The sequence below is a fragment of the Campylobacter sp. CCS1377 genome, from assembly GCF_040008265.1.
GTDB lineage: Bacteria > Campylobacterota > Campylobacteria > Campylobacterales > Campylobacteraceae > Campylobacter_D.
This window is the reverse complement of record NZ_CP155620.1, coordinates 1,038,083-1,153,425: the sequence shown is the minus strand read 5'-3', so window position 1 is coordinate 1,153,425 and position 115,343 is coordinate 1,038,083. Positions and strand designations below refer to the sequence as shown.

Below are 115,343 nucleotides of genomic sequence, written 5' to 3'. Positions count from 1 at the left end.
AAAGTTCTTCTTGTGCAAGCTCAATTTTGTCTAAAATTTCTCTTTTTTCTAAAGTTAGATCTTTTTCTTTCTGGTTTAAATTTTCGTAAAATTCTAAATGATTTTGGTATTCTTTAACTTTTTCAAGATAACTTGCAGGAATTTGTTGTTTATTTTGCTTAAAATTATCAATTTCATTTAAGAGTAAATTTATACCCTCTTTGCTATTTTGCATACTTGTTTTCAAAGGTTCTAATTCTAAATTTAATTCATGAATTTGTTTAGTGAGTTGATTTAATTGTTCTTCAAAATCCACTTCATTTTTTGAAATTTGTGCTAAAAATTTATTATTATTGCCTTCGCAAATTTCAAAAATAACACTTTTGTTGAAAGCAATCGTATTGTTACTCATTAAGGTAGTAATAAAAATATTTTCCGCTTCTATAGTGCCTCCAAGGCTTTTGTTTATTTTAACGGTTTTGGCTTTAATATGTCCATTTTCCAATAAGTCTATTTCAACATTTTCCCCTTCAAAATAACCTCTATGTGTGTTGATTTTTGCATCTTTTGCAAAAATTTTAGTTTGAGTATGGGTTGTACCTCTAAGGGCAAGTTTTTTGGCGTTTAAGATCGTATTTTGCGCGACGCTTCCGTCAATATTTAATTCTTCGCATTTTATGCTAACTCCTGATTTTACAGCATCGTCTAATTCAGAAAGATTTTTAATATTAATGGTAATTTTGCTATCAATTCCCACATTGATACAACCTACATTTTTTAAATCCACTGTATTAAATTCAGCTACATTAGCTATATCGAATTTATCACCGTTTTGTATTATGTAACCTTTTTGTTTAGCGATATATTCATCAGCAAATTCTTTTTCTCTTAATTCAAATTTATCCGAGCAGGAGAAGTGAATTTTTTTCTTTTTCTCTTCTTCTTTGATTTCGATAAAATTTAAATGCAAATCCCTTCCTCTTCGACCTTGTTTTGCTTTAAGATGCCTAAGCGCAATTTCACCTTCATTAATGGCAATAATAGGGGTATTTTGAGTCAAGGGGCTATTTTTTAATTTTTCTTTATAAGTTAGTTCTAATGTTTCGTTTTGTGGAAAAATTGCATTCACTCCTTTACATACAATCAATTGAAATTCTTGTTGTTTTTTGTTTTGAATTTGTTTATTTATTAAAAGTAATTGTTTTTTAAAATCAAAAATTCGAATTCCTATAAATAGGTTATTTTTAAGCAATTTTTTATAGATGGTTTGAAGCATCTGCATAGGTAATTTTTCGTGATATTCCAAATTTTTTGCATCAATATTAGCAATGATTTTTGTGAGATTTTTATTGGCAATGAGTTTAATTTTATCTTCCAAAGTATTTTCTTTTTTTTGAAAAATTTCAATTTTATATTCTTGGGTGATTTTTAAATTTGGGTTTAAAAATATTTCATCTTGATCAAAAATATTTAAATCTTTCTCGTTAAGTCTTTGCCATTCCGTATTATCAATAGAATAAAGGGTAGAAAAATAAAGTATATTAAAATCTAAATTTGTCACCTCCAGTGAAGTTCTTGAGGCAACATTAAGAAGTTCTTTATAAGGGTGATTGGTTTGGGTGATAATTAAGTCATCATTCATCCTTAAAGCTCCTTGTGTTATTAAATTAAAAAGCTAATTATAATCGAATTTTAATCAAAATTAGTTAAAATAAAACTCCAAACTTCAAAAATACAACTTTTCAAGAGAAAAAATGAATAAAAAAAATATAATTTTTAAAAATTTTATTGTCAATGCTTTGGGGATTTTATTTTCTAGAATTTTAGGTTTAGCTAGAGATATGCTTTTGGCTTTGTTTTTGGGAGCTGGGCTTTATAGTGATATTTTTTTTGTAGCTTTAAAAATGCCTGCTTTTTTTAGAAGGATTTTTGCTGAAGGGGCTTTTGGACAAAGCTTTTTGCCTAATTTTGCTAATTCGAAGCAAAAAGGTGCATTTTGTGTTGTGGTTTTTAGTCATTTTACTTTAATTGTATTTTTGCTTTGTCTTTTAGTAAGCTTTTTTTCATCTTTTTTTACTAAAATTTTTGCCTTTGGTTTTGATGCTAAAACTATAGCTTTAGCATCTCCTTTGGTGGCGATAAATTTTTGGTATTTATTTTTTATTTTTATCGTAACTTTTTTAGGGGCTATTTTAAATTACAAGCAAAAATTCTTTATTACTTCCTTTTCGGCTTCTTTGTTTAATTTATGCATTGTAATTGCTGCGTTTTTTGTGGATAAAAATGATCCAGCTACAACGATGTATTATTTTTCTTACGCTACGGTTTTAAGTGGTGTAGCTCAACTTATCTTGCATATTTTTGCCTTGAAAAATAACAAAACTATCAAAGCAATGTTTGCAAGTATTAAGCTCAAAAGAGCTAAGGTTAAACTGGATCGTTTTTATGGTAATTTTTTTCACGGAGTTTTAGGCTCTTCTGCAACGCAGATTAGCTCTTTGTTAGATACTACAATAGCGAGTTTTTTAATTACAGGTAGTATTTCTTATCTTTATTATGCTAACCGTGTTTTTCAGCTTCCTCTAGCACTTTTTGCCATTGCTTTAACTCAGGTTTCTTTTCCTAAAATTTTAAAGCATTTAAAACTCAACGAAGAAGAGCAAGCTTTAAATTTTATGAAAAAAGCTTTTGAGCTTTTGGCTTTTTTGTTGTTAATATCTAGTATTGTAGGCATTATTTTTTCAGTAGAAATTTCAAAACTTTTATTTGAACATGGAAATTTTACTCATCAAGACAGTGTGATTACCGCTTATGTGTTAATTGCTTATTTAATAGGACTTTTGCCTTTTGGTTTGCAAAAATTATTTTCCCTTTGGCTTTATGCTAAATTTAAACAAAAACTTGCCGCCAAAATGGCGTTTATCGCCTTATTTATCAGTGTTGTTTTTTCTTTATTATGTATTTATCTTATAAAAGAAGATTATTTTAAGGTTTTAGGAGTGGCTTTATCTTCATCTTTATCTGCTTTTTATCTGCTTTTTGCCAATATCAAAGAATTTGGTTTTCGTAAATTTTTACTTTTATTTTCGCCTAGATTTTTTGTTTTTAATATCCTTGTGTTAGGAATTTTTACTTTAATTTTGCTAGAATTCAAAGTTTATATTGTTTTATTTTTTAATAATATTTATCAATTTATATTAGGGTTGTTTTGATGATGAAATTATTTGATAGTGTTAAGAAGGAAAAATTAGATTTTATTCCAAAAAAAGAAAATGAAGTTTGCATTTATCTTTGTGGTCCTACAACTTACGATGATGCTCATTTGGGACATGCAAGAAGTAGCGTGTGCTTTGATTTATTACACCGTGTTTTTATAGCGCTTGGTTTTAGGGTTAAATTTGCTAGAAACTATACCGATATCGATGATAAAATTTTAAAAAAAATGAAAGAAAGTGGTAGAAATTTAAGTGAGCTGACTGATTTTTATATCGCTGCTTATGAAAGAGATATGAAGGCTTTAAATGTTTTAGATCCTGATTTTAAGCCAAGAGCGACGCATTTTATTAGAGAGATGATTTCTTTGATTGCTCATTTACAAAAGCAAGGTTTTGCTTATGTTTTAGAAGATGGGGTGTATTTTGATACGAGCAAAGACAAGTCTTATTTGTCTTTATCCAAAAGAGGTTTAGAGCAAAATATCACAAGGCTTGAAAATGAGGTAGCAAAGAAAAATGAAAGCGATTTTGTGTTATGGAAATTTGATGAAAACTTTTACGATGCGCCTTTTGGCAAAGGAAGACCAGGGTGGCATACTGAATGTGTTGCGATGATAAATTCGCTTTTTAACGAAGGTTTGGATATTCATGCTGGGGGTATTGATTTGCTTTTTCCTCATCATGAAAATGAAGCTTCGCAGTGCCGATGTGCGAACAATTATGAGCTTGCAAGTTATTGGCTGCACAATGGTTTTGTAAATATTAATGGTGAAAAAATGAGTAAAAGTTTAAATAATAGTTTTTTCATTAAAGACGCGCTGAATGAATTTCATCCCGAACTTTTAAGATTTTATTTGCAAAGTTCGCATTATAGGGCTCATTTTAATTATTCTTTAGAAGATTTAGCTTTGAGTAAAAAAAGATTGGATAAATTTTATCGTCTTAAACAAAGACTTGATTTGAAAGAATTTAGTGATTTTGATAAAAATAAAATTTATTCTTTTGAAAGCGAGGTTGCAAATAGGGCTTTAAAAGATTTAAGCGATGAATTAAATATCTCAAAGGCCTTAGCAACTTTAGATGAGTTTATCGTAGAAGCAAATTTAGAACTTGACAAAGAGCCTAAAAATATTTCTTTAAAACTTGATTTAAAACAGGGTTTAGAAGAACTTGCCTTGCTTTTTGGTTTTGGCTTTTTAGCGTGGAACGAATATTTTCAATTTGGTGTGAGTAGGGAACAAAAAGAATTAATAATGCAAAAAATTCAAGAAAGAAATGAAGCTAAAAAAATGAAAGATTTTAGCACAGCAGATAAAATCAGAGCTGAGTTAGCGCAAATGAATATCGTGCTTTTAGATACCCCACAAGGCACTATTTGGGAAAAAAATAATGCATAAACAAATGAGTTTAAAAGATGTTTTAATCCGCTTTAAACCCTTTTATAAAAAATACAAAAAAGAATTTGCCATTGCTATTTTTGGAATGATGCTTACTAGCGTTGGAACTGCAGGAAGTTTTGCGTCTTTAAAGCCTATTTTGGACTATATTTTTGTAGAAAAAAACGAAGCTTTGCTTTATACTTTGCCTTTTTTGTTGGTAATAATTTATATTTTAAAAAATTTGGGCTTTTATTTGCAAACTTATTATTTAAGTTTTATTGGCACAGATACGCTAAGAATTTTGCGTTTTAAGGTTTTGACAAATCTTTTAAGACTTGATATGGATTTTTTTAAACGCAATAGAAATGGAGAGCTTATAAGCCGTTGCACTAATGATATTAACGCCCTTCAAAGCATAGTATCAAATATCATTCCTGATTTTTTTAGAGAATTTTTAACCATTGTTGGATTGTTGGCGGTTGTACTTTATCAAAGTCCAAAACTTGCTTTTTTCGCTTTAGTGGTACTTCCTTGTGCGATTTTTCCTTTGGTATGGTTTGCAAGAAAACTCAAAAAATATGCAAAAAGTATTCAAGAAACAAATTCAGATTTGCTTTCAAGACTCAGTGAGATTTTTTCAAATATCGAGCTTATTAGAGCAAGTAATAGTGAAAAAAAAGAAAGTGGTAAATTTGCCAAGCAAAATGATGAGCTTTGTCGCCTTAATTTAAAATCCACTCGCGTTGATGCCCTCATTAGTCCTTTGATGGAAATTATTGGTTCTCTTGGGGTGGCTGCAGTGATTATTATAGGTGGGCGTGAAGTTATTCATGGAACGATGAGTGTGGGGAGTTTTTTTGCTTTTATTACCGCGCTTTTTGCGATTTACACACCCTTAAAAAGACTTTCTTCGCTTTATGGTAAATTGCAAGGCGCTATAGTGGCAAGTGAAAGGACTTTTTATTTACTTGATCTAGAACCGCAAATTAAAGGCGGAGATAAAGAGCTTAAAAAAATCGATCACATAGAATTTCAAGATGTATATTTTTCTTATGAAAATCCACATAAAAATGTTTTAAATGGCATTAATTTTGACTTTCAAAATGGGCAAATGCTTGCACTTGTTGGAACAAGCGGGAGCGGAAAATCATCTATTATCAATCTTTTGATGTATTTTTACGAAAAACAAAAGGGTCAAATTTTATTTAATGGTTTAGATATTAGCGAATTTAATATTCAAAGTTTGCGTGATAAAATAGGACTCGTAACACAAAATATTTATCTTTTTAATGATAGTTTTGCTCAAAATATAGCTTATAGTGAAGAATTAGATGAAGAAAAAATCATTAAGGTCTTAAAGTTAGCCAATGCTTATGAATTTGTTGAAGCAATGGGTGGAATTTATACAGAGGTAAAAGAACACGGTAAAAATTTAAGTGGGGGTCAAAAGCAACGCATTGCTATCGCTAGAGCTTTATATAAAAATCCTGATTTACTTATTTTTGATGAGGCAACTTCGGCACTTGATAATGAGAGTGAAAAAACCATTGTTAAAACTATAGAAAATTTAAAGCAAGATAGGCTGATTTTGGTGATCGCACACCGCTTAAGCACTATAGAAAATGCTGATAAAATCGCAGTTATAGATCAAGGAAAGGTTTTAGCAATAGGCAAAGACGCTCAGCTAATGAAAGAATGTGAATTGTATAAAAAATTCAAAGAAAAGAGTTTAAAGCATAAATAAAAGTTATTTTGCTAATATTTTACAAAAATTAAGGATGTCAATGTTGTCTTATGAACAGATTAAACCCCTTTTATTTAAATTAGATCCTGAAAATGCTCATTGGCTAGCCGAGCATAGTTTAAGGACTTTAAATGCTGTTTTTCCTGGAGCTTTAAGTTTTTTAGCACATCAATATATCGTTAATGATGAGAGTTTAAAGCAAAATTTATTAGGACTTGATTTTCATAATCCTGTGGGCTTAGCAGGTGGCTTTGATAAAAATGCTACTATGATACGCCCTCTAGCAGCACTTGGTTTTGGCTTTTTAGAATTTGGTACTTTTACACCCAAGGCTCAGGAGGGCAATGAAAAACCAAGGCTTTTCCGTCTTATAAAGCAAGAAAGTATACAAAATGCTATGGGTTTTAATAATGAAGGTGCTCAAAAAATCGCTTCTCGTCTAACTCAAATTTATCCCTTTGCCGTCCCTTTGGCCGCAAATATAGGAAAAAATAAGATCACTCCTAATGAACAAGCTTTGGAGGATTATTTAATTTTATTAAAAGAGTTTGAAAATTTATGTGATTATTTTGTTGTGAATATTTCATCGCCAAATACTAAAAATTTAAGAGCTTTGCAAAGTGAAGATTTTATTAAAGAACTTTTTAATAAAGCCAGAGAAATCACTCAAAAACCCATCTTGTTAAAAATAGCTCCTGATATGAGTGTAGATGCGGCACTTTCTTTGTGTGAGGTAGCTATAAATTCTAGCGCTAATGGCCTTATCATAGCCAATACGAGCGTGGATTATTCTTTACTTGATAATAATCGCACTTTTGGTGGCATTAGCGGAAGGCTTATTACAGAAAAAAGTGGAATTTTCTTTAAGGAGCTGGCTAAGGTTTTATTTGGTAGGACTTTGCTTATTGCAAGTGGGGGGATAGATAGTGCCGAGCTTGCATATGATCGTATTAAAAATGGAGCGAATTTAATACAGGTTTATACGGCTTTGATTTTTAAAGGTCCTTCTTTGGTTAAAAATATCAATGAAGGTCTTATAGAGCTTTTAAAGCAAGATGGATTTTTGCATATTAGCCAAGCAGTGGGAGTTAATGTTAAATGATAAATTATAAGAATATCAGTTTAAAAAATAAACTTGAAGTTTATGCTTTGCCTATCAATAAAAATAGCGATGTGATTAGTGTTGATATTTTTTATAAAGTAGGTTCAAGAAATGAAGTTATGGGGAAAAGTGGCATAGCTCATATGCTTGAACATTTAAATTTTAAAAGCACCAAAAATTTAAAAGCAGGTGAATTTGATGAGATAGTAAAGGGCTTTGGCGGGGTTGATAATGCTAGCACGGGTTTTGATTATACGCATTATTATATAAAATGCTCTAAGAAAAATTTAGATAAAGCTTTAGAGCTTTTTGCTGAGCTTATGGCAAATTTAAATTTAAAAGATGAGGAATTTCAGCCAGAACGAGCTGTGGTTTTGGAAGAGCGCAGGTGGAGAACAGATAATAATCCTTTGGGATATTTGTATTTTAGACTTTTTAATCATGCTTTTATGTATCATCCTTATCATTGGACACCAATAGGTTTTTTTAAGGATATAGAAAATTGGAGTATTGAGGATATTAAAGAATTTCATAGTATTTATTATCAACCAAAAAATGCTATTTTGGTAGTGAGTGGAGATATCGAAAGTAAAGAAGTTTTCGAGCTTTCAAGGAAACATTTTGAAAAAATTAAAAACACAAGAGCTATTCCTAAAATTCATACCAAAGAGCCAAAACAAGAAGGGGCAAAGCGTATTTACTTAAAGAAAAAAACCGATACAGAGCTTTTGGCGATTGGTTTTAAAATTCCTGATTTTAAGCACAAAGATATGAGCGCTTTAAATGTTTTAGGAGAGCTTTTAGGAAGTGGCAAGAGTTCTTTGATTAATGAAATTTTAATTGATAGGCTTAATTTGATTAATGATTATTATTCTTTTGCAAATGACTCTATTGATGAAAATTTGTTTATACTTATTTTTAATTGCAATCCAAAAATTAAAGCTGAAATTGTAGAAGAAGAAATTTGGAAAATTCTTCAAGATATAAAAGATGCTAAAATTTCGCAGCAAGATTTGCAAAAGGTTAAAAATAATATAAAAAGTGATTTTATTTTTTCTCTTGATACGGCTAGTGCGGTTTCAAATACTTATGGTTCCTATCTTGCTAAGGGTGATTTAAGGCCACTTTTAGAGTATGAAGATAGGGTGCAAAAATTACAAATGCAAGATTTGATAAAATGCGCTAAAAAATACTTTACTAAGCAAAATTCAATCACTGTAATTTTAAAAAAGGATTAAGAATGGATAATCATACTATTATTGGAGCAATGACGGCACTTATCACTCCTTTTAAAAATGGAAATTTAGACGAGGAGTGCTATTATAAACTCATACAAAGACAAATTAAAAATGGCATTGATGCCATTGTTCCTGTAGGTACAACAGGTGAAAGTGCAACCTTGACACATGAAGAGCATAGAATTTGTATAGAAATAGCAGTAGAAGCTTGTAAAAATACTAAAGTAAAGGTTTTAGCCGGAGCAGGAAGTAATGCAACCCATGAAGCAGTGGGTCTGGCAAAATTTGCACAAGAACATGGTGCTGATGGAATTTTGAGCGTGGCGCCTTATTATAATAAACCATCTCAAGAAGGACTTTATTTACACTATAAAGAAATTGCGCGAAGTGTGGATATTCCGGTGCTTTTATATAATGTGCCAGGAAGAACGGGTTGTGAGATTGCAACTGAAACCATTATCAAGCTTTTTAGAGATTGTAAAAATATTTATGGGGTAAAAGAAGCAAGCGGAAATATAGACAGAAGTGTTGATTTACTCGCACATGAGCCAAGAATGGTTTTGATTTCTGGCGATGATGCGATCAATTATCCAGTGCTTTCTAATGGTGGAAAGGGAGTGATTTCAGTAACTTCGAATTTATTGCCGGATATGATTAGTGAATTAACCCACTTGGCTTTAGAGGGGAATTACAAAGAAGCTAAAAAAATCAACGATGAGCTTTATAATATCAATAAAATTTTATTTTGTGAGGGTAATCCTATTCCTATTAAAGCAGCTATGTTTATTGCGGGTTTAATACCGACTTTAGAATACCGCTTACCTTTATGCCCTCCAAGTAAGGAAAATTTCGCTAAAATTGAAGCGGTGATGAAAAAATATAATATTAAAGGATTTTAATGAATACAGAATTTCAAGGAAAAACTCTAGTTATTAGCGGTGGAACGCGTGGAATTGGCAAGGCTATAGTTTATGAATTTGCAAAAGTGGGTGCAAATATAGCTTTTACTTATAATTCTAATGCAGAAATTGCTAATGAAATGATTAAAGATTTAGAAAATAACTATAAAATCAAAGCAAGAGCCTATGAATTTAATATTTTAGAACCAGAAAATTATAAAGAGCTTTTTGAAAAAATCGATGCTGATTTTGATAGGATTGATTATTTTATCTCAAACGCTATTATTTCAGGCCGTGCGGTTGTGGGTGGTTATACTAAATTTATGAAATTAAAACCAAAAGGGATTAATAATATTTTCACAGCTACAGTAAATGCCTTTGTTGTAGGAGCTCAAGAAGCAGCCAAAAGAATGGAAAAAGTAGGGGGTGGAAGCATTATTTCCATCTCATCTACTGGAAATTTAGTTTATATAGAAAATTACGCAGGGCATGGCACAGCAAAAGCTGCAGTGGAAGCTATGGCAAGATATGCAGCAACGGAGCTTGGAGAGAAAAATATCCGTGTGAATGTAGTAAGTGGTGGGCCGATTGAAACTGATGCTTTGAGAGCTTTTACAAATTATGAAGAAGTTAAACAGGCTACGATAAATTTAAGCCCTTTAAATCGTATGGGACAGCCTGAAGATCTAGCTGGTGCTTGTCTTTTTCTTTGCTCAAGCAAAGCAAGCTGGGTAACAGGTCATACTTTCATCGTTGATGGTGGAACGACTTTTAAATAATCATGGCAACGCTTTTTATATGCGTTGCTAAATTTTTGTGATTTTAAGTATTAAATTTGATATTTTTCTTTATCCAATTTACTATACCATCGCTAATTTTTAATCCCGATAAATCTTCTATCCATAGCCACTGTCCGCTATAATTAATTTCTAAAAAAATCCATTCATTTTGCAAATTTACTATAAAATCAAGTGCCCCATATTCTAAATTCATAATTTGTAGTAATTTTTCAACTTTTTCTTTGATATCTTGTGGCGGAGTTAGAGCTAAATGTGGTGTTTTGCCTAGATCATACCTTCGTCAATCTTCACAAGCGATTTTAGATTTTTGCGAATCTATCTTGCATGCAAAATGCTCTTTGCCAACCACCGTATAGCGCACTTCAAAGGATTTTTTAATATATTCTTGCAGCATAATGGGATTTTCACCTTTTAAAGCAAAGTTTTTTAAATGTGTATTATTAATACGATTGGCATATATGCCTTTGGCTTAATCTTGGTCTAATTTGTAAATTTCTTGATTTAAAAATCACATCTGATTTACATATTTTGCAAAATTGAAGTAGTTTTTCTTTTTCATTACTTACAATAGTTTTTGGTATTTTTAAACCCAGTTGTTTTGCTAAACTCATTTGATAATATTTATTATCGCCTTTAAAAGCGTGTGAAATAGGATTTAGCCAAGGTAGATCTTTTAAAGAATGAAAAAGACCTAAAAGAGTGGCGTTAAATTCATTGCGCCAAATTTTAAAGTCAATATCTTTTTCTTTACTTTCTTTTTCCTCTAAGCTTAATTCAACAAAAGATCTTCTAAGCCAAACGCAAGAGATATCATCGCTTTTTATGTTTGAAATTTCATTTTTTATATGCCAAGAATGATTTTGAAAGCTTATGAAAGTATTGTAAAGAGATTTTGTATCTAAATTTAATCTAAAATAGAGCAATTTTAAAGCATTTATTTTTCCAACTACCCTATTTGCATGTACATCAAAGCTATCGCTGAGTATAAGTAATATTATATAGCCGTTAAGTATTCATTAAGTATTTCTATATTGCTTGCAGGTTTTTATTCCCAATCATTATAGTTAAAGATGAAAAATTAAAAAATTCCAAAATAAAAGATAACTAAAATAATAATAGGTACTACAAATTTAACATAGTGATACCAAATATTTATCCATATACTTTTAATTTTTCCATTATTTGAAAGTTCTTTAATGGCATCTTTTTTAAGTATCCAGCCCACATAAATGCAGCACAAAAATGCTGTTAAAACAAATAAAATATTTCCACTAATAAAATCAAAACTATCAAAAATATTTTTACCTCGAATCAAAGTTACATCTCTTAACGGCCCATAGGTTAAGATGCAAGGTAGATTTCCTAAGATGAAAATTGTTCCTAGAGTAAGATTAATGGCTAAATTTTTAGAAAGCTTGAATTTTTCCTCTAAAACGCTAATGATAACTTGATAGATTGGCAAGCTTGTAGTTAGTGCTGCAATGAGTAAAAGCATGAAAAATAAAGCACAAATAAGTCCGCCAAAATGAATATGCGAAAAGGCTATAGGTAAGGTTTCAAAAACCAAAGATGGTCCTTTATCGGGTTCAAGTCCAGCTGAAAAAAGTGCTGGAAATATCATAAAACCTGCCATCACAGCGATAACTGTGTTTAAAATTCCGGTATAAGTTGCAGTTTTGATTAAATTTTCTTTTTTATTGAGGTGAGAAGAAAGGGTGATCATCACGCCAAATCCCAAAGAAAGCGCAAAAAACACTTGTCCTAAAACATCAATAAAAAGTTTAGGGGTGATTTTCTTAAAATTAGGGTTTAAATAAAACTTAACTCCTTCTATTGCTCCATCTAAAGTGATATTACGCATCACAACAATGATAAGGCATAAAAAAAGCATAGGCATTAAGAATTTCACAGATTTTTCTATGCCATCAATTATGCCTTTTTTTAGTATGATCCAGTTGATAATCACAAAAATACTTGTAAAAATTCCTACAAATAGGGCATTGTGCTCTATATTTTGCGTATAAAAAGAATTGGTGTATTCTTTGCTCACAGGACTTGAGAGGTCAAAATTTCCAAATAATAAGCCAAAAATATAAACCAACACATAGCCGCCAAGCACCATATAATAAGCCATAATTCCAAAACTGCCCAAAAGTCCCATATAGCCAACGCCTTGCCATTTTCCTTTAAAGGCATCGACACTATTTTTCATCGCCCGTCTTCCTATGACATTTTCAACCAAAATAACAGGAATTCCTATGCAAATCATCGCAATGCAAAAAACTAATACATAGGCCCCACCGCCATTTTCTCCTACTAAATAAGGAAAACGCCAAGTTGCACCAAATCCTATGGTTGCTCCGGCGACAGTTAGGATATAGGTTAGGGTATTGCTCCATGTTTGTCTTTGCATTTATAAATCCTTTTTTAAGCGAAATTTTAAAAATTTAAATTTTGTCAAGAAAAGCTTAAATAAAAATTATAATTTTCTCATATATTCATCATCATAAGTTTGATTTAATCTTTTTTCTATGCTTTCAATCCAATTTTTGTTAATATTTTTGCAAGCAAGAAGTTTGTTAAATATGGTAAGATTTTCTTTGGGTTGATAAAAAAGCTTATTGAGTTCTAGCACACTTAAATTTGCTGAATCTTTTTGTAAAATTTTTATTCCATCTCCTAAGTTTATTGTTCCTTTTTGTAACACTTTGTAATACCAACCGCTCAAACCACTTTTGAAAATTTCGCGAGTAAAATTTTTATTATCATGCACAAGTGAAATTTTTACACAAGGTTTTCTTGGTTCGCTCACTTGTAAAATCGTATCTCCAATTTTGTGAATATCACCTATACAAACATTGCTTTCATGTAAATTGTCAATACTTAAATTTTCTCCCATTGTGCCAAAATTTAACTTTTTATTAAGAAAATTTTCCCATAAAATGTAATTCTGACAAGAATTAGCAAAAATCGCCTTATCTTTTCCGCCGTGGTGTTTTAAATCTGCAATTCCATCATCAACAATTCCTGAAATTTCAACCTTAGCAGAATTTAAATATATATCCTTAATAAAGCCACTTTTAAAATGAGTGTAATTTTTAACTTGCCCTATTTGCAAGCTTTGAATTTTCATTGATCTAACCTTTGCAATAAATCATTAGTATTTATGTAACCTGTGATTTTTAAATTTTCTTTTTGATTATCAAGGAAGATCAAAACTGGTGGTCCAAATACGCTAAATTCTTTCATTATTTTAATTTGTTCTTCATTATTTTGACTTACATCAACCTTAATGAGTGTGTAATTTTTAAGTTTTTCTTGAACTTTTTCATTGCTAAAAGCATATTCATCTAAAAGCTTGCAATTTTCACACCATGAAGCCGTAAAATAGACTAAAACTTTTTCGTTATCATTAATGATATTTTTTAAGTCACTAAGTTTTGTTATATGGTTGAAATTTAAATTTTTGTTTTCTATGGTTGAGGTTATATTAAAGGGTTTTAAGAAGTATTTTCCTCCAAATAAACCTCCTAAAAATAAGGCTAAACTATAACTTAAAATTAAAATCAAACAAGCTTTTTTGATTTTATTTAAAACCCCCAAGTCATTATCAAAAAGTCCCATAAATACACTAAAAAATACTCCCAATATACCAAATCCTATCAATATTAAAGAAGCGTCAAGAATGCGAGAGAGTATCCAAAGAGCCATTGCAAGCATTAAAAAAGCGAAGAAAAATTGAATTTTTTGCATCCAAATTCCAGCTTTTAAAAAACTTACTCCAAAACCTACTAAAAATAAAGGCAAACCCATGCCAAAACTCATAGTAAAAAGTGCTAATCCACCCAGCAATGCATCTTTTGAATTTGCGATATAAATCAAAGCTCCAGCCAAAGGAGCGGCGACACAAGGACCTACAATTAAAGCAGATAAAAAACCCATTGAAGCAACCCCTAAAACACCTTTGCCTTTATTGCTTTTTTTCTGTATAAAATTTTGGAATTTCAAAGGCAATTCGAGTCTAAAAAGTCCAAACAATGAAAGCGATAATAACACAAAAATTAAAGCAAAAATGATCAAAACCAAAGGTTTTTGCAATAAACCTTGTAAGCTTGCACCTAAAAAACTTGCTATAACACCAGCTACTCCATAGGCTAAAGACATAAAAAATACATAGATAAAACACAACCATAAAGCGTATTTTTTAGAAGGCTTATATGTGCTTTTTGATAGGATTAAAGAGGATAAAATGGGGATCATTGGCAAAGTACAAGGCGTTAAGGATAGTAATAAACCGTATCCAAAAAAACTAAGTAAAACTAAAATAAAGGATTTTTTCTCCATATTATTAGCAATGTTTTGTTCTTCGCTTACATTGGTTTGGATATTTTGGGTTGCTGGTTTTATTTCATAATTTTGCTGATTTTTTTGAATTTCAAAATGTAAAATTTGAGGTTTATAACATAATCCTTGCTCGGAACATCCTTGAAAATAAATATCCAGCAAGGCTTTATCTTGCATTTCGTGCTCGAGTAAAATTTTAGGTAAAGATAAGTTAAGCTGATGATAAAAAACTTTTTCACCGTTTTTATTGATAGCTTTTGGCAAAGAGATTAAATCTGTAATATCTTGATTTGCTAAGAGTATTTTTAATTCCTTTTGATAAAGATAGATATCTTTTCCTAGTGTGATTTTAACGCTAACGCCTTGAGAATTAAAATTATAAGTATGCTTAAAGGCTTGCTCTAAACTAAGAGGATTTGCAAATAAAAAATTGATAAAAATAAACAAAAATAAACAAATGCGCATAAGTGTTCCTAATTTTAGAGTGAAAATTTTCGAAATTATATTTTATTTATGGTAAATTTATGGATATTTTTTAAGGGGATATTATGGATGCAATGACTTTAGAGCAGGTTAAGGAAGAAAAAGGTTGCACTTATATTAAGGTTAAAAAAAGTCTTATTGAATACGAGAAAGAATTGCAAATGCTTCAAATTGAGCTTTTGAAATTTCAAAATTATGTAAAAAAAGAAGGATTAAAGGTTTTAATCATAGTCGAAGGACGCGATGCGTCGGGTAAAGGTGGTTCAATTAAAAGATTGGTTGAGCATTTAAATCCAAGAGGGTGTCGTGTGGTAGCACTTGAAAAGCCTAGTGAAGTTGAAAGGACACAGTGGTATTTTCAACGCTATGTAGCACATTTGCCAAGCGCTGGCGAGATAGTGATTTTTGATAGATCGTGGTATAACCGTGCAGGAGTAGAGCCTGTGATGGGTTTTTGCACTCCAAAAGAGCACGAGCGTTTTTTAAAAGAAGTGCCTTTGTTTGAGGAAATGGTAGTAAAAAGTGGAATTATTTTTTTCAAATTTTATTTTTCTATTTCCAAAGCTGAGCAAGAAAAGCGTTTTGAGGCAAGAAAAAATGATCCTTTAAAACAATACAAGCTTTCGCCAGTAGATAAAAAATCTCAAGAATTATGGGATGAATATACAAAGGCAAAATACACTATGCTCCTTGCCTCAGATACACTTTTGTGCCCTTGGACTATCATTGCAACGGATAATAAAAAACAAGCAAGGCTTAATATTTTTAAATACATTTTATCTCATGTGGATTATCCAGATAAAAAGCGCTTTAAAAAACTTGCTTTTGATCCAAAGATTGTGAGAAATGGCAAGGAAGAGGTTGAAAGAATGAAAATTAAAATGGAGCAAAATGCTAATGCAGCAAGTAATTAAAGATTTAACACAAAAATACTATCCTAAAATCAAAGAACTAAGACATCAAATTCATATGTATCCTGAGCTTGAATTTGAAGAAGAAAATACAGCAAAATTGGTGTGTGAAATTTTAGATGAATTTGGTATAAAATATCAAAGAAATATAGCAAAAACTGGAATTTTAGCAATCATAGAAGGCAAAAAGACAAGTGATAAAAAGCCAAAATGTGTGCTTTTGAGAGCAGATATGGATGCTTTACCTGTGCAAGAAAAAACCGGACTTTCATACGCTTCAAAAATCGATGGGAAAATGCACGCTTGCGGGCATGATGGACATACGGCTGGACTTTTGGGGGCTGCTTTGATATTAAATGAATTAAAAGAGTATTTTAGTGGAAGTGTTAAATTTATGTTTCAACCCGCTGAAGAAGGAAGTGGGGGTGCAAAGCCTATGATAGAAGCAGGGGTACTTAAAAATCCTTGCGTAGATGCAGTTTTTGGTTGTCATTTATGGGGTCCTTTGCTTGAAAATACTGCTCAAATTGTAGATGGCGAGATGATGGCAGGGGTTGATGTTTTTGAGCTTGAATTTGTCGGTCATGGTGGGCATGGAGCGCATCCGCATACGACTATTGATCCTATTGTAATGGCGGCAAAATTCATCACTGATGTTCAATGCATTGTTTCAAGGAAATTAAAACCTGTGGATGCAGGAGTAGTTACTATAGGAAAAATTGAAGCAGGGACAACCTTTAATGTGATACCGCAAAATGCCATATTGCAAGGAACGGTGCGTTTTTTAAGCGATGAAAATCAAAAATTAATGCAAAGCTCAATAGAAAACATTGCCAAAGCTGTTGCATTAGCATTTGGTGGAGAATATAGACTTGATTATAAAAGAGAATATCCGCCTTTAATTAATGATAAAAATGCTGCAAATATAGCCAGAAAAGCTTTTGCTAAAGTTTTAGGTGAGCAAAATATTATTAACACAGCTAAGCCTGATATGGGCGCTGAAGATTTTGCTTTTTTAACGCGCGAAAGAATGGGAGCTTATGTTTTTGTAGGAATTTCAAAGGACTTAAAAAATCCCACCTTACATCATAGTTCTACCTTTTGTTGGGATGATGAGAATTTAAAGGTTTTGATGCAAGGTGATGCGATGATGGCTTTGGAATTTTTAAATTCCTAAGCACCGATTTTATCATAGAACAAAGAATATGTTGCTTCATAAATCCTTCTGGCAACATAGGCTTTATTCATGATGTAAAGATGAATTCCATCTACTCCGTTTGTAATTAAATCCACAATTTGATCAACTGCATAGGCAATCCCAGCATCTGCTAAAGCTTTGTCGTTGTGTTTGTATTTTTCTAGAATTTTTAAGAATTTTGGTGGCAGTTTTGCTCCACAAAGTTGAGTGATTTTTAGAATTTGCCTTTTATTGGTAATTGGCATAATGCCTGCATAAATTGGTGCTTTAATTCCAGATAATGCACAGTTTTGTTTGAAATTATAAAAATCATTGTTATCAAAAAATAGTTGAGTGATGAGCTTGTCAGCACCTTTATCAACTTTTATTTTAAGATTATGTATATCTTCAATGCAATTTTTAGATTCATTATGGGTTTCTGGATAACAAGCGCCAAAGATATTAAAATCTCCATTTTGTTTAATGAATTCGACCAAATCGCTAGCGTAAGAAAAATCTTTACTCGCTTTTAAATCTTTACTCATGTCACCCCTTAGTGCGAGAATATTTTTTAAATTCCTATCCTTGCAATGGGTTAAAAATTTAGCAATTTCCTCTTTGCTAAAATGGATACATGGAAGATGCACTATGCTTTTGGTTTGATATTTTTGTTCTATTAGCTGTGCTATATCCAAAGTAAAATTTGATTTTTTACTTCCTCCCGCTCCGAAGGTAACGCTGATAAAATCAGCGTTTAAGTCCTTGAGATTTTCTAAAATTTCATCGATATTGCGAAGTTCTTCATTGACTCTTGGCGGGAAAAGTTCGAAAGAAAAACTAGTGTTTTTATTCATTTTGCAACTCCTTTCTAAGCTCAAGACTTGCTTGAACTAAATTTTTAAGACTAGCGACTACTTCTTCATAATTTCTTGTTTTTAAACCACAATCAGGATTGATCCAAATTTTTTCTTTCTCAAATTTATTTAAGATTTTTTTTATCACATTTTTTAATTCATCAATACTTGGAATTCTTGGACTATGGATATCATAAACCCCAGGTCCAATGTCGGTTTTGAAATTCACTGCTTTTAGTGCATTTAGCAAGTCAAGATTTGATCTTGAGGCCTCGAAAGAAATCACATCCGCATCCATTGCATTAATTTCTTTAATAATATCGCTAAATTCACTATAACACATATGTGTATGAATTTGAGTTTGGGCTTTTACTTTATAATGAGTCACATTAAAAGCTAAAATTGCCCATTCTAAGTAAGTGTGCCATTTACTTTTTCTTAGAGGCAATTTTTCTCTTAAAGCCGCTTCATCAATTTGTATGATTTTAATACCTGCATTTTCAAGATCCAAAACCTCTTCTTGTATAGCTAATGCGATTTGCAAAGCACTTTCTCTTAGACTAATATCTTCTCTTGGAAAAGACCAATTTAGTATAGTTACTGGTCCTGTTAGCATTCCTTTGACGATTTTTTGGCTTTGACTTTGAGCGAATTTGGCATATTCTACAGTAATGGTTTTTTTGCGACTCACATCACCCCAAATAATAGGAGGTTTTACACACCTTGTGCCATAACTTTGTACCCAAGCATTTTGAGTGAATAAAAAGCCTTCTAAATTCTCACCAAAATATTCCACCATATCATTGCGTTCAAATTCTCCATGCACCAAAACATCAAGTCCTATTTCTTCTTGAATTTTAATACATTCTTTAATTTTGTTTCGATTAAAACTTGTATAAGTATCAATATTTATTTTATTTTGTTTAAAAGCAAGACGATTAGAACGCACTTCCTTGGTTTGTGGAAAAGAACCTATGGTGGTTGTTGGAAGTATAGGAAGTTTTAATATACTTTGCTGCAGAATTTTTCTTTCTTTAAATTCAGGTTCTCTGATACATTTTTCTTTGCTTAGAGTTTTAATGCTTTCTTGAACTTTGAGATTGTTTTTATTTAAGCTATTAGCAAGTAAAATTTGATTTTGAATGAAAAATTTTTCTTTATTGAAATCTTTAGAAGTTAATAATATTTTCAGTTCATTTAATTCTTGCAATTTTTCCTTAGCAAAAGCAAAATGATTGAGATATTTTTCATCCAGTTTGTTTTCATTTTGTATACTATAAGGGACATGCAAAAGCGAACAACTTGTACTAAGGACTATATTTGGAGCATAATTTTTGATTTTATGGATTAAATCAATGGTTTTTTTATAATTATTTTTATAAATATTGCGACCATTAATAATTCCTGCAAAAAGAATTTTGTTCCTATGAAAACCAAAATTTTCTAGCAAATTTATATTATAATCTCCTTCGATAAAATCAAGCCCCAAACCATCAATATCAAGCTTTAAAACACTTTCATAAGCATCTCTTATATCACCAAAATAACTTTGAATAAGAATTTTAATCCCACCTTTATGTTTGAGTAATTCTTGATAAAAATCATTAAAAAGTTTTAATTCTTGCTTGTTTAAATCAAATACCAAACAAGGTTCATCAAAACTAAGCCAAGTAGCCTCTAAATCATTGAAGCGATTTAAAAGTTTTATGTAAGCTTGAAGTAGCTTTTCTTTAGCTTTTTGTTTGGTATCTTCATCTTTAAAACGAATGAGTTTAAAGAAAGTAAAAATTCCATGAATTACGGGTTTTGGGTTGATATTTAAATTTTTTGCTTCGATGAAATCCTTAAAAATTTTATCTCCAACTAAATCAATAACTTCTGCATCATCACATTCTGGCTCGATGTAATGGTAATTTGTGTTAAACCATTTTTTCATTGCCAAAGCTTTCTCATCGCCAAATTTTCCTTGATAGCCTCTAGCTTGCGCGAAATATTCATCTAAATGATTTAGTTTTAAGGCCTTATATCGTTGAGCAACTACATTAAACAGCACGGCAGTATCGAGTGTGTTGTCATAAAAAGAAAAATCATTACAAGGTATAAAATCAATATTTGCCGATTTTAGATCTTGCCAATGTTTTTCTTTTAAATCCTTGCTTAAAGCGATAAGCTCTTCTTGTGAGCTTTGTTTTAAAAAATACTTTTCAACTTCAAATTTTAATTCTCGAAAAGCACCTATTCTTGGATATCCAATAACTGAATTTTTCATAATAAAATCCTTTTAATTAAATAAAAATTAAACAAAAATAAAAATTAGACTGAGATTAAGTTTAATCAGAGACTAAATTTTTACAACAATAGCAATGTGATTTAAAAATAAAAAAGTAGAAATTACATGCACATTAGGCACATAATAGAAGAAATGAATGGAATGTTTATGTTTTGATTTTTGTAAGATTGTGTTTTTTGTTGATTTAAGTTCATTGTGTTTTCTCCTTTGTTTTTGATATTTATGTGATAAAATATAAATGACGCATCAGCATAAAAACTCCTTTAACAATTTATTGATTTGGTTATACTAATATAATAAAACTTAATTTTATTTTAAAAAATATTTTTTATCTTTTTTAGCTATAATTTTTTGCCAAAATTAAAATAAAAAAGGAAATAAATCATGAAAGCTGTGAATTTATTATTATTAGCGATGATGATAGGTATAGAACTTTGTGTTGGTATTATGGTTGCACCTGTAATTTTTTATCCGCAAGAATTTTTGGGAGAAGGAGTTTTAACTCAGTTTCAAAGCGGTATTTTAATGACACAAATTTTTATTAAATTTGGTTATATTTTGCTGGGCGTGAGTGTGATTAATACTATTTTTGCCTTATTTTCAAAAGAGCTTTGTTCTTTTAGTGTGAGAATTTCAAAGATTTTACTTGCCTTAATTATTTTGGTTTTAAGTGCGGTTTTTGTATTTTATTTTACAGATTATATTGTCAAAGCTCAGGAATTAGGTGAAGTTGCAACACAAAATGCCGAGTTTGCAGGTATTCACTCGGCAAGCGAAGTAGTGATAAAAATCATGGTTGTGGCTCAAGCGTTTTTATTTTTCTTAAGTTTTAAAACAGCTAAAAAAATATAAAATTTATGAAGCAATCAGATTAAAGGAGGAAATTATGAAAATTAACAACTCTACAGCAATGCAGCAAAATTATTATTTAAATAATGCACAAAAGTCTAGCGAAAAAGCTTTAGAAAATATTTCTGCTATGCGCGCTATTAGCGGTGTTGATAGTGCGAATTTAGGCATTGCAGATTTTTTAAGATCTCAAGCTAGCACCATTGATCAAGGCGTAGCAAATGCCTATGATGCAATCGGTGTTTTACAAATTGCTGATGCAAGTTTGTCAAATATTTCCCAAAGTGCCAATAGGCTAAATGAACTTTCGGTAAAAATGAATAACGCAGCCTTAAATGATAATCAAAAAAGTATGATACAAAGTGAAGCTACAAGACTTCAAGAGTCTATTAATGATGCTTTTAACAATGCAACTTATAATGGAAAAAATGTGTTTCAGACTATGAATTTCGTTGTAGGAAGTGGAACTCAAACGACAAATCTAAATCCTTTGTCTGCAGATGGACTTGATATAAATAATCAAGAAAGCATTACGCAATTTATAGATCAAGTTAATGCTTTAAGAGGAGAGATTGGTGGGGGTATTAATGTGCTAACATCCAACATTAATTCTAGCGTGCAAAATAGTATCAATACCAAAGCAGCTGAAAATAACTTGCTAAATAACGACATGGCAAAAAATATGAATGATTTAAATTCAAACTATTTAAAAGAAAATGCAGCAAGTTTTATCTTAGCTCAATCAAATATGCAACTTCAAAGCAAAATTGCTAATTTATTGGATTTTTAAAAAGCCCGTTTTTTGGGCTTAATTTTTAAATAATATACTCCCTAAACGCACCATATTAGATCCACATTTTATAGCAAGTTCAAAGTCTGAACTCATTCCCATAGAGCAAATTTTCGCACCGTATTTTTGTAGTTTTTCATAAATTTGATAAGTTTTTTCAAAGCTTTTGATGATTTCTTTCTCATCATCGCTGTGTGAGCCTATACTCATAATTCCACATAGATTTAGATTTTTGCATGAATTTTGAATTTGTAAATATTCATCAATAGCACGCGAGACATCAATGCCGCTTTTACTTTCTTCATTAGCAGCATTAATTTCAAGCAAAGTATCAAGTTTATAATCTAGTCTTTTATCCATAGCCAAAGCGATTTTTAATCCATTGCAAGACTGCCATAAAATGGGACGCTGTTTGATTAAGAGATTGATTTTATTGCTTTGTAAAGTTCCGATAAAATGCCATTTGATATTTAAATTTTCTTGATCTAAGATTTCTTTTTTTTGAGTCAAGGCTTGAACTTGATTTTCTCCAAATTCCATCAAGCCTTTTGCGTTTAATTCTTTGATTTTATCCGCATTGACATATTTACTTGCTGCAACGATTCTTATATTTTTTGTTTTTTCTAAAATTTGTTCTAAATGCATTTTTTTCCTTGTGAGTTTTAAGGTTAAAGGATAAATTTAATTAATCCCTAAGAAGTGAATTGCTTAGGGATTTGTTGTTTTTAAGAATTAATATATTTCATTATGGCCACAGCGTCATTTAAACCTGTAACAATACTAGCGCCATTTTTTGTAGCAATATCCCCAGCAACAAAAATCCTGCTGACATTGCTTTGTTTGTGCTCATCAAAAACAGGAACACCTTTTTCATCAACTTCTATACCGCATTTTTGCAAGAAATCAAGAGGAGTTGAACCTCCAATAGCGTAAATAACTCTATCATAAATTTCGCTACTTCCATCGCTAAAATGAAGTTTAGCTTTACTATTTTCATCCTCAACACTTGTGATATCAATGCCAAGTTTTAGTTTAAAATCTCCATTTTTAGCACCATTTTCAACATCGTTAAGATTGATATCGTTTAATCTTGTGAATTTATCTTTTCTGTAACAAAGTGTTATTTCATTATTTTTTGCAAGATCTACAGCATACTCAGCTGCTGAATTTCCGCCACCCACAACGATGATTTTTTCTTGACCTAAGACTGAGTTGGCGTTGAAATTAATGATTTTAGTCAGCGTTAAAGGAAGTTTATAATCAGGCTTATTAGGTTTTCCCATTCTACCTATAGCTACAATGATATTTTTACAAGTATAGCTTTCTTTGGAAGTATTAACAATAAAATGATCGCTTTCTTGTTTAATGCTTTCTACTTCGCTACCAAATTCAACACCGATATTATGCTCTTTTAAAGCTTTTTCAAAAGTTTCTATCGTACTTTCTTTTGTTCCATCTTCAAAAGGAATATGACCATAATTAGTCCCCTCGCAACCCTTATAAGCTTTATCAACTCTTTTGCCTTCTTTGTAATATTGCACTAAAGTTTGACAAATTGAATTTGTTTTTTCTAACAACAAAACTTCTTTATTGGCAAGTTTAGCTTCTACGGCACAACCAATTCCCGCAGGTCCAGCACCAACGATGATAATATCAAAATGTTTCATTTATACCTTTCTTTAATAATTTTTTGTATAGAATTTAACAAGTTTTTTATAAACAAAGGATTAAAATGCGACATTTAATTGAAAATATTAATAAAAACTCCCAAAAACTTTTAAATTTAAAACCTCAAGATAAAAAAGAAATCATCTTGCAATGTGCACTAAATTTAAGAAAATATTTTGATGAAATTTTAAAGGCTAACGAAAAAGATTTGAAAAATTTTACTAAAAACGAGGCTTTGAAGGATAGATTAAAACTTGACACTTCAAGGCTTAATTCGCTTTGCGAAGCTTTGGAAAAAATAGCCCTTTTACCAGATCCTATAGGAAAAGTTTTACAGGGCTGGGTTAATGATAGCGGACTTAAGATAGAAAAAGTAAGCATTCCTATTGGTATTATTTGCGTCATTTATGAAGCAAGGCCGGCTATTAGTGCTGAGTTGTTGGCCTTATTGCTAAAAAGCTCAAATGCTGGAATTTTAAAGGGTGGTAGTGAGGCTAAATATACAAATTTTAGTATTTTTAAAGCTTTGCAAGAGGTGCTTGCTATTTATGATCTTAAGGATTGTTTTTTAATGGTCAGTGAAAAAGAAGAGATTAATGAGCTTTTGGAATTTGATGATTTAATTGATCTTATTGTTCCTAGAGGAAGCACTAAAATGATACAAAATATTGCCAAAAACACTAAAATTCCAGTGATTAAGCATGATAAGGGTTTGTGTCATATTTTTGTAGATGAAAGTGCAAATTTAAACAAGGCTAAAGATATAATTTTGAATGCAAAATGCCAAAGGGTAAGTGTTTGTAACGCTTTAGAAAGTTTGCTTATTCATGAGAATATAGCCAAGGATTTACTGCAAAATTTGGCTAAGGAATTTGAAAAATTTCAGCTAGAAATTCATGCTTGTGAGAAAAGTTTAAAATTTTTACAAGATACAAATTTAACTTGCTTTTTGGCAAATGAGCAAGATTATGCTACTGAGTGGCTTGATTATAAAATCAGCATTAAAATCGTTAAAAATTTAAATGAGGCTATAGAGCATATACAAAAATTTAGCTCAAATCACTCCGAGGCTATACTTTCAAATGACACGAAAAATATTGCTATTTTTCAAAGAAGTATTAATTCTTCTTGTGTTTATGTTAATGCCTCAACGCGTTTTAGTGATGGAGGTGAGTTTGGTTTTGGTGCTGAGGTTGGAATTTCTACTAATAAACTTCATGCTAGAGGTCCTATGGGGGTTGAAGAGCTTTGTACTTATAAATATCTTATCACAGGGGAAGGTCAAGTTCGAAAATAAATTTTTTGGAACACTCTTTGCTTTTAAGCTTTTAAAATTATTTTAAAAGTAGGTGAAAAATATGCAAAATGGATATTATCAAGCCACTGGCGGTATGGTAACCCAATTTAACCGTCTTGATGTTATTACAAATAATTTAGCTAATGTCAATACTAGTGGTTTTAAAAAAGATGATGTGGTTATTGCAGATTTTAAAAGGATTTTTAAAGAAACTCAGGATGAGTTACCTATACAAAATCACACACGCGATGCATCAAGATTTGCAAATTCAACCATAGATCGCGTTCCGCAAGTGAGTGAAGTTTATACAGACTTTAGTGTGGGAAATCTTAAAATGACAAATAATCCTTTAGATTTTGCTATGACTAGAGAGGATACTTTTTTTCTTGTTAAAACGAGTAACGGAGAAGTAAGACTTACTCAAGATGGGAATTTTCAACTTGATGATGAGGGTTTTTTGGTTAATAAGCAAGGTTATAGAGTTTTAAGCAGTGATTATTTTAATAATCCTGAGCAAGATGGCATTAGAATTGATGTAAATGCTGTACATATTAATAGCGACTCAAATGGAAATATTTCCGTTGATGGTGTAGATAATGCAAGAATGTTTATAGCGCAAGTTGATGATATTCGTGCTTTGCAAAAAGAAGGGGATAATGTTTATCGTATAGATGATTTGACTAGAATTCGCGATCTTGATACTTCAAGAGCGATAAAACAAGGTTTTTCTCAAGGTTCAAATGTCAATGCAGTAACCGAAATGGTAGGGCTTATCGAGGCTAATCGTTTGGTGGATATGTATCAAAAAGTGATGACTTCTCATATGGATGATTTAAACCAAGATGCGATTAATAAACTCGCAAGTGTGAAATAATAAAGGATAAAAAATGTTAAGATCTTTACATACAGCAGCAACAGGGATGATTTCTCAGCAAACACAAATCGATGTAACTTCAAATAATATTGCCAATGTTAATACTGCAGGTTATAAAAAATCAAGAGCTGAATTTGCGGATTTAATGTATCAGGTGATGAAGTATGCTGGCACTTCAACTTCAGCCACCACACTTTCGCCTTCAGGTATGGAAGTAGGGCTTGGAGTAAGACCTTCGGCTATTACAAAAGTTTTTACTGAGGGTTATTTAAAATCTACGAGCACGGATAGTCTTGATATGGCTATTGAAGGCAATGGTTTTTTTCAAATTCAGCTTCCTGATGGCACAACCGCTTATACTAGAAACGGGCAATTTACAAGGGATAATGAAGGAAATATCGTTAATGCTGATGGTTATAGGCTTATACCTGAGATGACTATCCCAGAAGGGGCAACGGCGATAAATGTTGCAAAAGATGGAACAGTTTCTGTAATGCTTGCAGGCGAACAAGAAGAAACGCAGATTGGGCAAGTTGAGCTTGTGCAATTTATCAACCCAGCAGGACTTCATGCAATGGGGGATAATTTATTTTTAGAAACAGGGGCAAGTGGAGCGCCGGTTGCTGGTATAGCAGGCGAAGATGGCTTGGGACAAATCAGACATGGTTGGATTGAGTCTTCAAATGTGCAATTGGTTGAAGAAATGACAGATCTTATCACTGGGCAAAGAGCTTATGAGGCAAATTCAAAAGCTATTACTACAAGTGATGAAATGCTTTCAACTGTAAACCAGCTTAAACGATAACTTAAAGAGGTTTGTACCTCTTTTTATTTTTTAATAAATTTTTTAATTATTCTTTTTGAAAAATAAAATCTTAGAGACTATCATATTATTTTTTTATATACAAAATAAGACATTAAATATCCTAAAAATAGGCTTTTGAAAATATTATTTTTTTTAAAAAATTAATTTTTATTTTATCTTGTTAAAGTAAAATTTATAAACTTGACAAACACATTGGAGGTGAAAGTATGAATAGAAGGGATTTTATTAAAAATACTGCTATTGCTAGTGCTGCTAGTGTTGCTGGGCTTAGTATTCCAAGTTTTGCTACGAGTGAGGAGCAGTGGCAATGGGATAAGTCGGTTTGTAGATTTTGCGGAACTGGTTGTGGAATTATGGTAGCACGAAAAAATGGCAAGATAGTTGCTGTTAAAGGTGATCCAGCCGCACCGGTAAATCGTGGGCTTAACTGTATTAAGGGTTATTTTAATGCTAAAATAATGTATGGTGAAGATCGTCTTGTGATGCCTTTGCTTCGTGTTAATGAACAAGGCGAATTTGATAAAAAAGGTAAATTTAAACAAGTTTCTTGGAAAAGGGCTTTTGATGAAATGGAAAAACAATTTAAAAAAGCTTATGGTGAATTAGGCGTTAGTGGGGTAGGGATTTTTGGTAGCGGACAATACACTATCCAAGAAGGTTATGCTGCTGTAAAACTTGCTAAAGCAGGTTTTAGAACAAACAATATTGATCCAAATGCAAGACATTGTATGGCTTCTGCTGTGGTTGGTTTTATGCAAACTTTTGGCGTGGATGAGCCTTCTGGTTGTTACGATGATATAGAGCTTACTGATACTATTATCACTTGGGGTGCAAATATGGCTGAAATGCATCCAATTCTTTGGTCAAGAGTAAGTGATAGAAAATTAAGCAATTTAGATAAAGTTAAAATAATTAATTTAAGTACTTTTTCTAATAGAACTTCAAATATCGCAGATATGGAAATCATTTTCAAACCAAATACGGATTTAGCTATTTGGAATTACATAGCAAGGGAAATTGTTTATAATCATCCTGAAGCTATGGATGAAAAATTTATCAAAGAGCATTGTGTGTTTGCGACAGGTTATGCAGATATTGGATATGGCATGAGAAGCAATTCTAACCATCCTAGCTTTAAAGAGAGCGAAAAAGATACAGTTGTAAAAGAAAATGCTATTGTGCTTGATGAGGAAGAGGCCACGGCCTTATCTTATCTTGGTGTTAAAGCAGGTGATAAATTTGAAATGAAACATCAAGGTGTAGCAGATAAAAATTGGGAAATTTCTTTTGAGGAATTTAAAAAAGGTTTAGCTCCTTATACGCTTGAATATACTGCAAAAGTAGCCAAGGGTGACGATAATGAATCTTTAGAAGATTTTAAGAAAAAGCTTAAAGAATTAGTGAACTTATATATAGAGAAAAATCGTAAAGTTGTAACTTTCTGGACTATGGGTTTTAACCAACATACGCGTGGAACATGGGTAAATGAACAAGCTTATATGGTGCATTTTTTACTTGGTAAACAAGCAAAACCAGGTAGCGGCGCTTTTTCTTTAACTGGACAGCCAAGTGCTTGTGGAACGGCTAGAGAAGTAGGAACTTTTTCTCACCGCTTGCCTGCTGATATGGTTGTAGCAAATCCTAAGCACAGAGAAATTTCTGAAAAAATTTGGAAAATTCCTAGTAAAACCATCAATCCAAAACCAGGTTCTCCTTATCTTGGCATTATGAGAGATTTAGAAGATGGAAAAATTAAATTTGCTTGGGTACAAGTGAATAATCCTTGGCAAAATACTGCAAATGCAAATCACTGGATAAAAGCAGCTAGAGAAATGGATAATTTTATTGTTGTGAGTGATTGTTATCCTGGAATTAGTGCAAAAGTAGCTGATCTTATTTTACCAAGTGCTATGATTTATGAAAAATGGGGAGCTTATGGAAATGCTGAAAGAAGAACGCAGCATTGGAAACAACAAGTTTTACCTGTGGGTGCTGCGATGAGTGATACTTGGCAGATTATGGAATTTTCAAAACGCTTTAAATTAAAAGAAGTTTGGAAAGAGCAAAAGGTAGATGAAAAACTTACTTTACCAAGCGTGCTAGAAGAAGCAAAAGCTATGGGTTATAGTGAGGATGATACGCTTTTTGATGTTTTATTTGCCAATAAAGAAGCGATGGAATTTAAAGCCAATGATAATATTGCCAAAGGTTTTGATAATAGCGAAGTAAATGGAGATGAGAGAAAAATCCAAGGTAGTGATGGAAAAGAATTCAAAGGATATGGCTTTTTTATACAAAAATATCTTTGGGAAGAATATCGCAAATTTGGTTTAGGGCATGGACACGACTTGGCTGATTTTGATACCTATCATCAAGTAAGAGGCTTAAGATGGCCGGTAGTGAATGGTAAAGAAACACAGTGGAGATTTAATACTAAATTTGATTATTATGCAAAAAAAGCTGCACCAAATTCTGATTTTGCTTTTTATGGTGATTTTAATAAAAGTTTGACAAATGGAGATTTAAAAGCCCCAAAAGATGAAAAAGAACATAGCATTAAAAACAAGGCTAAAATTTTCTTTAGACCATTTATGAAAGCACCTGAAAGACCAAGTGAAGAATATCCATTCTGGCTTGCTACAGGTAGGGTGTTAGAGCATTGGCATAGCGGAACTATGACTATGCGTGTGCCAGAACTTTTCCGTGCAGTTCCTGAAGCACTTTGTTATATAAGTGAAAAAGATAGTGAAAAATTGGGTTTAAATCAAGGGGATTTAGTTTGGGTAGAGTCGCGTCGTGGTAAAGTAAAAGCAAGAGTGGATATGCGTGGTAGAAATAAACCACCTGCAGGACTTGTGTATGTGCCGTGGTTTGATGAAAATGTTTATATTAATAAGGTTACTTTAGATGCAACTTGTCCGCTTTCAAAGCAAACTGATTTTAAAAAGTGTGCGGTAAAAATTTATAAAGCTTAGTTAGGGTTTAATTAATGAAAGATAGAAGAGAATTTTTTGCTAGTGCTTTTAAAGGTTTGTGTCTTTGCACAGCGGGTGGATTTTTGGCAAATTTGGCTTTAAAGGCTGATGATGATTATACTTTGCGTCCACCTGGAGCAGAAGATGAGGTAAGATTTTTAAGCAAGTGTATTCGTTGCGGGCTTTGTGTAAAAGCATGTCCTTATGATACTTTAAAACTCGCTACTCTGTTAGATAGTGCTAAAAATGGCACACCTTTTTTTAAGCCAAGAGCTATTCCATGCTATCTTTGCGAGGATATACCTTGTATAAAAGAATGCCCAACCGATGCTTTAGATAAAAAGCATTTAGAGCAAGGCATAGAATCTTTGAAAATGGGCATTGCTATTGTTGATAGTGCAAGTTGCGTGGCACATTGGGGAATTCAGTGCGATGCTTGTTATAGAGCTTGCCCTTTGATAGATAGAGCTTTAAAACTTGAACTTAAACATAATGAACGCACTGCTAAGCATGCTTTTTTACTTCCTGTAGTAGATCATGAAGTTTGCGTAGGTTGTGGGCTTTGTGAGCTAGCTTGCATTACTCAAAAACCCGCTATTCATGTTTTGCCACGCGAGTATGTGTTAGGCAAAGCAGGTTCGCATTATGTAAAGGGCTGGGATAAAGAAGATGAGAAACGCTTAAAAGATGCGGATTCTTCTAAGCATTTTGATAGCAAAAAAGCGACAAATTATTTAAATGATGGAGAAATTTAATGAAATATTTAATCGCTAGACGCATTGTTCAGCTTGGAATTTTAGCCCTTTTTTCTTTTAGCGCGACAAAATTTATTTTAAAAGGAGATTTAAGCTCATCTAAGTTTTTTGATAGCGTGCCTTTAAGCGATCCTTTTGCAGTGTTGCAAATTTTTTTAGCAAGTTTTAGTATAGATTTAATGGCGTTAACGGGTGCTTTGCTTGTTTTAATTCTTTATGGAATTTTTTTAGGTCGTGCTTTTTGTGCTTGGGTTTGTCCTGTGAATTTAATTGCCGATTTCGCTGCCTTTTTTCGTTTGAAAATGGGTTTTAAAAATAGCAAATTTTTAATTTTAAGTAAAAATTTGCGTTATTATGTTTTAGCTTTAGTTTTAATCCTTTCTTTTGTGCTTTCTTTACCTGTATTTGAGAGTTTTTCTTATATAGGTGTAGTGCATAGAGGGATTATTTTTGGCACTACTTCTTGGATTTTTGTGGCTTTTATACTTTTTTGTATTGATACATTTTTAAGTCCTAGAGCAATTTGCTCGCATATTTGTCCGCTTGGAGCTTTTTATGCCTTAATCTCTCGTTATGCTTTATTAAAAATTAAACATAATCATCAAAATTGCACCAAATGTTATAAATGCATTGGAATTTGTCCTGAAAAACAAGTTCTTTGGATGATAGCTAAAGAAAGTGCGAGTGTGAATTCTGGTGAGTGTATAAAATGCGGGCGTTGTATAGAAGTGTGTGATGATAATGCTTTAAATTTTAATATATTTGATTTAAGGAGCAAAAAATGAAAAAAAGATTGGTTTTATTTATGAGTGTTATAGCTTTGTTGTTGGCAGCTTGTGCCACAAATGGCGGAATTTCAAACCTCGGTGGTTTTAGAAATATGAGCTTAGAGTCAGAAAATATAAATTTGGCAGATATTAACTATAGTGGAACTATGGCGGGAGAATCTGTTTTAATAGAAAGATCTTTTGAAAATGCACCACCTTTGATTTCTCACAGTATTGAAGATATGTTGCCTATTACAAAAGATAATAATACTTGTCTTAGTTGCCATGATAAAGCAATAGCTGCAGATGTCTTAGCAACTGCTGTACCTGCAACACATTATTATGATTATCGTCTTAATAAAGATATGGGCGATACTATTAGCGAAGCTAGATTTAATTGCACGCAGTGTCATGTTCCTCAAAGCAATGCTAAGCCTTTGGTAGGAAATAGTTTCAAGCCTGAATTTAAGAATCAAGAACTAAAAAATCGTTCTAATTTAATTGATGTAATGAATGAGGGTGTAGAATAAATGAAAAAATTACTCTTCATTTTAATCTTTTTGTGTGTTTATGGTTTTTCTTATGAATTAAAAATAAAATCAAATATAACAGCATTAAAGGTTAGTGAAGAGCTTTTGTATATTGGTACAGATAGGGGTGAAATTTTAAGATATAATATTAAAAGTAAGATTTTAGATGAAATTTTAACCTTAGCTGATATTCAAAATTATTATGAAAAAAATATAAAGCCTTCAATTTATAGTATCGATGTTTTAGATAATAAAATATTATTGGTAAGCGAAGGGGATTTTGGTTCTAAGAATATTTGGATTTTTAGAGATAAAAATTTAGATAAAAAACTTAGTTTTAATGGAGTTAAGGAAGTATTTTTTATTAATGAAGATGAAATTTTACTTACTTTTCTTGGAGCAAATATTAAGCAGATTAAACTTTCGAATTTACAAGAAAGAAATTATAATTTTTCCTATTCTAGCTTAAATGATGCAAGTATAGATAAAAATAAAAAAACTTTGGTATTAGGTTTTGAAAGTGGAGTGATTGAAATTTTTGATTTACAAAAATGGGAAGTGATAAAAAAAATCAATAAAATTCACAAGGATAATATTTACCAAGTAGACTATAAAAATGGAAATATTATAAGTTGTGCTACAGATCGCAGGGTAGGTATAGTTATAAAAAATGAGGAAAAATTTATAGAAAATAATTTTCTTATTTATGCATGTGCGCTCAGTTCTAATGGAGAATTTGGAGCTTTTAGTAATAATGCAACAAATTTTACTCAAATTATAAAAACCAAAGATTTAACTCAGCAAATTCAAATAAGCAATGAGGATTTAATGGTTGAATATATCATATTTTTAAATGAGCATGATATATTAATCTCTGGTTATGGAAATAAAATAATTTTTCGGAGTTTTAAATGAATCTTTCTAGTGTTTTATTGCGCATAAAACAAGAACATCAATCAGAAATATTACAAAGCATTCAAAAAATTAAATATTGTAGTGTTGAAATATGTGATCAAGATAAAATTATAGTTGTCATAGAGAGTGAAAGTCTAGATGATGAATTAAAGGCCTATAGGCAGCTTGAACAGTTACCAAAGATTATTAGTATTAATATGATTTTTTCTTATCAGGATTTAGATGATATAAAAATAAATGATAATGAAAATATTAAGCTTAATGATGAAAATCAAGCTGAAAATATAACATATTATGGCGATATTTATCGAAAATATTAATTGCTGTAGTTTTTATTATCGAAGATGGGGAATTACAATAATTAAATAACTTTTTAGAAATTAGTCGTATTTTTCAAAAGATGAGCTTCTCCAAGCTCTAGTGTCTTTATAAAAGCCGTTTGAAAAAGTAAAACGAATGATTTCTTCATCATCTTTGTTTAAATACTCCGCTCTTACTCCTTTTAAATTCACCCTTTCATCATCATAAAAAAGATCAGGACAAATCACGCTTTGTCCTACATGGACTAGTTTTGCAACTTCCTTGCAAGTACCATAAATTTTTATAATATCTCAAAGAAAAAGGTATGGCTTCTTTTAGATAAACTTTATCTAAAAAAACTTCTTGATAATTCCTATAAACTCCTTTAGTTCTATCAATTTCAAAAAACCATTTAGGTGGCTTTGTGGCTAGTTTTGAATTCATAAAAATTTCATCTACCTTAGTGTCTTTAGCTATTTTCCAAGAAGAAAGATTTTGATTAAAATTTTTAGCATCGACAAACATTTGTTCTGCTTTTTCTATCTTAGATACATCCCATTTTTTTAAAGTTTGATTGAAATTTGAAGCATTTTTAAACATATGAGACATATTTTTAGCACCGCTTACATCCCAATCATTTAAAGGTTTATTAAAAGATATGGCGTTTTTAAAAGTGCTATTGAAATTTTCTGCCTTACTTACATTCCATTTATTTAAGTTTTGATTGAATTTTTTAGCACCGGCAAAAGTGTAGTTTAAGTCTTTAACATTGCTTGTATCCCAAGAATTAATATTTTGATTAAAACTTGAAGCACCTGCAAAGGCAAAGGAAGTGTCAGTGAGATTTTTAGTATTCCAAGTGTTTAATTTTTGATTAAAAATTTTATTATGATAAAAAATGCCTTCCATGCTCTCAACCTTGCTAACATCCCATTTATCTAAGGGTTGATTGAAAGTTATCGCCTCTAAAAACATAGCATTCATATTTTTAACCTTACTTACATCCCAATCGTTGATATTTTGATTAAAATTTTTAGCCCCATAAAACATTCGCTCCATAGTTTTTGCACTACTTGTGTCCCAAGAGCTAATATTTTGATCAAAATTTTCAAGAAAAGCAAAAGTGCCTTTGAAATTTTCTACCCCAGATACATCCCATTTTTCTATACCATTAAAATAATCATTTTCTACTTTTATTCTAGGATAATAATGGATATACTGCGCTTCCAATTCTTCTGCAAAAACTTCTGCAAATAAATCACTCATATCAGTAATTTTAGAAGTATTGATATCGCCTAAATATAAACCCTTGTTTTCTTTTAAAAGCAAGATAAGCTCTTCTTTATTTTGCGGGGTAAGATTAATACTTTTGCTTGAATTTTGTTCTAGCTTTGTGGCGTTTTGTTCTAAATTTGTAGTATTTTGTTCTAAATTTTTTGCGTCGCTTTTGCAAGCATTTAAAAACAATAAACACAAAATCAAACTTATGATTTTTACCATCACTTTGCTTTTTTAAAGCTTTAAAATCGTGATTTTTTCATCTTTTTTAAATTCTGTTCTTTCTTCTTCACTGATGAGTAAAAATTCACTATTTATCAAAGGTAGTATCATTCCTGAGCCGTATTTGCCATCATTAAAAGGATAGAAAACTTCATTTTCTAAATTTCCTAAGATGAGGTTATTTCTTCCGCTTTTTACTTTCAAATCACTTCCCATAAGAGCATGAATTTTTAAAGGATTTTCTAAATTTCCGCTCAATAAATTAATAATTTTTTTAGTAAAAATAAAGGCTGAAAGATAAGCCGCCATAGGATTTCCTGGTAGAATAAGCACTAAGTTTTTATCTTTTTGATAAAGTTTAGTTGGTCTTGCAGGCCGCGCTTTTAAACCTTTAAAAAGCGGAGTAAAACCTAGTTCATCTAAAGCTTTTTCCATAAAATCAGCTTCCCCTACACTCGCACCGCCTGAAGTGATTAAAAGATCAAAATTGGTATTTTTTAAGGCTTCTTTTGTGGTGCTAAAGTCATCTTTGATGATGCCAAGATAGCTTGTATCGCAAGTTTTAAGCATAGCAAGCAAAGGCAAAGCATTGGCATTGTAAATGCTTTCTTCATCGCAATCACGCCAAGGCTCTTTTAGTTCATCTCCACTTGAAAAAATCCCCACGCGAATTTTCCTTATAACTTGAATTTTATAAAGCCCTTGGGAAGAAAGTAGAGCGATATGCCTAGCATTTAGCCTTGTGCCTTTTTTAAGCAAAAGTTCATCTTTTTTTAGTTCTTCGCCCTTGTATCTATAAGCATTGTGCTTTTTTGGTGGTTTTTTAATGATGAGTTTGCTATTTTCAATGCATTCATCTTCTATCATTAAAATCGTATCAGCATTTTTGGGTATTTTTGCCCCAGTCATAATCTTAAAACACTCGTTTTTATTTATCTCGTAAGTGTTTTTATCTCCTGCAAAAATAGTACCTTTTATCTTTAAAGCTTCATTTAAATCCTCATAATTAAAAGCATAGCCATCAAGAGCAGCATTATCAAAGCTGGGTAAATTTTTTCTAGCGTAAAGATCTTTGGCTAAAATTCTTCCTTTAGCTTTTTCAAGGCTTATTAGCTCATATTCTTCAAAAGATGAAATTTGACTTTCTAAGTCTTTTAAGGTTTGAAAAATGTTTTTCATAATAAAGCCTTTTTTGTGTTTTTAGATAATGGTATTTTACAATAAAACATAATGAAATAATTCTAAGTCTTCAAACCCTGCTATAATGAAGACTTTTTGTTTTAAGGACAAACTAAGCAGGGTTTTTTTAAAATTATAATCGAAAAATTAAAAATTAGTTTGTTCTTATCTTAGTTTTTTACGACTAAGATAAGGATGATTAAAGTGATCATAAAAACAATAACTTCATTCATCTCAACCTCCTTTCAAACTTTAATTTTAAAGTCTTCAAGCAAGGTTATCCTTAAAACGAAAAGATTATATATAAAAATATTTTAGAAAAGCATTAAGTTAAGATTATTCTTCAAGCCTTGTGATTTTTGCACCCAGCTTTTTAAATTTTTCTTCTAAATTTTCATACCCTCTATCAAGATGATAAATTCTATGCACAAAGCTTGTGCCTTTGGCTGCAAGTGCTGCTAAGATTAAAGCTGAAGAAGCACGCAAATCCGTAGCCATCACATCAGCGGCATTTAACTCTTTGCCACCTACAATAGTTGCAATGTGCCCATTTAGCTTAATATCTGCTCCCATTCTTAAAAGCTCACTTACATGCATAAAGCGATTTTCAAAAAGCCTTTCATCGATGATACTTGTGCCATTTGCCATCAAAGCTAGTGCCATAAATTGCGCTTGCATATCGGTTGGAAAACCTGGATATTCGCTTGTTAGAATTTCAACTGGCTTTATTTCTTTTGCAGAAGGCAAGGTGATACTATCGTTATCCACTAGGGTTTCAAAGCCCATTTGATGAAGTTTCGCCAAAACCGCTCCTAAATGTTCAGCATTAGCTTTTTTTAGCGTGATTTGTGAATTTGTAATGGCTCCAGCACACAGATAAGTCCCAGCTTCTATTCTATCAGGAATTACGCTAAATTCTTTAAATTCTAAAAGTTCTTTATCGGTGCCATAAATTTCAAGTTCATCAGTGCCTATACCTTTTATATCAAGCCCTGCGCTTGCTAAAACTTCGCAAAGTTGCACGACTTCAGGCTCTTTTGCGACATTTAAAAGTTTGGTTTTTCCTTTAGCTAAGGCTGCTGCCATGATGATATTTTCACTACCAGTAACTGTGATTTTATCAAATAAAATTTCAGCTCCCCTTAAAGCACCACTTGCTACGACATAGCCTTGTTTTATTTCTATATTTGCACCCATTTTTTCTAAAGCGCTTAAATGCAAATCAATAGGTCTTTGTCCTATGGCGCAACCCCCAGGCAAGGACACTTCACATTTTTCAAAACGCGCAAGCAAAGGTCCTAAGGTAAGGATAGAAGCACGCATTTTTCGCACTATATCATAAATGGCTGTGGTTTTGTTAAGTGTGGTAGTGTCTAAAAATGCAGTATTTTTTTCAAATTTAGTTTTTGCACCCAAATTTTCAAGCAAAGAAATAAGAGTTTTGATATCTGCGACATTTGGGACATTATTAATTTTAACTTCATTTTTGGCAAGTATACTAGAAGCGATTAAGGGCAGGGCGGCGTTTTTTGCTCCACTTATAATCACCTCGCCTTGAAGTTTTTGTTCTCCTTTTATTTCCAAATAAGTCATAAATACTTTTCCTTTTTTTACAAATCAAGGCTTAATTATAATAAAAAAAATCAAATATCACGCCAATGCCTTTTGTTGCGCGCTTAATATTTGCATAATTTGTCCTTGTATAGTAGCTACTTGGGCATTTAAAGTAACTATTTGATCTTGCAAAGCCATTTTTGTTTCATCATCAGCATTTTGCATTTTGTTATTTAATTGAGAGATTTTTTGCATAATTTCATTTAATTTTTTGATTAATTCTTCTAATTTAGCGTTTGAATTCTTGCTTTCTTGCTGTATTGTGGTGTTTTTTTGTAATTTTTCAATACCTGTTTTTAAAAATTCCTTAGCTTCTTTAGAAAAATCAACCAAAACATCAGAATTGCTACTCGGTAAATTATTTTGAGTTTGATTTCCTTTTTTAAACTTTTGTTCTTTGTAATCCTTATTGTAAATTTCATTAAAATTAATTTCCATAAAAATTCCTTTTTTATTTTCAGCACAATCGACATTTAAGTCAAAAAATAAATACTTTACATTATAATGCCAAGAATTTGCTGCTAAGGTGTTTTCTAATGGGCGTATTTTTGGTTTTACTTGGTGGAATTTTTTGGGCTATAAGCGGAGTTTTGGCTGAATATTTGTTTAAAAACGATTATGCAGTTGAGTGGGTAAGTTTTTATAGATTATTATTTACTGGAATTTTACTTTTAATTATAAGTTTAAGACGCAAGAATTTTGTACTTTTTAAAAGCAAAAATGAACTTTTATCTCTTTTGATTTTTGCATTTTTTGGGCTTTTGATGACTCAATATGGTTATTTTAAAGGTATTTTTTATACTGATGCGGGTACAGCTACGATGATACAATACTCAGCTCCTATTATCATTATGCTTTTTGTGTGTTTTAGGGATAAAAAATTTCCAAAATACTCTGAAATTGTAGCTTTAATTTTAATTGTTTTAGGTATATTCTTACTTGCAAGTGGTGGCGATGTGGCAAATTTAAATCTTAATTTTTGGGGTGTTTTTTGGTCGATTATAGGAGCTTTTGGTGTGGCATTTTACTCACTAAGTGCAAGGAAAATTATCGCAAAATACGGACTTTTCTTTGTTATGGGAATGGCTTCTTTGTTTGCTTCTTTTGTGCTTTTAAGTATTTTGGAAACAAAAGGCGGACTCGTACATTATGATTTTTCACTCAAAGCCTTTTTAGCAATGAGTGGTATTGTGCTAATTGGCACGATTGGGGCATTTTGTCTTTATTTAAAAGGTGTTGAATTAATTGGAGCAATGAGAGCGAGCATGATAGCTTGTATCGAACCTGTAGCAGCAGCTTTTATGAGCTTTTTATTTTTAGGGACAAGATATGCTTTTTTGGAACTTTTTGCTTTTGCTTTAATTATCATAAGCATTATTTTAAATGCAAAAAAGAATTAAAATATTTACCAAAGCCTATAAAAATGAGCTTTGTAATTTTAGTAAAAGAATTCAAATCATTTTTTTAACATCAAATACTAAAAAAAGGAACAAATAAAGCTCTATAATTTTGCAAGAGTTTGCTTAAGTTTAAAAAGATTTTAAAATGCTTGCAAACTCTGAAAAATTATATTTTACCCGTCATATTGAATACAGCTAAACACCTCTATTTCTTTTCGTCATTCTATGGTACAACTCGGAGATTTTCCACACTCTTGTTATTCTAAGTGAAGTAAAAGGAAAAGAAGAATCACATCATATTGATTTTAATTTGGGTAAATTTTTGAAAATAAAACAACAAAATTGCGGAAAAATTAAAAAATAATAAACAAAATCTATTTAATTAATTTTCCATGAAATTTTTAAGCAATTTTTTGCCATTTTGGCTTAAAATCGCTTCAGGATGAAATTGTACTCCATAAATTTCATATTTTTTATGTTTGATAGCCATGATAATATTTTCATCGTTTAAGGCTAGAATTTCACAATTTTTTGGCATTTTACTAATGTGCAAAGAATGATATAAACAAATTTTACTTTTATCTTTTATGCCTTTAAAAAGCGAAGTTTTTTTGGCATTTTTGTTTAGATGGAGTCTTGAAATTTTACCATGCATAGGGTAGGGCATTTTAGAAATTTTTCCGCCAAAAACCTCACCTATACACTGATGGCCTAAACAAATTCCCAGTATTTTTTTATCTTTTTTAAAGTATTTAATGGCTTTTAAGCTTAGTTTTGATTCGCTAGGAGAATTTGGACCTGGAGAGATGATTAAGTGTGAAAAGTTAAATTTAGCTAAATCTTTTGCTTTTTTAAATTCATCATTTTTAATCACTTTGCATTTAAAGCCAAGTTCTTTAAGGTAAAAGATTATGGTGTAGCTAAAAGAGTCGTAATTGTCTATAAAAAGGATTTTTTTCATTTTAGCTTTACCTTTTTTAATCCACGCACAGAATTAATACAATAAATTTCATCAGCATTTATTAAATCCTCTTTAAAAAGTGTTTTTTCTTTGACTAAATTTAAATCCAATAAAAACTGCCTATAAATTCCATTTAAAAGTCCGCTTTGCAAAGTAGGGGTGTAAAAAATATCATCTTTTTTTATGATGATATTACTTCTTGAGCCTTCGCATAATTCATCTTTTTGGTTAAAAAAAGCTATGTCAAAGCATTGATTTTCTTTCCATAAAAAAGATTTTTCGTCATAAATTTTTCTTAACGAAGTTTTATGATATAAAAAATCACTGCAAGAGTTTAATTTTTCATCACTTAAAAGAAGCAAATCGCTAGTTTGTTCTGTGAGCGAGGTAGTCGAAATTTTAAAATCTCCACTTTTTTCTAAGATGATTTTTATCAAGGCTTTTTTTGGAGCATTTAGTTTAAATTTGTAAAACAAGCTGTGTTTTTCATCAAAAAGTTTTTGATTTAATTTTTCAAGGCTTAAGTTTTTAAATTCATCAAAATTAGTGTTTTTATTTAAGATGCTTTCAAATTTATGATTTAATTTTTCTGTGTTAAATCCAAGCTTAAAAGCAGAGTTTAAAAGTCTTTGAAGATGTTCTTTAAAAAACAAAATAAAACCATTTTTATAATACATCGTTTCAAAAAGATAAAAATCCTTTGGCATTAAAAAGCTAGCCTTTAGCTTTAACTCTTCAAATTCTTCATTTAGTTTAGAATCCCACACCAAGCCACTTCCAACGCTGTATTTATAAACTTTTTCTTTTTCTATGGTGCGAATGGCTACACTAAATTTACTCTTTTTTTTATGCACGAGTCCTATGGCACCACAATAAATCCCTCTTTGTCTTTTTTCTAAATCTTTTATGAGTTTTATACTTTCAATCTTTGGGGCGCCTGTGATAGAACCGCTTGGAAATAGGGCTTTAAAGATTTTATAATAAGTTGTATTTTTTTTGAGTTTGCCTTTTATAGTGGAAGTCATTTGGTGTAAAGTAGGGTGGCTTTGGATCTTAAAAAGCCTTGTTTTCATACTTTCTTTTTTGATGAGTTTTGAAAGATCGTTTCGTAAAAGATCGGCTATCATTACATTTTCGCTTAAATTTTTGCTGTCATTTTTTAAAAAAAGTTTGTTTTCTTCATCTTTTTTAGGATTTTCATCTCTTTTGACAGTACCTTTCATAGGCTTTGTGATGATATTTCTTTTGCTTGTTTTGAAAAATAATTCCGGTGAAAAGGAGAGAATTTCTTTTTTCTCATCTTTAATAAAAGCTTTAAATTCGGTATCTTGTCTTTTTGATAAAAGATTAAACAAAGAAAAACCATCAAGTTTGCTTTCAAAATCAAAACTTTGAGTAAGGTTAATCTGATAACTTTGCCCCTTAGCAATAGCTTTTTTTACTAGAGCGAAATTCTTTTCATACTCTTTAAAATCTAAGTTGCTTTTAAAAGAAGGTAAAAAACTTTCATCGTCTATTTCTAAAGGTTTAAAAGGCTTTCTTTTTCTATAAACAAAAAATTTCAAATATTCTTCTTTGCTTTTGTAATTTTTATCTTCTAAATACTCGTAAAATTCATAATCAATCACGCAAATAAAAAAGAATTTGTGCTTGTATTTTTGTAAAATTTTAAAGCATTTTTTGCTTTCTTTTTGATTTTTTGCTTTTAAGATGCATTTTAAATCATAATAAATTTGATTATCAAAAATAGCAAAATTACGCATTGTGTTTTAATTCTAAAATCAAATTTTCAAGCTCTGCGATTTTCTTTTCAAATTTTTCTAGCCTATCTTCACAAAGCGCATCAATAGCACGAGATTTTTGGGGTTTTTTGATTTCTTCCACAATACGCGCAGGAATTCCAACTGCGGTTAAATTCGCGCCGACATCTTTTACCACTACGGCGTTTGAGCCTATTTTTGCGTATTCTCCTATGGTGATATTTCCAAGCACTTTTGCACCTGAGCCTATAATAACACCTTTTTTGATGGTAGGGTGGCGCTTGATGCCTTTTTCAAGACTTGTCCCACCTAAGGTTACGCCTTGATAAATGAGCACATCATCTTCTATAATGGTGGTTTGTCCTATAACAACACCGTTTGCATGATCGATAAATACGCGCCTTCCAAGACTTGCTTCGGGGTGTAAATCAACTCCGGTTAAAAACTGTGAAATTCCGCTGATAATCCTTGCTAGGCGTTTGAAATTTTTTTGATAAAAAAAGTGCGCAAAACGGTAATTTACCACTGCCCAAACGCCTGGATAATTAAAAAAAAGCTCTATGAAAGAATTATACGCCGGATCTTGAATTTTAGGTTGCGAAAAGTCTTCTTTGATGATACTAAAAAGGTTCATTTTTTTCCTTGTGGTTGGTTTGCAAAAAGTTTAATTTTATCAAAAATTTCTATAAATTTATTATTTAAGCATTTTTTAATAGAGGGGGGGGGATATGATTTTATCTTTATTTAAATTTTGTTTGAAAGGAAAAAATGAAAAAAATGGGTTTTAAATTTGTGGGGGCTTTAGCTTTGGCTGCGTTTTTGGGTGGTTGCGGAGAAAAGATAGAAGCTCCGACAGTGGAATTATTTACTATTTTTTACCAAAATGGATCTGGTGCAGCAAAAACAAATATAATGGTTCAATCTAAAGATAATAATACTATTGTAGAAGATGTTATTATTAATCAAGGAAATTGCGGTTTATATAAGTATGATTATGTTATAGGTGAAGAATATAAACAACTGGTAAAGGACTACTATGAAAAGCATAAAGTAAAATATGCTTTTGATTCTTATGAAATAGATGATAAAATTCATTATTTGCAACTAAATCTTACAGGTGCTAACAATTATTTAGAATTATAAAGTTATAATTAAGGAAAAAAGAGGAGATATAAAAGAAATAAGTCAAAACATACAAGATGTTTTATTTTCTGTTGAAGGTTATAGCAAAGATGAAGTTATAAAAAAAGTTGAGACGCAAAAAGATAAACTAATACAAAAAGCTAAAAAAGAAATAAAAGAAGATTTAAATCGACCTTGGTATAGTAGTCGTTTGAAGAAAGATGTAATCAGTTTTGAGGGTAGTGAAAATAATAAAATAAAAAAAGAGGGTTATTTTTTGGTCAAGAATTTTTTTCCAGTTTTTAGCAATAATGAAAAGGAAGTTTTGGAAGAATTTAATAAAATGAGTAAAAAAGATAGAACATTATTTCACAAAAAGGATAGAGCTGATGCTTTAAATAAAGTCATTCCTTTTGGAGAGAAAAGAAAATTTTCTTCAAATTGTTCATTGCAACAAATTTTAAGAATAGATCTTGTAACTGATGGTGGAACTTTCACTTATGAATTTAATCAATACTAAGCTTAAAAGCGGTTTTTAAAACCGCTTAAATTAAATTTCAACTCTCTTTCCCATCAATGCTTTTTAGATAACCATTATCATTTAAGAAAAGATAAAGTTCGCCCAAAATGTGTTTTTTCTGCTTTTCATTGACTAAATTTGAGTTTGAAATTCTTTCATTTAAAATGTCCATAATCGCGTGTATATCATAGTCTAAATCCTCTAAAGTATCAAGTATGGACTGAGCTTCAATGATGCTTTCAATCTCATAACCTTTATCATTAATGCTAATAATGGCTTCAGTAGGATGGGTGAAAAGATTATGCTTCATTCCAAGCACTTCTTGATAAGCGCCCACTAAGAAAAAGCCTAGAAAATAATTTTCTTTTTCCACATCAACATCATGCAAAAACAAAGGATTGTCCTTAGAATACGAAATTTCGCCATCGCTATCACAGGTAATATCCCAAATGCTTGCGCTTCTAGTCGGCTCTTCATCAAGGCGATCAAGCGGCATAATAGGAAAGTTTTGCTCCAAGCCCCAAAAATCTGGCATACTTTGAAAAAGCGAAAAATTAACCAAATACCTTTCTTGCACTTCATCTTGTATGGCAAGTAAATCCGCAGGGTTTTGCTTGTCGCCTAAAAGCAAAATGGCTTTTTTTGTGATTAAATGCGTTAGAATTTCAGCATTAGAGCGATCCTCTAAATCCACATAGCCCAAATCAAAAAGGGTTAAAATGCTTTCTAAATGATCGATGCTATCGTGGAGATATTCTAGGGCATTTGAAGGCTTGATACTTTTATAAAGATCGTAAAGCTCATCGATAAGTTTTGGATTTTGCTTTTTGAGTATGAGTTTGCTTTCGGTGTATTCTTGGGAGAAAAGTTCCAAAACAGGAGCGATTAAAACCGCGTGATTTGCCGCTACAAAACGCCCACTTTCTATAAAAATATCAGGTTCAAGATCTTTTTTTTGTTCGGCGATATTTTTTAGGATAAAAACCACATCATTAGCGTATTCTCTTAAAGTGTAATTTCTGCTTTTTTCGTTTTTAAATTGCGAGTATTCCACAGCTAAACCGCCACCAAGATTAATAGCTTTTAGATTTTTTGCACCCATTTTTCTAAGCTCAGTGTAGATATTTCCAGCTTCATTTAAGGCTTTTTTTAGTGGATGAATTTCAGTAATTTGCGAGCCTAGATGAAAATGTATCATGGTGAATTGTTCTAAGAGTTTATTGGCTTTTAATAAATTTACAGCCTCGATGAGTTCAGTTGAAGTTAATCCAAATTTGGAGTTTATCCCGCCACTTTTAGCCCAAATTCCAACCCCTGCAGAGTGAAGACGCACGCGAAGTCCAATATTTGGCTTAGGCTTAAATCGTTCTTTGGCAATGTCGATAATGGCTTCAAGTTCGTTAAGCCCTTCTATGGTTAAAGTGATATTGTGTCCCATTTCAGCAGCGATAAAGCCTATATTGATGAGTTCTCTATCTTTAAAGCCATTTACGGTGATTGGGGCGTTTTGGTTATTATAAGCCATAGCGAGTAAAAGTTCTGCTTTACTTCCTGCTTCAAGGCCGTAGTTGTAGTCTTTTCCAAGACGCACGAGATTTTTTACAAAACCAGGATATTGATTGACTTTTAAAGGATAAACGGCGTTAAAATTGCCTTTGTAGTCAAATTCTTTTCGTGCTTTGTTAAAGCTGCCGTAGATGCTTTCGATTTGCTTTTGGATAAGATGAGGAAACCTTAAAAGCAAAGGTCCTTTATAGCCATCATCTCGTAATTCTTTAACTATATCGATGATGGCAGGTTTTTTTTCGTAATTAATACAAACTTTGCCATTTTTAATAATAAAATTTTCATTTCCCCAAATATCAATGCCGTAATTCATCATAAATTTTGCTCCAAATCTGAAATTTTAATGATTTTTTCGTTTTTATTTTCTAAATTTTTATAAAACAAGCTTTGGCTTTGTGCTTCATTTTCACCCATACAAAGAAAAATTTCAGCACCTATTTTATCGGCGTTTTCTAAGTGTTTAGCAAGCTTTTTAGCTTCGTAATTTAAAATCACTTTGTGTTTTTTTCTCAAACTCGTAGCGATTTTTAAAAGTCTGTCAATGTAAGTTTCATCTAAAGCGCAAAGATAAATTCCTTCTCTTTTATCACATTCTTCTTTTTGCTCTAAAATAGCCATTATCCTTTCTATACCCATAGCAAAACCAACACCAAAACCACTTTTTCCACCTAAATACTCTATAAGCCTATCATACCTTCCACCCCCAGCAATAGCAGCCTTTGCACCAATTTCATCGCTAATAAATTCAAAAGCCGTTTTAGAGTAATAATCAAGCCCACGCACCAGCTTAGAATCCACTTCAAATTCCACTTCATTTTCTTTCAAAATGCTTTGTAAAATTTCAAAATCTTTTTGGCAAGATGGACATAAATTTTGCTCTAAAAGTGGAGCGTTTTGCAGTAAGTTTTGGCAGTGTTCGTTTTTGCAATCTAAAATGCGGATAGGATTTAAGCCTTTTCTGCGCAGGCAATCTTCGCAAAATCCACTTTGTGCATCTAAAAATTTGACTAAATTTTCGTGGTATTTTGGCATACATTCTATGCAACCTAAAGAGTTAATGACAAGTTTAAATTTAATTTCAAGACGAGTGAAAATTTCCACAAGCATTAAGATAATACTTGCATCTTCATAAACACTTGCATTTCCAAAACTTTCAACGCCGAATTGATGGAATTCTCTCAAACGCCCTTTTTGTGGTCTTTCATAGCGAAACATCGAGCCATGATAAAACCAACGCTTTGGTGTATTGCTTTTATCTAGTTTTTTTTCTATATAAGCTCGCACAACCCCAGCTGTGCCTTCAGGACGCATACAAACTTGATTTTCGCCCTTATCAATAAATTCATACATTTCTTTACCCACTATATCAGAGCTTTCACCCACGCTTCTTTTAAAAAGCGCACTTTGCTCTAAATGTGGAACATTGATAAAAGTAAAACCATAGTTTTTAGCCACTTCTTCGCAAGTCTTAATCACTTTTTCATAGCGTTTTGCTTCTTTATCGAGTAAATCTTTCATTCCTTTTAAGGCATTTATCATAGTAAAAATTCCTTTATTTTTTGATGTAAATTTTCTTTTGTGTTTCTTGCATTTAAGGTTAAAAATTCAAAATCAATTTTTTCTTTTAAAAAATTTAGAATGTTTTCAAGCTTATCTTGCACACTTAAAAAATAATGAATCCCGCGTTTTTCTATGCTATCTTGTTCTTTTTGTTTTAAGCGTTCTTCGATTAAATCTTTATCACCTTTTAAAAAAATGACTTTTTGCGGAAAAAAATCATCCAAAGCAAAGGCATTTAGATTAAAAAGTAAATTATTTTCAAAGTCTTTCGCATAAGCCATACCTGAAATAAAGCTCCTATCGCTGATGATGAGTTTGTTTTTATTAGACTTTATCACTTCTTCATAGTGTTGTGCACGATCGGCTAAAAAAAGCAAGAGTTCAGCTTTTTTACTTAACTCAAATTTGTTATAAAGCAAAAGTTCTCTTAAGTGGCCTCCTAACTCCGTTCCGCCTGGTTCTCGCGTAAAAATTGCTTGGGGATAAATTTGTTTTAAAAGTGAGATCTGGGTACTTTTTCCTATACAGTCAATTCCTTCAAATGCTACATACAAGGCAAATCCTTTAAAAAGGGTAAAATTTCTTTTGGTACTAAGGAGCTCACATCACCACCATGACTTGCAATCGATCTTACAATGGAGCTTGAAATAAAGGCATTTTTTAAATTTGGCATTAAATAAATGGTTTCAAATTCGCTCCATAAAGCATTATTTGCATAGCCAATTTGCAATTCGTATTCAAAATCGCTTACCGCTCTAAGTCCGCGTACTATGGTATTTACTTTAAGTTCTTTTGCAAGATCGACAAGTAAGGTTTCAAAAGTGATAATTTCTATATTTTTTAAATTAGCGGTTGCTAAACTTGCTAAATTTTTGCGTTGTTCTAAATCAAAACAAGGTTTTTTATGTTCGCTTTTTGCTATGGCTACGATTACCTTATCGAAAATTTTTAATGCTCTTTTAATCACATCTAAATGTCCATTGGTAATAGGATCAAAAGTCCCTGGATACAAACAAGTCATTTTTACTCCAAAAAAATTTTTAAAAATATAACAAATTCAAGCTAAAATTTTTGCCATTTTTGATACAAATCGTGTTTAATTTCTAAAAGATCGAGCCATTTTCCTACAATGAAATTTTGCATTTGTTCTAAATTTTTTGCATTCGAATAGCTTGCTATTATGGGTGGTGCTATAATTACCCCCATTTGACTAAGTTTTGTCATTTGTTCTAAATTTAGGGTTGAAAAAGGCATTTCGCGAACGCCTAAAATAAGTTTTTTTCTTTCCTTTAAAGCTACAGCTGCCGCACGCATTAAAAGCGTGTCAGCAAATCCTGCGTGAATTTTAGCAAGGCTTGAGATGGAACAAGGAGCTATGAGGGTTTGTTCTATGCCAAAAGATCCACTTGCTACACTTGTGCTTAAATTTTCATCATTTAAAAAATGAGTATTTTGAAATTTTTCTTGACAAATTTTTTCTAAATTTTGCTTATTTTCGGCTTCAAAGCTTATTTTTGCACCCTTTGTAATGATACAATAAAGCTCGCATTTTTTTTCTAAAATTTCTAAAAGTTTTAAACCTAAATCAACGCTACTTGAACCCGAAATTCCTAGTAAAATTTTCATTGTATTTCTACCTTATTTTTATCAATAACAATGCCTTGCATAGTGCGTCCTTCTTTGTTTTTAAGTCTTATTTTTTTATTTAAGTTTCCATTTTCAAGCGCTGTTAATTCAACACTCATTCTTAAATCCCCCTCATTTAAAACACCGATAACAATATCATTTTTTTTGATCAAATAATTATCTCTAAACATATTTTTTTTTAAAATGGTATTTTTTTTAATATTAGTTTTAGCAATGAGATTAAGATTGTCATCTTTACTTAGTGCATTAAGAGGAATTTTATCAAAATCTAAAAGTGTAATTTTATATAATGAAACATCTAGCAAATCGCCTTTTTTTATATCTTTGTTTGATTTTATGATTTCTAGGCGAGCTTTGATGAAATACTTAAAAAAAATATTTTTTGAAAATTGCTCCGGAGTTTTAAATTCTACTCTTAAAAAGCCTTGTGCTTTGTTAAATTTAGCATTTGATAGTCTTAAAAAGCGATAATCATTAAAATCTTTTGGCAAAGAATTATTATAAAGATCGATTTGTTCGATGATAATGCTTGGGAATTTGTTTTTATACTCTTTAATCAAAGCAAGTTTTACTTCATCTAAATTTGAAGCAAGGAGCAAAAAGGGTATAAAAAGCAAAAGCACAATTTTTTTCAAGCAACTACCTTTTCATCGTTTTTTACAATCATACAAAAAATTTAATAAATTCTTGCCAAAATGACAAGAATTTACATTATATAGCAAGGATAAGTATATCTTTGTAAGCTTTTAAAATATGATCTTTAAATTCTTTAGAGTGTATTACTTCATTGATGATTTTAGTTTTTTCACTATTTTTTTGGCTTTCATGCACCACAATATGATTGACAAAAGGCGAATCTTTACTCTCTAAAAATAAAGCATCTTTTGGCATTAGATTTGCACCTAGGGCATAATTTGAATTAATCACGGCAAAATCAACATCTCCTAAAGCCCTTGGAAGTTGTGCGGCTTTTAACTCTTTAAATTGGATATTTTTAGGATTTTGCGTGATATCTAAAGGCGTTGCATTGGCTTTTTTGCTAAGTGTGATGAGCCCTGCTTGCTCTAAAAGCTCTAAAGCTCTGCCTTCATTGGTTGGATCATTTGGAATAGCAATGATGGCATTTTGCGGCACTTGTTTTAAATCTGTATATTTTTTAGAATATACACCCATAGGAGGCAAGACAACAGGAGTGCTAGCAACTAATTTTGTGCCTTTATTGGCATTAAATTCTTCCATAAAAGCTTTGTGTTGATATAAGTTTGCATCCAATTCCCCTTCGTTTAAGGCCAAATTTGGAGTGATATAATCTGAAAATTCAACGATTTTTAACTCATAACCCCTTGCTTTAAACAAGGGTTTGCTAAATTCTAAAATCTGCGCATAAGGAACCGGAGTGGCTCCTATGGTTATGATTTTATCATCAGCTTTAAGGCTAAGAGTGAGTAAAAATAATAAAGCAATTTTAATCCATTTCATTTTTAAACCTTAAAACGCAGGAATAACTGCTCCGTTGTATTTTTCTTCGATGAATTTTCTTATTTTTTCACTATTTAAAGCCTTGCTTAGTGCTTTGATTTTTGCACTGTCTTTGTTTTCTGGCTTAGCAACAAGGATATTGACATAAGGACTGTCTTTTGATTCTATAAAAATAGAGTCTTTAACAGGATTTAAACCTGCGGCTAAAGCGTAATTTGAGTTAATCACTGCTATATCAGTAGAGTTAAGAACTCTTGGAAGTTGTGCGGCTTTTAACTCTTGGAATTTAAGATTTTTTGGATTGCTTGTGATATCAAGCGGGGTTTTTAAAGGCTTATTAGTAAAACTTACAAGTTTTGAACTAGCTATGATATCTAAAGCTCTGCTTTCATTGGTAGGATCATTTGGTACAGCGATTAACGCTCCTTCCTTTAAGTCATTTAAATTTTTATATTTTTTAGAATAAACCGCCATAGGCTCGATATGCACCTTTGCAACACTAATTAATTTCGTGCCTTTATTGGCATTAAATTCATCTAAATAAGGTTGATGCTGGAAGAAATTCGCATCTAATTCACCATTATCTGTGCTTAAATTTGGCAAAACATAGTCGTTGAATTCTTTGATTTCCAACTCATAACCCTCTTTAGCAAGTAGATCTTTGGTTTGTTCTAAAATTTCAGCATGAGGAACTGGAGTAGCTCCAACTATGATTTTTTCAGCTGCAAATAAGCTTGTGCTTAAAACTAAAGCCGCAGTGAGTGTTTTTAAGATATTCATTGTATTTTCCTTTCAAATAGTCATTTTTGTGCTTGCTTTACTCTAAAATCGCTCTGACTATTTAAATAGAAATTTAAGATAGTCAGATACTAACGCATCTGAGACATCATGATATACCTTTCATTAAATTAAAATTAAAGATTTAAAATGCTACAAAAAAATATCTTAATTATAAATTAAATTAAGATATTTTTACACTGAATTATTTTTTGCTTATTTTATATAAAGCATTGCCGCTCATTTGGACAAATTGTACGAGTAAAATCAAAACCACGCTAGTTTGTATCATAATATCTGTTCTAAATCTTTCATAACCATAGCGAATCGCAACATCACCAAGTCCACCTCCACCAACAGTTCCAGCCATAGCAGAAAAACCAATGATGACAATAAGAGTTAAAGTAAGTCCATTAATCATACTTGGTAAAGCCTCGGTAAAAATGACTTTAAAGATGATTTGTAAATTACTTGCTCCATAAGACTTTGCCGCTTCGATAATGCCTTTATCGACTTCTTTAAAAGAATTTTCGAGCATTTTAGCTAAATAGGGTGCAATACCTATGGTTAGAGGCACTATCATAGCACTTGTTCCTATGCTTGTGCCAGCGATGATTTGTGTTAGAGGCATTAAAATGATGATTAAAATGATAAAAGGAAAAGAACGCAAGATATTGACAAAAAAATCTAAAATATTATAAGCACTTTTATTCTCACACAATCCTTCTTTATCCCAAATGGCAAGTAAAATTCCAGGAATAATGGCAAATAAAAACCCCAAAAAAGTCGAAACAAGACTCATATATAAAGTTTCCCAAAGTGCAGGTATGATGATATTTTCGAAATTATAAATTAAATTTTGCATCAAACAATCTCCCATAATACGCCACTTTTTTCTATGTAGGCTAAAACTTTTTCTTTATCTTTGGCATCTATATTAATGACTAAATTTCCCAAAGCAATGCCGTTTAATTTTTCTATTTTACCCCAAACAATGTTAAAATCGATATCCAAGGTTCTTGCCATATGAGTAATTACACTATTTTGTGCTACTTCTTTTGGAAAATATAGTTTGATATTTAGTCCATGATCTGGCAAAAAGTCACTTTCTCCTAAAAATTCTTTCATTTTTTCATTAGGCTTTAAAAATAATTCATCAATTGCACCATTTCCTATGATTTTGCCTTGTTCTAATAAAAGTGCTTTAGAAGCAATGTCTTTAACTACTTCCATTTCATGGGTAACCAAAACAACGGTTATTCCGAATTCAGCATTGATTTTTGCAATGAGTTCTAAGATATTTTTTGTTGTATTAGGATCAAGGGCTGAAGTGGCTTCATCGCTAAGTAGAATTTTTGGATTTAATGCTAATGCTCTAGCAATAGCAACGCGTTGTTTTTGTCCCCCACTCAGTTCAGCTGGATAAGCCTTGCTTTTATGAGAAAGTCCTACGATATTTAAAAGCTCATTCACCCTTTTAGCAATATCATTTTGGCTCATATAATCTTTTTTGAAAAGTTGCGAATAAACCTTACTTTGAGTGTAGTGAGTTTTTAAAGGCATTGCGACATTTTCAAAAACACTTTTTCTATTCATGAGTGCGAAATTTTGAAAAATCATTCCTATGTCTTTTCTTAGTATTCTAAGTTCTTTGGGCTTTTTTTGCCTGAGTTCTTTAATCTCTTTATCAAGCACCTTTAAACTGCCTTCTTGATAATCTTCAAGCCCGTTGATACACCTTAAAAGAGTGGATTTTCCAGCACCACTATGTCCTACTATGGCATAAATTTCGCCTTTTTGAATTTGTAAAGAAACATCATTGATAACAAGTTCTTTGCCATAATATTTTTTTAAATTTGCAATCTTTATCACTTTTATGCTCCTAAATTTGAAAGCTCTTCGCAAATTTTATCTAATTGTGTTTTGATATTTAAAAGCTGATTTTTGTTTTGTTCTACCACTTCACTTGGCGCATTTGCGACAAATTTTTCATTACTTAACATAGAATTTAATTTATTAAATTCTTTTTCTAGTTTTGTTTTTTGATTGTTTAATCTTGCTAAAACTGCACTTAAATCCAAGTCTTGTGTAGGGATAAATACTTCTAAATTTTCGCTTACATCGCGGATTGATTTTTCTAATTTTTCTTGTATGAATTCTACATTTTCACATTTGGCTAGGGTTTGTATGAAATTAATATGAGTTTTTAGCTCGCTTTCTAAATTTATATCGTTAAGCTTGATGCAAGCCTTTTGAATTTTTGAATTTCCTAGATCCACTAAGCTTTTTGCACGACGCAAAGAAACTATACTTTCTATGATGATACTAAATAATTTTTCGATTTTTTCATCTCTAAAATTAAATTTAGGATATCGTGAAATCATAATGGACTCATGAGTTTGTAAAGAAGTTTTGCTAAGCTCATGATATAAATACTCGCTTATAAAAGGCATAAAAGGATTTAAAAGTTTTAAAGCTTCTTTAAATATACTTCCAAGTTCTTTTATGCTTGATTTTTCTGCTTTACTAAGTTCTATACCCCAATCGCAAAATTCATCCCAAAAAAATCTATAAAGCGTGTTCGCAGCATCATTAAAACGATAATTGTCTAAATTTTCTCTTGTTTCTTTTACACAAAGTTCAAAACGAGAATATATGTATTTTGCTAGATTTGATTTGATTTCTATGTTTTGCAAATCTTCAAATTTTTCCTCATTTAAAAGTAAAAATTTACTTGCATTATAAAGCTTGTTGGTGAAATTTCTAACTTGTAATAATTTATCGTTGCTTAATTTTATATCTCTACCTTGGATAGCTAAAAGCGCAAGAGTAAAACGCAAAATATCTGCGCTGTATTCTTCGACGCTTTGAGTAGGATCTATCACATTTCCTAAGCTTTTGCTCATTTTTCTACCTTGTTCATCTTTTACAAGGGCGTGTAAATAAATATCTTTAAAAGGTAATTCATTTAAGGCATTAGTGCTTTGAAACATCATTCTAGCAACCCAAAAGAATAAAATATCAAAACCGGTTATCAATAAAGAATTTGGATAGAAATTTTTTAAATCATCTTCATTCCAAAGTTTTTCTTTGCCCCAGTCTTTATTGCCCCAACCTAAAGTACTCATAGCCCAAAGACCTGAAGAAAACCAAGTATCAAGCACATCAGGATCTTGTTTGAAATTTTTGCTTTGACATTTTGGACATTGACTTGGATTTTCTTCGCTTGCCCATTCGTTGCCGCATTCGCAGTAATATACAGGTATTTGATGACCCCACCAAAGTTGTCTTGAAATACACCAATCTTTTAAATCTCTCATCCAAGCATTAAAGCTATTTATCCAGTGAGCTGGGTAAAACTTGCTTCCGCCAAGATTTACCTTTTCTATGCTTTCTTTTGCAATTTCGCTTTTAACAAACCATTGTTTGGAGATATAAGGCTCTACGACATTTTTGCAACGATAGCAATATCCTATTTGATTGGTATAATCTTCTATCTTTTCTACAAAGCCAAGCTCATTTAATTTAGAAATGATTTTTTCTCTTGCTTCTAATCTTTCTAAACCTTCAAATTCTAAGCAGTGATGATTTAAAATACCTTTTTCATCAAAGACAGTGATAAATTCAAGCCCATGTCTTAAGCCTACTTCGTAGTCGTTTGTATCATGTGCAGGGGTTACCTTAACAAAGCCTGTTCCAAATTCCATATCTACATGCTCATCGGCTATGATTTTGATTTTTCTTTCTACTAGGGGTAAAATTACTTCTTTGCCTATTAGATGCTTATATCTTTCATCGTTTGGATTTACCATTACCGCGGTATCTCCAAAATAAGTTTCAGGTCTTGTTGTGGCTACTACTACATAGTCTTTTTTGTTTTCTAAAAAATATTTTAGATGATAAAGCTTGCCTTGATTTTCTTTGTGTTCAACTTCTATATCGCTTAAAGCTCCATCATGTGTGCACCAATTAATCATATAATTATCACGCACTATAAGTTTTTTATCATAAAGATCAACAAATGCTTTTTTTACGGCATTTACAAGTCCTTCATCCATAGTAAAACGCAAACGACTCCAAGCTGGAGTTATGCCTAAAATTCTCATTTGTTTTACTATGGTACCACCGCTTTGTTCTTTCCATTCCCAAACTTTTTTTATAAAATTTTCTCTTCCAAGTTCTTCTTTTTTTATACCTTGGGCTAGGAGTTGTTTTTCTACTACATTTTGAGTAGCAATTCCTGCATGATCTAGTCCTGGTTGATAAAGGGTTTTGTAGCCATCCATTCTTTTATAACGCGTAGTAATATCTTGTAGGGTGCAAGTAAGTGCATGCCCTATGTGTAATACTCCTGTGACATTAGGAGGTGGCATCATAATACAAAAATATTTATCTTTTTCTTGAATTTTTTTATTACCATCTATTTCAAAATATCCACGATCTTCGCATATTTTATAGTATTCTTTTTCTAAATTTTTATCATACATAATTTTGCCTTGAAAATAAAATGGCATAAGCTTAGCTAAATTTTGCTAAAGAAGTATTTAAAAAGTTAAGATTAAAAACTGATCTCAACTTTTCGGTATTGATATCTTTGTTCTTCTGAATTTCTAGCATTTTTAGGATAATTTTCTTTTCCAAAAGATACAATCTCTATCTCTTCACTAAAATTTAAGAAAAAATGAGCTAAATATGTACCCCTTTTTAAACCCAGCATATAGTTTGCAAAATCGCTACCTTTTCCATCAGAATAGGCTTTGATTTTTACAAGTTTAATTAGGGAGTTATTTTTATAATTTTCAATAAAATCTATTAAAGAATTTTTATTGCTAAAATTATCTATTTCATTGGCTTGATAATGGAAGTTAATCGATTTTTTGGTGAGATTGATATAATCTTGGGGATTTTTATTTTTTTTATTTTTCAGACTTAAATTTTGCAATTTTAAAGACATGTTATTATTATCAAATAGAGTAATGAGAATTTTAATCTTTGCATCTTTAATGTTTTCATATAAAGGTTTAAACATATCTTTTAGAAGCTCTAGGCGATAATCACTTAATTCTTCGCCATTTTTAATATAAATTTGAAAGTTTTTATTGCTAAGTTCTTTAACAAGGTGATCTTTTTTGTTTTTTGATGCACTTTGTTTTGCTTTGGTGTTTTCTTTAGTTTCTTTTTTGTTTTTTGTTGTTTGAGGTTTTGTTTTTTGTGACTCACTTTCTTTTGGGATTAAAATCGTAGGTGGCATATCACTGATAAAATGCTCTTGTGGAATTTGTGGATTTTCAAGTATATCTTCATCGTGTGCGTTGGCAATTTGACTTCTTTGTTTTTCTTTGCTTTCAAAAATGTTTTGAGTGCTTGTTTGTAAAGTATTGTTTAGTTCTAATGGAGTATTTGTAAGGTTTTGTTCTTCTTTTTCAAAATTTTGACTTTTTTCATCCATGCTGATATTCTCATCATCTAAAGGTAAATTGTATTCTACTACATTCACTTCGCTATTGTTTTCATAAAAACGATCTAAATTTAAGAATAAATAGCAAAGAAAAGCTCCGCAAAATCCAGAAACTATCATCAAAAACAATACAATAATAAAGCTTTTTGCTGACATAAACAATCCTTAAACAAAAAATAATTTTTGTATTTTAGCCAAATTTATAATTTTTAAGTAATTTTTTTTTATAATTTGCATTTTTTTAAGGAAAATGATGCCACTTTCAAGACTTAATGAAGAACAACTAAATGCCGTTAAAGCTCCTTTTGGACATAATTTAATCATAGCAAGTGCAGGAACAGGTAAAACTTCTACTATCGTTGCTCGCATAGCCTATCTTTTAAATCAAGGCATAAGTCCTGAAAAAATTATGCTTTTAACCTTTACCAACAAAGCAAGTAAAGAAATGATTTCAAGGCTTAATCGCCATTTTGCCAGAAACATCACTTCAAAAATCATTGCAGGAACTTTTCATAGTACCGCTTATACCTTGCTTAAGGAAGCCGATCATAATATCATGTTAAAACAAGCTAGTGAGTTAAAAACTTTATTAAAAAGCGTATTTGAAAAAAGAACTTTCCATCATTTAAGCGATCTTAAGCCTTATATGCCAAGTTATTTATATGATATTTACTCTTTATTTCAAAATAAAAGCAAAGATGAAGATTTTGTAGATTGGTTTATTAAAAATTATGGAGAGCAAAGTATTTATGCTGAAATTTATGAAGATATTTTAAAAGAATACGAAGAGGAAAAAAAGCGTTTTAATTATGTCGATTTTAATGATTTACTTATCAAGCTTAAAGAACTTTTAAAAACCAAAAAATACGATTTTGAAGAAATTTTAGTCGATGAGTATCAAGACACAAATACTTTACAAGGTTCATTAATCGATGCTTTTAAAAGTAAAAGTTTATTTTGCGTGGGTGATTATGATCAAAGTATTTATGCTTTTAATGGTGCAGATATTGGAATTATTGGTGGTTTTAAAGATAGATTTTTGGACGCTAAAATTTTTACGCTTAATAAAAACTATCGTTCCTCTAAAAGTATACTCGCTCTTGCCAACAAAGTTATTTTAAATAACGAAAGGCTTTATCCTAAAGAACTTATAGTCACAAGAACAGGCGAGTTTAAAGCACCGGTTTTGTTGACTTTTAATGAACTTTTTGATCAGTATCAAAATATAGCTAAAATCATTTTAACTAGCGGGGTAAAGTTAGAAGATATTGCAGTGATTTTTCGTAATAACTCAAGTGCTGATGGCATCGAAGTTGCCTTAAGGGAACAAGGTATTGCAAGTCTTAGAAAAGGCAGTGGGAGTTTTTTTGAAAGCTCGGAGGTTAAAGCATTTTGTGCCTTACTTGCTATAGTTTTAAATCCTAAAGATGTTATGGCTTTTATACACATTTTGAGTTATTGCAAGGGTGTGGGTGGGGTGCTGGCTAAAGATATTTTTGATGCTTTATTAAAACTTGGTGAAGGATCTTTAAAAAAAGGATTTTTGGAGCCAAATTTAAGCGTGAATATCAAAAAAAGTGCCAAAAGAAGCTATCAATTAGGGCTTTTTGATGATTTAGAAGATTTAGCAAACTCCGATCGTTTTTCTTTGGAGTCAAATTTCAATTCTCATCCCATATTGGCTTTACCAAAAATCAATGAAAGCTGTGCCAAAAATTTAGAAAAAATGTATTTTTATATACAAAAAGCTTTGGGTTGTCGTGGTTCTAGCGAACTTGTAAATTTGGTTTTAAATCACGAACTTTTTGCTGAAATTTGTGATATTTTAGCCACTAAAAGGGCGACAAACAAATCAGGCCATGTTGATTTGCTTAAAAAAAGCGAGGCTTTAGAAAAGATTAATTCCAAAATGGTCGTTTTAAAAGAATTAACAAAAAATTATTCTGATATTTATAAATATTTTAATTTTCTCACTCTAGGTTCTAGCGAAATGAGTAGTGGAAAAGGCGTGAATTTGCTAAGCATACACGCAAGTAAAGGCTTGGAGTTTGATTTGGTTTTTGTGATTGATCTAGCTCACGGACGTTTTCCTAATCAAAAATTAATGTCCATGGGTGGCAGCTTAGAAGAAGAGCGCAGACTTTTTTATGTAGCCGTAACGCGTGCGAAAAATACCTTGTATCTAAGCTATGCTAAGTATGATAAGATCAAAAAAAGCAATTACGCTCCATCTTGCTTTTTGATAGAAGCAGGACTTTGCAAGGGTGAAAAAGCTTAGCGTCCATACAAAACATTTTTAAAATTTCTAGCTATCATTTTAGCTCTTGTGAGTATCACTTCCGACATCTCTTCATTATAAAGCTCATTAAGACTTTTTTCAAATAAGTTAAGCCATATATCAAAGAATTCTTGTGGAAAAGGTGCTAAATCCATATGTGCTTTTAAAGGTTGTCCGTTGTAATTTCCTTCTCCAAGCAACATTCCTTGCCAAAAATTTCCAATTTTTTCTTTATGTTCTTGCCATTCTTCATTGCTTTCTCCTATGGCTTTGTTGAAAATTGGTCCTAAATTTTCGTCATATCTTATTTTTTCATAAAAGTTATGCATAAGTTTTGCTATGCTTTGAGCATCGATGGTTTCGTATTTCATTTGTATATCCTTTTTTATTTTTTTGAAAAATTAGCAAAAAAATCTTTATAAAAAAATGACTAAAATCAATTTTAAAAATTTATTGCTTTTATTATGCTGAAGATAAGAACATTTCAGAATACTTTTTTGTCACCTTGAGTCTATAGATAAATGATCTCTGTTTTAAAAACTCTAATTATCTAAAATACAGATAATTCCATTAGAAGAATAGAAGATTCTTCGCTATTATTTAGAATAACAGATTGGCAATAACTCCAAATCGATACTAGGCATAGGGATTCTTCGTTGTGTTTTGCTTCACTTAGAATCAATATATCAGTGATAATTTAGAATAATAGATATTTAAATGATAATAACGGCTCAAAATTCCTTATTTAACATTAAAAATCATGTGAGTTTTTATAAAAATTTTACCACTTCATCAAAAGAAAATCTTGCTTTTTTAGGGATTTGACTGTCTTTTTTATATCCTAAAGCGATTAAAACTGTGCTTTGTTCTTTTTTGATATCTAATTTAAAATATGTATCTAAAGCATTTTTATCAAAGCCGCCTATAGTGCAAGTGCCAACATCTAGCAAGGTTGCCGCATAAAGCATGGAGCCAAGTGCGATAAAAGCTTGTTCTCTTGCGTAAGCTAGTTTTTGATTTTCATTCATATTTTGCAAAAAAGGACTATAGGTTTTTAGTCTTTTTTCTAATTCTTCTTTGCTTAAATTTCTTGCTTTTAATTTATCTTCAAAATACTCTGTAAAATCAAGCCTTGAAACGATAGCGATGATAGCGCTTGCTTCTTTTACATGGTTTTGATTGTTAGCAATTTTTGCGATTTCTTCTTTTGATTTTTCATCTTGCACCACTAAAAATCTCCAAGGCTCAAGCCCTAAAGAACTAGGACTCATCACACCGGCCTTAAGTATAAAGTTTAAATCCTCGTTTTTGATTTTTTCGTTTTTAAAATTTCTACACGAAAATCTTTTTTCAAATAGTTCTAAATTTTTCATAAGTATTGCACCACTTCCTTAAAATCTAATCTTTGTTTTTTATATTTTGGCTCGTCTTTTTTGTAGCCTAAAGCTAAAATTACTGCACATTCAAAAGGCTTTTTGATATTAAAAATTTTTTCAACTTCTTCTTTCTCATATCCTCCTATCATACAAGAATCAATACCTAAATTCATCGCCGTTAAACTCATTTGCATTAAAGCTAGATAGCATTGAAGTTGAGCATAATGAAAAAGTTCTTTATCATTCATTTTATCTGTTTTGTGAGTATAAATTTGTAACACTTTCTTAAAATGCTCCTCATCTTTGCAAAATCTTCTTACTTGCTTTTTGGCAAATTCATCTTTTGACTTAAGATCGCTTCTTGCTAGTAAAATGATATTATGACTTGCTGTGGCGACATTTTCTTGATTATAGCAAGCTTGACTTAGTAAAATATTGTCTTCTTTTTTAGATAAAACTAAGAATTTCCAAGGCTCAAAACCATGGGAGCTAGGGCTTAAAATTCCAGCATTAAGTATGACTTCTAAGTCTTTTTGATTTATTTTGGTGTCTTTGAAAATTTTACAAGCGTGTCTTGTTTTTATCGCTGTGTCAAAATCCATTCTCATTCCTTTTTTACTTTTAATCTTGCTACAAAATCTTAACATAAATTTTTTATTTCTTTTTCAAGTTTTGGTTTTATAATTAGATTTTTAAATTTTTTAGATAAAGGAAAAAAATGAAAAATACCATACTCACCCTACAAGATCAAAAGAAAAATCAAGACAAAATCATCATGCTAACCGCTTATGATTATTTTAGTGCAAAACTTGCTGATGAGGCTGGGGTTAATGTGATTTTAGTAGGAGATTCTTTGGGAATGGTGGTTTTGGGTTATAAAGATACTTTAAGTGTGAGTATGCAAGATATGCTTTTTTGCTCAGCTGCAGTTGCTCGTGGGGCAAAAAACGCCTTTGTTTTAACGGATATGCCTTTTATGTCTTATCAAAGCAGTGTTTATGATGCACTTGTAAATGCCGGTCGTTTAGTTAAGGAAGGGGGTGCAAATGCGGTGAAATTAGAAGGAGCCGATTTTTGTGAGCATATTAGTGCTATCAGTAAAGCTTCCATTCCTGTTGTGGCGCATTTGGGGCTTACGCCTCAGTCTTTGCACACCTTGGGTGGATATAGAGTGCAAGGTAAATCTTTGGAGGCAGCTAAAAAGCTTATCGATGATGCAAAAGCCGTACAAGATGCGGGTGCAGTGATGCTTGTTTTAGAATGCGTGCCTGAAAAACTTGCCCAACTCATCACTAAAAAACTTGAAATTCCAACCATCGGCATAGGTGCTGGCAAATATTGCGATGGACAGGTTTTGGTTTATCATGATTTACTTGGTTTAAATGATGAATTTAAACCGAAATTTGTCAAGCATTTTGCCAATACAAAAGAAGTGTTAAAACAAGGTATAAACTCTTATATTAAAGAAGTTAAAGAAGAAAAATTCCCGAGCCTAGAACATAGTTTCAGTATAGATGATGAACTCATAGAAAAATTGTATTAAGGAAAAAATATGCAAATCATTGAAAATTTAGATGAAATCAAAAAAATCACTCAAGATTATAAAAAACAAAATTTAAGCATAGGTTATGTGCCAACAATGGGATATTTACACGAAGGACATGCCAGTTTGATTAAAGCTGCAAAAGCAAGCAATGATAAGGTTGTGGTAAGCATTTTTGTCAATCCTATACAATTTGGCAAAAACGAAGATTTAGCAAGCTATCCAAGGGATTTAAAGCGCGATGCTAAGCTTTGCGAAAGTTTGGGTGTGGATGTGATTTTTACGCCTAGGGTTGAAGATTTTTATGATGAAGAATTTTGCACTTTTGTGGATTTAACAAGACTGACTAATGAGCTTTGCGGTTTAAGTAGGGAAGGGCATTTTAGGGGAGTTTGCACGGTTTTGACTAAATTTTTTAATCTCATTAGTCCAAACAAGGCTTATTTTGGCCAAAAAGATGCGCAACAGTGTATGGTGGTAAAGCGTATGGTTAAGGATTTAAATATGAATTTAGAGCTTGAAATTTGTCCTATCATTCGCGAAGAAGATGGCTTAGCTAAAAGCTCGAGAAATACTTATTTAAATGAGGAAGAAAGAGTGGCGGCAAGATGCTTAAGTCGTGCGATTTTTTTGGGTGAAAAATGCGTTAAAGAAGGCGAAAAATGCACTCAAAATATCATTAAAGCTATGAAAGAAGAGCTTAACAAAGAGCCTTTGGCAAAAATTGATTATGTAAAAATCGTCGATGCAAATTCTATGCAAATCTTAGATAATATAAAGGCAAATACCCAAGTTTTAGGCGCTATTGCGGTTTATATCGGCAAGACAAGATTGATTGATAATTTTTTATTGACGATTGATTGATTTTAAAAATCTCTAGATTTAAGCCGATTAAAAAAAAAAGGGGGGGGGTATGCTTCACTAAAAACCCCACGCAAAAACCCATTATCCTTTTTATCCTGCTATTTTATAGCACTAAGTCTTATAATTGCTATTAGATGCGTTGCTTAGGCGATAAACCTACAGTGATTTGAAGCACCCACATTGCCATACCAAGCAATCCTTCGCGTTGCTTGGTGACAAACCCTCACCATTGCGAACCTCGGAACTTCTCACGCAATAAATTTTAAGAAAACTTTGATGGAATTACTTCGTTTAAGTGATTAATTTCTCTTGGTGGGAAAGGTGCTACTAATGATAGAAAAGATTTTAAATGTAATTTTAATATTATTAGAAGTAATAAACAAGCTGATTAAATTACTTAACCAGCTCTCTTAAAACACCAAAAAAATATAAGAAAGCCTTGCTTAACCTATACTTAAACAAAATCCACGCCAAGAGTGCAAGGCTCTTGGATTTACTAAACCTCATTCGCTCGTCGTTCTAAACAAACCTTCTTTTTTCGTCATTCTGAGCACCGCGAAGGACTTCTACTCCAACTCACTTAAAACCGTCATTCTGAGCATCAGCAAAAAATTTCTACCAAAAAACCACATTAAACATTTCTTAATTAAACAAAAACAAATAAAAAATTTGATTTCTTAAATAAAAATTCACAAAAAACCCAGCAAAATAAAACAATATTTACCAAAAAAAACGCAAAAAATATAAAATATTTTAAATTTATTTTGTATTATTTAATGTATGATAAATCCAATAAATCCCAAAATTCCTTCATTTAATAAGATTTTATTTTTAATAAAGTAAATAAGCTTTTAATTGTTTTTAAGTATTTAAGATTTATAATCAAGTAAGTTAAAAGTAAAAAAATAGTTAACTTAAAATGTTACTTTTTTAATACTTTATGACGCTCTCTCTCATTAAGTTAATATCTTATTAACGGTTATGGGGGGGGGGGTCTTGGATTTTTGAAAATGAAAGGATCTCTTTATGCGTGATTTAAGTTTGGGAAAACATCTTACTTTAAGCTTTGTTGTTAGCTCTATGCTTTTTAATTCTGCTTTGGCACTTCCATCAGGTGGCTCTTTCGTTAATGGTTCTCATGGTAATATTAGTCAAAATGGTAATAATATGAATATTACTGGAACTACAAGCGGAGGTAAGCATGTAATCGCTTGGGGTGGTGGTTTTAATATTGGTGCAGGTGAAACTGTAAATTTTACCACCGATGGACATTATTATCTCAATCTTGATTATAGCAAAAATTCATCCAAGCTTTTTGGAAAGCTAAATGGTGGGACCAATAATATCTTTTTAGTTAATCCAAATGGCACCATTATTGGTAGCGGTGCCAGTATTAACGCAAATAAATTCGCTGTTTCAACTAAGGCTTTAAACGATGTCCAAATGCAAAAATTTATGCAAACTGGTGAATTTTCTCCCGTTTTTGAGCCAAGCATTGCAGGTAATATTGATATCCAAAAGGGTGCAGATATTAAAGTAAGTGAACTTGCTCTTGTAGGTGATAAAATCGTTTTTGCAGGTGGGGTAAATGCAGCTGCTGGCTTAAAAGTAGAAGCTAATGCTATAAATGTAGAAGATGGTAAAATCGATACCAAAAATATCAACTTCACAGCCTCTACTTTAATACAATTCACAGGCGGTGTGATAAATACTACAAATTTAAATGCTAAAGCAGGTATAAATTCGCAAAAAGGACAAATCAACCTTTCTAAAAAATCAGATATCAATGTAAATTCTACCTTAACATTTAACGCGGACAATATACAAGGTTCAGCTAATATCACAGCCAACACTATAAATTTAACAGCCACAGACGCTATAAATCTAAACGGTGGCACTATTAGTGCTGCTAATCAAAGTTTATCATCAAATTGGATTAAGCTCGAAGATACTACTTTAACAAACGCTACAAACATTACTTTAAAAGGCACAGGAAACCAATCTGTAGTCGAGCTAGAAGGTGCGACTTTAAATTTAAGTGGCACTCTAGATATTGATGCTTATCAAGTAGAGCTTAATAAAAAAGGCAATAAAGACACTACTATTACTGGTACAAATCAGGCTAAAGTTGACATAGACGCCACAAACCAAATCGCTTTTAATGGTGTAACTTTTAATAGTCTTGATATCGACTTACAAGCTACAAATAAAATCGATATCAAAGATACGGTATTAAATATTGCTGGAAAAACCTTAAAAATGCTTTCTAAGGGTGGTGGTGGAAAAGGTGGTATTATCAATATAGAAAGCACTACTACACCAAATTACGATGTTAGTGGTAATACTGATACAACTCTTAAAAACTTAGAATTGCAAGCTAATGATATCAATCTAAATCAAGGTACAAAATTATCAGCTGATAATATGGTTTTTAAAGCAAGCAATGCTCTCAATTTTAACAATGCAAATCTTAGAGCTTATTGGAAATTTGATGCTTATTCTAATAAATACATTGGGGTCAATAAATCGCATTTTGTTTTCATGGATAGAACAAACCCAGCTCGGTTTAAAAGCGATGGGGATATAAGCTTAAAGGACTCGACTTTTTCGCAAAAATACCGTGATGTTGCAAAACTTGATTTTATAGCGGCAAATGCCATAGAATTTACAAATAACACTTTTAGAAACATTAATATATTAAATGCCAACGCTAAACAAATCACTTATAATTCCGGTACTATAGAAAATAGTGTTGGTAATGTAAATTTCACCACTACAGACAATCAACTCTTAATTAAAGGTGGTAATATCAATGCCACAAATGTAACTTTAAGTGCAGATAAATATCTTAATATCAGCGGTGGAACTTTTAATAACTCGGGTACTCTAAAACTACTCGGTAAAAATCTTATTGATTTAAGTGGTGGTACAATCACAGCAAAAAATATTGATATAGATAAAATCAATGGTGGAGTTTTAACTCTAAATATTACAAAAGGTTCATTTAGCGCAAACAATGCTTTCACTGCCGATGCAGATAAAATCACTGTTGGCGATAGCACAAACCAACCAACGATAAAAGGCACTAATACTTTAACTTTCACAGCCAAACAAATTTATATGAAAAATGGTAGTGTAACAAGTAATGATTTGGATTTCACTGCAAAAGATGGAAACAAAGGACTTATAGAAATAACAGGTGGAACTATTACAGGAAGTATAAATGCTGATTTCATCTCGGATAATTATATCCATTTAAAAGGTGGAAATATCAAAGGTGGATTTTTAAATTTTTCTTCTATAGGTAAGATTAGTGGTAATAAAGGTGGAACAATAGACTTTGATGGCACAACAGTTACTAGTGATAAAACTGATGGCAACAAAGAAGCTATTGTTATTACAGCTGATCAGATTAATTTTAAAGGTGGTGCAATTAATGTTCAAAAAGGCACAATTAATGCTGATGCAAATCATAAAATTGTAGTCGACGGCACTAAATTTGATGCTAAAAAACTTGATCTTTATGCCAAAAAAGAAGTCGAACTTAAGAAGGGTTTTGGCGATGGTATGGATGATGGACAAATTGATATTGGTACAGGTGATGGTGGCAATATAGACATAAGTCTTGGAGATGGGGAAACCATTAAAGGCGAAAACTTAACTTTTAAATCTTATTATATTGATCTTAAATCAGGCACACTTCAAGCTAACAAGAATTTACATCTTGAAGCTTATAATAATTTTGCCCTATCAGGCACAGCTAAGCTAAAAGCAAATACTATGGATCTTATCACTCATAATGTGATGACTATAAGTGGAGGTACACTAGAGGCAAACACCTTAAATATTAAAGGTATAAATGATAAATACACTGACAATGATGCAAGTGATGGTCAAGGCGGCGGTGTTGAAATCACTATAAGTGGTGGAACGCTTAATAATGTAGGTAACCTAAACACCAGCGGTGCAGATGAGTTAAATTTCAACAACGGTGCAAACTGGAATGCCACAACAATGAATCTTAACTCAAAGCGTATCGTTTTAAATGGTGGTACTCTAAACGCTACAAAATTAAATTTTGGTACACAAAATGGTGGAACGCAATATATTGATATACAAAACGGAACTTTAAATGCCACTGATGCTCTAAAACTTTATGCTACAAATCTTATCACTATAAGCGGTGGAAATTTAAAAGGTAAAAGTGTAGAATTAACAACTACAACAAATTCTACAGATAAAGGTGTTATTGATTTGCAAGGTGGTGTTATTGAAGCAAATGGTGGCACCATCACAGCTAATGCCTCACAAATTATAAGCAAAAATGGAGAAAATGGTAGCACAGGTAGTGGCGTAGAATTTAAAGCTAGCACCCTAACGCTAAATGCTACAAACAATCTTCGTGTTAAAGGTGGAAACTTTAATGCGGTAGCAAATTTAAATTTCAAAGGTAAAGCAGGTATAGAATTTAGTGGTGGAACTTTTGGCAACACTTCAAAATTCATACTCTCAAGCGATGGCTTGGTGGATATTTCAAGAAATGGTGAATTGAAAGTTACAAGCTTTATTATAAATGGCTATAACGGCAGTGGTAATGCTGGTGGTATTAATTTTAAAAATATGAATTTAGTTGCTACAGATAATATTGCCTTTAATGCTACAAAACAGCTCATCATTGAAAGTGGTAAGTTAGAAAGCAGTAAAAATATCACTCTAAACGGTCTTGGTAGCCTTCAAATTTCAGGTGACAGTACAAGTATAAAAGGTGCAAGTGTAAATCTTAACTCAAATAACTGGATTTCTATAAAAGATGCTAGTTTAGAAGCTACAAGTGGAACTTTAAGCATACAAGCAAAGGCTGATAATCAAGCAAATGGCACTGGTAAAGTTATTGATATTTTAGGTTCTGCAAATTTAAAAGCAAGCAATGGAACTATCGATATCGACGCGCAAGAGATTAATATAGGTGAAAAAGATAAAAATAATTTAACCCTTGATGCAAAAACTATAGATTTAAGTGCAAATAATCGTGTGAATATTAATAACGGCACATTTACAGCTACGGGTGATACTAAAAATGGTAGTTCCCCTGATTTTAGTATTTGGGGTGGACAAAGTATTAACATTTTAGGCAATGCTACTTTGCAAGCTCTAAATGGTCTTTTAAAACTTAATACTTTCAATAAGATCAACATCAGTGCTGGTACACTAAAAGCCAATCAGCTCATATTAAATGCGAAACCAAATAATAGTGATATTACAAAAGGTGGTATTATAGATATAAGTGGTGGTACTTTAGAAAATACAGGCGATAAATTTGAACTCACAGCCAATCAAATCAACACAAATGGTGGCACATTTAATGCTAATGGTAATTTAAAATTTACAGCGGATAATAAAATCGTAATTAATAATGGCACATTTAATGTAAAAAATGGCACTTTTACTTTAGATGGTAAAAAGCAAATTGATTTAAAAGGTGGTATATTTGATTTTGGAAGTGATGGAAGTTTAACCCTGCAAAGTTCAAATAATGGATTAATCAACTATACTCTTACAGAAGAGCTTAGTGTAAAAGATTTTATTGTCAATGCTGGTGAGATTAATCTTGTAAATGCTAATATTAACGCTAGTGGAAAATTTGACTTTGATGCTACGCAGTGGATACGCATTAATACTAGCACACTCGCAGCTACAGGTAATGCCGATATCACAGCTAAGGCTATGGAATTTAGCGGTGGTGCATTTAAGGCTGCAAATATCACTTTAAATACTGGTGGACTTTTAAACATTAAAGATAATGCAAAATTAGAAGCTACAGGTGGAGATTTAACTATAGTTGAAAAAGCAAATAGTGGCAACAGCGAGCTAAATTTGGATAATGGCTCAAGTTTAAAAGCTAGTGGTGATATTAAAATCGACACTGATGAGCTTAATATTAAAGGTGCTTTAAATGCCGATAATATCACTCTAGGCGATACAAATGCGCAAAATATCAATATCACTGATAGTGCGAATATAAATGCCACTACCGCACTTGTTTTAAAGGCGATTAAATCTATTTTGATCGATGGTACAAAAACACAATTACAAGGTGCTACTATAGACTTTACAAATAGTGGCTACACTCATATTATTAATGGTATTATTAACGCCGCTACTTCTATCAAATTCACCCAAAATGGCAAAGACAATCTACTTCGTATCGAAGGTGGAACTATTTCAACTGGTAATGCAGGTGGTACTAAATCAGGCAGTATAGAATTTGCTGGCAATGAAGCAAATGTCGAAATTTGGGGTGGAGAGTTTGAAACGGGTGAATTAAAGGCTAATAATGTAAAGCAATTTATCCTTGGTAAAGCAGATGGTAAAGTGACTCCAAATATTGATGTAACCACTTTAACTTTACAAGCTAGCCATAATCTTGCTTTAATTAAAGCAGATATTATGGCCACTTCAGCGAAATTATTAGGTACAAATTTAGTTAAAATCGCAGGAGCAAACCTTAATATTAGTGGCGATCTTGAAATTTCAGGTGATAAAAGAGTTGAAATTACTAGCGGTAAAATAGACGCACAAAATATTAATTTTATTACTAAAAATTATATTTTCTTAGGCGGAACAAGCGAGATTACAGCCACAAAAAATATTGACTTCATCGCATTTGGTTCAATGAATGGCAAAACCACAGGAACTGTAGAATTTGCAGATAATGTGAAAGTAAACGCTGATACTATTACTATAGGCGACACACAAGCGGATTCAAATGAGCGTGTAGAACAAATCATTTTTAATGGTGGTGAAGTTGGAGCTAAAACAAGCATCAAAGGCTATGCAAAACAAGTTTATGTTAAAAATGGAACGATTAAAACACCTGATCTTTACCTTGAAGGTAGAGAAAAAATCTCATTAACAGGCGGAACAATTGATAACGGTGGTAAATTTATTGAGTTTGTTTCAGGGCAAATTATTGAACTTGGTATTGCACTAAAATCAACTGATGATATCAAGCTCACTGCACCACAATTAAATATAGTAAAAGGTGCCAATATCGAAGCGGGTAAGAATTTAACCCTTATTAGCACAGGACTTAATGGACAACCTGGTAAAGGCGGACTTTTCTTAGGTGGTGGTAATTTAAGTGCAGGCGAGACTTTGACTTTAATAGGCGAAAATGGTATCGCAATGCTTGATGATCCAAGTGCTTTAACTATAAGTGGTAAAGTTGTTAATCTTTTCTCAAACAATTATATTAATATCACAGGTTCTATCACTGGTGAAAATGTAACCTTATCGGGTTTTGAAAAAAAAGATGATGGTTCTTATATTAGCAAAACAGGACAAAATACAGTTATTGAACTAGCTAACACTGATATAACTGGTAAAAGTAAAGATTCAAGTACTCTTACAATTGATGGTAAGCAGATCAATTTAAGTGGAAGTAAAACCATTTCAAATTTTAAAACAGCGGATTTCAAAGCAAGTAATCAAATCGCCCTAAATGGTGGGGTATTTAAAAATATTGCAGCCTTAAATTTACTTGGTGCAAAAGAAGTTTTAATTGCTGGTGCAATGATAAAAGAAGGCATTAGCGCCTTAAATATCAAATCAGATAATCACATTGCTTTAAAATCAGGAGAAGTTGCAACTTCAAGTTTAAATTTAAGTGGTTTAAGCGATGGCAGTAAGCCAAAAGTGATTGATTTTAGTGGTGCAAGTGTGAGTGTAAATGAGGGTGATTTAAGTGCTAACGCAAATCAAATCAACATTACAGGTGGTAGCGTAAATGCCAATAACATTACTTTTAATGCAACAAATATCAAAGCAAGTGGTGGAACACTTAAAGCTAGTGAAGAGTTAAAATTTACTACAGAGAAATTAGACGATACGCATAATGGTATGATAGAAATTTCAGGTACAGCAAGCTTGGAAGCTGAAACTTTAAGTTTAATTTCTGCGAATTTAATTAAAATAAGTGGCGGTACTCTCAAGGGCACAAATATTAATCTTGGTGATGATGCAAATAAAAATACTACGGTTATTGATATTTTGGGTGGAACAATAGGTGATAACTCAAGCACTATTGCTATTAAGGGTGCACAGCTTAACATCGGTGATACAGATAAAAATCCAACCATAAATGGTAATTTAACAGCTGATATGTCTAATCAAATTGTGATTAAAAATGGCATTTTAAATTTACTCACAGCAAATTTAAGTGCAGCAAATCTCATCGATATAAGCGGAGGTACAATCAAAGCTAATGCACTTACATTAAATGCAAGTGATACAAATAAAGGTAAAATTGCTATTTCAGGAGCAATTATACAAGGCAATGGCGATGCAAAAACCTTAGAGGCTAATGCTAAATGGATAGATATAAGCGGTGGAGAAATTAAAGACTTTTCAGATGCTACTTTGAAAGCTACTGATATTTTACAAGTAAGTGGAAGTGCTAAACTCACAAATAATACAAATGCTACTTTGCAAGGCGCAAATGCACTTAAAATTTTAGGCGGAACTTTTAGCGGTGAGGGGAATTTAAAACTTCTCTCTGATAATTTAGTCGAAATTTCAGGTGGAATTTTTAGTGTAAAAACTGATATTAATGGTATTACAGATACAGGAAGTAGCACTGCTAATAACTCAAGTCTTAAAGAGCTTGTATTAAAAGGTGGAACATTTAATAAGCAAATTAACGCTTATGCAAAAGATATGAATTTTGCGAGTGGAACTATTACTTTTAATGCTTCAAGTGCGACTTTTATGGCAAGTAATTATTTGAAATTTGGTTCTGCAACTATTAATGCAAATAGCACAAGTGCTTTAAGTTTTAATGCAACTAAAAGTATTTTAGCAAGTGGAACTATTTTTAATAATACAGCCAAAGATTCTACTATTACCTTCCAAACCACAGATGCAAGTGGTTATATAGGTTTAACAAATAATACAAAAATATCTGGCTTTAACAATGTAAACCTAAATTCAAGTAAAGATTTAGAGCTCAATAAAGCTACTATAGATACTAAAAATTTAAGTCTAAAATCAAGCAACAACACAGTTATTGCCTCAAGTTCACTAAGCACAAGTGATAAACTTAGCATTGAAGCAATTAAGGATTTAAGTGTTAATGAGTCTTCAACTCTTACCATTAATGGTGGAAATGAAAATTCTATTAAAGCACAAAATATATCATTTAGTGGTTCAAAACTTGTTGTAGATAAGAGCTCAAAACTTGATTTAGAAACAACAACCTTTAAGTCTTTAAATTCTCAAATCTCCCTTTTAGGTGGCTCAACCCTTAATGCAAATGCTAAAGATATTATCATTAAGGGCAGCAAGGATGGTCTTAGTGCGATTTTAGGGGGTTCCTCTGCTTTAAATTTAAAGGCAAGTAATGTTGTAAGTTTAGAGAATGCGGTATTTAAACACAAAAATTCAAACGGTAATGAAAATGCTAATAAGATTAATATCGAAGCTACAAGTAAAATTACAGCTAAAGATACCGAGTTTGCACTTGATTCAGGGCAAAGTTCGGCTGAGATTACTCTTAAAACTACAGCAGATAATGGCACAATAGAGCTTGAAAATGTTAAGCATTCTGCAAGCACAAATGAGGCGCAAAGCTCATTCTTTAAATTGCAAACTAAGCACGCAAATTTTAAAGGCGGAAATACTATTGATACAATGACTTCAAATGCTGATTATATTACCATTGCAGGAGCAAATACTTTTACAAAATCAACTCTTGATGCACAAAAGCTCATTGATATCAAAGAGGGTTCAACTACAACACTTGATAATTCTACGCTTAAATCAGCTAGTGAATTAAAAGCAACAAATGCAACTATAAATCTTAAAAATACTGTTAATTTCTATGCGCAAAATCAACGCTTTACTGGCACAAATTTTAGTGGTGCTGGTTCAACATTAAATTTCAAAGGCTATAACGGCGATGCAAATAAAATAGAATTTTCAACAGGTACAAATTTTAATAATATTCAAAACATTATAGCTGTAGCTAAAGGTATTTTGGTAGATACAGGCAAAGATGGTGGCTTTTTAAGTGGTATCAATAAACTTGATCTTGGGGCTAAGGATGATTTAACCATTAAGGGTTCAACTGTAAAAGCTAATGATATCACTTTAGATGGATCTTATTTATATATTAGTAATAAGTCTAATATTGAAGGTAATACATTGAAACTTAACACTGATGCAAGTTTTGATAAGGCTTATCTAAAAATTGAAGATTCAAGCATTAAAGCAAACGAAAGTTTAACTTTGGGTGCTGATAATGAGACAGGTTCGGTTATTGACATCTTGAATAATTCAAGTATTACTTCAAATAAATCTGCAAGTATTTATGCTGATGCAATCAATCTTAAAAATTCACAACTTATACTAAGCGGGAATTCAACTATCAAAGCTCTAAGCAAATTCTTAGCACAAAATGACAATGCTAAAGCTTCTATTAAATTAAGTGGCAATCTTACTATAGATGGCGGTAAAGAGATAGAATTTAACAAAGCGAATATTGAAAAATCAGGCGATACGGCAAAAATATGGCTAAGAACAACTAAAGATTTGGGTTCGGGTAGCAATGGTAAGATTAAATTTACTCAATCACAATTTGGAACAAGTGATAGCATGCTTGATCTTATCCAAATTTCAAATCCAGATGGAAACAATGTAGGTGCAAATGATTTTATAGTTGATAATTCGAGCATTTATACTACAAGTATGATTTTAAAATTAGCAAACTTGATAGAATTTAAAAATGGTTCAAATATTACAGCTAATACCTTCAAAGCCGAAAACGCTAAGTTGACTAAATTTAATGGAGCAAGCTTTACTATAAATAATGGCACTGATGGTTCAGGTATTTTTACCGAACAAATTCTCTTTACCAATTCAACTTTTACTCTAAACAGTGGTAAATTTGCTTTTGGTAATGCTTCAACTAAATATGTAAAATTTGAAAACAATAAAGATAGTGGCAAAGGTCTTTGGGTAAATGGCACTAATGGTGGCACTTTAACTTTTGAAGGTCAAGAAATTGACTTTAAAACTTCACAGCTTACTACAAATAATAACACTCAAAATATCAACTTTAATTCAACTGGCGATATAAATTTTGATGGTGCAACATTTACAACAAATGGTGGCACAGCGAATTTTTATATTGGAAGTAGAAATAATTCTACTTTAAATATTGATTTTAAAGATACTATTTTCAATAAAGCAAATGGCACGCTAAATTTAGATCTTATGGCAAAAACCAGTGAAAATAAAGGAGGTAAAATTTCTCTTGGTGGACTTAAAATCACCAATGAAATTAATCTTTTCAAAGCTAATGCAAATTGGATTGATATTGCAAATGGTGCAGAGATTAAAGCAGCAAGAGTAGATTTGTCTACCCCAGGTAAAATTTTAATGAGCGGTGGGACTATTATTACAAATGATTTTGTTGCATCTTCAGGTGCAGGAACTGGAAATATTTATTTACAAGGTGGTAAAATTCAAGCTACAAATGTTACCTTGCAAGGTAATGAAGTGCAAATTCTCAAAAAAGACGGCAATGTAAATAAAAGTGGTACCACTATCTCAAGTAAAGATGGTCGAGGTTTAGCTGAAAAAGTAAGTGTAGGAAGTTACAATGGCAAAGATACTAACCACGCTTATATACTTGCTAACACGGTTTTTGCTAAAGTTATAGAAAATAACGGTAAAAATAAAAGCTGGACTTCTATGGATATCTCAGCTCTAAGAGGCAATGATAGTGGTTGGGGTGGAAATGGTCCTCAAATGACAGGCTCAGCTAGAAAATATTTAAATATCGCAACCGATACTAATGCAAGAAATAATGCACAAGAATGGTATGATTTTGTGCAATGGTTTAACGAAGGAAATAGAGGTATCAACTCTTATGATGAATATGTTTTGCTTAATGATATTGATTTTAATTGGGCGAATTTAGCTAAAAAAGATGGTCTTGGAAATAATACTTATGGTTTGATACATAATTTTGAAAGTCAAACTCTAAATGGTAACGGCCATACTCTAAAAAACTTTAATATAGGCACCGATCAGATTAAATTTAGTGGTAGTGGCGATGGTAATATGTATGCAGGATTAATTCTTAATGCAGGTAAAGGCTCTGTCTTTAAAAATATTACAATAGAAGGTGCTTGGATGCATCTTAATGGTAATACTATCCAATATGCGGGAATTTTAGCAGGCAAGGTGGATGCTGGTGCTAGATTTGAAAATATTAATTTCAAGAGCAATTTAGGTGTAAATGCAACACTTAGCAGAAATTCAACTGTTTATGTAGGTGGTATAGTAGGATTAACTACCAATGGATCAACATTTCAAAATATCGATATAAACGGTATAAAAGTAACAGCTACACAAGATAATGGTCAACCTATTTATGTAGGTGGTATAGTGGGTCAAATTCAAGGGGGTTCAACGATAGATCATATTTATGTAAACGGTGTAGAAGTTAGTGCTACTTCTAAAGATAGGAAAAATAGAGCCTATTCAGGAGGTTTTGCAGGAACCATGAGAGGTGATGTAGCAATCCATGATATTGCGATGAAAAATATTAAATCTTATGCCACAGGAGCTCAATGGTCTATGGCTTCAGCCTTAACATCCAAAGAATACTCACGCGATACAACAGAGTCTAAAAAGCTTAAGTTAAATTTAACAATTAATGATGTTTATTTACATGTTGCAAGCTTATCAGTAAATAGTAATCAAGGTAGTCGCAATGATGCAATCGATTCTTTCTTTGTTGGCGCATATCAACAAGAAGGAGATTTGTGGATTAATGGTATACTAGCAAAATGTGACCCTAATCAAGGACAATGCAAGCCTTCTAAGAATTACAATATCACTATATATACTACTTGGAGAGTTAATGGATATGATGGAGATGGCATAGATGGTAAATTTATGAGTGCTAATGGTTACCCTAGTAGGATGATAAGACAAATCGACAATGATAATGGCAGCCAGTGGGAAAGTGCAGTTAGAAGTAAATATGGAAAATTAGGTTTTTATACAGAAGGAAAAACAGATATTGCTGTGCCAGGTGATGTGATAAATATCGCAGATCAAAATAATGATGGCAAGTGGACTGGCGCAACAGAAAAAGATGATGTGAGCGGACCAAGTGGTACAGAGAAAGAAACCAACTATGAAGAGGAAGGCACTTCAGCTGCTAACAATGATAGCACTGTTACTGATGTAGGTGATATTAGTGTTAGCGATGGTAACTCTTATACAGGTTCTACTGGTGTAGGTGAGATAGGAAATGATTATACTCCGACAACTTCAAAAACTTCAGATGATATTGCTGCAGATCAAGTTGTTTCTACGGAAGGTAAAAAACCTGAAAATTTGGATAATAGTATCACAGAAATAATCGATGGTGGGGTTGATAAGATTGCAAATCTTACTCCGCCAAAAATAGATGATATCACTGGTGACTCCGAAGATACTATAAATAACGCGGGCGATACTACAGCTACAACTGATAATGATATCAACTATGATACGGGTTTAGCCAATGATAAAGCAGATATGGGCGATGAAAGTGGTTTTGTAGGTAATAGCAAACAACCAGGTGACATTGATGGTAATGAAAATGGCAATGGCGGTAGCGGTGGCGGATCTGGCGTAAGCAATCTTACTCCAAACGATCCTAATAATATCACTAACACTGGCAAAGGTAATAACTTAACTATCACTCCACCAAAAGCAGTAGTTGATAATGCGGGTTCTTTAATCAATAAGAATTTTACTAATATCTCTTACACAGATAAAGCTTATAGTTTCTCAAGCAATGATTATGATAATAAAATCTTAGAAGAGATTTTGAAAAAAATCACTGATGGTTACTATACTTTAGATATAAATGATTTTGCTGAAGCTTATGAAGCGGCAATCAAGGGCGATATAGTAAAACTTTTAAGTATTTTACAGGTTGCCGATGTGAATTTTGAAAGTATTCGTCAGGCTATGGATTTTATGATGGCTTTCTATGATTCAAAAGGGCAAGGACTTGGAGAAACCATCAAAGCAAAAGGTGGAGAGAAATTTAAAACTTATAACCAAAAAGCACATCAGTTAAATGTTGATAAAGGTGCTTTATGGACTTTCATCTTTGGTGCCGGCGGTTTTGAAGATAAAATTGAAAATTATTTCAAAGACTATGAAAAATATAAAGATTATGAAAGTCAACTCATATACTGGGGCAAAATGTATAATGACTTTAAAGCTTTGATTGATTCTGGAATTTTTGGTGATGAGAATTCACAAAAATACAAAGATGCGATGAAGCAACTTGAAGAATATCAAACCAAATATAATGAAATCAAAGATCAAGCAGATGCTTATATCAAAGATGTGATGAAAGGTCAGAGTGATTATATACTTAGTGTTTTTGTAAAAACCGATAAAGATTCAAATGGTCACTTTAAATTCACTGATGAAAGTGGCAAAATAGGGGATTATGACTATGTAAGTAAAATTCCAGGTGGCGATATCCCAGATCTCCCAGATAAGCAACCTGAAGTACCAGAGCCACCACAAATTGACTCTAAAATGTTCTCTGATGTAACCGATCATGCACAAGTGCTTGAAAACGAAGAAGAAGAAAATGAAATCGACGAAGCAGCAGGAGAAGAAAGACAAAGGCTTTGCGTAGTAAGTGACAATGCTAAAGCTATGAATCAATGCCTCGCTCCGAAGTGATTTGGAGCACACTTTTTGTCATGCTGGGCAATCCTTTGTGTTGCCCAGATGGCACACTTTATCACAAATGCACCAAAATACCGTCATACTGAGCCTTAACGGCGAAGAATCTCTACCTAAAACACTTTAACCGTCATTCTGAGCAATCCTTCGCGTTGCTTGGTGACAAACCCTCACCATTGCGAACCTCGGAACTTCTCACGCAATAAATTTTAAGAAAACTTTGATAGAATTGCTTTGTTTAAGTGGTTAATTTCTCTTGGTGGGAAAGGAATTACTATGATAAATAGGATTTTAGATATTATTTTAAAATTACTAGAGATAGTAAATGAGCTGTTTGAGCTAATCAAACAGCTATAAATTTTCACCAAAAAAATTATAAGAAAGCCTTGCTTAACCTATACTTAAACAAAATCCACGCCAAGAGTGCAAGGCTCTTGGCTTCGCTAACATTTCATTTTTTAACAAAACAAAAATTTCCTTAAAACAAAAATCCTTTGCGTTGTTTGGGTGATAAACCCCAGCGTTGCGAAGCTCAGAACTTCTCACGCAATAAATTTTAAGAAAATTTTAATAGAATTGCTTTGTTTAAGTGGTTAATTTCTCTTGGTGGGAAAGGAATTGCTATGTTAGATAGGTTTTTAAACATTGTTTTAAAACTGCTAAAAATAGTAAAAGAACTGATTAAAATAATTAACCAGCTCTAATTTCTCTTCAAAAATTATAGAAAAGCCTTGCTTAACCTATACTTAAACAAAATCCACGCCAAGAGTGCAAGGCTCTTGGCTTCGCTAAACATTCCATTCACTCATATTCTAAGCCTTCTTTTTTCGTCATTTTGAGAGTACAACTCGAAGAAATCCCTTGCGTGGTGCGTCATTCTAAGCTTTTTTTGTCATGCTGAGCAATCCTTTGCGTTGCTTGGTAACAAACCCTCACCATTGCGAACCTCGGAACTTCTCACGCAATAAATTTTAAGAAAATTTTGATAGAATTGCTTTGTTTAAGTGGTTAATTTCTCTTGGTGGGAAAGGAATTACTATGATAAATAGGATTTTAGATATTGTTTTAAAATTACTAGAGATAGTAAATGAGCTGATTAAATTACTTAATCAGCTATAAAAAATTTTTCATCAAAAAATTATAAGAAAGCCTTGCTTAACCTATACTTAAACAAAATCCACGCCAAGAGTGCAAGGCTCTTGGCTTTACTAACATTTCATTTTTTAACAAAACAAAAATTTCCTTAAAACAAAAATCCTTTGCGTTGCTTGGCGATAAACCCCAGTGTTGCGAAGCTCAGAACCGCTCACACAATAAATTTTAAGAAAATTTTGATAGAATTGCTTTGTTTAAGTGGTTAATTTCTCTTGGTGGGAAAGGAATTACTATGATAAATAGGATTTTAGATATTGTTTTAAAATTACTAGAGATAGTAAATGAGCTGATTAAATTACTTAATCAGCTATAAAAAATTTTTCATCAAAAAATTATAAGAAAGCCTTGCTTAACCTATACTTAAACAAAATCCACGCCAAGAGTGCAAGGCTCTTGGCTTCGCTAAACATTCCATTCACTCGTCGTTTTAAGCAATCTTTTCGTTATTCCAAACCTTCTTTTTTTGTCATTCTGAACGAATGTGAAGAATTTCTATTCAATCACCCATTTTATTCAATAAAACAAAAATTTCTTTAAAACAAAGTTTCTTCGCGTTGCCCAGATGACAAAACCACACAAAAACCCATTATCCTTTTATCCATTGCTATTTTATAGCGCTAAGTCTTATAATTGCTATTAAGCTAATATCTTAAAGCCTTGTAAAATAGCTAAAAAACACTTAAGATTTTATAGATATAATTTTATACTTTAAACCAACTTATTTATAATTTATTTATTTTTTAAGGAGAAAAAATGCAAGTAACCATGCTAAGAGCCAAAATTCACAGAGCCACAGTAAAAGAGGCACGTTTGGATTATGTAGGAAGCATTACCATTGATGAGGCTTTGCTTGAAAAAAGCGGAATTTTAGAGTATGAAAAAGTTCAAATCGTAAATGTCAATACAGGCGATCGTTTCGAAACCTACACCATAGCCGGAGAAAGAAATAGCGGTATGATATGTTTAAATGGCGCAGCTGCAAGACTTGCGCAAATTAATGATAAAGTCATTATTATGGCTTATGCAAATGTCGATATTAAGGAGGCTAAAAATCACAAACCTTGCGTGGTTTTTGTAGATGATGATAATCAAAGCACGCAAATTTCTCATTATGAAAAACACGGAACTTTGGCTTGAAAAAGTATTTTTCAAAACTAGCGCCCATTTTTAAATTTAATCCTTGTCAAAGAGTTTGGCAACTTCCATTTTTTGCAGCTTTGGGTGTGGGTTTGATTTTAAGTGTTGCTATGTTTTTTCAAAGAATGGATTATGGACTTATAGCGATTTTGGGCGTGGCGGCATTTTTATATGTGCCAAATACCCCAATGCACCATAGAATGGCTGTGGTGATGTGCGTTTCTTTTGGTATAAGTCTTTCTTTCTTTTTGGGTTTATTGGCTCATTTATCGCCTGTTTTAACGCCTTTTGTTGTGGCTTTTGTGGCAGCTTGTAGTTCTATTTTGGTGCGTTATTATGATTTGGGAGCGCCGGGTTATTTTTTCTTTGTGTTTGCTTGTATTTTAGGGACTTTTTTACCTTTTGAAGTTAAAGATTTTATCACTTTAATAGGACTTATTTGCTTAGGGACTATGGTGGCAAATGTGATGGCTTTTTTGTATTCCTTAAGCGTGATTTATGTTTTTAAAAATAGCTTGCCCAGCGAAGTTCCGCCTAGAGGGCATTTGGGCTTTAATACCACTGTGGTGGATTCTTTAATTATGGGTGCTTTTGTGGGTTTTGCGATGTTTTTAGGCTCGTTTTTATCTTTGGAGCGTAGTTATTGGGTTGGGGTAAGCTGCACGGCTGTAATGCAAGGAATTAGCGTAAGCGCTATTTGGATTAAACAGTTTCAAAGGATTATTGGCACTTTTATTGGGGCGATTTTTGCTTGGTTTTTGTTAAAAATTCATTTTTCGCCTATTGCTTTTATTTTGCTCATGATGTTTTTGATGTTTATGACAGAATATGTCGTGTTTAAAAACTATGCCTTGGCGATGGTTTTTATCACTCCTTATGTGACTTATTTAGTAGAGAGCGCGACTTCTATGAGTTATGATGCGGATTTAATCACAAAAGCAAGATTTATCGATGTGGCTTTAGGAAGCATTTTGGGACTTTTGGGCGGTTATGTGATGTATAATCAAAAATTAAGAATTTATTTTTTACATTTCGCTCATAAAATTTTCAAATTTAAAAACAACAAATTCACATAAACTTCACTTTTATAAGATAAATTCTTTGTTTTATCTTTAAGGAAAAAAATGAAAAAAACACTAATTATTCTTATTTTGCTCACTGTTTTTATATTAGGAATTTATTATTTTTACTTTTATAAAAAAGAAAATTTTAGCTATCTTACTTATGAAGTAAAAACTATGGATATTTCAGAAAATATAGAAGCTATAGGCGAAGTTTATGCAAAATCACAAGTTGATGTTGGTGCTCAAGTTAGCGGACAGATTACAAAGCTTTATGTGAATTTGGGCGATCATGTAAAAGCAGGGGATTTAATCGCACAAATCGATAAAGACAAACAACAAAACGAATTTGATATCACAAAAGCCCAGCTTGCAAGCGCTAAGGCAAATTTAGAAAGCAAAAAAGTTGCTCTAGAAATTGCCACAAGACAATACGAAAGAGAGCAAAAGCTTTATAAGTCAAAAGCCACTTCGCTAGAAAGTTTAGAAAGCATTAAAAATAATTTTTACTTACTCAAAGCCAATGTTGCAGAGTTAAACGCCCAAGTAACCCAGCTTGAAATTTCACTCAAAAATGCTCAAAAAGATCTTGAATATACTACTATTACTGCTCCAAGTGATGGACAAATTGTCAATATCGCTGTTGAAGTAGGTCAAACCGTAAATGCCTCGCAAAATGCTCCTACTTTGGTGCGTTTGGCGGATTTAAGCGAGATGGAAGTAAGGATGCAAATCACCGAAGCAGATATCAATAAAATCAAAATCGGCGAAAAGGTGAAATTTAGCATACTTAGTGATCCGGATAAAAAATACGAAGCCACAATTTCAAGCATAGATCCTGCCGATACGGTTTTAAGTGATTCTACAAGCACTTCAAGCTCAAGCGCGAATTTAAATTCAAGCTCCACAAGCAATGCCATTTATTATTACGCGCGCTTTTTTGTCAAAAATGAAAATAATTTCTTACGCATAGCCATGAGCACAGAAAATCAAATCGAGATTAATCATGCAAGCAATGTCCTAGCCGTGCCAACCATAGCCATAAAAAACGATGAAAAAGGTTATTTTGTCGAAGTTTTAAAAGATGAAAAAGTGTTTAAAAAACACATAGAAATTGGCATTAAAGACAGCTTAAATACTGAAGTGAAGCAGGGCTTGCAGGTAGGGGATTTGGTTATTGTTAATAAACAAAGTCAAAATGTAAAAAGCCAAAATATAGGCAGAATTCCAAGATGATAAAGCTTAGCAATATCTGCAAAAGTATCAATCAAACACCCATTTTAAAGAATGTTTCTTTAGAGATAGAGAAGGGCGAATTTGTTGCCATTATAGGCCAAAGTGGGAGTGGTAAAACTTCACTTTTAAATATCATAGGTACTCTTGATAGTCCAAGTAGCGGATCTTATATTTTTGAAAATTACGAAGTTACAACCCTTAGTAAAGATGAAAAAGCAAGGCTTAGAAGAGAAAAAATTGGTTTTATTTTCCAGCGCTACAATCTTTTATCTTTATTAAGTGCGGGTTCGAATGTTGTTTTACCAGCCATTTATGCAGGAAAGACCACAGAAGAAAGAGAGCAAAAAGCAAAAAAAATTTTAAGCGAATTAGAATTAGGACATAAATTTAATGCAAGACCTAATGAATTAAGCGGTGGTCAACAGCAAAGAGTGAGTATTGCAAGAGCTTTGATTAATGGCGGAGAGCTCATTTTAGCTGATGAGCCAACTGGTGCGTTAGATAGTAGAAGCGGCATTATGGTGCTTGAGATCTTGCAAAAGCTTAATAAAGAAGGTCATACCATTATTTTAGTTACTCACGATAAAGACATAGCCGCTAAGGCAAAAAGAGTGATTGAAATCAAAGATGGCGAAGTTTTAAGCGACACTAAACAAGAGCAAAGCCAAAGTAATTATGAAATTCATAAAATGCCTAAAGAAAAAAAGAATTACACTCTTTTTAAAAACCAAATTTCAGAATGCTTTAAAATGTCTATTACTTCTATCATCGCACATAAATTAAGATCTGTTCTTACTATGTTAGGTATCATTATAGGCATTGCTTCAGTTGTTTGTGTCGTGGCTTTAGGGCTTGGGACCCAACAAAAAGTACTTTCATCTATCAGTGCCATAGGTACAAATACTATACAAATCGTTGCAGGTAGAGGACTTGGAGATATAAGATCAGGTCGTACTAGACTAAGTTTGAGTGATTTAAATGTTTTAAATGCTTTACCTTATTTAGAAGCTGCAGAAGCTGATGTAAGGGATTCTAGTATAGTAACTTATGCTAATACTTCTTTGCAAGCAAGGGTAAATGGCGTTGGGGTAAATCGTATGAAAATTCGCGGTTTAAAACTCGCTGCAGGAAGATTTATCAATGATATTGATATCAAAGAAAATGCCAATATCGCCGTGCTTGATGATAATGGACGCAAAAATTTATTTCATGGCATTAGTGCAGAGCAAATTTTAAACAAAGTTGTTATTTATGATTCTCAACCCTTAAGAATAGTTGGAGTCTTGCAAAGACAAGATGATCAAAGTGGCTTTGATCCAACCAATGGCACAGTTGAGCTTTATGTGCCCTACACTACAGTGATGAATAAAATCACCGGAGATAAACGCCTAAGATCCATAGTAGCAAAATTAAAAGATGGTGTAGATCCTAATTTAACCGAACAAACTATAGCCCAAGTTTTAGAAATCAAACGCGGTAAAAAAGATTTTTTTATGGTAAATTCTGATGCTATACAAAAAGCAGTAGAAGCTAATACTCTAACTCTAACACTACTTATTGCCTCTATTGCAGTAATTTCTTTGATTGTTGGCGGTATTGGTGTGATGAACATTATGTTAGTTTCGGTGAGTGAGCGAACAAGAGAAATTGGCATTAGAATGGCTATTGGAGCAAGAAAAGAAGATATTTTGATACAGTTTTTACTTGAAGCGGTGTTAATTTGTACTATAGGTGCGATTTTGGGCGTGGCTTTGAGCTTTGGTGTGATGTATGTTTTTAATCAACTTAGCAAAGATTTTTTAATGATAATGTCTTATAATTCCATATTTTTAGGGCTTTTAAGCTCTGTGATGATTGGTATTATTTTTGGCTTTTTCCCTGCAAGAAATGCAGCCAATTTAAATCCTATCAATGCTTTATCTAAGGAATGATTTATGAAAAATTTATTTTTTTTTATATTTTTAAGCTTTTTTTTATATTCTTGTGCAAGTAAAAATTCGCCCATTACTATAGAAAACAATTTAACCCAAAAAGAATTCAGCGAATTTAATGCTTCAAGGCTTTGGTGGAAAAACTATCAAAATGAAAAATTAAACCAAATGCTTGATTTTGTGATTTTAAATAACAAAGATATTAATGTTGCAAGGGCAAATCTTTTAAGTGCTGTGGCAAGGTACAAACTCATTGATTTTGATCTTTATCCAACTTTGAGTGCGAATTTGGGTGCAAATATTGCTAGAGATTTGAATTTAGGTAGCGAGAGTAAAAGCTTTTCAAATGCCTTGAATTTAAGTTATGAGTTAGATATTTATGGTAAAATTTCAGACAGTGTAAAAGCTAAAGAATTTAGCGCAAAAGCCAGTGAATATGATCTTGAAAATTTAAAACTAAGTATTGTAAATCAAAGCATTAATTATCTTTTTGAACTTTTGTATTTTAATGATGTGGAAAAATTACTAAATGAATATATTTTAAATTTAGAACAAATGAAAAGCATTTATGAATTTAAACTTAAATATGGTAAGATTGAAGAGCTTGATTTGCTAAATATCGAGCAAAATCTTTTAAGTGCTAAGCAAAATCTTTTAAGCAATCAGCAAAACAAAGAACTCATTATTAAAAATCTTCAAGAACTCATTGGAAAAGAGCAGGGTTTTACTTATATTTCTTATTTTCAAAATCTTTCTTTGTCAGATTTTAAGGAATTGGCTATTGATTTTGATATTCCTTTATATATTTTTGCTAATCGTCCTGATGTAAAGTCAAAAGCCAATAATCTTCAAGCGGCATTTAAAGATTATCAAAGTATAGAAAAATCAATATTTCCAAGCATAAGTCTAGGGGCAAATTTAAATGGTGATGCAAGTGAATTAAATGATAGTTTTGAATTTTTGATTTTAGGTGGAAATGTAAAAATTTCCCTGCCTTTTTTAGACTATGGTAGAGTGAAGCAAAACATTAAAATTTCACAATACGCCTATGACATTTTAGTTTTTGAATACGAGCAAATTTTACAAAGTGCTTTGAATGAATTTAGGCTTTGTTATAAGGATTATGAATATAATACAAAATTATTAGAAAATGTAAAATTAATTAATGCCAAACAATTCCTTATCAAGGAAGCTTACCTACAAAAATACGAACTTGGGAAAAGTGAGCTTAAAGATTATTTAGATGCGAGTAATTCTTATATTACTTCGGCCCAAGAAATTTTGCGCTCAAGAGTGAATCTTTTAAAAACCATTAATCAATATTTTCAGATCACAACCATTTTACCTTAACCTTTTAGATCCTTCGCGTTGCTTGGTGACAAACCCTCACCATTGCGAACCTCGGAACTTCTCACGCAATAAATTTTAAGAAAACTTTGATAGAATTATTTCGTTTAAGTGATTAATTTCTCTTGGTGGGAAAGGTGCTACTAATGATAGAAAAGATTTTAAATGTAATTTTAATATTATTAGAAGTAATAAACGAGCTGATTAAATTGCTTAACCAGCTCTCTTAAAACACCAAAAAAATTATAAGAAAGCCTTGTTTAACCTATACTTAAACAAAATCCACGCCAAGAGTGCAAGGCTCTTGGCTTTGCCAGCATTTCATTCACTTGTGAACAACTCCTAGTTATTCTAGAACCCCTTGTCATATTAAGCACAGCGAAACATCTCTTTTTAAACCATCTATTTTTCTTAAAACAAAAGATCCTTTGTGTTTGGATGACAAAATGATGAAAAGTTGAATGATGGTTTGGATAAATAAACGCAGATAAAGTGGTGCGCCCAAGAGGATTCGAACCTCTGACCTTTTGAACCGCAATCAAATGCTCTATCCAGCTGAGCTATGGGCGCAAAAAGTGTAATTATATCACTATTTTCTTAAAATTAAGTTATTTTTTTGACTTTTTTGTTATTTTGTCATCAAAATCTAATTCTTTTTCCTTTTTGTTTTTATAAAAAATAAGCCCAAAAATCAGTATAAAACAAATAGTAGAAAAGATATACCAAGTGCCGTTTTTATTTCCATCAAAAAACAAACCCTCGGTATTCATTCCAAAAAATCCTACGATAAGATTTAAGGGTAGAAAAATTGCCGAAAGCACACTTAGAAAATAAATGCTTTTATTCATTCTTTCATTTTTCATAGCGCTTACAAGCGAATACATTTCATTGAGTCTATTTAAGCTTTCTTTGGCTGTTCTTAAAGAAATATTAGTGCTTAAGAGTAGGGGTTTTAGGGCTTTTTTGCAAAAATTTTGTTCACTTATAAGCAAATTTAAAGCTTCGCTAAGCAAATTTAAGGTTTTTATGTTTTTATTGATTTTTTGCTTTAAAATGAATATTTTCTTAAAAAAATGTTTGATTAAAATTCCTTTTAAAAGTACATTCTCTTTGTGTTCTAAGATGCTTTCAAAATGAAAATTATTTGCCTTACATTCTTCTATATTAAGGCGTATAAGAGCTATGAAATCTTCAAATTGATAATTTTGAAATTCGCAATTTTCCAATTTATAAATTTGATTTTCTTCGAAACCAAAAATATAGATTTTATCGGCGTTTAAAATAAAAATTTTTTGTCCTAAAAAATCTGTATAAAGTGTATTTAAATTTTTATTAGCTAAAAATTTAGCTAAGTTTTCATCATAGTGCATTTTTAAACCTTTTGGCATAAAATTCTTTTTTAAATTCAGTAAATTTACCTTTTTTGATAGCTTCACGCATTTTACTGACTAAATCAAGATAATAATGCAAATTATGCAAACTAGCAAGGCGAAAAAAAGTAAGTTCTTTGGCCTTAAAAAGATGATTTAAGTATCCACGCGAAAAATTACGACAAGTATAGCAAGAACAGGTATTATCGATGGCTTCGTGATCGTTGATAAACTCGGCTTTTTTGATATTAAATTTACCAAAGTTTGTAAAAAATGTACCATTTCTTGCATTTCTTGTTGGCATAACACAATCAAACATATCAACGCCACGCTCTACATTTTCCACCAAATCTTCAGGCGTTCCAACGCCCATTAAATATCTAGGGCGATTTTCATCCAAAAAAGGATTTAAATTTTCTACCGTTTCATACATTAAAGCATTTTCTTCCCCAACACTAAGCCCGCCAATTGCAAGTCCATCAAAATCCATTTCATTTAAAGCTAAAGCGCAACGCTTTCTTTCTTCATAGTCAGTTCCACCTTGTATGATACCAAAAATATTTTGTTTCAACCCTATGCCTTGACTTTGCTTAAATTTATGATAATTTATAGCTTCTTTCGCCCATTTTATCGTGCGATCAACTGAAATTTTAATTCTTTCTTTGCTTGCAGGAAGTGCAACTAAATCATCTAAAATCATCATAATGTCAGAATTAAAATCATACTGAGTATCCAAAACGCTTTGTGGGGTAAATAAATGCTTACTTCCATCAATATGGCTTTTAAATTCTATCCCTTCTTTAAAATGCTTAGAATTTGCAGAAAGTGAAAAAGCTTGAAAGCCTCCGCTGTCAGTTAAAAAACTTCGATCAAATTTGCTAAAACCATGCAAACCGCCAAATTCTTTTACGATTTTTGATCCTGGTCTTAAATACATATGATAAGTATTAGCAAGGATGATTTTTGCATCGAGTTCATTTTTTAAATCAAGCGCATCAAGGCTTTTTACTGCACCGATTGTGCCAACGGGCATAAAAATTGGAGTTTCAAAAGTGCTATGTGCTGTGGTAATTTGACAAACTCTTGCGTGATTATCTTTGTGTTTTACTTTAAAATCCATAATTTCCCTTAAATTTTATAAAAATTAAAATTGTAACAAAAGCTTACTTAAAAAATTTATTCTAATTTTTGCTATAATTAGCCTTTTTCTTTCGGAGTTTTTGTGAATGAATAATATTTTAATTATCCTAGATGGCTTTTTGGCAAAACATTTTTTAGAAAGACTTTGTTTACAAAAAGGTTTAAAGCATTATTTTACGATACTTTATTATAATGAAGATAGTGTAAATTTAAGTATTAAAAACGAATATATAGAATTTGTTAAATTTGATCCTACAAGTACTGCTAAAATGCAACGCATTATGATGAAAGAATTCTCACAAGTTTTTATTTATATGCAAGATGAATTTGATGTAAGAAAAACTTATGAAAACTTAAGAAGTTTTAATAAAAAGCTTGATATTGTGATTATGGATTTTTGGGGGTTGCCTATTAATGATGAATATTGTGATTTAATTGATTCTAAAGCTACGCTTTCACATAGACTTTTGGATTTTTTGCCTGATGTGGCCTTAACAGCACAATTTATTGGACTGGGTATTGGCGAAATTATGGAGATTAAAATTCCAGCTGGTTCAGCTTTTGCTTATCGTCATATTGGTTCTATTGCGCAAAAAAAATGGCGCATTGCACTTATTTATAGAAATAATAAAATATTTTTTGTCAAGCCTTCTTTTATGCTTCAGCCTAATGACAGTATTTTGGTGGTGGGCGAACCTAGTGTTTTGCAAGGTGTATATCATAATGTTAAAAAAGACAAGGGGCAGTTTCCAAGTCCTTTTGGAAGTAATATTTACTGTTTTTTGGATATGAAAACAATGACTCAAGAAACTCAAGAAAAACTTCTAAGCACTTGTTTGTCTTTGCATGCAAAAATCAACAATAAAAAGCTTTTTATAGAGGTTTTTAATCCTACTTTGGGTCAATTATACGAGAAGTTAAAAAATTTAGATATTGAAAATATGAATATTTATTTTAATTATACGCAAATTAAAAAAGAATATTTGGATTCTTATTTAATAAATAATAATATCGGGGTTTTTGTGGTTGATAAAAGTTTTTTTGAAAAAAATAAGAAAAATTTATATGAATTAAAAATTCCGCTTCTAAAAATTGGCGAAAATGATTTTGATAAGCTTAATGAGGCTACGATTTTAAGCTCTGGAGAAAGTGAGATTGAGGCACAATCTAATGTCGTGATGGATCTTAGTGCTCAGCTTGATTTGGGCGTAAAATTGTATCATTATGAGTCAACTCATTCTGAAGAGAGCTCTTTTGTTTTGGAGTATTTTCAAAGTCTTGCTAGGCTTTATAATAAAAAAATAGAAATCATTCATACTAAAGACGAAAATCCTATTTTAGCTATGACAAAAAAAAGCGATGCTTTGCAATTTATCAGTTTTAATTCTAGGCTAACAAGTACCAATCTTGGTAAAAGTTTTAGTATGGATCTAAATCGCTTGTATTATAAAATGGATAAGAATTATCAACTTTTCATACCCGTAGAGTAAAAATAACATTTTATATCAAAATTTTTATTTTATTTTGACAATAAGACAAGAATTAGCCTGAATTTGTTACAATAAAAACTTATTTAAAATATACAAAAGTGATAAAATGCAAATAGATATAAATTTAAAAGAAAATGCGTATAAAGTTTATGTTGATGAGTTAAAAAATTTAGAGTTTGACACTAAGGTTTTTATACTTTCAAATCCAAAAATTTTAGGTCTTCATTTAAAAAGCTTGCTTTTAAAAATCAAAGCCAAAGAAGTGTTTATTGCTACGGTTAAAGATGGGGAAGAATATAAAAATTTAAACACCATAGAAGAAATTTTAAACCAAATGTTTAATTCTAAACTCGATAGAAAAAGTGTGCTTATCAGCTTTGGTGGCGGAGTTATTAGTGATATGGGAGGATTTGCGGCAAGTATTTATCAAAGGGGGATAGATTTTATAAATATCCCTACAACACTCTTAGCTTGCGTTGATGCTGCAGTGGGTGGAAAAACAGGTATTAATAATGCTTTTGGTAAAAATCTTATCGGCACTTTTTATCAGCCAAAAGCCGTGTATTGTCAGAGTGAATTTTTGAGGACTTTAAGCGCGAGAGAATTAGCCGCTGGTATGGCTGAGTTTATAAAAATGGCCATAATGTTTGATAAAAATTTGCTTGAATTTATAGAAAGTATCGATGCAAAAGCCTTTTTAAGTGCAAGTTGTGGGGATGAAATTTTAACTAAAATTATCGCAAAAAGTATAGAGCTTAAAGCTAGGGTTGTGGAAAATGATGAAAAAGAAAGCGGAGTGAGAATGCTTTTAAATTATGGACATACTTTTGCCCATGTGATAGAAAATTTTACAGAATATAAAACTTATTTGCATGGTGAAGCAGTAGCGATAGGAATGAATATGGCGAATTGCTTGGCTTGCAATTTAGGCTTTTTAAGTCAAGAAGAATGTAAAAAAATAGAACAAATTCTACTTAAATTTAACCTGCCAATATCTTATAAAATCGCAAACATTGATGAGTTTTATCAGGCCTTTTTTAGGGATAAAAAAAGTTATAATTCTAAGATAAATTTCATTTTGCCTTCACAGCTTGGTAAGGGCTTTATCAAAGAGGATATTTCCAAGGAAATTATCCTTAAAACGCTTAAGGTTTTTGCATGAAAAAAATTATATTGCTTTTGATTTTTTGTACGGCTTTGTTTGCAAATAAAACTATAGGCGATGAATTAAATGAGAAAATTATGTCTTTGGATAAGGCGATTGAAAATAGCATTTGGAATGTAAGATATGAAAATTTTATAAAATATCAAGAATTAAAAACTCAAATTAATTTTTTAAATTCAGAGCTTGATAAAGCAAATTCAAATCGAGAAAAAGAAGAAATTTTACGAAAAATAGGTCATTTAGAAGAGCAATTAAGTTTGCTTGCAGAATATAAAGAATTAAATTTTGCTAAATTTTTATCCTTACCTGATAGTGTGGAAAGTTTGCCTAAATTAACTAATCCTTTTGCCATCATTTCTGGACTTTCGCATATTAGAAAACTAAGAAATGCTAAGGAAGAATACCTTAATCGTTTTAAAGAATTTCAAGATTTATTTAATATTATCAAAGAAAAAAATGAAGAGTTGAAAACCCTTGTGAAATTAAATCCTAGTAATGAAAATTTTAAGCTTCTTAAGGCTTCGGATAAAAAGTTAGAAGAATTTGAGCAGGCTTTAAATTTTAGCGAGGTTTCTTTTTCGGTTTATGAAAAAAATGTAGATGAGGAAATTCAAAGGGTAAGAAGTGATATCAAGACTCAAAGTTTAAGGGCAATTAATATCGTAGCGGCCATTATTTTCGTGCTGATTGTTTCTTTTTTGCTTAAAATTGCAAGTAAGAAATACATTAGTGACAATGAACGCTATTATACTGCAAATAAAATTATAAATTTTATTAATATTAGCATTATTTTTTTGATTTTACTTTTTGCTTATATTGAAAATATCACTTATTTAGTTACGGTGCTTGGTTTTGCTTCGGCGGGCTTGGCTATTGCAATGAAAGATATGTTTATGTCTATGCTTGGTTGGTGTGTGATTATTTTTGGTAGTAGTTTTAGGGTGGGTGATCGCATTAAAGTGTGGCAAAATAATACTACTTATGTGGGTGATATTATTGATATTTCTTTTTTAAGAATGACAATTTATGAGGATATTACCTTAACAACTTATACAACCAATCGTCGCAGTGGACGAATTATTTTTATCCCTAATAATTATATTTTTACAGGACTTATTGCAAATTATACTCATCATGGAATGAAAACCATTTGGGATGGTATAGATATTACTATCAGTTTTGATTCTAATCATAATAAGGCTATGGCGATAGTGGAGCAAGTTGTAACAAAGCATGCGAAAAACTACACAGATTTAGCTAAAAAGGGTATGGGAAAATTAAGAAATGAATATAGCATTAGAAATCTTAAAGTTGAACCGCGGTTTTTTATGTTTTTTGAAGAATATGGCATGAGAATTTCGGCATGGTATATGAATAATTCTTACACTGCTTTGGTTTTAAGAAGTAAGATTAGCCGTGAAATTATTAGCGAATTTAATAAATGTGAAGATATAAAAATTTCTTATCCGAGTCAAAATCTTTATTTAAGCAATAAAGAAAAACCGATTTTAGAAGAACAAGAAGGAAGTTTATTTTGAAAGAAAAAGTTTATTTTAAGACTTTTGGTTGTAGGACAAATATTTATGATAGTGAATTATTGAAAAAATATGTTAAAGACTATGAAATCACAGATGAAGAGCAAAAAGCACAAATCATTGTGGTAAATTCTTGCACGGTTACCAATGGTGCTGATAGCGGTATTAGAACTTATATTCATACCATGAAAAAACAAGGAAAAAAGATTATTTTTACGGGTTGTGGGGCTGTAAGTAGAGGAAAAGAACTTTTAGAAAAAGGCGAAATTTTTGGAGTTTTAGGTGCTTCAAATAAACACAAAATTAATGAATTTTTAAAAAAAGAAAATTCGTTTTATGAGCTTGGAAATTTAAATTTTATCGATGAGGATATAGTGAGTGAGTATAAAAATCATACCAAGGCTTTTGTGAAAATTCAAGAAGGTTGTGATTTTGCTTGTTCGTATTGTATTATTCCTAGTGTTAGAGGCAAGTCAAGAAGTGTTAAAGAAGAAAAAATTATAGAGCAAGTTAAAATTTTAGCCCATAATGGTTACAGTGAAATTGTTTTAACTGGTACAAATATCGGATCTTATGGAATTAAAGATAATACAAGTTTAGGCAAGCTTTTACAAAAATTAGGCAAAATTTCAGGCATAAAACGCATAAGACTTGGAAGTTTAGAACCTGTACAAATTGATGAGAGTTTTTTGGAAATTTTGGATGAAGTTTGGTTAGAAAGGCATTTACATATTGCTTTGCAGCATACGCACGAGAAAATGCTACGCATTATGAGAAGAAGATCGCATACAGATAATGACTTAAAATTATTTAATTTTTTAGCAGACAAAGGTTTTGCTTTGGGAACCGATTTTATAGTTGCTCATCCTGGTGAAAGTGAAGAAATATGGCAAGAAGCTTTAAAGAATTTTAAAGAATTTAGGCTTACTCATATTCATGCTTTTATTTTTTCTCCAAGAAATAACACTCATTCAGCTAGCTTAAAAGATACTATAAATGGGGATATTGCTAAGTCAAGACTTAAAATTTTAACTCAAATTGTCAGTGAAAATAACTTTAATTTTAGACAAAAAAATAATCAAAATTTAAGCATTTTGGTAGAAAATAAAAAAAATGATTATTATGAAGGTTATGATCAATTTTATAATAAAATTAAAATCTATGCCAATGAAGATTTGTCGAAACAATGGATTAATATAAATGAATGTAAAGTTAATTTTAGCGACAATGAAGTTGATTTAAGGGGATAATGATGAAAAATTTGAAAATTATTTTAAGTTCTTTTCTGATTTTATGTGTTTTAATGGCGATTTTATATTTGAAAAATGAACCAAAATATATAGATAAGGCTTTTTACGATGGGCTTTTAAGAGAAGGTTTGATACAAAAAGCCATTGTTGATGAAAATAAAATTTTTATAAAAACGGAGCAAGAAAATTATCTCATTATTAAAGAAGGGGTGAATTTAGAGGAGCTTTTAAGTCAAGTACCTGTAGAAATTAGTGCAAATTATTTTGATGTTATTTTGGTGTTTTTGTTTGCATTTTTTATCGTATTTTTGTTGGTATTTATGTTTTTAATGCAAAGAAAGCAAAGAAAAAAATTCCCAATTTCCGCCAATGCAAATTCTAGTGTTTCTTTAAATTCTTTTGAAAATAAAGACATTAAACCCGTTATTACAAGCGTGAGTTTTAATGATGTTGCAGGTGTAGATGAAGTAAAATTAGAGCTTGGTGAATTGGTAGATTTTCTAAAAAATCCTATAAAATATAAAGAATTTGGAGTTAAGATGCCAAAAGGGGTTTTATTAGTAGGTCCTCCGGGTGTTGGAAAAACTTTAATCGCTAAAGCCATAGCTGGCGAAGCAGGAGTGCCATTTTTTTATCAAAATGGTTCAGCCTTTGTTGAAATTTATGTAGGAATGGGTGCTAAACGCGTCAGAGAGCTTTTTTCGCGTGCTAAGATGATGGCTCCAAGTATTATTTTTATCGATGAAATCGATGCTGTAGGAAAAATCAGAGGAGAAAATTCAAATACTGAAAGAGATACAACGCTCAATCAGCTTTTAACTCAAATGGATGGCTTTGAAGATAATAACGGCGTGATAGTCATCGCAGCCACAAATAAAATTGAGCTCATAGATCCTGCACTTTTAAGATCAGGGCGTTTTGATAGGCGTATTTTTGTTTCTTTGCCAGATTTTAAGGATAGACTTAAAATTTTAGAAATTTATATGAAAGATAAAAAAAATAATGTTGATTTAAGTAAAATTGCTAAGGCAAGTGTGGGATTTAGTGGAGCTGGACTTGAAACTTTGGTTAATGAAGCAGCCATTAATGCTTTAAGAAGGCAAAGTGATAGAGTTGAAGAAAGTGATTTTTACGCCGTGTTAAATAAAGTTCTTTTAGGACAAAGAAAGGTGCTTACTTTTAATGAGAATGAGAAAAAAATTCAAGCCACCTATCAAGCCGCTAAAGCACTTTGTGCTTATTATTTTGATATAGGTTTCGAAAAAATCACCTTAATGGAAGATCGCTTTAAAGAATACGAGCATACGCTAAGATCAAAATCTGAGCTTTTAAACAAAATTAAAGTGTATTTGGCTGGAAATTTAGCAATGAAAATCATCTATAATGAAACTTATACCAATTTTCAAATGGATTTGATTAAAACAAAAGAGCTTGTGGCTTATATGATAAATTACGATATGTTAGATGAAGCAAATTTGGAGACGATAAAGCAAGAATTGCAAGATTTTTTAGAGCCTATGAAAGAAAAAATCATACAACTTGCCAACTTGCTTTTAGAGCAAGAAAAGCTTGAAAATTCAGATATTAAAAAAATAATGGAGTGAAAATGCAAAGTATAAATATAGGAATTTTAACATTAAGCGATAGAGCTAGTGCTGGAATTTATGAAGATAAAGCAACTTGTGAAGTGAAAAATGTTTTGCAAGCTTATATTAAAAATGAGCTTATTTTTCATTGTGAGCTTATCCCTGATGAATATGAGAAAATTATAGAAAAATTGGTTTTTTTAAGTGATGAGAAAAAATGCGATTTGATTATCACCACTGGTGGAACTGGTCCAGCACTTAGAGATGTTACGCCTGAGGCAACACAAGCGGTTTGCGACAAAATGCTTCCAGGTTTTGGCGAGCTTATGAGAATGCAAAGCTTAAAATATGTCCCAACGGCGATACTTTCAAGACAAAGTGCAGGCATTCGCAATAAAAGCTTAATTATCAATCTCCCAGGCAATCCAAAGGCCATAAAAGAATGTTTAGAGCCAATTTTCCCTGCAGTGCCTTATTGCATAGATTTAATTGAAGGAGCATACATAGAAGCTAGAGAGGAGAATATTTCAATCTTTCGTCCTAAGAAAAAATAAATTTATTAAAAATAAGTGAATTTAATGACTTTGCTTAGGACTTTTAATATAAATTCCTTTAAAGTAAAATGGAATACAAATGAAAAAACCTTTTTATAAACTTAAAAGATTTTATATAGCTTGTGTTGCACTCGTAGTTTTGATTATTTTTGCAAGCTTAGCTTATCATTTTTTACTTCGACCTTTAGAGCTTATCTTTTGGAATAAGTATTATCATGAAAAAGAATATCAAAGTGCTAAAGATATGTATAAACTATTTAAGAGCAATGAAGAAGAATTTAAAAAAGTTTTTAAAGAACAAAACTTAAATCAAGAATTAAAAACAAATCAAAAAGAATTATTAAACTATATGCACTATTTCAAAAAAGATTTTAAATTTATGCAAACTTTAGGTTTAGATAATGCTTATTTAGTAGCTCTTAAAAATAAAGATGTATTGTTTGGTTTGCAAATGCAAAACAATCTTGATTATTTTTATCTCGCATCCAATAGCACTGATTTAGAAGAAATTAATAATTATTTAAATATTGTAGATAATTTTCTTGTCTTTATGAGTGAAATTGAAAAATTACCACCTAAGTATAATTTAGGCAAAATAATGTTTGAAATTAATTTTATGAATTATAATACTTTATTTTTTAGTTTCACTTTAGATACAAATCTTATGTGTTCTATACCTCAAAAAGAACAATTATTAAAAAATATGATTAATTCTTATGAAAAAATGAATTTATTTCATGATGTGGATTTAAAATTTCAAGATCAAGAATTATACGAAGCAATATATGTAACAAAAGAATTCAATTATCTTATAAATATTGCCAAAGGAAGATTAAATGCATGTGGAGAATTTAAAAATCAATAGAGATAGAGGGCAAAACCAATATGCGATTAAAACTATATTTGCTTTGTTTTTTATGCTGTATTTTAGCACTATTGCTTACGCAATGAGATTTATCGAGCCAGACTTAGAACAACATAAGCATTTTTTACAAACCAGAAAAGAACCTTTTGCTATTTATTTAGCCATAAATACCAATATCAAAAGCTTTAATAATATTTGTCCTAGTATGGTATTTTCACAACAAAGAAATTCTAGAAGATTTTCTTAATAATTTTTATAACCCAAAATTTGGCATATATCTAGGTAAAATTGTATTTAATAAAAAAGGCAATAAACTTATTCCAAAATACATACCTAGTAAATTTGAAAATTTAGAAGAAGAAGTTAAAAAGATAAAAAATCCTTTATGGCTTGCTAATAAAAATCCTAATTATATTAAGCCTAAACCATTGAAACCTATGAAACCTAAAACAGAAGAAAGTTCTTCAGAAAATCTAAGTCAATTGGAGTTAGTAATACAAGATGTAGTGGTAAGTCGTGGTGATTATAAAATAACCACTCCAAATAATTTAGAATATCAATGCAAAATAGAAAAAGATACAACCATTTTAAATCAAGAACAAATCATTTCTTATGTGAATGCAATTCATAGTAAAAATGTAAATATGATAAAAAATTACATTGATACAATCAATAAAGACTATGGCATAAAACCTTTTGTATTTAGTGATGAAATTTATGATGAATTAGGAGAAGTTGGTATTATCACAAAAGAACAAGCTAATAATTTTAAAGATAAAAGTTATATTAAAAAAGATCCGATATTGCTTGCTATGCTTGATTATCTAGCCAAACAAAATAAAAAAGATGAAGATTATTTAATAGGCTTTGATGATGAGTATTTTTACGCTTATTTGGTTTGGAGTTTAAGGGATTTCTTATTAAAGCTTTCTTATGGTGTATTTCAAGATGAAACCAAGCTTCTTTTTAATCCTGCAGCTTATATGGATGATACAAAAATACATTATAGAAATTTAGACCAAGAAGTGAATAAGCGTTATGAAAAAATATTGTTTGATATAGGATTTGGAAAAAGAGGTGTTTATGATGTTTATTTTGATGATTATTATGGTTATAGCTTTGGTAATAATGGTATTTTTGAATTTAGCATAGATGATTATTTTGCTTATGATGAAATAGGAGTAAAAGCTTACGAGTATGAATATAAAATTGGACAACCTCCTAAAATTATAGGACTTCAACCTAATAAAAGTCCCTTTGATAGTCCTAATTTTGTTTATTCTGATGGAAATTATCATGGAAGTAAAAAGCTTGTTCCCTCTGCTTTAGGAAAGTATTATTTTGAACTTTCTTATCAAGAAGAAGTTTATATAGAACTTTTACGCCCTTATTATCCAAGCATAAAAGATTTGCCAGAAGGTTGGGACAATAAAATGCTAGAAAAAGCTAATTTAAAATAAATATGAGCATCCATGAACAAACCTTTTTACAAACTTAAAAGATTTTATATACCTTGTATTATATTGATCATAATACTTGCTGTGCTTGCAAAATTACTTTATTCTCCTTTATATACGATTTATTGGGAAACAAATCATCGCTTTGAAAAAGAACAAGAATTTAGAATCATTGAAAAAATGACTTTAAACCCAACTCATAAAGACATGATTAAAATTGTAGATGATTATCAACCTAAACTAGAAGATTTTAAAGATTTAAATGCAAAAATGCAAAAGGCTATTTTTGATTTTAAGGTAGCTAAATTCTTTGGATTTGAGGATAGGTATTATCAAGTTTCTCTTAAAAATTACGCTGATACATTTTACTTTTTAGTCGGTAGTGAACGATTTTTTTTTCTTTACCTAAATTTCATAAGCAATTTAAACTCAAATGAAAAACAAAAATACCTAAGCTTAAAATCTTCTACTAGAGATTTAGAAAAACAAATCTTTGAAGAAAAACTTAAATTTATAAAGCATTATGAAGAATTTTATGATCATTTAGAGGGTATAGGTTATTTGGATAAGGGAACTGAATATAAAAATGCAGCAATTTATTTAAAAATATCAATTCCAAGCTCTTTTTTGCTTTATAGTAATCAATTATGCTCTTTTAAAGATAGAAACTTAATGTTTAATCAAATAAAGAAAAGTTATACTATATTCATTAACTTAGATCCAGATGGCTCAAAACTTTTCGACAAGACATTAAAAGAAAATTTTAGGAATTATCGTAAGGATATATCACCTTTTCTAGAAAATACAATAAATAAAATTCAAAAGGCTTTAGATGAATGCAAGATAACTAACTAAATAAATATTTTTTGTAGTTTTGGCAAAATAACAGCTTGACAATAGGCGTGATTTGGATTTTTGCTAAAATAATTTTGATGATAAGTTTCTGCACTATAGTAATGTTTTAGTTTGTAAATTTTTGTCACTATGGGCAAGGAAAATAATTTTTGTTGATTAAGGATAAAATTTTCAATGATTTTTAGCTCATTTTCATCATCATAAAAGATTGCAGAGCGATACTGAATTCCCTCATCAGCTCCTTGCTTATCAAGACTTGTAGGATCGTGAATTTTGAAGAAAATATCAAGAATTTTTAATAATGAAATTGTATTTTCATTGTAAGTTAATTTTACCACTTCTATATTGCCATCGCCAGCGCAAACACTTTCATAGCTAGGATTGTGGGCCCCTCCGCTATATCCAACTTCAGTTTTTATAATGCCTTTAATGCGTTCAAAAACAGCTTCTATGCACCAAAAGCATCCACCACCTAAAATGATATTTTTCATTGAAAAATCCTTGAGGGTTTAGCCCAAAATAGGGCTAAAAGATTATTTGTAGTTTTTTATCGCTTTTTCTAAAATTTCAATTGCAGCTTTTTCATCTTTGAAATCTTGCACTTTTACCCATTTATTTGGTTCTAAAATTTTATAGGTTTCAAAGAAATTTTTGATTTTATTTAGTGTTGCTTGCGGCAAATCGGTATAAGTTTTGATATTATCATATCTTGCGTCAATTTTCGAATTTGGAACTGCAAGAAGTTTTTCATCCATTCCACTTTCATCTTCCATAATCAAAACACCAATCAAACGACAAGGAATCACAGCACCAGCTTGAACAGGATACTCATTTAGCACTAAAATATCCACAGGGTCGCCATCATCAGCCAAAGTATTGGCAATGAAACCATAATTTGCAGGATAAAACATCGCACTAGCCATTACACGATCAACAAAAATCGCACCACTTTCTTTATCAAGCTCGTATTTAACACTAGATCCGTATGGAATTTCAATCACAGCGTTGATTTTATTTGGAATGTCTCCTATTTTAATTTTACTTAAGTCCATTTTTTCTCCTTATGAATTTTGAATTTTTTTGATTAAATCTTTCATATCGGCGACAATCACTTCAATCGTTCTTTCGCCATCAATCACAAAGTGTAAATTTTTGCTTTGATAAAAAGAAATGATTTCTTCTAAAGGTTCGGTATAAACTTTCATTCTGTTATGAAACACTTCTTCATTATCATCAGCTCCACGGTTTCTTCCTAAAACACGATCTTTAGCTACTTCTTCGCTTACTCTAACTTCTATAACGCCTTTAAGACAAACTTCGTTTTGCTTACTTAAAACTTTATCAAATTCTGTCATTTGCTCTACGCTTCTTGGATAACCATCAATAATAATGGTTTTTGTAGGAGCAACTTTGAGTGCTGAAACGATAGTATTTACCACTACTTCTAAAGGTACTAAATTTCCTTTGGAAATAAAGCCATCTATGGTTTTGCCAAGCTCACTTCCGCTTGCAACTTCAGCTCTTAAAAGATCGCCTGTGGAATAGTGTGTGATATTTTCATCAGCCTTTGCGATCAAACTCGCATCGGTGGTTTTTCCGCTACCTGGCGCACCTATGATTAAAAACAATTCTTTCATTTTATATTCTCCCTTAATTTTAGTCCCAATTCTCTCATTGCTTCATTGCTTGGTGCACTTGGTGCGTCTGTCATTAGACATTGTGCTCTTTGTGTTTTTGGAAAAGCAATCACTTCTCTAATGCTACTTGCACCAGTTACTAACATAATGAGCCTATCAAGCCCTATAGCAATGCCTCCATGCGGTGGTGCACCAAAGCTTAAAGCGTCAAGTAAAAAGCCAAATTTTTCTTTTTGCTGTTCCTCATCAATGTTTAAAAGCTTGAAGACTTTTTGCTGAATTTCGTTTTTATGTATTCTTATGCTTCCACCGCCAAGCTCGATGCCGTTTAATACTACATCATAAGCAATGGATGAAATTTCTTCTAAATCGCTTTCATCAATATTTTTTGGCATAGTGAAAGGATGGTGCATTGCAGAATAACTTCCATCATCATTTTGTTCAAACATAGGAAAATCAACAACCCATAAGAATTCTAAAGCATTTGGATCAATTAAATTTAATTCCTGTGCTAAGAAAATTCTAAATCTTCCCATATAATCAAGTACGGTTTTTTTAACTCCTGCGCCAAAAAAGACTACATCGCCCACTTCAAGTTCGCAACGCTTAGTAAGTTCGTTTAAATCAGTCTCATCAAAGAATTTGCAAAGTGGGCCTTTAAGTCCATCTTCTTTTACTTGTATGAAAGCTAGACCCTGTGCACCAAATTTACGCACGAATTCTTCAAATCTTTGCATTTGTCTTTTTGAAAAAATCGTATCACCTTTTGGAACGCGTAGGGCTTTAACGCGGTTTTTCTTGCCATCTTTGGCAATATTTGCAAAAATTTCATTGTTTGACTTAGCAAAAATATCAATCACATCAATAAGCTTTAGATCAAAACGCAAATCAGGCTTATCGCTTCCGTAATTTTCCATTGCTTCGCGATAAGGCATTTGCCTGAAAGGAGTTTGAATTTCTTTACCGCAAGCTTTAAAAATATCTTTTAAAAAGATTTCAGCTACACTCATCACATCTTTTTGTTCGCAAAAACTCATTTCCACATCAATTTGCGTAAATTCAGGCTGACGATCCGCTCTTAAATCTTCATCTCTAAAACATTTTGCAATTTGAAAATAGCGATCAAAGCCACTACACATTAAAAGTTGTTTAAAAAGTTGCGGACTTTGTGGGAGGGCATAAAATTCACCTTGATGAACGCGAGAAGGCACTAAATAATCTCTTGCTCCCTCAGGGGTAGCCTTTGTTAAAATTGGAGTTTCAACTTCTAAAAAACCCATATTAGCTAAAGAATTTCTTGCCGCTATGCAAGCTTTAGAACGCAAAGCGAAATTATCGTAGAGCTTAGGATTTCTTAAATCTAAAAAGCGATACTTAAGACGTAACTCCTCATTCACGCTTTCATCGCCTATGCCAAATGGTGGTACTGCACTTTCGTTTTCTATGGTAAGTTTATTCACTACCACTTCTATTTCCCCTGTTTTAAGCTTAGGATTTGTCAGTCCTTCGCCACGAGGACGAATTTTTCCTTCGGCAATTAAAACAAATTCGTTTCTAGTGCGAGATGCGATTTCATGAGCTTCTTTGCTATCTTTTGGGTCGCAAACAAGTTGAATAAGACCGCTACGATCCCTTAAATCAATGAAAATCACACCGCCATGATCGCGGTAGCTATTCACCCAACCACAAAGTTTTACAGATTCTCCTATGTTTGCAGAACTTAAGTCTGTATTGTAATGACTTCGCAAATTTTTTCCTTATTTAATAAAATTTCAAAAATAACTTAAAATTATAGTATGTTTATTCTTTTGCTTAGCTAAGATTTGTTATAATTTTTTATGCAAAAAATAATTGATTATAAGAATATTAAAAAAATAGGGCTCGTAACGCGCCCAAATTCGAAACTAGACAAAGAGATTTTGAGCTTAAAAGAAATTTTAGAGCCAAGAGAAGTGGAGCTTTTGCTTTTAAAAGGAAGTTCTAAAGACTTAGAGTTAAAAACTTATGAATTAGATGAGCTTTTCAAAAAAAGTGATTTTATGATTTCTTTAGGAGGAGATGGGACTTTAATTTCACTTTGCAGAAAAGCTTATGAGTATGATAAGGCGATTTTAGGTATTCATGCTGGAAAATTAGGTTTTTTAACGGATTTTAAAGTTGAATACGCTAGAGAATTTTTTGATGATTTTTTTAAAGGGAATTTTAGAGTTGAAAAGCCTTTTATGCTAGATATTACATTGAAGGATAAAAAGGGAGAAGTAGTTCATAAAAATGCCTTTAATGATATTGTTTTTTATAGAAAACAAAGCTTGTCAATGGCACATATTGAAGTGTATCGTAAGGGTAAAATTTTTAATGAATATTTTGGCGACGGTTTAATTATTGCTTCGCCTGCAGGTTCAACGGCTTACAACTTAAGTGCAAATGGACCTATAGTTTATACTTTGGCTGAAGTTTTTGTTTTAACTCCTGTGTGCTCTCATTCTTTAACACAAAGACCTATAGTTTTACCGCGTGGTTTTGAACTTGAAGTTGGAGCTAGAGATTGTATTTTTAGTATCGATGGACAAGAGAATTTTAATGTCGATGAATTTGAAAGTATCAAAGTAGGTTTGAGTGATAAAAATGTCGCATTGATCCATCCTAAAAAAAGGGATTATTTTCAAATTTTAAAAGAAAAATTAAATTGGGGTTCTTAATGATTAATAGAATTTTGATGAAAGATAATTTAAGTTTTACAAAAGCTGAACTTGAAATTTCAAAAGGGCTTACGGTATTTACGGGTTTAAGTGGAGCTGGAAAATCAGTGCTTTTTAAAGGAATTTTGTCTGCTTTTGCTTTGGCTGAGAGTGAGGCTAAATTTGTGGAGCTGGAGCTTGATGATGAATTAAATTTGGAAGAATACGGCATAGAAAGCGAAGAGAATAATGTTTTTAAGTTTTTAAAAGAAAAAAACACAAAATATTTTATCAATAATCAAAGCATAGCCAAAAAAAGTCTTCAAAATTTAAGTAAAAGCTTTGTTAAATATTTAAGTGCAAAAGAAAGTAATGAATTTAGCAATGAAAAATTTTTAGCACTTTTAGATGCTTTAGAATGTGATAAAAATCCTAAATTTGCAAAATTAAAAGATAATTTTATAAAAGAATTTGAGTGTTTTAGTGCTGCAAAAATGGAGCTTGAAAAAATCATTGATGAAGAAAAAAAGATAGAAGAGCTTAAAGAACTTGCACAAAATCAGATTGAAAAAATTTCAAGTATTAATCCCAAAATAGGTGAATACGAAGAGCTTTTAAGTCTGAAAAAAAAGCTTTCAAAAAAGGATAAATTAGAAGAAGCTTGGGCTAAGGCAAGTGGAATTTTTGAATTTGAACAAGCTGTTGTAAATGCTTTGAATTTAAGTGAGGTTGATGGCGAATTTTTTAGTGAGTGTATGAATGAATTGCGTGTGATTGCCGAAAATCAATCTTTGGAAGAACTTGAATGCGATATTGAAGCCATTTTAGATAGGATAGAAAATTTATCTTTTCTTGTAAAGCGCTATGAGAGCATTGAAAACGCTTTGGAGGTTTTAGAAAATAAGAAAAAAGAATTGGAGCATTACGAAAATTTAAGTTTTGAGAAAAAAGATCTTGAAAAAAAACTTGGTATTTTGGAAAAAAACTTAAAAGAATATGCTAACTCTATCACTCTTGCCAGAAAAAATAATTTAAAAAAATTACAAAATTATCTTAATGAGTACTTGAAAAATCTTTATATGAAAGAAGCAAATTTAGAGCTTATCGAGTGTGATAAAATTTCGATTTTAGGGCAAGATGAGATTAAACTTAGTATCAATGAAGCACAATTAAAAAATTTAAGTTCCGGAGAGCTTAACCGCCTAAGACTTGCTTTTATTGCGACAGAATGCAAAATTTTAAATTCGGGAAAAGGCATTATATTTTTAGATGAAATTGATGCCAATTTAAGTGGAAAAGAAGCCATGAGTATTGCTAAAGTTTTAAATGAGCTTGCTTTGTTTTATCAAATTTTTGCCATTTCTCATTTGCCACAGCTTTCATCTGCAGCCAATAATCATTTTTTAATCGAAAAAAAAGGCAAAGAAAGTTTTGTTAAAAAATTACAAACACAAGAACGGGCTTATGAGCTTGCAAGAATGGTAAGCGGGGAAGTTGTAAGTGATGAGGCTTTGGAATTTGCTAAAGCTTTATTAAAAAATTAAGTTTTTTAAGTAGTAATTAATGTTATACTTCCGAAAATATAATGAAAATAACTTAATTGGGATTTTTAGTTTTTATGAATAAAATTTTAGTTGTAGATGATAACAAAACTCTTGCAAAGCTTTTTGCTAAGAAGATAGAAGCGGTTTTGGAATTTAGCTTAGATGTTGCATTTGATATTTCGCAAGTGCAAGAGTATATCGCTAAAGAAAAATATATTTTATGCTTGTTGGATGTACATTCATTTCAAGCTCAAGAAGAATTAGTGAATTTGTGTTTTAAAAATAAGATTCCAAGCATTATTTTAATTAATGATTATAATGAGAAAAAATATACGCATTTTTGGGAAAAACAAGTTGTTGATTTTATCATTAAAGATGATTCTTGTGTTGAAAAAATTATAGAAAGTATTGCTGATTTTTGCAATTATCAAAAAAGAAAGATCATTTTAGCACTTTGTAATAATAATGAAAGAAATGAAATTAAAAATTTTTTAAATAAAAAGGGATTTGAAATTTTAGCTGCAGCACATGGCGAAGAAGTTTTGAATTATTTAGAATTTCATCCAGATGTAAAAATGATTATTTGCGATACTAAAATGCCTGTAATTAATGCTTATGATCTTTTAATTCATATTAGACAAAAATACAATCAATCAGAGCTTGGACTTATAGTATTAAATGATGATAATGATGCCGAGCTTAAGCTTTTAAAGCAGGGTGCAAATGATGTTTTAAATAAGCCTTTTTCTATGGAGTTACTTTCATATAAAATAATGCAAAATTTTAAAAATATGCAAAATTTAGAGCTTGTAAATAAGTATTCAAATTTAGATTCTATTAGTGGGTTGCAAAATTCTCAAGCCCTAATGAAAGAATTAGAAAAATATTTTTATCATCTTAAAGAATATCAAGAAGAATTTGCCTTTGCGTTTCTTGATATTGATAAACTTAAAACTATTAATGAAGAATATAGCTATGAAATAGGAAATAAAGTTATCAAGCAATGTGCTAAAGAATTAATTAGCGAAACTAAAGGACGTGATATTATAGGGCGCTATTCGCCTGAAAAATTTTGCATTTTATTAAAAAATATTAACAATGAAAGAGCAATTAAAATTTTTTCTCATATTCGGGTGAATATCAAGAGTACAAAAGTTGCTGATTTGCTTGATGATTTGTATTTTAGTGTTTCTATAGGGCTTTGTTTTGGGAATGCGCAAAGTTCTTTAAGAGAGATGATGCAAAAAGCAGAAAAAGCTTTATTTGAGGCGAAAAATAATGGAGGAGATAGGGTAGAGGTATGTTTTTAGGACTAGATTATAAAAATAGTGAGAGTATTATTGATACACATTGTCATTTAGACGATGAGAGCTATTTTGGGGATTTAGATGAAATTATAAAACATTCAAAACAAAATAAAATTGAAAAAATCATTATTCCAGGCGCCGATTTAAGCCATTTAAGTCGTGCCAGAGAAATTTCTTACAAATATGATTATGTTTATTTTGCAGCAGGCGTTCATCCCTATCACTGCGATGAATTTGATTTAGAATATCTTAAAAAATATTCTTACGATGAAAAATGTGTGGCTATAGGTGAATGCGGTTTGGATTACTTTTACCTAAAAAGCGAAAATGAGAGTGTAAAGCAAAAACAAAAAGAGATTTTTAATATACAACTTGAACTTGCTCGAGATGCCAGAAAGCCAGTGATTATTCACAGTCGTGATGCCAATGATGATACTTATCAAATTCTAAAAAAATATGCTAAAGATTTAAAAGGTGGGGTGATTCATTGTTTTAATGCAAGCGAACATTTATTGCGTCTTAGTGATGAAGGATTTTATTTCGGGATTGGCGGGGTTTTAACCTTTAAAAATGCAAAAAATTTAGTTGAAATTTTACCTAAGATTCCAAAAGACAAGCTTTTATTGGAAACTGATGCGCCTTATCTTACTCCAACGCCTTTTAGGGGTAAGCGTAATCATCCCATTTTGACGCATTTGGTTGCAGATAAAATGTCTGAAATTTTAAATATAGACCGTCAAGAATTGATACAAATTTGCACTAAAAATGCTAATGATTTGTTTTTTCAAGGAGTAAAATGATGAAAAAAATATTATCTATTTTAACTATTGCTTTTAGCATTAAGGCAGCTATTTTTACTCCAGAGCACTATCAAAAACAAGTAGATATTTTAAGAAATTTAGATATAGATCCAAGTTATATGAGTGATTTAATTTTTTTAGAAGATAAAAATCTACTTGAAAATACACATGGAGGAAACCTTCAAGCTTTAAAGTCTTTTGATTTTGCACCTTCAATACGCAAAATGATTTCTCAAAAAGAGATGCCAGAAGAGATTTTGTATTTAGCGATTGTTGAATCAGGTTTAAAAATACATAGCACTTCAAGCGCTAAAGCTGTAGGTATTTGGCAGCTTATGAAACCTACGGCGAAAAGTTTTGGTTTAAGAATTGATCCTTATGTGGATGAAAGACGAGATCCTTTTAAATCCACTCAAGCTGCACTTGAATATCTTAAACAACTTAAACAAGAATTTGGAAAATGGTATTTGGCTATTTTGGCTTATAATTGCGGACACGGCAAGTTAAGACAAGCTATTAATGAAGCAGGAAGTGATGATTTATTTGTTTTGGTTGATCCTGAAAAAAGATATTTACCTTTAGAAACTAGGATGTTTATTAAAAAAATCATTACTTTGGCATTTTTGGCTAATAATAGTGATTATTTGCTTTCAAATAACGCGGCTTTATTTAATTATGCCTTATTTAATAATTTTGTTGAAATAAAAGTGCCTTCAGCGGTGGCTTTAAAGGAAATTTCTGATATGATAGAGCTTGATTTAAAAACCTTTAAACGCTATAATCCGCAGTTTAAATATGATTTTACTCCACCCGATAAAGAATCTTATGTTTATATTCCTATCGATAAATTGGCACTTTTTAAGGAAAAATTTGATCCTAAAAAAATGACAAAGGTGGATACCACTATTCCAAAAACAAAAATTTATATTGTAAAATCAGGAGATTCTTTGTATAAAATTGCAAAAAAACACAAAATCAGTGTTGCAACCATAAAAGAATATAACGAGCTTAAGGGTTCACATCTAAGCATTAATCAAAAATTGGTTTTGCCTATAATGAAGGAGAAAAATAATGATAATTATCAAGCAAAAAACAAAAATAAAGACACTCATATCGTTAGCCGCTAGTTTTAGTATTTTGGGTTTTAGTGGCTGTTCTAGTTTTGTTTCAAGCACACCAAGCGTGTATTATCCAAGTAGAGATTTTAAAACAAATACTAGTACACCAAGTGGCGCAAAAGGCACTATGAAGCCTTATACTATTAATGGAAAAACTTATTATCCAACAGTGGTTGAAGTGGGGGAAGTTGCTGATGGTGTTGCGAGTTGGTATGGACCAGGTTTTCATGGAAAAAAAACATCAAATGGCGAAACTTATGATCAAAATGGTCTTACAGCAGCGCATAAGACTTTGCCGATGAATACCATGTTAAAAGTGACTAATTTAAATAATCAAAGACAGGTTATCGTAAGAGTAAATGATCGCGGTCCTTTTGTGGCAAATCGTATTATAGATTTATCCAAAGGTGCGGCCAGTGAAATTAATATGATACAAACAGGCACAGCTCCAGTAAGACTTGAAGTTATAGGCTTTGCATCAGGAGCAAATTCAAATATTATCCATTCAAATGCAAATACAGCAGGTGGAAATATCACTCATAATGGACAAGTTTATGAGGGTGGTAAATTTATGGTTCAAATTGGAGCTTTTAAAAATCCAGAAGGTGCAAATTATATTGCAGGCAAATATAAAACTTATAGAACTTATTCTTCAGTTGTTAAAAAAAGTTCTATAGACGGTTTAAATAGAGTATTTTTAACAGGATTTAGAAGTGAAGAAGAGGCTAGAGATTTTGCGAGCAGTGGAGCATTTAGTGGAGCATTTGTCGTAAGGGAATAAAATGATAGAATTGATTATTTTAGATATTGATGGCTGTATGACAGATGGAAAAATCATCTATACTTCAAGCGGTGAAGAAATAAAAGAATTTGATGTTAAAGATGGTGCAGCCATTGAAGCTTGGCTTAAACTTGGTAAAAAAATAGCCATTATCACAGGTAGGAATTCAAAATGCGTAGAACTTCGCGCAAAGGCTTTAAAAATAGATTTGCTTTATCAAGGAGTAAAAGATAAGCTTGCTTGTGCTAAGGAAATTTTGGCAGATTTAAGGCTTGAATTTAGTCAGGTTGCTGCTATAGGAGATTATTATAATGATTTAAAATTGCTTGATGCGGTGGGTTTAAGTTTCAAACCCAATGACGCACATGAGGCTTTAAAAGTAGATTTTACTTTAAATCAAAATGGTGGAAAAGCGGCCGTAGCGGCAATGATAGAAAAAATTATTGATATAAATAATATGCAAGAAGAATGGAATAAACTTTGGTTATAAAAATCTTTGGGATTTTGATGAGTTTATTTGCTATTATTTTGGCAATCTTAGGCACTCAAGATCCTTATATGTTTAATTTTAAGTCTTATAATTTAGATATAAAAAATATTCAAGCTAATGAAATTACTGTTTATGAGTTGAATTCAAGTTCGGTAAATTCTAGTTTTATGGCATTAAGTTGGAGTCGCTATAAAGATAAAGATGTTTTTTATGATTTTAAAGCATTTTATCCTGATTATAATGTAAGTAGTTTGGTTTTAAATATTTTTGAAGATAAGGCCGAGTTTCAGGGAAATGTAAATTATGAAGATATTAATCAAACTCGCATCAATGCGCAAGAAGTTTTTTATAATATTAAAGATAAAAATATTACCAGTGATAAGGAATTTTATGTATATAAAGGCACTGATATTATTTTCGGACAAAAATTAGAATACGATATGATAAATAAAAAATTAAAAATAATGGGAGCAAAAGCGTGGCTTGGCGAATAATAATTTTATTGTTTTTTGGGATTTTTGGTTTGAAGGCAGCGCCGGTTGAAGTAACGGCTATGAATTTTTTTTCAGATGAAAATAGCGGACAAAGCATACTGAGTGGAAATGTGTTCATTAAAAAAGAAGGAGATGTGTTAAACTCGGATAAAGTGGTTATTTACACAGATAAAAACAAAAAACCTATAAGATATGAAGCTACTCAAAATGCTCGTTTTGAAGTGAGATTGAAAGATAAAAGCTATAAGGGAAGTGGCGATAAATTTATTTATTATGTGAATTCTGATATTTATGAAATCATAGGCAATGCTTATATTATCGAGCTAGAAACCAAAAGAAAAATTTTTGGCGATAAAATTATTGTAGATAAAAAACAAAAAATTTATAAGGTAGAAAGTTTTAATAAAAAACCTATAAGATTTGTTTTTGATGTAGAAGAAAAATGATTTTAAGTGCCAAATTTATCACTTCAGCACCAAAATTTACTTATGAGCTTTTAAGTTCTCATTCTCAAGTGGCTTTTTTGGGGCGTTCTAATGTTGGAAAAAGCTCTTTAATTAATGCCTTGTGCAAACAAAAACAATTGGCTAAAAGTTCAAGCGTTCCAGGTAAAACCCAGCTTATAAATTTTTTTGAAGTTTTATGTAAAAAAGAGGAAAAATTTTCTTTAATTTTTGTGGATTTACCAGGATTTGGTTATGCAAAAGTTTCGAAAAATTTAAAAGAAATTTGGAATAAAAATTTAGATGAATTTTTAAAGCTTCAAACCAGCATTAAGCTTTTTGTGCATTTGATAGATTGTAGGCATTTTGATTTAGATATCGACACAGAAGTTGATATTTACTTAAAAAGCTTTCTTCGAGAAGATCAAGAAATTCTTAAGGTTTTTACTAAAATAGATAAATTAAATCAAAGTCAAAAAGCCAAGCTTAAAAAATTATATCCAGATTCTTTATTTGTATCAAATTCAAAGAAAATAGGATTGGAAATTCTGGAAAAAACCATTATTGATAAGGCTTTGGGCTTATGATGGAAAAAAAATATAAAAGCTATGATAATGCTTCTATTGTTGGTTATATTGTTTTACTTGGCTTTTTTGTTGTATATCAAATTTTTACTTCAATTTTTGCCTACATGCCTATTTTATTTGGAGTGCTTTTTTGTTATATGTGTTATTTGCTAAAAGAGCAAGAAAAAAGCTTATATCAGCTTGATTTTAGGTGGTATTTTGCTTTAGCTTATTTGGTATTTATAGATATAGTGCATAATTTTTATATTTTTTCATCTTGGATTGCTTTTTTTGTTTTTTATTATGTTTGTGCGGATTGGATAAAAACAAATTTAAAAATTGGAAAATTAGTTCCTGTGATTTTTGTTGTTAATGCTTATGTTTTTGTTTATTTATTTGATGCGGTTTTGTCTTATATTGATAATAAAAGCATTAAAGATTTAAGTTTTGAATATTTGATTTTTATTATTATAGAATCTTATATTTCTTATGTGTTTTTTAAGGATAAGTTGTAATGAGAATGCGCGTAGTGATAATTTTTATTATCATATTTTTTATTTTGCTTTTATCAAGAATTTATTACTTAAGCATTAAATCAAATGTATATTATGAAGAAATGGCGCAACAAAACGCTATTAAAACACAGTTTCTTGCTCCAGTGCGAGGTGAAATCTCGGATGCAAATGGCAAACTTTTAGCGACCAATGATTTGGGTTTTAGTATCTCAATTAAGCCATATTTAAGTTTAAGAAAGTCTTCGTATGCTCTTTTACAACATGAGATCGAGGAGCTAACAAATACTTTTAAAGATTTAAATGCTACTGTGCTTTATAGAACCTATAAAAAAAATGACTCTTATTATAATCAAGATTATGTAGAAGTTGTAGATTTTATAGATTATGCGACTATGATACCGCATTTTTCAAGATTGAATTTAAGGGAAAATATCAGAATAAAACCAGCCGTAAAAAGACAATATCCCTATAAGGCTTTAGCTAGTCATATCATTGGTTATGTTGGTAAAGTAAGCTTAAATGATATTAGCGAAAATGAAATTGCTAAACTGACTAATTACATTGGAAAAAGTGGGGTAGAGCTTTATTATAACGAAGTTTTGCAAGGTGAAAAAGGAGTAAGGCAAGTTAAGGTAAATGCTTTAAATCAAGAGCTTGGGGAGCTTTTTTATAAACAGGCTAATTCAAAAGATATACAATTAAGCATTGATATAGAGTTACAAGAATATCTTGCTAAACTTTTTTCAGATAACGCTGGAACAGCCATTGTAATGAATTTAGAAGATGGTAGCATTTTAGCAGCAGGGAGTTTCCCAGAATACGATCTAAACCCTTTTGTTACAGGAATTTCTGTAGCCGAGTGGAAAAAGCTATCCAATAGCCTTGATCATCCTTTTACCAATAAATTAGTCAATGGTCTTTATCCTCCTGGTTCGGTTGTGAAAATGGGTGTGGGTTTATCTTTTATGGGACAAGAAAATATTAATGCCTCTACCCAATTTTTTTGTTCAGGCTCTATAGAGCTTGGTGGCAGAAATTTTAGATGTTGGAATCGTGCAGGACATAAACAAGTAGATTTAAAATCTGCCATTAAGGGAAGTTGTGATGTATATTTTTATGAGGCTGGACTTAGGGTTGGCATTGATCAAATCAGCTCCATGATGAGTCGCATAGGTTTTGGGGTAAAAACTGGAGTAGATTTGCCTAATGAATTTGTGGGAACCGTACCAAGTAGAGAATGGAAAATGCTTAAATTTAATCAACCTTGGTATCAAGGAGAAACTTTAAATACTAGCATAGGACAGGGTAATTTTTTGGTTACTCCTATGCAAGTGGCAAAATATACCGCTGCTATAGCTAAAGGCGTAGAGATTACTCCTACTTTACTTAAAAGTATTGATAATAATTTAACTCAAAGTAAGCAAAAAGAAGAAATTTTCAATGTTTTTGAAAAGTCCCAACTTCCGCTTATCAGACAGGCTATGTATGAAGTGGCAAATGAGCAAGGTGGCACAGCCTATCGCTATTATAAAGATCTTCCTTTAACTGTAGCAGCCAAAACAGGAACAGCCCAAGTGGTTGGATTTTCTCAAGCCGAAAAACAAAGGATAAAAGAAGAAGATTTTAAATATTATTTAAGATCGCATGCGTGGATTACAAGTTATGCACCTTATCAAAATCCTAAATATGTAGTTACTGTTCTTGTCGAACATGGAGGACGCAGTCTTTCTGCAGGTCCTATAAGTGCTAAAATTTATGAAAAACTCATTGAAATGGGTTATTTACAAAGGAAAAATTAATGGCGGTCATTGTTTTAATTGCTATAAATATTTTATGTTTTTTACTTATTTCTAGTGCTTATAATGCTTATTTTGGTCTAAATCTTTTAATGCTTGAAAAGGCTTATTATTGGCAAGTTTTAAGCTCTATGTTTATCCATGCAAATTTAACTCATTTGATTTTAAATATGATGGTTTTGTATCAATTTGGCACCATTTTAGAAAGATGGCTTGGAGCTATGAAATTTTTTGTTTTGTATTTTTTGGGTGGTTTATTGTGTTCTTTGCTGAGTTTTGTTTATATTTATTTTGAATTTACAATGACTCAAGAAGTTGTTAATGTTGTTGGAGCTAGTGGGGCAATTTGTGTTTTGATGGGTTATTATGCTTTTTTAGATAAGAATAGCTTAAAAGGTTTGCTTATTGCCATTTTACTGATAAGCTTTTTGCCTTTGTTAATGGGTGTTAATATTGCTTGGTATGGGCATATTTTTGGTTTTGTTTGTGGATATATTTTGGCTAGAATTGGTTTTTTGCAACGAAGATAATATTGTTTTGAAATATGTAAATTTTAACTCTGTATAAAATTAAAATTAAATTAGTCAAATTCGCCTATTAATCAAGGAAAAGTTTATATAAATAGGGCTATTTGTGTTAAAAATTATAAAGATTTATGATTCTTAAAGAATTTACAAACAACTTATAGCTCATAATATTATTTTGCCTCAGTAAAATTAATACACTCAAGTTTTAAGTTATAAGCCCTGCTATATAATACGCCTTGAAAAAAGATGATAAAAGTGCTAAATGTTCTGAGTGGATATAGCAACACAAAGAATCTTTATGCGTTACAACTATTTTTAATAACCAACTTTTTAAATAGATATCCTTCAGTCGCCTTGTTCCTTTAGGATGACAAAAGTCGCTTAGTGCTTTTGTTTTACTTAGAATCACAAAATTACTCCTTGTAGGATAACAGAAGATGTTGCGTTTATTATTTAGGAGATGAAGAATTGCTTAAATCCCTCATCAAAGACTCAGAATGGTGTGTAACACTTGATAAATTTGTCTGTCTAAAAGTATATACTTCAAATATTTTTAAGTTTATTTTGATAGAATTAGAACTTTATTTTGCGGGAATAGCTCAGGGGTAGAGCACAACCTTGCCAAGGTTGGGGTCGCGAGTTCGAATCTCGTTTCCCGCTCCACTTTTTATTCGATTTTTTTCATCTAATTTAAAAATTTAACATCTACTAAGTAAAAGCTTTTGAAAAAACTAAGACTTTTTAAGCTCATATTTGTTACTATAAAAATTTATTTTAAAAAAAGGTAACAAATTGGTTTTAAATTTTAGTTTTGAATACACAGCAGATAATGATATTTTTGAATATATTTTGCAAAATTATGCTAAAAATTATACATATAATTTTACAAAAAATCAAAATACTTATAAACTTCAAATTAAAGGTAATGAGCAAGAACTAAAGACTTTTTGTGATTCTTTGCAAAACATAAGTAATAGTATTTTTTTAAGGAAATTTGATGTGAGTACGGGCGAAGATTTTGATATTTTTTGCAATTTTAAAGAGGAAAAATTTACTAAATTTGCTTATTTGACACATAAAAATTCAAGCACTTATGCAGAAAAAAAAGAACTTCTAACCAATGAATGGGGCGTGTTTTGTGAGTGTGAATTTTCAAGTGATTTAAATGAATTTTATAAAATCAATGAAGAAAATTTTAATGATTTGCTAAAAAAAGCCTTTGATTTGTTAATTCAAGAAAAAGGTATTTATCTTAAAGATGATAAAGGTATTTATGAATTTGCTTTATTTAACAATAAATTTGATTGTGATTTTTTACTGCCTTGTGATATAAAAGCGATCAATTCAATTTTTATTTGTTCTAACGAAAATTTAAAACTTCTTGCAAGTTTGGAAAAGCCTTTGATGAAATTAAGATTAAATGTTATGTTTAGAAAAAATCACAATCTTGATTTTAGTGATTTTAAACTAAGGCTAGCAAAGGATTTATTTAGCTTTGCCTTAGGACTTAAACTTTTTCAAAATGAGTATAAGTTTTTAAGTGTTAAAAAAATTCAAGATTATCAAAATGATTTTGAAATTATGAGTTTAGATGATAATATCGTCGTTTTGGAGGGCTTTGAGTTTATTAACCCAAAAGCTAAAGAGCTTATTTTTTCAAAAACTGATAAAAATATGGCAAGAATTTCTTATATTTTAAGTCGTTTTGATGAAAGGGCTTTGATTTTAGAACTCAGTAAAAATTATGATGATATTTTGCTTGTAAATAAAGAGTTGAATTTACTTAAACTTTCTTTACCAAAAGATTCTAAAGAGCTTTACGAAGAAATCAGAAAAGATGAAATTGGCGCAAGGCTTTTAGAAAATTTTGCTAAAGAATTTCCGCTTTTAGATGAAAATTTCGAGCTAAAAAATAATTTTTATTCTTTGCTTGGTTTGGTGGGCAGGGTGCTAAATTTGGATGAAAATTTAAAAAAGGCTGCGGATATGCTTTTAGAAATTGCCGATGAGTCAAAAATGCCACGTGGAGTAAAGATTGATTATCGTTTTAAAGAAGATAAAAGCTTTGATTATACAAGGACTTTGCGTTCGGTTATGAGTTTCATGTTAGCTGGGGTTGATAATGCAAATATCGCTTATGGAGCGGTGGAGAGTTTGGCTTATTTCTTGCGCGATGTGTATGATGATTTAAGAGAGAAAAAGCAGTGTGAGATAGCTGTTGTTAGTGGATCTTTGTTTGAGCATAAAGCTTTACTTAAAAATACTTTAAAACACCTTAAAAATTGTCAGTTAAGTGATGTGCCACTTTGGATATAAGATAAGAATTTCTGGGCTTGTTCAAGGGGTAGGATTTCGCCCAAAAGTTTATGAACTTGCCTTAAATTTAAAGTTTTTTGGAGAGGTTAAAAATGATGGTTTTGGTGTGGAGATTGTTCTTTCTTGCACCAAAGAAAAATGCGAAAAATTTATTTTTTTGTTAAAAGAAAATTTACCCCCTTTAGCAAGGATAGATAGCATTGAAATTTCACAAGTAAAGCTAAAAAAATACACAAATTTTAGTATAGAAAATTCGCTTTCTAATGCTAAAAGTGTGCCAATGCTTAGTGATTTTGCACTTTGCAATGAGTGTAAAAAAGAATTTTTTGATAAAAAAAATAAGCGTTTTTTGTATCCTTTTATTACTTGTACGCATTGCGGGCCAAGATTTAGCATTATAAAAAACCTTCCTTATGATAGAGCAAATACGACTATGGAAAAACTGCCAATGTGTGAGTTTTGTAAAAGTGAATACGAAGATCCCAAAAATAGGCGTTTTCATGCACAACCTATTAGTTGTCCTAAATGTAAAATAGATATTTTTTTGAAAAATAAAAAGGGCGAAGTTTTAGCCCACGATGAAAAGGCTTTTAAAAAATGTGCTAAGCTTTTAAAACAAGGTAAAATTTTAGCCATCAAAGGAATGGGCGGCTTTCATTTGATGTGCGATGCCTTTAATGAAAATGCTTTAAAAGAATTAAGACTTAGAAAAAATCGCCCTAAAAAGCCCTTTGCTTTGATGTGTGAGAATATAGATGAGGCTAAAAAGCTTTGTTTTATTGATGAAAACGAAGAAAAACTTTTAAAATCTATTTTAGCGCCTATTGTGATTTTAAAAGCCAAAAAAGCTTTTTCTTTAATCG

At 31.3% G+C, this 115,343-nt stretch carries 96 protein-coding genes, 2 tRNA genes and 1 pseudogene (2 of these 99 running past the window's edge); 58 read left to right on the top strand and 41 right to left on the bottom strand.

All coding sequences use genetic code 11. From position 1 onward, the window contains the following. On the bottom strand, positions 1-1,621 hold the 5' portion of the coding sequence (locus AAH949_RS05810; protein WP_348518206.1) for a DUF342 domain-containing protein. Its footprint begins 209 nt before the window's first position; 1,621 of the gene's 1,830 nt are visible here — the first part of the coding sequence; it begins with the start codon at positions 1,619-1,621; the stop codon falls past the left edge of the window. A gap of 112 nt (positions 1,622-1,733) precedes the next feature. On the opposite strand from AAH949_RS05810, the gene murJ reads away from it, so the two are divergent. Genes murJ through AAH949_RS05775 form a run of 7 tightly spaced genes read left to right on the top strand, consistent with a single transcriptional unit; the run spans position 1,734 to position 10,335 of the window. Further along, positions 1,734-3,191, top strand: a complete 1,458-nt coding sequence (gene murJ / locus AAH949_RS05805; protein ID WP_348518205.1) for a murein biosynthesis integral membrane protein MurJ — start codon at positions 1,734-1,736, stop codon at positions 3,189-3,191. A gap of 2 nt (positions 3,192-3,193) precedes the next feature. Next, positions 3,194-4,591 carry a cysteine--tRNA ligase gene (gene cysS, locus AAH949_RS05800; RefSeq protein ID WP_348519138.1) on the top strand — a complete coding sequence of 466 codons (1,398 nt, stop codon included), beginning with the start codon at positions 3,194-3,196 and terminating at the stop codon, positions 4,589-4,591. Continuing rightward, positions 4,584-6,317 carry an ABC transporter ATP-binding protein gene (locus AAH949_RS05795; protein WP_348518204.1) on the top strand — a complete coding sequence of 578 codons (1,734 nt, stop codon included), beginning with the start codon at positions 4,584-4,586 and terminating at the stop codon, positions 6,315-6,317. The genes cysS and AAH949_RS05795 overlap by 8 nt, the downstream gene beginning before the upstream one ends. 43 nt (positions 6,318-6,360) lie before the next feature. Then, a complete protein-coding gene (locus tag AAH949_RS05790) occupies positions 6,361-7,419 on the top strand; it encodes a quinone-dependent dihydroorotate dehydrogenase (protein WP_348519137.1) in 1,059 nt (352 codons plus the stop codon). Continuing rightward, entirely contained in the window at positions 7,416-8,657 is a 1,242-nt protein-coding gene (locus AAH949_RS05785) for a pitrilysin family protein (RefSeq protein WP_348518203.1), read from the top strand. Before AAH949_RS05790 ends, AAH949_RS05785 begins: the two co-directional genes overlap by 4 nt. Before the next feature lie 2 nt (positions 8,658-8,659). Further along, a complete protein-coding gene (gene dapA, locus AAH949_RS05780) occupies positions 8,660-9,556 on the top strand; it encodes a 4-hydroxy-tetrahydrodipicolinate synthase (protein ID WP_348518202.1) in 897 nt (298 codons plus the stop codon). Then, a complete protein-coding gene (locus tag AAH949_RS05775) occupies positions 9,556-10,335 on the top strand; it encodes an enoyl-ACP reductase (protein WP_134238893.1) in 780 nt (259 codons plus the stop codon). The genes dapA and AAH949_RS05775 overlap by 1 nt, the downstream gene beginning before the upstream one ends. 43 nt (positions 10,336-10,378) lie before the next feature. Here AAH949_RS05775 and AAH949_RS05770 read toward each other — a convergent pair whose 3' ends face one another. From AAH949_RS05770 to AAH949_RS05750, 5 genes are all read right to left on the bottom strand, one after another. Further along, positions 10,379-10,549 (bottom strand): hypothetical protein, encoded by a 171-nt coding sequence (locus AAH949_RS05770; protein WP_166739672.1) that lies wholly within the window; start codon positions 10,547-10,549, stop codon positions 10,379-10,381. Between the two features lie 247 nt (positions 10,550-10,796). Further along, positions 10,797-11,294: an MvdC/MvdD family ATP grasp protein gene (locus tag AAH949_RS05765; protein ID WP_348519136.1), complete on the bottom strand. Its 498-nt coding sequence runs from the start codon at positions 11,292-11,294 to the stop codon at positions 10,797-10,799. Positions 11,295-11,434: 140 nt separating this feature from the next. Continuing rightward, positions 11,435-12,769: a sodium-dependent transporter gene (locus tag AAH949_RS05760; protein ID WP_348518201.1), complete on the bottom strand. Its 1,335-nt coding sequence runs from the start codon at positions 12,767-12,769 to the stop codon at positions 11,435-11,437. Between the two features lie 66 nt (positions 12,770-12,835). Next, positions 12,836-13,489, bottom strand: a complete 654-nt coding sequence (locus tag AAH949_RS05755; protein ID WP_134238897.1) for an MOSC domain-containing protein — start codon at positions 13,487-13,489, stop codon at positions 12,836-12,838. After that, positions 13,486-15,165 (bottom strand): protein-disulfide reductase DsbD, encoded by a 1,680-nt coding sequence (locus AAH949_RS05750; protein ID WP_348518200.1) that lies wholly within the window; start codon positions 15,163-15,165, stop codon positions 13,486-13,488. Before AAH949_RS05750 ends, AAH949_RS05755 begins: the two co-directional genes overlap by 4 nt. A gap of 83 nt (positions 15,166-15,248) precedes the next feature. Between AAH949_RS05750 and ppk2 the strand changes: the two genes are divergently transcribed. After that, positions 15,249-16,097 (top strand): polyphosphate kinase 2, encoded by an 849-nt coding sequence (ppk2, locus tag AAH949_RS05745; protein WP_243832610.1) that lies wholly within the window; start codon positions 15,249-15,251, stop codon positions 16,095-16,097. After that, positions 16,081-17,271 carry a M20 family metallopeptidase gene (locus AAH949_RS05740; RefSeq protein ID WP_134238945.1) on the top strand — a complete coding sequence of 397 codons (1,191 nt, stop codon included), beginning with the start codon at positions 16,081-16,083 and terminating at the stop codon, positions 17,269-17,271. The genes ppk2 and AAH949_RS05740 overlap by 17 nt, the downstream gene beginning before the upstream one ends. On the opposite strand, the gene metF is transcribed toward AAH949_RS05740, so the two are convergent. Beyond that, on the bottom strand, positions 17,268-18,125 hold the full coding sequence (metF, locus tag AAH949_RS05735; protein WP_348518199.1) for a methylenetetrahydrofolate reductase [NAD(P)H]: 858 nt from the start codon (positions 18,123-18,125) through the stop codon (positions 17,268-17,270). The two genes, AAH949_RS05740 and metF, sit on opposite strands and share 4 nt — an antisense overlap. Continuing rightward, positions 18,118-20,394: a 5-methyltetrahydropteroyltriglutamate--homocysteine S-methyltransferase gene (gene metE, locus AAH949_RS05730; protein WP_348518198.1), complete on the bottom strand. Its 2,277-nt coding sequence runs from the start codon at positions 20,392-20,394 to the stop codon at positions 18,118-18,120. The genes metF and metE overlap by 8 nt, the downstream gene beginning before the upstream one ends. Before the next feature lie 405 nt (positions 20,395-20,799). Between metE and AAH949_RS05725 the strand changes: the two genes are divergently transcribed. Both AAH949_RS05725 and flaC read left to right on the top strand, forming a co-directional pair. After that, positions 20,800-21,267 (top strand): DUF4149 domain-containing protein, encoded by a 468-nt coding sequence (locus tag AAH949_RS05725; RefSeq protein ID WP_348518197.1) that lies wholly within the window; start codon positions 20,800-20,802, stop codon positions 21,265-21,267. A 34-nt stretch (positions 21,268-21,301) separates the two neighbouring features. Continuing rightward, on the top strand, positions 21,302-22,054 hold the full coding sequence (flaC, locus tag AAH949_RS05720; protein WP_348518196.1) for a flagellin C: 753 nt from the start codon (positions 21,302-21,304) through the stop codon (positions 22,052-22,054). 18 nt (positions 22,055-22,072) lie between these two features. Here the strand turns inward: flaC and AAH949_RS05715 are convergent, their stop codons facing one another. Both AAH949_RS05715 and AAH949_RS05710 read right to left on the bottom strand, forming a co-directional pair. After that, positions 22,073-22,699 carry a YggS family pyridoxal phosphate-dependent enzyme gene (locus AAH949_RS05715; RefSeq protein ID WP_348518195.1) on the bottom strand — a complete coding sequence of 209 codons (627 nt, stop codon included), beginning with the start codon at positions 22,697-22,699 and terminating at the stop codon, positions 22,073-22,075. A gap of 80 nt (positions 22,700-22,779) precedes the next feature. Continuing rightward, positions 22,780-23,721, bottom strand: coding sequence for an NAD(P)-binding domain-containing protein (locus AAH949_RS05710; protein ID WP_348518194.1), 942 nt, complete (start codon positions 23,719-23,721; stop codon positions 22,780-22,782). A gap of 65 nt (positions 23,722-23,786) precedes the next feature. On the opposite strand from AAH949_RS05710, the gene AAH949_RS05705 reads away from it, so the two are divergent. The 9 genes from AAH949_RS05705 (at position 23,787) to AAH949_RS05665 (ending at position 32,981) form a co-directional block, all read left to right on the top strand. Further along, positions 23,787-25,019, top strand: a complete 1,233-nt coding sequence (locus tag AAH949_RS05705; RefSeq protein WP_134238903.1) for a glutamate-5-semialdehyde dehydrogenase — start codon at positions 23,787-23,789, stop codon at positions 25,017-25,019. Between the two features lie 61 nt (positions 25,020-25,080). After that, positions 25,081-25,893, top strand: coding sequence for a flagellar hook-basal body protein (locus AAH949_RS05700; RefSeq protein ID WP_348518193.1), 813 nt, complete (start codon positions 25,081-25,083; stop codon positions 25,891-25,893). A 13-nt stretch (positions 25,894-25,906) separates the two neighbouring features. Beyond that, the gene (gene flgG / locus AAH949_RS05695) at positions 25,907-26,698 is read left to right on the top strand and encodes a flagellar basal-body rod protein FlgG (RefSeq protein ID WP_134238905.1); all 792 of its coding nucleotides are present in this window, start codon (positions 25,907-25,909) and stop codon (positions 26,696-26,698) included. A 227-nt stretch (positions 26,699-26,925) separates the two neighbouring features. Continuing rightward, positions 26,926-29,694, top strand: coding sequence for a periplasmic nitrate reductase subunit alpha (napA, locus tag AAH949_RS05690; RefSeq protein WP_134238906.1), 2,769 nt, complete (start codon positions 26,926-26,928; stop codon positions 29,692-29,694). Positions 29,695-29,708: 14 nt separating this feature from the next. Beyond that, positions 29,709-30,449 carry a ferredoxin-type protein NapG gene (gene napG / locus AAH949_RS05685; RefSeq protein ID WP_134238907.1) on the top strand — a complete coding sequence of 247 codons (741 nt, stop codon included), beginning with the start codon at positions 29,709-29,711 and terminating at the stop codon, positions 30,447-30,449. Continuing rightward, entirely contained in the window at positions 30,449-31,234 is a 786-nt protein-coding gene (napH, locus tag AAH949_RS05680; protein ID WP_348518192.1) for a quinol dehydrogenase ferredoxin subunit NapH, read from the top strand. Before napG ends, napH begins: the two co-directional genes overlap by 1 nt. Beyond that, entirely contained in the window at positions 31,231-31,746 is a 516-nt protein-coding gene (locus AAH949_RS05675) for a nitrate reductase cytochrome c-type subunit (protein ID WP_348518191.1), read from the top strand. The genes napH and AAH949_RS05675 overlap by 4 nt, the downstream gene beginning before the upstream one ends. Next, positions 31,747-32,661 carry a WD40 repeat domain-containing protein gene (locus AAH949_RS05670; protein WP_134238910.1) on the top strand — a complete coding sequence of 305 codons (915 nt, stop codon included), beginning with the start codon at positions 31,747-31,749 and terminating at the stop codon, positions 32,659-32,661. It begins immediately after the preceding gene. Beyond that, positions 32,658-32,981 (top strand): chaperone NapD, encoded by a 324-nt coding sequence (locus tag AAH949_RS05665; RefSeq protein WP_134238911.1) that lies wholly within the window; start codon positions 32,658-32,660, stop codon positions 32,979-32,981. Before AAH949_RS05670 ends, AAH949_RS05665 begins: the two co-directional genes overlap by 4 nt. 60 nt (positions 32,982-33,041) lie before the next feature. On the opposite strand, the gene AAH949_RS05660 is transcribed toward AAH949_RS05665, so the two are convergent. From AAH949_RS05660 to AAH949_RS05640, 5 genes are all read right to left on the bottom strand, one after another. Beyond that, positions 33,042-33,209, bottom strand: a complete 168-nt coding sequence (locus tag AAH949_RS05660) for a hypothetical protein (RefSeq protein WP_348518190.1) — start codon at positions 33,207-33,209, stop codon at positions 33,042-33,044. Further along, on the bottom strand, positions 33,196-34,461 hold the full coding sequence (locus AAH949_RS05655; RefSeq protein WP_348518189.1) for a BspA family leucine-rich repeat surface protein: 1,266 nt from the start codon (positions 34,459-34,461) through the stop codon (positions 33,196-33,198). The genes AAH949_RS05660 and AAH949_RS05655 overlap by 14 nt, the downstream gene beginning before the upstream one ends. 12 nt (positions 34,462-34,473) lie before the next feature. Next, positions 34,474-35,640, bottom strand: coding sequence for a molybdopterin molybdotransferase MoeA (locus AAH949_RS05650; RefSeq protein ID WP_348518188.1), 1,167 nt, complete (start codon positions 35,638-35,640; stop codon positions 34,474-34,476). 336 nt (positions 35,641-35,976) lie between these two features. Further along, a complete protein-coding gene (murA, locus tag AAH949_RS05645; RefSeq protein ID WP_348518187.1) occupies positions 35,977-37,233 on the bottom strand; it encodes a UDP-N-acetylglucosamine 1-carboxyvinyltransferase in 1,257 nt (418 codons plus the stop codon). A gap of 57 nt (positions 37,234-37,290) precedes the next feature. Next, a complete protein-coding gene (locus AAH949_RS05640; RefSeq protein WP_134238916.1) occupies positions 37,291-37,692 on the bottom strand; it encodes a hypothetical protein in 402 nt (133 codons plus the stop codon). 98 nt (positions 37,693-37,790) lie between these two features. Here AAH949_RS05640 and AAH949_RS05635 point away from each other — a divergent pair, with 98 nt between their 5' ends. Beyond that, positions 37,791-38,654 carry a DMT family transporter gene (locus tag AAH949_RS05635; protein ID WP_348518186.1) on the top strand — a complete coding sequence of 288 codons (864 nt, stop codon included), beginning with the start codon at positions 37,791-37,793 and terminating at the stop codon, positions 38,652-38,654. Positions 38,655-39,036: 382 nt separating this feature from the next. Here the strand turns inward: AAH949_RS05635 and AAH949_RS05630 are convergent, their stop codons facing one another. The 3 genes from AAH949_RS05630 to cysE are packed head-to-tail and all read right to left on the bottom strand — an operon-like array spanning position 39,037 to position 42,009. Beyond that, positions 39,037-39,615 carry an aminodeoxychorismate/anthranilate synthase component II gene (locus AAH949_RS05630; protein ID WP_134238918.1) on the bottom strand — a complete coding sequence of 193 codons (579 nt, stop codon included), beginning with the start codon at positions 39,613-39,615 and terminating at the stop codon, positions 39,037-39,039. Beyond that, complete coding sequence (locus tag AAH949_RS05625) at positions 39,612-41,378, bottom strand: bifunctional anthranilate synthase component I family protein/aminotransferase class IV (protein ID WP_348518185.1); 1,767 nt, start codon at positions 41,376-41,378, stop codon at positions 39,612-39,614. The genes AAH949_RS05630 and AAH949_RS05625 overlap by 4 nt, the downstream gene beginning before the upstream one ends. After that, positions 41,371-42,009 (bottom strand): serine O-acetyltransferase, encoded by a 639-nt coding sequence (cysE, locus tag AAH949_RS05620; protein WP_348518184.1) that lies wholly within the window; start codon positions 42,007-42,009, stop codon positions 41,371-41,373. The genes AAH949_RS05625 and cysE overlap by 8 nt, the downstream gene beginning before the upstream one ends. 134 nt (positions 42,010-42,143) lie before the next feature. Between cysE and AAH949_RS05615 the strand changes: the two genes are divergently transcribed. Continuing rightward, positions 42,144-42,518 carry a hypothetical protein gene (locus AAH949_RS05615; RefSeq protein ID WP_348518183.1) on the top strand — a complete coding sequence of 125 codons (375 nt, stop codon included), beginning with the start codon at positions 42,144-42,146 and terminating at the stop codon, positions 42,516-42,518. Between the two features lie 190 nt (positions 42,519-42,708). Continuing rightward, positions 42,709-43,017 (top strand): hypothetical protein, encoded by a 309-nt coding sequence (locus tag AAH949_RS05610; protein WP_348518182.1) that lies wholly within the window; start codon positions 42,709-42,711, stop codon positions 43,015-43,017. A 37-nt stretch (positions 43,018-43,054) separates the two neighbouring features. Here the strand turns inward: AAH949_RS05610 and speA are convergent, their stop codons facing one another. The 12 genes and pseudogenes from speA to AAH949_RS05550 form a co-directional block, all read right to left on the bottom strand. After that, complete coding sequence (speA, locus tag AAH949_RS05605) at positions 43,055-44,899, bottom strand: biosynthetic arginine decarboxylase (protein WP_134238923.1); 1,845 nt, start codon at positions 44,897-44,899, stop codon at positions 43,055-43,057. Beyond that, complete coding sequence (gene hisS / locus AAH949_RS05600; RefSeq protein ID WP_348518181.1) at positions 44,896-46,122, bottom strand: histidine--tRNA ligase; 1,227 nt, start codon at positions 46,120-46,122, stop codon at positions 44,896-44,898. Before hisS ends, speA begins: the two co-directional genes overlap by 4 nt. After that, positions 46,119-46,697 carry a dTMP kinase gene (gene tmk / locus AAH949_RS05595; RefSeq protein ID WP_348518180.1) on the bottom strand — a complete coding sequence of 193 codons (579 nt, stop codon included), beginning with the start codon at positions 46,695-46,697 and terminating at the stop codon, positions 46,119-46,121. Before tmk ends, hisS begins: the two co-directional genes overlap by 4 nt. Beyond that, entirely contained in the window at positions 46,688-47,164 is a 477-nt protein-coding gene (coaD, locus tag AAH949_RS05590) for a pantetheine-phosphate adenylyltransferase (protein ID WP_134238926.1), read from the bottom strand. The genes tmk and coaD overlap by 10 nt, the downstream gene beginning before the upstream one ends. 41 nt (positions 47,165-47,205) lie before the next feature. After that, positions 47,206-47,769, bottom strand: a complete 564-nt coding sequence (locus AAH949_RS05585; RefSeq protein WP_348518179.1) for a UbiX family flavin prenyltransferase — start codon at positions 47,767-47,769, stop codon at positions 47,206-47,208. Further along, entirely contained in the window at positions 47,766-48,425 is a 660-nt protein-coding gene (gene flgA, locus AAH949_RS05580) for a flagellar basal body P-ring formation chaperone FlgA (RefSeq protein WP_348518178.1), read from the bottom strand. The genes AAH949_RS05585 and flgA overlap by 4 nt, the downstream gene beginning before the upstream one ends. A 76-nt stretch (positions 48,426-48,501) precedes the next feature. After that, the gene (locus tag AAH949_RS05575) at positions 48,502-49,269 is read right to left on the bottom strand and encodes a MetQ/NlpA family ABC transporter substrate-binding protein (protein WP_348518177.1); all 768 of its coding nucleotides are present in this window, start codon (positions 49,267-49,269) and stop codon (positions 48,502-48,504) included. Between the two features lie 9 nt (positions 49,270-49,278). Then, entirely contained in the window at positions 49,279-50,049 is a 771-nt protein-coding gene (locus AAH949_RS05570; RefSeq protein WP_134238930.1) for a MetQ/NlpA family ABC transporter substrate-binding protein, read from the bottom strand. 229 nt (positions 50,050-50,278) lie between these two features. Continuing rightward, positions 50,279-50,893, bottom strand: a pseudogene (locus AAH949_RS05565) (methionine ABC transporter permease); the annotation flags it as partial. 17 nt (positions 50,894-50,910) lie between these two features. After that, positions 50,911-51,918 carry a methionine ABC transporter ATP-binding protein gene (locus AAH949_RS05560; protein ID WP_134238932.1) on the bottom strand — a complete coding sequence of 336 codons (1,008 nt, stop codon included), beginning with the start codon at positions 51,916-51,918 and terminating at the stop codon, positions 50,911-50,913. A gap of 2 nt (positions 51,919-51,920) precedes the next feature. Next, positions 51,921-54,533, bottom strand: a complete 2,613-nt coding sequence (locus tag AAH949_RS05555) for a valine--tRNA ligase (RefSeq protein WP_348518176.1) — start codon at positions 54,531-54,533, stop codon at positions 51,921-51,923. Between the two features lie 71 nt (positions 54,534-54,604). Then, complete coding sequence (locus AAH949_RS05550; RefSeq protein WP_348518175.1) at positions 54,605-55,660, bottom strand: hypothetical protein; 1,056 nt, start codon at positions 55,658-55,660, stop codon at positions 54,605-54,607. A 97-nt stretch (positions 55,661-55,757) separates the two neighbouring features. Here AAH949_RS05550 and AAH949_RS05545 point away from each other — a divergent pair, with 97 nt between their 5' ends. Continuing rightward, entirely contained in the window at positions 55,758-57,782 is a 2,025-nt protein-coding gene (locus AAH949_RS05545; RefSeq protein WP_348518174.1) for an ATP-dependent helicase, read from the top strand. Here the strand turns inward: AAH949_RS05545 and AAH949_RS05540 are convergent. The 3 genes from AAH949_RS05540 to AAH949_RS05530 form a co-directional block, all read right to left on the bottom strand. Continuing rightward, complete coding sequence (locus AAH949_RS05540) at positions 57,779-58,153, bottom strand: group III truncated hemoglobin (protein WP_134238936.1); 375 nt, start codon at positions 58,151-58,153, stop codon at positions 57,779-57,781. The two genes, AAH949_RS05545 and AAH949_RS05540, sit on opposite strands and share 4 nt — an antisense overlap. 399 nt (positions 58,154-58,552) lie before the next feature. Beyond that, a complete protein-coding gene (locus AAH949_RS05535; RefSeq protein WP_348518173.1) occupies positions 58,553-59,155 on the bottom strand; it encodes an NAD(P)H-dependent oxidoreductase in 603 nt (200 codons plus the stop codon). Further along, positions 59,152-59,760 carry a nitroreductase family protein gene (locus tag AAH949_RS05530; protein WP_348518172.1) on the bottom strand — a complete coding sequence of 203 codons (609 nt, stop codon included), beginning with the start codon at positions 59,758-59,760 and terminating at the stop codon, positions 59,152-59,154. The genes AAH949_RS05535 and AAH949_RS05530 overlap by 4 nt, the downstream gene beginning before the upstream one ends. 116 nt (positions 59,761-59,876) lie before the next feature. On the opposite strand from AAH949_RS05530, the gene panB reads away from it, so the two are divergent. The 8 genes from panB (at position 59,877) to AAH949_RS05490 (ending at position 84,204) form a co-directional block, all read left to right on the top strand. Next, positions 59,877-60,701 (top strand): 3-methyl-2-oxobutanoate hydroxymethyltransferase, encoded by an 825-nt coding sequence (gene panB, locus AAH949_RS05525; protein ID WP_134238939.1) that lies wholly within the window; start codon positions 59,877-59,879, stop codon positions 60,699-60,701. Between the two features lie 9 nt (positions 60,702-60,710). Beyond that, positions 60,711-61,565, top strand: a complete 855-nt coding sequence (gene panC, locus AAH949_RS05520; protein WP_134238940.1) for a pantoate--beta-alanine ligase — start codon at positions 60,711-60,713, stop codon at positions 61,563-61,565. A 1,026-nt stretch (positions 61,566-62,591) separates the two neighbouring features. After that, positions 62,592-76,331, top strand: coding sequence for a hypothetical protein (locus tag AAH949_RS05515; RefSeq protein WP_348518171.1), 13,740 nt, complete (start codon positions 62,592-62,594; stop codon positions 76,329-76,331). Between the two features lie 1,911 nt (positions 76,332-78,242). Continuing rightward, positions 78,243-78,626 (top strand): aspartate 1-decarboxylase, encoded by a 384-nt coding sequence (gene panD / locus AAH949_RS05510; protein ID WP_134239022.1) that lies wholly within the window; start codon positions 78,243-78,245, stop codon positions 78,624-78,626. Further along, positions 78,623-79,702 carry an FUSC family protein gene (locus tag AAH949_RS05505; RefSeq protein ID WP_134239023.1) on the top strand — a complete coding sequence of 360 codons (1,080 nt, stop codon included), beginning with the start codon at positions 78,623-78,625 and terminating at the stop codon, positions 79,700-79,702. The genes panD and AAH949_RS05505 overlap by 4 nt, the downstream gene beginning before the upstream one ends. Positions 79,703-79,750: 48 nt before the next feature. Continuing rightward, positions 79,751-80,923 carry an efflux RND transporter periplasmic adaptor subunit gene (locus AAH949_RS05500; RefSeq protein WP_348518170.1) on the top strand — a complete coding sequence of 391 codons (1,173 nt, stop codon included), beginning with the start codon at positions 79,751-79,753 and terminating at the stop codon, positions 80,921-80,923. After that, on the top strand, positions 80,920-82,854 hold the full coding sequence (locus AAH949_RS05495) for an ABC transporter permease (RefSeq protein ID WP_134239025.1): 1,935 nt from the start codon (positions 80,920-80,922) through the stop codon (positions 82,852-82,854). Before AAH949_RS05500 ends, AAH949_RS05495 begins: the two co-directional genes overlap by 4 nt. A 3-nt stretch (positions 82,855-82,857) precedes the next feature. Then, on the top strand, positions 82,858-84,204 hold the full coding sequence (locus tag AAH949_RS05490) for a TolC family protein (RefSeq protein ID WP_348518169.1): 1,347 nt from the start codon (positions 82,858-82,860) through the stop codon (positions 84,202-84,204). Positions 84,205-84,694: 490 nt separating this feature from the next. On the opposite strand, the gene AAH949_RS05485 is transcribed toward AAH949_RS05490, so the two are convergent. From AAH949_RS05485 to tgt, 3 genes are all read right to left on the bottom strand, one after another. Continuing rightward, positions 84,695-84,771, bottom strand: a tRNA-Arg gene (locus tag AAH949_RS05485). Positions 84,772-84,809: 38 nt separating this feature from the next. Next, positions 84,810-85,571 (bottom strand): CorA family divalent cation transporter, encoded by a 762-nt coding sequence (locus tag AAH949_RS05480; protein WP_134239027.1) that lies wholly within the window; start codon positions 85,569-85,571, stop codon positions 84,810-84,812. Then, positions 85,561-86,691 carry a tRNA guanosine(34) transglycosylase Tgt gene (tgt, locus tag AAH949_RS05475; protein WP_134239028.1) on the bottom strand — a complete coding sequence of 377 codons (1,131 nt, stop codon included), beginning with the start codon at positions 86,689-86,691 and terminating at the stop codon, positions 85,561-85,563. Before tgt ends, AAH949_RS05480 begins: the two co-directional genes overlap by 11 nt. Before the next feature lie 106 nt (positions 86,692-86,797). Between tgt and AAH949_RS05470 the strand changes: the two genes are divergently transcribed. From AAH949_RS05470 to AAH949_RS05425, 10 genes are all read left to right on the top strand, one after another. Then, positions 86,798-88,201, top strand: a complete 1,404-nt coding sequence (locus AAH949_RS05470; RefSeq protein WP_134239029.1) for a TrkA C-terminal domain-containing protein — start codon at positions 86,798-86,800, stop codon at positions 88,199-88,201. A 106-nt stretch (positions 88,202-88,307) separates the two neighbouring features. Further along, on the top strand, positions 88,308-89,363 hold the full coding sequence (gene aroB, locus AAH949_RS05465) for a 3-dehydroquinate synthase (protein ID WP_348518168.1): 1,056 nt from the start codon (positions 88,308-88,310) through the stop codon (positions 89,361-89,363). Next, a complete protein-coding gene (locus tag AAH949_RS05460) occupies positions 89,360-90,904 on the top strand; it encodes a mechanosensitive ion channel domain-containing protein (RefSeq protein WP_134239031.1) in 1,545 nt (514 codons plus the stop codon). The genes aroB and AAH949_RS05460 overlap by 4 nt, the downstream gene beginning before the upstream one ends. Continuing rightward, entirely contained in the window at positions 90,901-92,151 is a 1,251-nt protein-coding gene (gene mtaB / locus AAH949_RS05455) for a tRNA (N(6)-L-threonylcarbamoyladenosine(37)-C(2))-methylthiotransferase MtaB (protein ID WP_134239032.1), read from the top strand. The genes AAH949_RS05460 and mtaB overlap by 4 nt, the downstream gene beginning before the upstream one ends. Before the next feature lie 2 nt (positions 92,152-92,153). Next, on the top strand, positions 92,154-93,755 hold the full coding sequence (locus AAH949_RS05450; RefSeq protein WP_134239033.1) for an ATP-dependent metallopeptidase FtsH/Yme1/Tma family protein: 1,602 nt from the start codon (positions 92,154-92,156) through the stop codon (positions 93,753-93,755). 2 nt (positions 93,756-93,757) lie between these two features. After that, positions 93,758-94,291, top strand: a complete 534-nt coding sequence (gene mog / locus AAH949_RS05445; protein WP_348518167.1) for a molybdopterin adenylyltransferase — start codon at positions 93,758-93,760, stop codon at positions 94,289-94,291. A gap of 79 nt (positions 94,292-94,370) precedes the next feature. Further along, the gene (locus AAH949_RS05440; protein ID WP_348518166.1) at positions 94,371-95,156 is read left to right on the top strand and encodes a hypothetical protein; all 786 of its coding nucleotides are present in this window, start codon (positions 94,371-94,373) and stop codon (positions 95,154-95,156) included. Then, the gene (locus AAH949_RS05435; RefSeq protein ID WP_348518165.1) at positions 95,128-95,403 is read left to right on the top strand and encodes a hypothetical protein; all 276 of its coding nucleotides are present in this window, start codon (positions 95,128-95,130) and stop codon (positions 95,401-95,403) included. The genes AAH949_RS05440 and AAH949_RS05435 overlap by 29 nt, the downstream gene beginning before the upstream one ends. Before the next feature lie 190 nt (positions 95,404-95,593). Next, positions 95,594-96,616: a hypothetical protein gene (locus tag AAH949_RS05430; protein ID WP_348518164.1), complete on the top strand. Its 1,023-nt coding sequence runs from the start codon at positions 95,594-95,596 to the stop codon at positions 96,614-96,616. Positions 96,617-96,628: 12 nt separating this feature from the next. After that, a complete protein-coding gene (locus tag AAH949_RS05425) occupies positions 96,629-97,468 on the top strand; it encodes a hypothetical protein (RefSeq protein ID WP_348518163.1) in 840 nt (279 codons plus the stop codon). Here the strand turns inward: AAH949_RS05425 and msrA are convergent. From msrA to aspS, 4 genes are read right to left on the bottom strand one after another with little or no spacing between them, the layout of a single operon-like run. Next, on the bottom strand, positions 97,465-97,959 hold the full coding sequence (msrA, locus tag AAH949_RS05420; protein WP_134239035.1) for a peptide-methionine (S)-S-oxide reductase MsrA: 495 nt from the start codon (positions 97,957-97,959) through the stop codon (positions 97,465-97,467). The two genes, AAH949_RS05425 and msrA, sit on opposite strands and share 4 nt — an antisense overlap. Before the next feature lie 42 nt (positions 97,960-98,001). Next, a complete protein-coding gene (gene ppa, locus AAH949_RS05415) occupies positions 98,002-98,520 on the bottom strand; it encodes an inorganic diphosphatase (protein WP_134239036.1) in 519 nt (172 codons plus the stop codon). A gap of 9 nt (positions 98,521-98,529) precedes the next feature. Next, the gene (locus AAH949_RS05410; RefSeq protein ID WP_348518162.1) at positions 98,530-99,105 is read right to left on the bottom strand and encodes an adenylate kinase; all 576 of its coding nucleotides are present in this window, start codon (positions 99,103-99,105) and stop codon (positions 98,530-98,532) included. Continuing rightward, entirely contained in the window at positions 99,102-100,853 is a 1,752-nt protein-coding gene (aspS, locus tag AAH949_RS05405) for an aspartate--tRNA ligase (protein ID WP_134239038.1), read from the bottom strand. The genes AAH949_RS05410 and aspS overlap by 4 nt, the downstream gene beginning before the upstream one ends. 90 nt (positions 100,854-100,943) lie before the next feature. Here aspS and AAH949_RS05400 point away from each other — a divergent pair, with 90 nt between their 5' ends. The 13 genes from AAH949_RS05400 to AAH949_RS05340 all read left to right on the top strand — a co-directional run bounded on the left by AAH949_RS05400 (position 100,944) and on the right by AAH949_RS05340 (position 112,167). Further along, on the top strand, positions 100,944-101,804 hold the full coding sequence (locus AAH949_RS05400) for an NAD(+) kinase (RefSeq protein WP_134239039.1): 861 nt from the start codon (positions 100,944-100,946) through the stop codon (positions 101,802-101,804). Continuing rightward, positions 101,804-103,327, top strand: a complete 1,524-nt coding sequence (locus tag AAH949_RS05395) for an AAA family ATPase (protein ID WP_348518161.1) — start codon at positions 101,804-101,806, stop codon at positions 103,325-103,327. The genes AAH949_RS05400 and AAH949_RS05395 overlap by 1 nt, the downstream gene beginning before the upstream one ends. A gap of 74 nt (positions 103,328-103,401) precedes the next feature. Continuing rightward, positions 103,402-104,637 (top strand): diguanylate cyclase, encoded by a 1,236-nt coding sequence (locus tag AAH949_RS05390; RefSeq protein WP_348518160.1) that lies wholly within the window; start codon positions 103,402-103,404, stop codon positions 104,635-104,637. Next, positions 104,628-105,434, top strand: a complete 807-nt coding sequence (locus AAH949_RS05385) for a TatD family hydrolase (RefSeq protein ID WP_348518159.1) — start codon at positions 104,628-104,630, stop codon at positions 105,432-105,434. Before AAH949_RS05390 ends, AAH949_RS05385 begins: the two co-directional genes overlap by 10 nt. Further along, positions 105,434-106,561, top strand: coding sequence for a lytic transglycosylase domain-containing protein (locus AAH949_RS05380; RefSeq protein ID WP_134239043.1), 1,128 nt, complete (start codon positions 105,434-105,436; stop codon positions 106,559-106,561). Before AAH949_RS05385 ends, AAH949_RS05380 begins: the two co-directional genes overlap by 1 nt. Next, a complete protein-coding gene (locus AAH949_RS05375) occupies positions 106,506-107,333 on the top strand; it encodes a septal ring lytic transglycosylase RlpA family protein (protein ID WP_134239044.1) in 828 nt (275 codons plus the stop codon). Before AAH949_RS05380 ends, AAH949_RS05375 begins: the two co-directional genes overlap by 56 nt. Before the next feature lies 1 nt (position 107,334). After that, a complete protein-coding gene (locus tag AAH949_RS05370; protein ID WP_134239045.1) occupies positions 107,335-107,823 on the top strand; it encodes an HAD hydrolase family protein in 489 nt (162 codons plus the stop codon). Positions 107,824-107,840: 17 nt separating this feature from the next. After that, entirely contained in the window at positions 107,841-108,317 is a 477-nt protein-coding gene (locus tag AAH949_RS05365; protein WP_134239046.1) for a hypothetical protein, read from the top strand. A 59-nt stretch (positions 108,318-108,376) separates the two neighbouring features. Further along, positions 108,377-108,763 (top strand): LptA/OstA family protein, encoded by a 387-nt coding sequence (locus tag AAH949_RS05360; RefSeq protein ID WP_243832618.1) that lies wholly within the window; start codon positions 108,377-108,379, stop codon positions 108,761-108,763. Further along, positions 108,760-109,347, top strand: a complete 588-nt coding sequence (yihA, locus tag AAH949_RS05355) for a ribosome biogenesis GTP-binding protein YihA/YsxC (protein WP_348518158.1) — start codon at positions 108,760-108,762, stop codon at positions 109,345-109,347. Before AAH949_RS05360 ends, yihA begins: the two co-directional genes overlap by 4 nt. Further along, the gene (locus AAH949_RS05350; protein ID WP_134239049.1) at positions 109,347-109,841 is read left to right on the top strand and encodes a hypothetical protein; all 495 of its coding nucleotides are present in this window, start codon (positions 109,347-109,349) and stop codon (positions 109,839-109,841) included. The genes yihA and AAH949_RS05350 overlap by 1 nt, the downstream gene beginning before the upstream one ends. Continuing rightward, positions 109,841-111,640: a penicillin-binding protein 2 gene (mrdA, locus tag AAH949_RS05345; RefSeq protein WP_348518157.1), complete on the top strand. Its 1,800-nt coding sequence runs from the start codon at positions 109,841-109,843 to the stop codon at positions 111,638-111,640. Before AAH949_RS05350 ends, mrdA begins: the two co-directional genes overlap by 1 nt. After that, entirely contained in the window at positions 111,640-112,167 is a 528-nt protein-coding gene (locus tag AAH949_RS05340; protein WP_348518156.1) for a rhomboid family intramembrane serine protease, read from the top strand. The genes mrdA and AAH949_RS05340 overlap by 1 nt, the downstream gene beginning before the upstream one ends. A gap of 202 nt (positions 112,168-112,369) precedes the next feature. Here AAH949_RS05340 and AAH949_RS05335 read toward each other — a convergent pair whose 3' ends face one another. Continuing rightward, a complete protein-coding gene (locus tag AAH949_RS05335; protein ID WP_348518155.1) occupies positions 112,370-112,573 on the bottom strand; it encodes a hypothetical protein in 204 nt (67 codons plus the stop codon). Positions 112,574-112,752: 179 nt separating this feature from the next. Here AAH949_RS05335 and AAH949_RS05330 point away from each other — a divergent pair. The 3 genes from AAH949_RS05330 to hypF form a co-directional block, all read left to right on the top strand. Continuing rightward, a tRNA-Gly gene (locus tag AAH949_RS05330) sits at positions 112,753-112,827 on the top strand. A 129-nt stretch (positions 112,828-112,956) separates the two neighbouring features. After that, positions 112,957-114,480: a hypothetical protein gene (locus AAH949_RS05325; RefSeq protein WP_348518154.1), complete on the top strand. Its 1,524-nt coding sequence runs from the start codon at positions 112,957-112,959 to the stop codon at positions 114,478-114,480. Beyond that, positions 114,461-115,343, top strand: the start of a protein-coding gene (hypF, locus tag AAH949_RS05320) for a carbamoyltransferase HypF (protein WP_348518153.1). The gene runs 1,304 nt beyond the window's last position; 883 of the gene's 2,187 nt are visible here — the first part of the coding sequence; it begins with the start codon at positions 114,461-114,463; its stop codon lies off the right edge, out of view. Before AAH949_RS05325 ends, hypF begins: the two co-directional genes overlap by 20 nt.

Coding starts and splice junctions, on each gene's coding strand:
- murJ (WP_348518205.1), top strand. CDS start 1,734: ATGAATAAAAAAAATATAATTTTTAAAAATTTTATTGTCAATGCTTTG.
- cysS (WP_348519138.1), top strand. CDS start 3,194: ATGAAATTATTTGATAGTGTTAAGAAGGAAAAATTAGATTTTATTCCA.
- AAH949_RS05795 (WP_348518204.1), top strand. CDS start 4,584: ATGCATAAACAAATGAGTTTAAAAGATGTTTTAATCCGCTTTAAACCC.
- AAH949_RS05785 (WP_348518203.1), top strand. CDS start 7,416: ATGATAAATTATAAGAATATCAGTTTAAAAAATAAACTTGAAGTTTAT.
- dapA (WP_348518202.1), top strand. CDS start 8,660: ATGGATAATCATACTATTATTGGAGCAATGACGGCACTTATCACTCCT.
- AAH949_RS05775 (WP_134238893.1), top strand. CDS start 9,556: ATGAATACAGAATTTCAAGGAAAAACTCTAGTTATTAGCGGTGGAACG.
- AAH949_RS05770 (WP_166739672.1), bottom strand. CDS start 10,549: ATGAATTTAGAATATGGGGCACTTGATTTTATAGTAAATTTGCAAAAT.
- AAH949_RS05760 (WP_348518201.1), bottom strand. CDS start 12,769: ATGCAAAGACAAACATGGAGCAATACCCTAACCTATATCCTAACTGTC.
- AAH949_RS05755 (WP_134238897.1), bottom strand. CDS start 13,489: ATGAAAATTCAAAGCTTGCAAATAGGGCAAGTTAAAAATTACACTCAT.
- AAH949_RS05750 (WP_348518200.1), bottom strand. CDS start 15,165: ATGCGCATTTGTTTATTTTTGTTTATTTTTATCAATTTTTTATTTGCA.
- ppk2 (WP_243832610.1), top strand. CDS start 15,249: ATGGATGCAATGACTTTAGAGCAGGTTAAGGAAGAAAAAGGTTGCACT.
- AAH949_RS05740 (WP_134238945.1), top strand. CDS start 16,081: ATGCAGCAAGTAATTAAAGATTTAACACAAAAATACTATCCTAAAATC.
- metF (WP_348518199.1), bottom strand. CDS start 18,125: ATGAATAAAAACACTAGTTTTTCTTTCGAACTTTTCCCGCCAAGAGTC.
- metE (WP_348518198.1), bottom strand. CDS start 20,394: ATGAAAAATTCAGTTATTGGATATCCAAGAATAGGTGCTTTTCGAGAA.
- AAH949_RS05725 (WP_348518197.1), top strand. CDS start 20,800: ATGAAAGCTGTGAATTTATTATTATTAGCGATGATGATAGGTATAGAA.
- flaC (WP_348518196.1), top strand. CDS start 21,302: ATGAAAATTAACAACTCTACAGCAATGCAGCAAAATTATTATTTAAAT.
- AAH949_RS05715 (WP_348518195.1), bottom strand. CDS start 22,699: ATGCATTTAGAACAAATTTTAGAAAAAACAAAAAATATAAGAATCGTT.
- AAH949_RS05710 (WP_348518194.1), bottom strand. CDS start 23,721: ATGAAACATTTTGATATTATCATCGTTGGTGCTGGACCTGCGGGAATT.
- AAH949_RS05705 (WP_134238903.1), top strand. CDS start 23,787: ATGCGACATTTAATTGAAAATATTAATAAAAACTCCCAAAAACTTTTA.
- AAH949_RS05700 (WP_348518193.1), top strand. CDS start 25,081: ATGCAAAATGGATATTATCAAGCCACTGGCGGTATGGTAACCCAATTT.
- flgG (WP_134238905.1), top strand. CDS start 25,907: ATGTTAAGATCTTTACATACAGCAGCAACAGGGATGATTTCTCAGCAA.
- napA (WP_134238906.1), top strand. CDS start 26,926: ATGAATAGAAGGGATTTTATTAAAAATACTGCTATTGCTAGTGCTGCT.
- napG (WP_134238907.1), top strand. CDS start 29,709: ATGAAAGATAGAAGAGAATTTTTTGCTAGTGCTTTTAAAGGTTTGTGT.
- napH (WP_348518192.1), top strand. CDS start 30,449: ATGAAATATTTAATCGCTAGACGCATTGTTCAGCTTGGAATTTTAGCC.
- AAH949_RS05675 (WP_348518191.1), top strand. CDS start 31,231: ATGAAAAAAAGATTGGTTTTATTTATGAGTGTTATAGCTTTGTTGTTG.
- AAH949_RS05670 (WP_134238910.1), top strand. CDS start 31,747: ATGAAAAAATTACTCTTCATTTTAATCTTTTTGTGTGTTTATGGTTTT.
- AAH949_RS05665 (WP_134238911.1), top strand. CDS start 32,658: ATGAATCTTTCTAGTGTTTTATTGCGCATAAAACAAGAACATCAATCA.
- AAH949_RS05655 (WP_348518189.1), bottom strand. CDS start 34,461: ATGGTAAAAATCATAAGTTTGATTTTGTGTTTATTGTTTTTAAATGCT.
- AAH949_RS05650 (WP_348518188.1), bottom strand. CDS start 35,640: ATGAAAAACATTTTTCAAACCTTAAAAGACTTAGAAAGTCAAATTTCA.
- murA (WP_348518187.1), bottom strand. CDS start 37,233: ATGACTTATTTGGAAATAAAAGGAGAACAAAAACTTCAAGGCGAGGTG.
- AAH949_RS05640 (WP_134238916.1), bottom strand. CDS start 37,692: ATGGAAATTAATTTTAATGAAATTTACAATAAGGATTACAAAGAACAA.
- AAH949_RS05635 (WP_348518186.1), top strand. CDS start 37,791: ATGGGCGTATTTTTGGTTTTACTTGGTGGAATTTTTTGGGCTATAAGC.
- AAH949_RS05630 (WP_134238918.1), bottom strand. CDS start 39,615: ATGAAAAAAATCCTTTTTATAGACAATTACGACTCTTTTAGCTACACC.
- AAH949_RS05625 (WP_348518185.1), bottom strand. CDS start 41,378: ATGCGTAATTTTGCTATTTTTGATAATCAAATTTATTATGATTTAAAA.
- cysE (WP_348518184.1), bottom strand. CDS start 42,009: ATGAACCTTTTTAGTATCATCAAAGAAGACTTTTCGCAACCTAAAATT.
- AAH949_RS05615 (WP_348518183.1), top strand. CDS start 42,144: ATGAAAAAAATGGGTTTTAAATTTGTGGGGGCTTTAGCTTTGGCTGCG.
- speA (WP_134238923.1), bottom strand. CDS start 44,899: ATGATGAATTACGGCATTGATATTTGGGGAAATGAAAATTTTATTATT.
- hisS (WP_348518181.1), bottom strand. CDS start 46,122: ATGATAAATGCCTTAAAAGGAATGAAAGATTTACTCGATAAAGAAGCA.
- coaD (WP_134238926.1), bottom strand. CDS start 47,164: ATGACTTGTTTGTATCCAGGGACTTTTGATCCTATTACCAATGGACAT.
- AAH949_RS05585 (WP_348518179.1), bottom strand. CDS start 47,769: ATGAAAATTTTACTAGGAATTTCGGGTTCAAGTAGCGTTGATTTAGGT.
- AAH949_RS05575 (WP_348518177.1), bottom strand. CDS start 49,269: ATGAAATGGATTAAAATTGCTTTATTATTTTTACTCACTCTTAGCCTT.
- AAH949_RS05570 (WP_134238930.1), bottom strand. CDS start 50,049: ATGAATATCTTAAAAACACTCACTGCGGCTTTAGTTTTAAGCACAAGC.
- AAH949_RS05555 (WP_348518176.1), bottom strand. CDS start 54,533: ATGTATGATAAAAATTTAGAAAAAGAATACTATAAAATATGCGAAGAT.
- AAH949_RS05550 (WP_348518175.1), bottom strand. CDS start 55,660: ATGTCAGCAAAAAGCTTTATTATTGTATTGTTTTTGATGATAGTTTCT.
- AAH949_RS05545 (WP_348518174.1), top strand. CDS start 55,758: ATGCCACTTTCAAGACTTAATGAAGAACAACTAAATGCCGTTAAAGCT.
- AAH949_RS05540 (WP_134238936.1), bottom strand. CDS start 58,153: ATGAAATACGAAACCATCGATGCTCAAAGCATAGCAAAACTTATGCAT.
- AAH949_RS05535 (WP_348518173.1), bottom strand. CDS start 59,155: ATGAAAAATTTAGAACTATTTGAAAAAAGATTTTCGTGTAGAAATTTT.
- AAH949_RS05530 (WP_348518172.1), bottom strand. CDS start 59,760: ATGGATTTTGACACAGCGATAAAAACAAGACACGCTTGTAAAATTTTC.
- panB (WP_134238939.1), top strand. CDS start 59,877: ATGAAAAATACCATACTCACCCTACAAGATCAAAAGAAAAATCAAGAC.
- panC (WP_134238940.1), top strand. CDS start 60,711: ATGCAAATCATTGAAAATTTAGATGAAATCAAAAAAATCACTCAAGAT.
- AAH949_RS05515 (WP_348518171.1), top strand. CDS start 62,592: ATGCGTGATTTAAGTTTGGGAAAACATCTTACTTTAAGCTTTGTTGTT.
- panD (WP_134239022.1), top strand. CDS start 78,243: ATGCAAGTAACCATGCTAAGAGCCAAAATTCACAGAGCCACAGTAAAA.
- AAH949_RS05500 (WP_348518170.1), top strand. CDS start 79,751: ATGAAAAAAACACTAATTATTCTTATTTTGCTCACTGTTTTTATATTA.
- AAH949_RS05495 (WP_134239025.1), top strand. CDS start 80,920: ATGATAAAGCTTAGCAATATCTGCAAAAGTATCAATCAAACACCCATT.
- AAH949_RS05490 (WP_348518169.1), top strand. CDS start 82,858: ATGAAAAATTTATTTTTTTTTATATTTTTAAGCTTTTTTTTATATTCT.
- AAH949_RS05480 (WP_134239027.1), bottom strand. CDS start 85,571: ATGCACTATGATGAAAACTTAGCTAAATTTTTAGCTAATAAAAATTTA.
- tgt (WP_134239028.1), bottom strand. CDS start 86,691: ATGGATTTTAAAGTAAAACACAAAGATAATCACGCAAGAGTTTGTCAA.
- AAH949_RS05470 (WP_134239029.1), top strand. CDS start 86,798: ATGAATAATATTTTAATTATCCTAGATGGCTTTTTGGCAAAACATTTT.
- aroB (WP_348518168.1), top strand. CDS start 88,308: ATGCAAATAGATATAAATTTAAAAGAAAATGCGTATAAAGTTTATGTT.
- AAH949_RS05460 (WP_134239031.1), top strand. CDS start 89,360: ATGAAAAAAATTATATTGCTTTTGATTTTTTGTACGGCTTTGTTTGCA.
- AAH949_RS05450 (WP_134239033.1), top strand. CDS start 92,154: ATGAAAAATTTGAAAATTATTTTAAGTTCTTTTCTGATTTTATGTGTT.
- mog (WP_348518167.1), top strand. CDS start 93,758: ATGCAAAGTATAAATATAGGAATTTTAACATTAAGCGATAGAGCTAGT.
- AAH949_RS05440 (WP_348518166.1), top strand. CDS start 94,371: ATGAAAAAACCTTTTTATAAACTTAAAAGATTTTATATAGCTTGTGTT.
- AAH949_RS05435 (WP_348518165.1), top strand. CDS start 95,128: ATGCATGTGGAGAATTTAAAAATCAATAGAGATAGAGGGCAAAACCAA.
- AAH949_RS05430 (WP_348518164.1), top strand. CDS start 95,594: ATGAAACCTAAAACAGAAGAAAGTTCTTCAGAAAATCTAAGTCAATTG.
- AAH949_RS05425 (WP_348518163.1), top strand. CDS start 96,629: ATGAACAAACCTTTTTACAAACTTAAAAGATTTTATATACCTTGTATT.
- msrA (WP_134239035.1), bottom strand. CDS start 97,959: ATGAAAAATATCATTTTAGGTGGTGGATGCTTTTGGTGCATAGAAGCT.
- ppa (WP_134239036.1), bottom strand. CDS start 98,520: ATGGACTTAAGTAAAATTAAAATAGGAGACATTCCAAATAAAATCAAC.
- AAH949_RS05410 (WP_348518162.1), bottom strand. CDS start 99,105: ATGAAAGAATTGTTTTTAATCATAGGTGCGCCAGGTAGCGGAAAAACC.
- AAH949_RS05400 (WP_134239039.1), top strand. CDS start 100,944: ATGCAAAAAATAATTGATTATAAGAATATTAAAAAAATAGGGCTCGTA.
- AAH949_RS05395 (WP_348518161.1), top strand. CDS start 101,804: ATGATTAATAGAATTTTGATGAAAGATAATTTAAGTTTTACAAAAGCT.
- AAH949_RS05390 (WP_348518160.1), top strand. CDS start 103,402: ATGAATAAAATTTTAGTTGTAGATGATAACAAAACTCTTGCAAAGCTT.
- AAH949_RS05385 (WP_348518159.1), top strand. CDS start 104,628: ATGTTTTTAGGACTAGATTATAAAAATAGTGAGAGTATTATTGATACA.
- AAH949_RS05380 (WP_134239043.1), top strand. CDS start 105,434: ATGAAAAAAATATTATCTATTTTAACTATTGCTTTTAGCATTAAGGCA.
- AAH949_RS05375 (WP_134239044.1), top strand. CDS start 106,506: ATGATAATTATCAAGCAAAAAACAAAAATAAAGACACTCATATCGTTA.
- AAH949_RS05370 (WP_134239045.1), top strand. CDS start 107,335: ATGATAGAATTGATTATTTTAGATATTGATGGCTGTATGACAGATGGA.
- AAH949_RS05365 (WP_134239046.1), top strand. CDS start 107,841: ATGAGTTTATTTGCTATTATTTTGGCAATCTTAGGCACTCAAGATCCT.
- AAH949_RS05360 (WP_243832618.1), top strand. CDS start 108,377: ATGAATTTTTTTTCAGATGAAAATAGCGGACAAAGCATACTGAGTGGA.
- yihA (WP_348518158.1), top strand. CDS start 108,760: ATGATTTTAAGTGCCAAATTTATCACTTCAGCACCAAAATTTACTTAT.
- AAH949_RS05350 (WP_134239049.1), top strand. CDS start 109,347: ATGGAAAAAAAATATAAAAGCTATGATAATGCTTCTATTGTTGGTTAT.
- mrdA (WP_348518157.1), top strand. CDS start 109,841: ATGAGAATGCGCGTAGTGATAATTTTTATTATCATATTTTTTATTTTG.
- AAH949_RS05340 (WP_348518156.1), top strand. CDS start 111,640: ATGGCGGTCATTGTTTTAATTGCTATAAATATTTTATGTTTTTTACTT.